Source organism: Bacillus sp. V3-13, from assembly GCF_002860165.1.
In the GTDB taxonomy this organism is placed as follows: Bacteria; Bacillota; Bacilli; order Bacillales; family Cytobacillaceae; genus Bacillus_BJ.
The window spans coordinates 1-113,767 of record NZ_PGUZ01000029.1 but is presented as its reverse complement, the minus strand read 5'-3'; the positions used below and the strand labels follow the sequence as shown (position 1 = coordinate 113,767).

Here is a 113,767-nt window from a genome sequence, read left to right as displayed (position 1 = left end):
TCGAAACCGTTTCAAGGCCAATATGAATGAGAATTTCTGCACCATTTTTCGCCCTGATGCCGATCGCATGCTTTGTAGGAAATACCTGGACGATTTCTCCGTCAACCGGTGAAACTACCTCCCCTTCTGAAGGCTCGACTGCAATGCCATCACCCATCATTCTTTCAGAAAAAACCGGATCAGGCACCTGCTCCAGATTAATTGCTGTTCCGGTTACCGGAGCGTAGATCTCCACGGTTTTAATTGCTTCTTTCTTTCCAAATAGCTTCTTAAACATGCTGTTCATCCTTTCCAATCTAGCGGTTTACTCGTTGTTTTCAAAGAGTGCAACGAACTCCTTGTACCCTTCTTCTTCCAGTTTGTCTTTCGGGATAAATCTCATCGCTGCCGAATTCATGCAATACCTTAAACCTGAAGGTCCCGGTCCATCATTAAATACATGGCCCAAATGCGAATCGGACGATTTGCTTCTGACTTCCGTGCGTATCATACCGTGGCTGTAATCAGCTTTTTCAGCGATTTCTTCTTCGTTAATTGGCTTTGTAAAACTGGGCCAGCCGCAGCCGGCATCATACTTCTCCTTTGACGTAAAAAGCGGCTTTCCGGAAATGATGTCGACATAAATGCCGTCGCGAAATTCGTTCCAATATTCATTTCGGAACGGCGGTTCGGTGCCGTTATTCTGTGTCACCTCATATTGCATCGGTGTCAGCTGCTTTTTTAACAGTTTAGGATCTTTTTCCAACTTGATCCCCCCAATGTGTGCGGATAAAAGCGGCCCGGCCGGAGCCTTCCTGGTACGCTTCATATCGAGCCCGATTCTTTTTGTAATAGTCCTGATGATACTCTTCTGCCGGGTAAAATGTTTGAGCCGGGAGAATTTTTACAGCAATGGGTTTATTAAAGCGGCCGCTTTTTTCAAGGTTCTCTTTTGACTGTTCGGCCAGCTGCTTCTGCTCTTCATTATGATAGAAAATCGCTGTTTGATACGAGCTGCCCCTGTCAAAGAACTGCCCTCCCGGATCGGTCGGGTCAATTTGCTGCCAATATAGTTCCAATAACCTTTCGTATGGAAAAATTTCCGGATCAAACGTAATTTGGACTGCTTCGTAATGCCCGGTTGTCCCGGAGCAAACTTCCTCATATGCCGGGTTTTCCTTCGTGCCACCGGTGTAGCCTGAAATCACTTGAATGATCCCGGGCTGCTCATCAAATGGCTTGACCATGCACCAAAAACAGCCGCCTGCAAACGTCGCCAATTGACTGGTTTTTTCGCTCAAATAAAGCACCTCTTTTCTCATGCTTATCGTCTCTATACTTATTCCCCAGCTGGACGATTTTACGCTCCCTTATAAGATTATATGAAAAGCTTTGTACATGCAAAGGATAGATTTAAAAAATGGCAATATGGCAGGACATCTCTTGCTGTACAACCTATTAATCCAGCTGCACAAACCGAAAATGCCGGGCATATGTTAATGACGTAAACTACCCGGATTGGAGCGAGAGCAATGCCCGACCAGAATAATTTTGAAAAAGCGGCCATGTACGACATGCTGGCCAAATACTATAAATATTTGAACCCGCCGATGCATGTTCATTATTATTACAAGCACTTGAAGTATATCGGAAAAGCGGTGCACTCATTGCGGACAGCGGGAACCCCGGGCAATAGCATGATGCAGCCGGCACAAGTGCGCGTGCTCCATGCTTCCCCGAACGGCCCAGACGTGGACATTTATGTCAACGGCAACCCCATTCTTAAAAATTTCTCTTATAAGCGGGGCAGCGATTATGTATCCTTGCCTCCAGGAAGATACCAAGTCGATATTTATCCCTCGGGAAACATGGTTTCGACGGTCCTCAGCAAAAAAGTGACAATTGAGTCGGGAAACTATTATACTTTGGCTGCTGCGGGCCCGGTCGAAAAGCTGCGCCTTTTTGTATTTGCAGATAAACCCGGTGTTCCCGAAAATGAAACAAAAATGCGGTTTATTCACCTTTCTTCTGATGCGCCGGCAGTGGATATCGCCGTAAAAAACGGTGACGTCATTTTTCCAAACGTATCATATAAACAAGAAACAAGCTATCTTGGCTTATCTGCGATGACAGTTGATCTTGAAGCAAGAGTTGCCGGTACAGATCAGACTGCTTTACCCCTGCCCGGGCTGACCTTTAAAGCAAATGAAATCTACACAATCGCGGTGGTCGGCTTTGCAAATGAAGATCCGGGCCTTGAAGTCATCATATTAAACAAATAAAGCGGCCGGAGCAAGTCCCCTGGCCGCTTATGATTCATTGTTTGGAGAGAGGCGCCGGCCACTATTTGACCGGCACGCTTAACGTAAACTGAATATTATCGTTCCTTAAGTCGAATTCGTTTACTTTTACCTTTATATTGCTCTTTAGCCTCATATTTTGGAGACTGACGTATACAAGCTCTTCTTTCGGGCTGATTTCCACCCATTCAGGCAGCTCATAGCGGTCATTGATCAATTTTAAAACAAAAGCAACAGGAAGCTGAAGCTGGCCGACCGAGATTGATTCCTGTCTTAAAAGTAAATCACCGTTTTCAAGCGCTTCAGGCTCAAAAGTTAGTTTCATTTTTATTTCATCTGTAAACACCGGGAGCGTTCCGTATAACACAACCTCATCGTGGAGGACGACCTCATAATCAGCCGTTCCTGTTAAACCTTCCGACTCCAAATAATGATTGATGACTCTGTTTAGATCGTGTTTATTCGTTTTAATATTAAATTGAACATCCTCTTGATCCGCCGGTTCGCGCAAGCTGTCTGGCCTGTCCCCGGCGGGCAAATTGATCATGATCAATAAAACTGCGATTACGGCGATATTCACCCCTGCCAGCAGGAGAAATAAAGTTCTCCATTTATTCTTCATTGATTTTGCGTCTCCTCTTTTCGGCTGATATAAGAATCTCCGGAAATTTCCGCTAAGGCTCCTTCGTTAAGCTCTTCATATACTCGTTCGCCAATCAGCTCGTAACCTCGGTTATTCGGATGGAAATAATCTGTAAACAAAATATCCTCTTCCGGATTTTGAAAAAGGTCCATAATTTCGACGAAATAGGCATGCTCATACTGGGCAACCGTTGATTGACTCGTCGAGTTCCAATCGGAAACAATCATATTTAGTTCGTCAATATTGGAAAACCATTTCACAAATGGGTTGTACAAGCCTACGAGAACAATTGCAGTATCATTATTATAGCTCTTAACCGTATTTAAAATTTCATGGAGCCGTTCCTCGTATCTTTCTTTTTCTTGAGAGAATTGATCCAGCTTTAAATGGGAAATATTTTCGCGGACGATCTTCATCATATCATTTCCGCCGATTGTGATCACCGTTATGTCTGCTTTTTCAATGGCCGCTCTCACCTCGGGATCTTCAAGCCTGCGAATTAAATCGGTTGTCCGGTTGCCTTTCACTCCATAATTTTTAAAGTCAGCTCCCTTTATCCCTTTTTCCGCTTCAAGCCTTTCTTGTAAATAAGGGATGTAGCCGCCTCTCTCCGTGCTGTCCCCAACACCCTCTGTTAATGAATCGCCGACTGATACGACGTTTATTTCTCTAGGAATATAGTTATCGGGAATATCCTGTTTAAATTCGATTCCCAGTTGTTTTGCTGGATGGTCCGTTTCCGTTTCGGGAGAAGTAAAATCACAAGCAGAAAGAAGGATTGTACAAAGTAAAAGGGAGGTGAATGTCTTTTTCATATCATCACCCGCTTTTATTCTATAAAAATATTATATCATGCTGCATCCCGCGCTGAGATAACATCATTGTTTAATATATACCCGTGAATGGATGATCGGAAAACTAAAAAAATAGGCCTGTTTCAGGCCTATTGCAGCGTTTTGATATCGCTGATCATTTGTTCAAAGGGAATATCATTAAGTCCGGAATACGATTGCACAATCGTTCCTTCCTGATCAACAAGGTGGAATTCAGTGCCATGGATAACCTGATCGTCATTTTCCGGTTTTTGCACCAATGTTTTGAAAACATCAACCGCAAATGTCTGGATCTCATCCTGGGTATAGCCCGTCAAGAAATTCCAATTCGCAAAATCGGCATTAAAATGCTCCGCATAGTTTTTTAATGTGGCTCCGTCATCCACTTCCGGATCAACGGTAAAAGAGACGAATTCGATGTTTTCAATTCCTTCATCTTTAGCCATCTTTTGCAGCTTCGCCATATTATGAGTCATTGGTATGCATACATCATCACAGCTTGTAAAAATAAAATCGGCCACCCAGACTTTGCCTTTCAAATCTTTGAGGCCAAATGCTTCCCCTTCCTGGTTTGTGTATGTAAAATCACTTACAGGCCAGTCTTTGGCATTTTCAATCTCTTTTTGGCCACAGGCGGAGAGAACGGCTGCTGCAATGAGCATGAACCCCATTAAAAAGAATTTTTTCAACTTATTTCACCCGCATTCGTTTTCCTGTCGAACATTATTCTAACAAACCTTTTGCGAAGAAGGAAGGAAAACGTTTTTCCAACTTGGTAAACAGCTTAACAATTCAAAAAACATCCAAAACTAGAATGTTTTTCCGCGATGATTTCTCATCGTTTTATAAAAAGATTTAACAAATAAAGAATAATTAAAGCGATGGGCGATCTTGTGAACCCTAAAGCGTGCTTTATCGGCTGATTTTCGAAGATCGGCAATACTTTTCCCAAATGCTTCACCTCTATCAACCACGATTTTCACCGGTGCCTTTATGTAATCCATCTCCGCCTCGTCAGTCAGCGCCCAGAGCGTTAACACATCATGCAACGGGCTTCCGGGAATATCAGGATTCTTTTTTTTATAAAAATCAAAATAGTATTCAACCAAGGGCTTAACGAGCATTCCTGCCTGATTGTTCACCGATTTATAATATATATGAAGCTTATCAATCACTTCAGGGCTAATAATCGCAGCCATTGTGACATCAAGCGGAATGATGTGAAGCATTTTAGGAGCCATATTGATGACAACATTAGCGGCATAAGGATCCCCGAAAAAATTTGCTTCAGCTACGGGAGTGATATTGCCTGGAACAACAAAAGCTCCGCCCATAATATAAAATTTTTTTACCTGCTTCATAAGCGACGGGTATAAAATAAATGCTGCTGCCAGGGAAGACAATCTGCCTATATTGACAATATGAATATCGTCTTTGTACTTTTCGATAATCGTGTTTATTTCGTGAAAATTTTCAAGTTTAATATGAACATAAGGAAATTTGGGGATAATCGGACCAAGACCCTCGAGGCCGTGAATTTCCGGATAATGGATCGGGTGTTCACCTGTCAAAGGCAATTCTGCACCGCCAATAACCGGGATATCCGTTGCACTAGTAATCGCTTTGAGAAACGCGGCATTGCGAACTGCGACATCCTTTGAAACATTTCCATAGTCGCCGACAACACCGACTATATTTATTTCATCGTTAAAATAAGCGTAAATCGCTGCGATAAAATCATCAACGCCAAAATCGCTGAATAACAATACATTCTTTCTTGCCATTTCACACCTCCCCTATATAAGATACTGCTTAGAAAGGATAAAAATGGCAGTAAAATATTCACACTACAAAAGTACTATTCTGGTTCTTCAGCAGAGAACAAAGGCACATAAATTCTAAAAGTCGTTCCTTCACCTTCTTTACTTTCTACTTCGATTTTTCCTTTCATTCGTTCAATGATTTGGTAACAGACCATTAAACCGATTCCGGTTCCTTTTTCCTTCAATGAATAAAAGGCAGTGCCAAGCCTTTTGAGGGCCTCCTCTGACATGCCGATGCCCGTATCACTGATAATAAATACTCCATAGTCCCCTTCCTCTTTTACCGTTAACGTCAGTTTGCCACCATCCTTCATCGCTTCAATCCCATTTTTTATAATGTTGATCAGGACTTGATTTAATTCACTCTTATTACCCCTCATCATAATCGGTCCGTTAATATGCGTAATGACATCAATATTTTTTGACATCATCGCATAGGAGTTCATCAAATCGACGACTTTGCCCGCCAGTTCCGCGCCGTCGACTTGTTCAATCTGCTTCAAATCAGGCTTGGCAAGCGATAAATAATCGTTGATAATCGTTTCCGCCCGGTTCATTTCCTCAATCATCAGTTTGATATACATTCGCTCCTCATCGCTCATTGATTCCTTTGCCAAAAAAATCTGCAGAAATCCTTTTACAACGGTCATTGGATTGCGAATTTCATGCGCGACGGAAGCAGCAAGCTGGCCTATCGCATTCATTTTCTCGGCCCGTTGGAGTTCCTGCATAAACTTTGTTTTTTGAAAAATATTTTCCATCTCATCGAGTACAGCCTCCCATTGAATCGGATCCTGCCTTTTTTGTGGCGGGCCCAACTGCTGCGAAGTGGCAGACAGCCTGTCAAATAGGATGGACAGCTGCCTCGTCATCATGTTAAACCTTTCAGCGAGCTTTTTTAAATCCGAAAACTCTTCGATTTGCAGGCGGACATTAAAATTACCGCTGCTTACTTCATTGATGCCATAGATGATTTCGTTAATCGGCTCAATAACCTTCTTTAAACCCCAGCTTAAAATAAAGTAAACCAGGATTGTGATAATTAGAAATGAATAAATCAAAATCGCAGTAATCTTTTTTTCATACGCCCCGACAAAGGACGCATCCGCATCGACTCCGAGCAAAGCAATGACATTTCCCCGCTCGTCTTTTATCGGGGAAAAAGCGGTGATCCATGTTCCGTATTGGTCTTTATAAACTCCGCTTGATGACACCCTGTCTTCTTTCATCACCGTTTTAAACGTTTTCGTAAATTCTTCTCCGCCTGTATAATAGGACAAATTCTTGAAACCTAAATGATTGTAATGTTCGGAGGCAGCCAGTACATAAAATTTGCTGTTTTCATAAATCTCCGGAGCAACTATATAAGCTTCTATAAACGCTGCATCTCGTTCATTTATTAAGGAAACATTTTTGACCAGGCGTGCCAGCGCCGGGTTATCAAGGTCCTGAAACTCTTTTACAGAAAAGATATCCCCGGGGTTAATCGTTGTGCTCCATAATGACGATAAACCCTCGACCCGCTCCTCTATTTGATCCTTCAGCACCTTTGAATGCAAAACAAAGCTGATCCCCGCAGTTGATACGGCAACAAGGAAGGTAATTAAAAAGGAAAACAGCAACACTTTTCTAAATAGCGGAAGATTTTTTATTTTCTGCATTAATCTCATATCCTTAACCGTTCGAATGTCATTTTGATGTGGTATTCGACACATGAATAAAAAAATCCTTTAAATACCAGCCATAAATGCGAAAACGCAGAAATATTTGAGGGCGATGTGAAAACCATCACAAATATGTTAATGATTTCATGATAAAATCAATTTAAACTTACACAAAATGCAATGAAGCAGGTGAAATAATGAAAAAGTATGTAATTGGATATTTAATTTTTCTTGCCACAGTGTTAATATTACTTGCCGGCTGCTCATCAACCGCAGTTGAAGAAGATAACGCGAAAAGCAGCAATGACAAAGATCCCCACGCTTACCAGGCAGAAAATGGAGATTTGCGCGAGTTAACCTCCTCTGCCGAAGAGCTGCCGGTTTTTGTCCACGACAAACACGAACAAGTACAAATGATCTACGGGGAAGCTGCGAAGCATCAGGAGCTTCTTGAATGGATTCCCTGCTATTGCGGTTGTGCCGAGTCCGGCAACCATCAAAACACTTATGATTGCTTCGTTTATGAGAACCGTGAAAATGGCGAAGTAGTATGGGACGACCACGGTACAAAATGTGGAACGTGTCTCGATACCGCAGCCGAAAGCATCCAGCAGTATAATGAAGGCAAAAACGTCAAAGAAATTCGCGATTATATTGACGAAAAATATAAAGACGGTTATGCAGAGCCAACACCGACCCCAATGCCTGAAACGAAGCTTGATTTATAGATAAAAGCAACTCCGCCTTCGCAGCAGAGTTGCTTTTTTTATTCAAAATAATACATTAACCCGACCGCACCAACTCCGGTATGGGTGCTGATAATTGGCGTCGTCTCTTCAATGTCAATTTTATTGTAGCCGGTCAACTCATAGATAGCGGACTTTAATTTATGAGCCAGTTCACTGCCTTCTGCATGGAGAAGCCCGACACCTTTGATCGTCCTGCCTTTCACATCTTCAGCAAACTGCCTGGCAAGATATTTAACAGCCTGTGAATGGCTTCTTACTTTGGCAACAGGAGTGTAAACACCATAATCGAGGGATGCAATCGGTTTAATATTGAGCAACGAACCGATCATCGCCCTTCCTTTCCCAATCCGTCCGCCTTTGACGAGATTTTCAAGTGTATCAACGACCACCAATAAACGTGTTTGCTGGCGGACTTCATTAAGCCTGTCCAATATTTGCTCGACGCTTTTGCCTGCCCGCGCCAATTCAGCAGCCTCGATTACCTGGAAAGCAAGTGCTTTCGAGATAAAGCGCGAATCTACTACTGTCACGTTTGCCTCAGTCATTTGCGCCGCACTCTCGGCAGACCGGACAGTCCCACTCATTTCGCCCGTCATATGGATGGAAATGATTCGAAAACCCTCTTTTCCCAGTCTGTCATAAACCTCCAGGAAGGCACCTGCCGGCGGTTGTGAGCTCTTAGGCAGCTCATCCGACTCCTTCATTTTTTTAATAAATTCGGCGGGGGTTATCTCAACGCGGTCTACATATGTTTGTCCATTTATCGTAATCGATAAAGGGACCACTTCTACATCATATTGCTTTATGATTTCTTCAGACAAATCCACAGTGGAGTCTGTCACGATTTTAATTTTATTCATCCATTCACTCCCTCATAAACACTTAGTTCGTATTATACATGTTCACCGGATATTTATGAAATAATTACTTTATTTTTTTGACATAAAAAGAGTATGAGCTGTGCCCATACTCTCACCGATTATGCATTATTCTTTAGTGCAGCCGTTTTAAAAATCTGTTCATAATCCGGCCATTTAAGAACTCTTTTTAAATAGTCTCTAAATGAATAAGTTTTACTTGCCATCTTCCCTTGATAAAGGGCAGTAATCAAGGTTTGCAAACGGACTTGGATCATAAAATAATGAGGGCTATCTTCCTCCAATACAGGAATCTCCAAAACTTTTACCTTCTGTCCAACAACATTTTTGAACTCCAGGCTTTTGAATAGCAAAATATCAATCCTCTTTTTTACCCGTTTGACTATATTATACCCTAAATCAAGGTCGAAGTGTGTTTGAATATGCTCTATACAAAAAAATTTATGAGATTTCCAGTCTTTACTCGTCTAAAGTAAATTTTTTCTTCTCTGGATGATGAGCAAGGCTAATCCAGTCACAGCCATGATAAAACCCGCCAGAAGATAATTGTACAAATTGCTGGCAGTCGAAGGCAAAATCTGGCCTTCCCCTGCTTCTGTTCCCAAATCTTTGTTGGTAATTGGCCGTATTGGTTTTATCGTATCTTTATCACCCGGGCCTTGTGTTCCGGATGGGCTCCCGGGTCCGGTTGTACCGGGGTTTGGATTCGGCTGCTGGTCCGGAGCAGCCTGATTTTCTTTTGCTGTAAAGATAAACACCAGCTTGCATCCCAACCCTTGAAATTCGTTGCCAAGGTTTTCAGGAAACATTAAATGAAAGAGAAGGTCCTCTTGATGCATCGATTTTAAAAACCGCGGATTTAATTTCTTAAAGTCCTTCAGCTTTCCGTCAAAAACCAAATTTCCCCTGGCGTCAGAGATTTTTAGCAGATACTCATTGAATAATTTTTCAGAGCCTTCTGCGAATTTAACCTCTGTTGTATAAGTAAAATCTAACTTTCCTCTGTTTTGAATGGTTAGCGTTTTATTGGCTTGTCTTCCCGGAGCCATATTCGTTAAGTTAAAAAAAACTTTGTCGGGGTCAGTTTTAATAAGAATCTCTTCTTCATTAGCGGCTAATCCTGAATTGAAGGGATAAACAAAGATGATCATTAATTGAAGAAGAAATATTATTAAGATCTTGGAAAGATTCATAATACACTCCCTCGTACTTCTAAGTACATTAAATTCACAATAAAGCGAATCTTACATTTTGATTGTGTTTAAGGTTTATAGAATCCTGGAATCTTATTGGCTGTTAGAATCATGACTATTTTCTGTATTGTTTCCTGCTTCCGTTGAATTTGTACTATTCTCTTCAGCAGCAAGAGGAGGAGGAGGAGGAGGAGGTTCACTGTTCTCTACGCTGCCCCCTGACTCGGGATTATTTGTTCCAGCAGTATTTTCTTGATTATCCCCTGATACAGGCTCACTTGGTTCTCCGTTATCTTCATTTTCTGCCGGAGCGGGAGCTTCAGCTTCCTGGGTGTTTTCCGGAACTGGAATCTCGCTTTCTTGTTTGTTTTCCTGACTTTCATCCGGAGCAGGAACCTCGGTTTGTTGATTGCTTTGTTCGTTCTCAGCCTTTTCTTCTTTCTTTTCGATTGTCGCAAGCAGTTTTGCCTGGTCTACTGGAATGGAGACAATTTCATCAATATAGCCATTAAACCCTAATATATGATATTCAATTTCCGCCCGCTCACATTGATTTGGCAAATTGTCTGCATCCTGTGGATTTGTTGTGAAAGTTGCCCCAGGCTCCAAATCAATCGTAGAAGAGTGGTTGCCACCATTTTTTGTAAGCAGCTCTACTGTAAGGGGTATCTTGACCGCTGAAATATTTGTTATCGATATACTGCTCGTCAGCTTGCAGTTTTTCTCGTAGATTACATCTCCAGTCTTTATGAGCAATAAATCGGAAGTAGTCGAATTTTTGATGACTCCCATCGAACTGGCAGACGAGCTAAACCAGGCAAACGTCCCTGGCAGCGATCCGAGAAAAATCGTAAAAATATAACCAAAAAATATCAAGCTTAATCCCGTTAATTTTAATTTACTTTTCCAGCGCCTCTTTTTGTATTTGCATAATCTCTGTTCCATATATCCTCCTTAGAGAATTAAGGCAGTTGAAATGACGCTCAACTGCCTTACTTTACGAAAACTATTTTTGTTCTTCTTCAACTGCTGGTCCAAACTCTGCTCCATTATCTGTTTGTTTTGCTTCCACAAGGAAGTTTGCGTTGTATGTCGCACCTTGATATTCATTTCCGGCAGTATCAAGCAGTTTTACGCCGAAAATGATATCGATATATTGGTTGTCATTTAATTTCCAGAAACCGCCTTCACCGAGTGTTAGTGTCCTTGAAGTTCCACTTGCCTCGGCTTTAGCCAATTGTTGAACTTCTTCTTCGGTTAAAATTCCTTCTTTAATCTCATACCCTTCCTCAGCTGCTGCAGCTGACATAACTGCCGGGTTTGTTTCACCACTGAAGAATTTCTTTTGGATTCTTAACTCCCAGTCTTTTAATTTATCTTTACCTGGCTTCTCTGTATACTTAACCGCCAAATAGCCTACTTTGTATTTTGAGATGCTTGCTCCATCAACGCTATGAGTATAAGTTGCTCTTAATACTTGATCAAGGCTTCCGGTGTTTTTAACCGTGTTCCAATTGCTTAATAATACTTGAGAAGGTGCAAAGTTTGTATGTTCGAAAAGTGAACCCATTTCCCCTAAAGTTAATGTTCCGTTTTCGATTGTGCCGGTCGCCTGACTTTGATCTGTAAACCATGAATATGTACCGAAGCCTGCGCCTACTACTAAAGTTCCTGCTAATGCCGTACCGATTAAAGCTTTCTTCACGTTTTTCATTAAATCCCTCTCCTTATAAATCTAATTTTTGACGAATAAAATGTTAAGGCTTTAGGTTTTCATCCGTCTTCACTCCCTTCCTTTATGCATCAGTCATGAAATTTGTTCTTTCTTCTTGCCGCCAATTAATCCCAGCCGTTGGAAAATTTCAATAATGATAAAAATGAGCAATGGAAGTCCAATAAGCAATGCGAAACCAATAGGTCCGGATACAAACTTTGCCACATACCCCGCATTTGGGATGATGAATGCTTCAACACCTAAAATATCTGCACGAGGGATTAAAATTTGATCGTCGATACTGTTGTTATCACCTTTTGCCTGAAAAAAAGTTTTTCTGTCTTGTTCTATCTTTTTAATGGCTCTGTGCGTAACCAAAATGCCGTCAGGATGTTTGTAGGTGATCACATCGTTTACTTTTGGTTCCTGGTTTACGTTAATAAGAATGACATCGCCGGCATCAAGTGCAGGCTGCATGCTGTTGGAGAGAATCGTAAGCGGTTTAAACCCGAATAAACTCGGAGCCTTTTCTACGTCGCCCTTGGATTGGAAAACAAAAAAGAGCACGGCACCAGCTGCCAGGGCAAGGAAAATCAGAAAAGAAGTAGAGATGATTTTTAAGGTTTTCTTCACCAGATCACATCCTGCATTAATTGTTCTTTTTAATGAACGATTGCGTTTCTCCCTTACTGGGAATAATTATTTGTTCTTTTTAACGAACTAACAAAATGAGTATATGCCAGAAGTCACAACTAAGGAAAACGGCAAAACCGGTCATTTTTTCTTTATAAAGAACGCTTTTTGTTCATTTACTCAAAAATGCTCGGTTTTTCTTACTTTTTTGTATTTTATAAAGAACCAATCGTTTCTTATAATGAACGTATAAGAGATTTGAATAAGGGGGGATATTGTGAAGGCAGTGGCTGTTCTTCTTTTAATTGCAGGGGTATCGTTGGCCGGGACAGGAGCGGCTGGTTTCTTTCAGGTAAAAAAAGCCCAGCACATTAGCTATCGCAAAGCTGAACAAGTGTTAAAAACAAATGCGGCGATACCTGATCATCTGGCAGAAAAAGCGTTTGAACCAAAGCATGGCGCGGTGGTCGGCATGCTTGAAATCCCGAAGCTTGAGGCCCGGCTTCCTATAATAGAAGGAACGGATGAAGATGAGCTGGAAAAAGGCGTTGGCCACTTTAAAGGAACTGCATATCCTTTAGGGAACGATCAAATTGTTTTGTCAGGCCACCGGGACACGGTGTTCAGGAAAATGGGTGAGTTGGAGACCGGTGACCTGTTTATTTTAAAGCTCCCCTATGGAAGCTTTACTTATAAGATGGACAGCTCACAAATTGTTGATGCAAATGACAGGACGATTATTAAACCAACCGCGCCTAAAGAAGTATTAACGGTGACGACTTGCTACCCTTTCACATTTATCGGGAATGCCCCTGAACGCTATATCATTACCGCCCTCCCGGCAGACGAAAACATTAACCGCTGAGGCAGCAACGACATTAAACAAGAACAAAAAGACCCGGCAGAATAAAAATCCTGCCGGGTCTTTGAGCTTACACGATTTCCCCGTTTTCTTGAGACCATCGCTGTTCTTTTTTAAGTTTTCTTTTATAAACTATTTTAGAGAGATTGATGCTTACTTCATACAAAAGCAAGAGCGGAATCGTGACGAGGATGTCCGACATAAGATCTGGAGGTGATATGATAACCGATATCACGACGAGTACAAAGTATGCATACTTGCGGATTTTTTGCATTACGTACGGGTTGATGATACCGAGAGACGTCAGGAACATTGCCACGACCGGCAATTCAAACAGTACGCCAAACGGCAGCGTCATATTCATAACAAACCGAAAATATTTATCAGCAGTAAAATTGGTTGCGACCATCTCCCCGCTCAGTTCAACAAGGAAGTTCAGCACTGTCGGAAAAATGACAAAGTACCCAAAACACAGTCCCACGATAAATAAGCCAAACAGGGCCGGGATATAGGCGAGTGAAATCCTTCGTTCAATCGGTTTTAATGCCGGTTTGACAAACAGCCAGGCTTGCAGGGCCAGGACCGGAATTGTCGCAGCTACCGCAATGACGGTCGCTATCATGAAATAAACCCAAACGATATCACTCGGACCGAGCACCACCAATTTTACATCAAGATCACGGACAAACCAGTCATAGATATCTTTTACATAAACAAAGCCTATGACGAAAAAAATGATAAACGCTGAAACGGTAATAATCAGCCGCTTTCGCAGTTCATCCAAATGATCGATCACATTTAGTTCTTTATCTTCCATATCGTTCCCCTGCCAATCGGTTTGATGCTATAAATGAAGAAAAGTGCAGAAAAGATTTCTGCACCTATTTTGCCTCTTTCTTCTTGTCTTCTTCGAATTCCTCCATGACATCGCTCGTCAGCTCACGCGTTGATTTTTTAAATTCGCGCAGCGTTTGGCCAAAAGCACGGCCGATTTCAGGAAGCTTCTTCGGTCCGAAGATGATTAAAGCGAGAACAAGAATTAATATTAATCCGGGTACCCCGATATTTGAAAACATGCAGATACATCCCCTTTAAAGTTTCAAGTTGTGAATCTACTTAGATTATATAACTTTTTAGAGATTTATGCGGAAAAAGAATGAAAATGTTCATAAGAAATTCACATAATCATGAAAAAATCTTCGAAAGTGATCTTTCTTATATACTTCACTGTTTAAATGAGCAAATGAAACAGGTTGCTGTCTTTATTTACCTCTTGATAGGAAAACCCCTTTTTCTTCATTCTTGCAATTAAATCTTCATAATCTTCCTTCTGTTTCAGCTCGATCCCAACAAGAGCCGGTCCATTGTCGCGATTATTCTTTTTCGTATATTCGAACCTGGAAATATCATCGGTTGGCCCGAGCACTTCATCCAAAAATTCTCTTAGCGCTCCGGCACGCTGCGGGAAATTGACGATAAAATAGTATAACAGCCCTTCATAGAGCAAAGAACGTTCCTTGATTTCCTGCATCCGGCCAATGTCATTATTTCCCCCGCTGATCACACAAACGACTGTTTTCCCCTTAATTTCTTCCCGATAAAGATCCAATGCGGCGATTGGCATCGCTCCTGCCGGTTCAGCGACAATCGCGTGCTCATTATAAAGCTCAAGAATGCTTGTACAGACCTTGCCTTCCGGAACAAGCAGAATATCATCAAGATTTTCACGGCAAATATCAAATGTTTTCGCACCAACACATTTAACCGCTGCGCCATCGACAAAGTTATCAATGTCGGCAAGAGCCGTGCGTTGATCTAACGCCAGCGATTCCTTCATGGATGCGGCGCCTGCCGGTTCAACCCCGATCATTTTTGTATTTGGCGAGATGCTTTTCATATAAGTGCTTAAACCCGCCATTAAGCCCCCGCCGCCAATGCTGGCAAACATAAAATCGATCGGTTCTTCGCAATCATTAAGAATTTCGACAGCAGCCGTTCCCTGGCCTGCAATGACCATTTCATCATCAAAAGGATGGATAAACTGCCGGTTTTCCTGTTTCGCGCAAATTGCTGCTTCTTCATAGGAATCATCGAAAGTATCGCCAATCAGGACGATTTCCACTGAATCCTTGCCGAACATTTTAACCTGGCTTACCTTTTGCCTCGGTGTTGTGGCCGGCATATATATTTTACCATGTATTCCAAGCTGGCGACAGGCATAAGCTACACCCTGGGCATGATTCCCTGCGCTGGCACAGACAACCCCATTGCCGAGTGCATCCTTTGGGAGTGATTTTATTAAATAATAAGCGCCCCTCAGTTTAAAAGATCGGACGTACTGGAGATCTTCCCTTTTTAAATAAATCTGGCATTCATATTTTTCGGAGAGCCGCTCGTTTTTTTGCAGCGGGGTATGGGCAACGACATCTTTTAGCTGCTGGTAGGCGATTAAAATGTCTTCAAGCTGTACCCATTTTCTTTTCAGTACTTTCTGTTCCATGTGTCACCCTCGTTTCTGCGAGTTTTATAATTCGTACATTATAACATGAAACTTTTAAGAACTTACAGTAATTTATTTAAAAATTATTATTTTTCCGGCAATTTTTTTGAATAAAAACCCGGGCTGATAGTATAATAAAGCCAAATCAATCGTAAAGGGGATGGTAACATGGAATTTTCACTTTGCAGCCTGGATAGTGCTTTGCCCGTTGAAGTTGTTCTCGACCAGGATAATGGCCGCTATATGATCCGTAAGAGTGATACAAGCGGGGAGGTTTTTAACAGCCCGAACGAATTGATTAACTGGGTTAGAGCAAATTTTTCCGAAGGGGAATTTTGCGACCCGCACGAATTTAGAAGCATGCTTGAACAACTTGCCAAATATCAGGCAAACCCAAATTTAGTTGATTAGCAAAAAAACAGCCGCCGGCTGTTTTTTTTTACTTGCGATGATATATTAAAAAATCGTAATCATAAGGATTTTTTTCGTTTTTTAAACCTGGCTCTTTTGAAACAAGCTTCCAATCGTTTAAATCAAAGTCCGGAAAATATGTATCTCCCTCAAATTCAGCGTGAATTTGTGTTAAGTAGAGGCGGTCAGCAGCTGTAAAAATTTCTTTGAAAATTTCTGCTCCGCCAATCACAAAAAACTCTTCCCCTTGCCCGTTCGCATATTCCACAAAGTCGGCAATCGAATAAAATAACGTCGCCCCAGGAACTTCATAATCACGATTTCTCGTAATAATGATATTTTCCCGGCCCGGCAGCAAGCGGCCAATGGATTCATACGTCTTCCGGCCCATTACAACAGGATGCCCCATCGTCATTCTTTTAAAAAACTTTAAATCTTCCGGCAGATGCCACGGCAGCCGGTTGTCCTTGCCGATCACGCGATTTTCATCCATCGCCCAGATTAATGAGATCATACGCTGACAGCCCCTTTAATATGCGGATGCGGATCATAATCTTCAAGAACAAAATCTTCAAAACGATAATCAAAAATATCTTTCACATCGCGGTCAATCTTCATTTTTGGCAATGGCCGCGGCTCTCTCGCCAGTTGAAGATTAACCTGGTCAAGATGATTTTGGTAGATATGGACATCGCCGAAAGTATGGATAAACTCCCCTGGCTCAAGATCACACACCTTTGCAATCATCAGCGTTAATAAGGCGTAAGATGCAATATTAAATGGGACTCCGAGAAAGACATCGGCAGAACGCTGATAGAGCTGGCATGACAGCTTTCCGTCGGCGACATAAAACTGGAACATGCAATGGCATGGAGGCAGGGCCATCTTGTCAATTTCAGCCACATTCCAGGCATTTACAATTAATCTTCTTGAATCCGGATTGTTTTTTATTTGGTTGATCAGCTCGCTGATTTGGTCAATCGTCTGCCCGTCAGCCCCGGTCCATGATCGCCACTGGTGTCCGTATACCGGACCGAGCTCCCCGTTTTCGTCAGCCCATTCATTCCAAATGCGCACACCATTTTCCTGCAAATATTGAACGTTTGTATCTCCTTTTAAAAACCAGAGAAGCTCGTGGATAATTGATCGTAAATGGAGCTTTTTGGTTGTCAGCAATGGAAAACCTTCCTGCAGGTTAAAGCGCATTTGGTAACCAAAGGTGCTGATCGTCCCTGTTCCCGTCCGATCTTCTTTCTTAACGCCGTTTTCCAGCACATGCTTGCATAGCTGTAAATATTGTTGCATTATTTCACGTCCTTCGACAAAAATCTGTAATCTATTCTACCAGAAATGACAGGATCCCGCGAAAAAATTATTTTAATGCTTTAATAAACTCATACGATTGGGGGGCGCGTTCTTTCAATAACTCTCTGCTTTCACCGCCTAAATAGTACATCGCAAAAATTTCTGCAAAATACTCTTCAGGGAAGGTCAGATAATAATCAATCCCTGGAAACAAATCGATTCGCTCTTCTTGCCAAATCTTCAGGAAGTATGGATTATAACGGATCTGATTAAATACATAGCGGTCAAGTGAATGGGCCAATTCGTGAAGTTCAAGATTGACCGAGCCATGTCCCATACCCTTTTCACTCGCCCCTATTTTCACTAATACCTGTTTCGAGCCGCCAATACCCGGGACGTCATCCCAAACTTTCTCGCTTTTGTACCCGCGCGGAACAATCCCCGATAAGTGGCTTGCAGACGGATTATCGGTCAGTTTTCCTTCAAACAGGATAAGCAGGATTCCTGCCCTGTTAATTTTCTGCAATAACGGTTCAGGTAATTGTCCAACACGTGCTATCATTAAAGCAGCTTCTTTTTCATCAAAATCACCTTGTGGGACGACGATCATGTCTCCAAGCAACTCACGTGAACCGGCTGTTAAATATTGATGAAGTTCGGATGACTCCGGAACATTGGATAATTTGATGCCTTGAATCGGTGCGCGGGAATTTCCCAGCAATAATAAAGAAACGGTCCCGACGATGGCCATAAGGAAAATTTTGCGCATATCATTCACCCTTTTGCTATTCTTGGAGGTTCATAAGATGGAAGATTGTATTAATCATTTGCACACTCTTTATGCTGTTTTTTTAAAGGTTGAAAAAGAAGGAACCATTCATATAGGACGGCTTGGAAGGTTTCATTTCCAGGAAGGAACCTATATTTACGTAGGAAGCGCCAAACGAAATATGACAAGCAGAATTTCGCGGCACTTGAAGGTAGACAAGAAAAAGAGATGGCATTTTGATTATCTGAGACCCCTTGGAAAAGTTATAAAAATTATAACATATGAAGCTACTATTGGAGAGTGCGCGCTTGCTGAGAAATTAAGGAAGGAAACGGCCGGCATGTATCCTGTAAAAGGGTTTGGTTCTTCGGATTGCCGTTGTTTTTCCCATTTGATCTATTGTCAATCGCCGCCGGATTTCCAAATGAATTTTCCAGGAGCATGAATCAAATTTTGTAAATATATATAAACAGCCTGCGGTGGTGTCTCACCTTTCTTCTTGTCCTCGCATATAGTTGAGTACAAAAATGAAGAAGGTGAACAGCGATGAGATTTTTAGTCAGGAGAACCCAGGCCCACTATATACAGGCAGAATTACAAGCGGTTCAAGCCGTGATGGTATCCGGTTATTTAGTTTTGGCTGATTTATTTTTTTACGCGCTTTTGTTTACGTTGCTGCTCTCGCCTGTCCTGCCATCTGTATTTATGGCTGTTTTGTTGTTTATCATTTTATACGGCAGCTGCGGAGCTCTGTACTTTTATTTAAAAAAATGGCTGGTCCGGCCGGATTAGGATTTGTCAGGTGTGGAAAATCTATAGTTATGAAGAAAAATGTTTCATACCGTTTTTTGCTTGCATCGGCAAGTTTAAAAAGAAAGGGACCCGCACGTCCGTCAGATCCCTTTTTGTCCTTATTGCTGCATATGCTCTTCTTTATTGACGCTGGCTTTTTTCTTATTGTAATAGTGAACTGCTAATGTCGCTGCAAATGTTACAAGAATGATGAGAAAGAAGTATATGTGGTCTAAATGGAATCCCCATACGCTTGCGAACATTTTCGCTGCAATGAGCAGGATTAAAATATAGGCAGCTGTTTCAAGCTCGGGAATATTCATAATCAGCTTCAGGAATACTCCTGCAACACCACGCATCATCAGAACGCCAAGTATTCCGCCGAGCAAGAGAACCCAGACCTGGTCACTGACCCCAAAGGCCGCAAGAACACTGTCTACCGAGAAAGCAACGTCCATTAATTCTACGGAAACGACCGTTCCCCAAAATGTACCGAACAAGCGGATCAGCAAGCCGCTTTGATTGATTCCCGCCGGTTCTCCTTCTTTTTCGCCGGTATTTTTTCGTTTATCAAGAAAATATTTAATAGACAGCCATGCCAGGTACGCTGCACCGAGAACCTTTACCCACCATAATTTAATCAGGAACAGTCCTAAACCGATGGCGATAAACCTGAACAGATAGGCACCAAGAAGCCCATAAAAAAGAGCTCTACGGCGCTGTTTTTCCGGCAGGTGCTTTACCATGACTGCAAGTACAAGCGCGTTATCAGCTGATAATAATCCTTCCAAAATCACCAGTGTTCCGATATATCCCCAACTGACTGGATCCGTTAAAACATTTACCCACATTTCCCAATCGAAAAACTGGGAATACGTATGAATAATGCCTTCAAATATTTCTGTCATTCTAGCAGTTCCTCCTGAATACCATTAAATTATTCTTTAGAAAGACCCGGCATTGCCGAGTTTTTTTTTCTAAAGAATAATCCATCTATTTATTTTTTCATAAACCGGGGCCATTTTCAATTAGATTAACTCATCCATTTCGGAGGAGTGTTTTTATCCCAATAGATTGAGCCGAGATCATGATGGGCCTGAAACTGGTCATGATGGGTATGATAATGAAAATTGAACCAAAAACCTGCCTGCGGAGGATGATCTCTTCTGACGTGAAAACGGAGAATATCTTTTTTCGTAACGCGGTTGAAAATATGAAAGATTTTTTCGGATTGGCCGTTGCCAGGTGCTTCCGTAATCGCCAGATTCGTTAAGTCTTCTTCCGGATGCCCGGCAATCACCTGATCGATTGCTTTTTCCATTTCAGGTAAAATGATTTCTTTAAATTCATCTTCAATATACGGTTTAATTTTCGAACCAAATTTAAGCATCGATTGTTCCTCTGCCTCTTTCATGATGTGCCCGACAAATACTTCCCTGTCTGATAAAGGCTGGCTGCTATCTGCGGGAAGCTGAAAATCAGGTGCAGTTTGAGCAGGTTTTGTTTCAAAGCTATCCCGCTTCGCCGATTTGCCAGAATGGACTCCATCATAAAGGAACGCCTGGGACGGCGTAATCAATCCAAACGTTAAAATAGTGACGAGAATAACAAAGGATTTCCTGAGCCATTTTGGCATGAAACTCTTTCCCTTCGAAGCAATTTTTCTGAAAGTCTTTGAAAATACTTGATGAAAGATTGTTAACAAACTGCCAGATTGCATTCTTAAAATTTATTATACTTCTTTTTACGAATAAAAGGAAAATTGGTTTCAAATATTTTTCAATGGTTAATAGAACTATATCTTTTTATATTTGGGCAAGTTGTTTTATATTGGAGATAGTAAAGCAAAGGGGGGCTGGCTGATGGATTGGTCAATTGCATTTGTAATCGGGAGCCTGTTGTTGATGGCGTATTTTGTTTACCTTGCCATTGCAGATTAACAAAAAAAGGGATAGGAAAAAGGCTGGAGCTTTGCGGTCAGCCTTTTTCTTTTTCAATGATCCCAAAATGAAATTTTGCCGTTTCTATCATGATTTCGTTTGTTCGCCCTGCTGTTGTGATAAACATTTACTTCACCTGTTTTGCAGCATAAATGATAAAAAGGACGTCATAGACATCCTTTTTAACAATGGGCTTCAAATGCTGCTGTCAGATTGTCCATAATCTCTTCCATCGAATGGTCTTCAATATCATGACGGGGGATAAAATGGACAACCTTTTTTCCTTTTAAAAGCGCCATCGAAGGAGAAGAAGGCTCGATCCCTGTGAAATACTCGCGCATTTTCGCCGTTGCTTCTTTATCCTGCCCGGCAAAAACGGTGACAAGCCGGTCAGGTTTTTTATCCGACCTTAACAGCGCCTGGGTTACCGCCGGCCTGGCAAGCCCCGCTGCACAACCGCAAACGGAATTAACAACGACTAAGGACGTTCCATCTGTGTTTTCCATGAACGCTTCAACTTCATCAGCTGTTGACAGCTCTTCAAATCCTGCACGTACAAGCTCTTCCCGCATCGGTTTTACCATTTGCCGCATATATTCTTCATATGCCATTGACATATTATATCCCTCCCGAAAAAGTTTGCAATGCAAGCATACTATAAGCGGTGCTTGCATTGCAATTTTGCGGAACCGGGGATTTATATCTTCAACGGCTGTTTTGCTTCAGTTTCATCAAATAAATCGGTAACAGCCCCTTTTGATGCACAGGAAACGAGTCTTGCATACTTTGCAAGAGCTCCTCTGCTGACAAGCGGCGGAGCAGACCAAGCCTGTTTTCTTTCTGCCAATTCATCTTCATCAAGGGCGACAGAAAGCACCTGTTTCTCGGTGTCAATCGTGATCACATCACCGGTCTTGATCAAGGCGATAGGGCCTCCAACCTGAGCTTCAGGTGCGATATGGCCAACAACAAGACCATGGGTTCCACCTGAGAAACGGCCGTCTGTTAACAGCGCAACGCTTTCGCCAAGACCTTTTCCAACGAGGATCCCTGAAATCGAAAGCATTTCTGGCATACCAGGCCCGCCTTTCGGACCTTCATAGCGGATGACAAGGACATCACCGGCTTGAATCTCCCCATTCATCACCGCTTCTGTTGCTGAAGGTTCATCATCAAATACTTTCGCCGGACCTGTTAATTTCTTAACCTTTAAGCCGGATACTTTGGCTACAGCTCCAGACGGGGCAAGGTTTCCGGATAAAACGACTAATGGACCTGCCGGTTTCAGCGGCTCGCTAACCGGATAAATCACTTTTTGGCCGTCTGCCAAGTCCGGGGCTTCCGCAAGGTTCTCGGCAAGGGTCTTGCCTGTTACCGTTAAACAGCTGCCATCAAGCAGCCCTTCTTTTAACAACATCTTCATCACTGCCGGCACACCGCCTACATTATGCAAGTCCTGCATGACGTATTTGCCGCTCGGCTTCAAATCAGCAAGATGCGGAACCTTCTTTTGGATCCGGTTAAAATCGTCCAATGATAGATCAACTTCTGCAGCATGTGCAATCGCCATCAAGTGCAAAATCGCATTGGTTGAGCCGCCAAGTGCCATTACTGCGGTAATCGCATTTTCAAATGCTGCTTTCGTTAAAATATCACGCGGGCGAATATCCTGTTCGAGCAGCCGGTAAACTGCCTGTCCGGCAGCAAACGAATCGGCACGTTTCTCGTCCGTTTCGGCAGGATTGGAAGCACTTCCGGGAAAGCTCATCCCCAATGCTTCAATCGCACTTGCCATCGTATTAGCCGTGTACATTCCACCGCACGATCCCGCCCCAGGACAAGCATGGCATTCAATTTTGTGAAGTTCTTCGCGGTCAATCGCTCCCGCATTGTATTGACCAACGCCTTCAAATGCAGAGACAATATCGATATCTTGTCCGTGCAATTTTCCCGGCTTAATCGTTCCTCCATACAAAAATACGGACGGCAGATTCATGCGGGCAATCGCCATCATGCAGCCGGGCATGTTTTTATCACAGCCGCCGATCGCAACAAAGCCATCGAGACTTTCCCCCCCAACAACCGTTTCGATCGAATCGGCAATCAGGTCGCGGCTCGGCAGCGAGTATCGCATTCCTTCCGTGCCCATCGAAATCCCGTCAGAAACCGTGATCGTGTTGAACACGAGCGGCGCACCGCCCGCCTCGCGCGCACCATCCTTTGCTTTGAAAGCCAAATCATTAATATGTATATTGCATGGAGTTACTTCGCTCCAGGTGCTCGCAATTCCAATCATCGGCTTTTTAAAATCCTCGTCAGAAAAACCTACTGCACGCAGCATCGCGCGATTCGGTGCCCTTTTTTCATCATCACTGATCACATGACTTTTGATTCTTAAATCTCTCACAGCTATCTCCACCTTCTAAAAATCGTTTCTTACAAATATAGACCCTTTCGCCAGTAATTTCAACAATTTTCATAAAATTTTAATATATCAGTTTGACAGAAAGCGCTTTCGGGAGAAACTTTTTGAAGCTGCCCTGAAATTAAAAACCGAATGTTGAGTTTTCTATATCCAACATTCGGTTTATGATAAAAAAAAACGCAATCATTTTGAAGATTTTTTCATTATGCCTGCTCTTCTCCCCGTTTTCTTGCCTCGGTCATCTGTTTCCAGACGGATCCCTTCGCCGCCTCTCCGCCTTCGATCCGGGCAATTGCCAGTTTGATCTGCATGCTCACTTCAAACTCGGGATCATCTTCAGCTGCTCTTAAAGCAGGCAGGACGCTTTCATCACCAACTTCATATAAAAACATTGCGGCACGCCAGCGGACCAGCTTGCTGCTGTCTTTCAACGCATCTGTCATTTTGCTCATCGCCTGCTCAAAGCCCAGGTCCGATAAACAGTCCCCTGCCGTGCGCCGCACTGTCACCGATTTGTCCTCCAGCGCTTTGTAGAGCAGCGGCAAAACCTGCGGATCCTCGATCATGCCAAGATAAACGACAGCAAGCCTGCGAATCGATGCCTTTTCATCATCCAGTGCTTTTTCAAGCAACGGCAAATCTGCCAGTTCAGGGTCTTCCATTTGTTCAAAAAGCTGATAACGCTTCCTCCAGTCCGGATCATTTAAACTGTCTGGAGTCAGTTTTACTTTCTTTCGCCTCTCTGCAGCTGCCTGGTTGGTTTTATCCGGATTGGCCGCTTGTTTGACCAAATCGTTCAGGCGTTCCTCCGGATAGGAAGCAATCAGTTCTTCAACAACCTCCTGTCCGACTTGCTCCATGTCTCCAAAGCGAATTCCGAAGTCATGCCATTTTCGTTCCATGACAACATTATCGGAGGGGTTCTGAACGTTTGCCAAAGCTTTTAAAAATACTTCAGGGAGGCCAAAACGCTTTTCTTCCGCTCCATCCGTTAACTTCACTTGCATCGGGATGCCTTTAAAAATTTGCACCTGCACTTTTATTTCACCATAATGCTCATTCATGACCGGATTTTTTGCACTGTCATCGCTTGATTCTTCCCCAAAGGCTTGCCTTACTTGCGGAAGGATTTGTTTCCAGTCGAACTTCGCATTTCTTTCTACAGCCAAAAAGTCGGCAACGTGATAAACACCTTTGACGCCTTCAACATTAAGGATCGATTTGATTAGATCCGGTGCGCCTTCAGCATGGTCTTTTTTATAGTTATTGCTCTGGCCCATTGGCAGCTCCCTGTCCAAAATAATCTTCATCGTATTCGGGCTTGGAGTCGGCTCTATCGCTAATATTTTCATTTTGTTTTCACCCTTTGTCTTGATTACGTTTATATCTTTAAAAATTTTAACATAATCGTTCCTGCGCATTCACCTTTCGCGCTCGAATAAACCCGGTAAATAAATCACCGGGTTTTCCTTGTCTATTCGTTCTCGACTATTTCAGAGAGGTAGCTCCAACGTTCGATTAAATATTCGAGGCGTTCATTGAGCTCCGCTTCTTCTTTCATTAATGCATGAGCTTTTTCAAAATCACTTCCAATACACGCCGTTTCTTCTGCGATTTCTTTCAGTCTTTCTTCTGCGGCTTCGATATTGCCGTCAATTTCTTCCCATTCCATTTTTTCCTTAAATGTCAGCCGCTTCTTTTTCGTTTTGTCGTTTGGATGCGTTATTTTTCCCGCAACTGCAGTTTCTTTTACAAGCGGCTTTTCTGTTTCTTTTTCTAAAAATTCGCTGTAGTTTCCATAAAAAGACGCGATTCGCCCTTCCCCTTCCAATATAAGCAGCTGCCTGGCGACCTTATCGAGAAAATAGCGGTCATGGGAAACCGTTAATACAACTCCAGGGAAATCACCAAGATAATCCTCGAGTATCGTTAATGTCTGGGTATCGAGATCATTTGTCGGCTCGTCAAGAAGCAGAACATTTGGTGCTTCCATAAGTAATTTCAACAAATAAAGGCGGCGCTTCTCACCACCGGATAGTTTTCGAATCAGAGTACCGTGCGTATTCATCGGGAAAAGGAAGCGCTCAAGCATTTGCGGTGCCGAAATCGTCTTTCCGTCGGACGTTTCGATGACCTGGGCCGTTTCCTTTAAATATTCGATCATCCGCTTGTTTTCATCCATATCCTCATTTTCCTGGGTATAATAGGCAACCTTGACTGTCTGGCCGATGTCGAGCATGCCGGAATCCAATTCGATTTTCCCGGCGAGCACGTTAAGCAGAGTCGATTTCCCTGTTCCATTTCGGCCGATGATTCCGATTCGGTCACCAGGCTTCACAAGCAAATCAAAATCGCTTAAAATGACGTGATTTCCATATGACTTTGTTGCTTCCTTCAGTTCAAAAACCTGTTTGCCAAGCCTGCTTCCGTTTAATGAAATATCGAGCTTGTCTGAAGATTGGACTGAAGATAATTGATCGTCAAGCTGCTCAAATCGCTGAATCCTTGCCTTTTGCTTCGTCGTTCTCGCCTTGGCCCCCCGTCTGATCCATTCGAGCTCGCGGCGATAAAGATTTTTTCTTTTTTCGAGTGTTGCCGCTTCATTTTCTTCCCGGACCGCTTTCGCTTCGAGGAATGCTGCATAATTGCCTTTATAGCTGAAAAGACGCCCCCGATCAAGCTCAAATATCCGGTTTGTAACCCGGTCAAGAAAATACCGGTCATGCGTGACAAGCAAAAGTGCTCCGTTATACCTTCCAAGATAGTCTTCAAGCCATTTCACTGATTGATAATCGAGATGGTTTGTCGGTTCATCGAGAATTAATAAGTCAGGTGACTGGATTAATACTTGTGCAAGTGCGACCCGTTTCTTCTGGCCACCGGAAAGCTCGCCAACTTTTTTTGTAAAATCGTCAATGCCCAGCTTGCTCAGAATCGTTTTTGCACTCGTGCTTAAATCCCAGGCATTGTGTGCATCCATTTTTTTCTGCTGCTCAAAAAGAGCCTCCTGCAAGTGCTGATCATCTGGATTTTTCGTTAAAAGGCCAAGCGTTTGTTCATATTGTCTCAGCACAGCAAAAATGGGTGCATCCCCTTCAAACACCTGATCTAACACGGACAATTCCGCCGAAAGTTCAGGATTCTGGGATAGATAGGAAATTTTATAGTCTTTTCCTTTGACAACTTCGCCTGAGTCGGGCAAATCGATTCCTGCGGCAATTTTGAGGAGGGACGATTTTCCGGTTCCATTCACTCCAATTAAACCAACGCGATCTTTTTCTGAAATAGTGAAGGACAATTCGTGAAAAAGCTGTTTTTCCCCGTAAGTTTTAGACACGTTTTCCATTGAAATCATCTTCATGCTTCACCATTCCATTCACTATGAAATTCCTGTAAAAATTGCTCCATAAACTGGTGGCGCGCTTCGGCCAGCTGTTTGGCTGCATCCGTATGAAGGAGGTCTTTTAACTTCAGCAGCTTCTCGTAAAAATGATGGATTGAAGAAGACTTGCCATTTCGATACTCTTCAACAGTCATTTTCTCTCTGGTTTCGATGCGTGGATCATAGATAGGCTGGCCTTTGCTCCCCCCATATGCAAACGTCCGGGCGATTCCAATCGCGCCAATCGCATCGAGACGGTCTGCATCCTGGACAATTTCTGCTTCAATTGACGCCAAAGCCTTGCTGTTTCCGCCTTTATATGAAATCGAAAAAATAATATCCAGAATATGCTCCTTAATAGCTATACTTAAATCAAGGGTATCCATAAAAGCAAGCAGCTTTTTCTCTCCTGCCGCGCCGGATACATTTAGCTTTTCGTCCGCTGTATCATGAAGCAGGGCAGCCATTTCGATGACAAACAGGTCACCCCGCTGCTCTTTTGAAGCTATATTTAAGGCATTTTTCCGGACCCTGTCAATATGATGCCAGTCATGCCCGGTCGCATCATCCCTTAAGCTTTCTTTCACAAATTCCTCAGATTGTCTAATGATCTTCTTCATGAAAACACCTGCTTTCTTTCCGTTTTTTATTTTAACACGAACCAGTAACATTCGAGCAATAAAACGACAGTATAGCACTTTGTACATGATCATTTGCACAAAAAAAGGCTATCCTTCGCTAAAAAGGATAGCCACCTGCCAATCTATCTATTTTAAAAACGGCTTGATTTTCGGAAAAACGTTTGCAGCAGTATCGTAAAAAACGGCTTGATGGTGCTCTTCGGGAATCAGTTCTTTTATGAACTCAACATACGGAGCCACCGGAATAAGCGGCCAGTCGGTGCCGAACAACAGCTTATCATACGAATCGGCAAATTCGAGGGCATGGCGCAGATGGTCAAGGAACCGCCCCTGCAGGCGTTTCATCAGATCCTTCTCTGTGCCGACGATCAACCCTGATAAATCCGCATATACATTCGGGTTTTTATAGATGATTTCCGCTCCTGTCAATGTCCACGGATCGCCGAAATGGGCCATCATAAAAGTAACGTCCCGATGCTTGACCGCTACTTCGTCAATCGCAAGCGGATGCGAATATTTGAGCAGCCCCCGTTCCGAATAAGTGTCCCCGGTATGAAATACGACAGGCAGACGATATTGAGCGGCGATTTTATATACCGGTTCGTATACTTCATCATAGGCATAGAAAGGATAGTACCCCAAATAAATTTTAATCCCGACAACCTCTTGTTTTTGCACCTCGGCTTCGAGCCTCTTCACCGCATCTTCCCCGCAGTCAAACGGATTAACCCCGGCGCAATAGACAATTTTTCCGGGCAGGCTGTCGCTTAAATCAAGTCCCATCGGCGTGGTGGCAGCATGGTCGGGAAACCCCATGCCGCCCGTTTCTGTCAATCCCATGCCAATCCCGAGGACGACATTCGCTTGCTCGTACTCTTTTAAAATGCCATCAAAAGAGTAATCGACAAACGAAACTTGCCCCGCTGTTTCATGAAACGAATTAATTTTCGAAAAATGCATATGTGCGTCAATGATCTTCATGTCTACTCCTTGTAATCACTGGAATCTGATTCTGTTTAGCTGACGAAGCACTGAGCCGGTCAATTGCCGTTCATCAAAAACGATAAACATTGGCGCAGTTTTTAATTCACCGAGCAGCCTTTGCTTGCTGACAACCTGTAAAACTTCTTTATTCATGTAAGCTCCAGTCTCATTGCTGCCCAAGCCGGGGACAACATATAGCTTCTCCGCTGTTCCATCCCGGGACATGAATGCGCCGCTATCCAGGTGAATCGATTGCTCTTCGATTCCGGCCTGATACTTTTTAAAGATTCCCGGTTGATTGTCATGGCAAACGATTTCGTTTAACGGACTTCCACCAAGGAAAAAATCTGTGGTCCATTCCTCTCCAATCAGGACTTTACCGCCTGCTTCCTTTACTTCAACAAATGAAGCTAACACAGGGACATCAGGAAGCATCAAATAATATTGTGTAAACACAACGCCTTTCCAAGCGCTGTGATCTTTAACGGTTGTCGTCAGCGCGATTCCACTCCATTGATTGTTGGACCGGTCATTGATTTCAACATATTCCACGGCTAAATGTTCTTTTAGCAATGAAAACGTATTTAATTGCGCAGGGACGCTTTTCATTCCGCCTCCCCATGGATTCCACCAGCCTTTTGCCTGCAATTGCGGAAATGATGTATCGAGCCATTCGTTTCCGTTTACAGAAAGAGAATAAATTCCTGGATAAAAATCGCTGGCTGCCTTGATTTCGATACATCCGTTACTGACGACGAGCGAACGAAGACGGCCCTCTTCTTCTGTGACCGTAATCCGGTCCGGGGTCCCTTTGCGGAGCAGAATCGCCTCCAACTCACTCGTTACCGCATTTCCGGTATATTTTCCTCTTACAATCGAAAGCGGACGGGCATCCAGAATCGAAATCACCTGAGAAACACTTGTCTGTTCAGCTCCGGCATCGACAGAAACAGCGGCTGCTTCCCGGTCATTAAGCTCCAGTTTTATATTCCCGTCAAGGTAATTTGCCCGATAAGACTTCAGTTCGATGTCGATTTCCGTTTCAGCACGGTCAAAAACGATATTTTCTCCAGTTAATGTGAGCGTTTGCTCCGGCAATGCTTGTTTATGTTCCCATCCATTAAAGCCCCGCGCAAATTGACGGAATTCCCACCATTCAGGAAATGCACCGAACGATAAAAACAGCGGCTTTGAGATGATTTGCTCGTGAACATCCAATGCTCCAAGCGATTGCTCGACCTGAAATTGCCAGCCTTCCGGCGAAGCTTTGTCATCCGCGCTCCAGGCAAATCCGAACGATGCCTCAGACCGATCGGAAAAGAACCAGTTTTCACTTAACAATTCACCGTTAAGATCACCAAATTCGATTTGCTTTCTTTCCGAAAAAACAACGATTTTATCGCCGAGCGGAAAATAGACCTTTTCCATCTCATGGTATACAGAGTGAAGCACAGCGACATTCTCATATCGCTGTGAGCCTTTGTTTTCAACTTCCACCCATTTTTCGAGCAAACCTTCAGCATACAGCTTCATCATTAAACTTAAGCTGATGCCTTCCATCTCTTCTGATAGCAATTGAAGCCTCATTGTGATCGATTGCTGATCATGCAACCATTCCACTTTTTCAGGCTTTTTTTTGGAAAATTCATTTGAAAAAGGCTTACCAAGCTTTGGTGCGAAAAACGCGAACGGCTGCTTGATTTTTTCCGTTTTGCCTGCTGTTACCAATAAATCACGCTTGCGGACATTCAATTGTGCTGCACCGTTGAATATATGCCAGTGTTCCTTCGATTCTCCGCCGAACTTTTCGCCAAAACCTTTGAAAGCTGCGGTGATTTTTTGGTCGAAATGGAACGTTCCGTCACCCATCACAACCTTTACAGCAAGTACCGGTTCGAAAAACCCGAACTGTAAAACGGTTAACGGCACATATATCGTTTGCCGTTCGTTCACTTGTAAATCGATCTCGAAAACATTCTGATCCAATTCTGCTAAATCATTTTCCGGAAAGCCGATGATAAATTTCGCAGCTTCTTTAAGATTGCTTTCGACCTCAAGAAGAATTTCACTTTTCTGATTTAAAAAGCTTAAATTGGCAAAGTATTTCGCCTCAAGTTTTGCAGGCTGCTTCGGCTTTACGCCGAGCCGCAGCTCACACTGCTGATCATTTACTGAAACATTTAAGCTGATATATGGATGGGTGCTCCAAACGCTTGGCTCTTCTCCAGGATGAACTGTCAGCATTTCAGTGATGACCGCTTTTTCGTCGATCAGAAGCTCAGCATCTATTGAATATTCGAGCCGCTCATTTCCAGCTCCGCTTACTTTCAATGTGATGGCTTCGGCTGATTTATTTGTAAAATGAACCTCATATTGATACGGTTGCTGCTCGATCGTTTCGTGTTCCGCCAGCTTTAACTCAAGCAGAAAATCATTTGTCTCTATTAAGCACATGCCACGGCCCGTCTTTTCAAATTGAACGCGTACCGCCGTGTCTTCATTTTTCCACGAATACTCATAAAATGTAAAACCGGCCTTCTTCAGACCATCAGGCTTAACCTCTATAAGACGGTCGCTCGATTCATACCAGTCCAGATCATTAAAGTACGGCGAAAGTAGCGGTGTCGATAAAACGCTCGGAATAAAATTCATTAAGTGGGTCACATCATCACGGTCTTCCCAGAAAAAGCCGCATTTCTTATACAACGGGACTGCCTTTGTATTTCCCGGCCATGTATAAAGGTCAAGCCGCGGCCAGCCTAATTCAATTGTTTTTTCAAGCGCACGCAAAACAAGCATTTTGCCAATTTTTTTGCCATGATAATCCGGGCGTACGTTCAACAGCGGAATATACAGGGAACCGACATCTTCCTTATACTCGGACAAGCTGCAGTAACCAATGACTTCCTCACCTTCAACAGCGAGATATAGAGCGATATTTCCGGAGTTTGCTTCCTTCTGGATCACTTGTGTCGCTGTTGTTACACGAGTATCCCCACCCCAGCTGTCGCGGCTCATATTCCACATTTTTGCAATTTTGCCTGCAAGTTCTTTATGATACTCGACAATCTGGATCGTTTTCGTCAAATAGTTCATTTTAAATCCTCCTTGCACTATGTGCCTTCGTCTCTTTCTGTCTTGTAAATTTTTAAGTTAGCTTTAAGTTGCATCGCAATCTCCTCCTTTTTAGAATTAGCGGGAATGTTTTCCACACCTTCTTTAATCCTATTGCTTGCCCGGCGAGTTGTAAAGAGTATTTAGAATTTTTAGGAAAACAAAAAAACAGCTTCATCCATAATGGAGAAGCTTTAGAATTATTCTTATAGCAACTGTTCGATATCACCCGAGATTTCCCGGGGATTGGTGCTCGGGGCGTAGCGGTTGACCGGATTGCCCGAGCGGCCAACAAGGAATTTCGTGAAGTTCCATTTTACTCCTTTCGTTCCCAATGCCCCGGGCGCTTTTTCTGTTAAGTATTGAAAGAGTGGATGAGCATTCGGACCATTGACGTCGATTTTCGCAAACATCGGAAAATTGACGCCGTAATTTAACTCGCAAAACGATTGAATATCCTCTTCGCTGCCAGGCTCCTGGCCCATAAATTGATTGCAGGGAAAACCGAGTATCACCAAACCCCTATCTTTGTACTTGTCATACAGCTCCTGCAAATCCTTATATTGGGGTGTGAAACCGCATTTGCTCGCTGTATTGACGATCAGGAGCACCTTCCCTGCAAAACGGTCCAGAGAAACTTCTTCCCCGGTAATGGTTTTCGCGCTAAATTGGTAAACTGACATATTAGCCACCTCCTGCCTTTATCTTACTGTTACCTGCTGATAAAGGCGAGCGGGAAGCTTGTAATCACTGCACACTCGTTTTCAGGCTTTTGATGGTTTTTTCCATATAATCAATCATCGCGACTAAATCATCGATCTGCTCTTCAAATACAGGACGATTGAAGCTGACAATCGTCTCATTCTCAACCGTATCATCCGATTCATCATCAAACGTCCACCGTTGAGTAATGCCCCGGTCCATACCCCAAATTTCTCTAATCTTTTCCTCGATGATGCCGGAGATTGCCAAATCCTTTTTATGGGTCGTATTAAAAACAACCAGGACAGTACAGCCGGCTGCTTGTCCGCTCCCGCTTTCCGGCAGCAGCTCGGCAGCAAGGTTTTTCAGGCTCGCCTGTAAAATTAACGTGCAGGAAGGATCGTCAGGCATTGACCCGCGCTCCGTGAAAGAAATCGAGTATTCCCGCGACAATTTTGCCGTATTGATCAGATCATTGCGGTCAACCACCTGTAATTCCCCTGATAAATCCTTGTCATAAACGGCACCTTCAATCACTACCTTCATATTTTCAAAAGCAGTCGGATCAAACAAGGCTTGCATACCCCATTTCTTTAGAACAAACCAACTGCCTGGCCGTTTTCATCGACATCCATGTTTAAAGCTGCCGGTTGTTTTGGCAAGCCCGGCATTGTCATGACGTCGCCGGTGAGGGCGACGATAAATCCTGCGCCGACTGACGGCTTCAGCTCTCGGACCAGAACAGTAAAATCGCTTGGTCTCCCAAGCTTTGCGGGATCATCTGATAATGAATATTGGGTTTTCGCCATACAGATCGGGAAATGACCCCAGCCAAAATAGTCGAACTCGTCTAACTGTTTTTTTGCTTTTGGCGAAAATTCAACATCACTCGCACCATAAACCTTTTGAACGATTGTCCTTATTTTCACATCGAGCGGGTCAGAGAGATCGTACAATGGCTGGTATTCGGCCTCGTTCGTTTCAATCGCGTTTAAAACTTTCTCAGCAAGATCCACGCCACCTGCTCCGCCTTTTTCCCAAACCTCCGTCAAAGCGACAGGAATGTTTTCCTTCCGGCAAAGCTCAAGAAGTGTTGAAACTTCGGCTTCTGTATCGGTGACAAACCGGTTAATCGCGACTACAAAAGGGAGACCAAAGCTCCCGATCGTTTCAATATGCTTTTTAAGATTCGCGAACCCGGCTGTTAGTGCGGCAACATTTTCGTTTTTTAATTCAGATTTAAGCATGCCTCCATGCATCTTCAAGGCGCGGACAGTCGCGACGATGACAACCGCCTCCGGTTTGATGCCGGCACTTCGGCCTTTAATATGCAAGAATTTTTCCGCACCCAGGTCCGCACCAAACCCTGCTTCAGTGATCACAAAATCGGCAAGCTTTGCGGCCGCCGTTGTCGCGATAACACTGTTGCAGCCATGTGCGATATTGGCGAATGGCCCGCCATGAACGAGCGCCGGAGTATGTTCGATTGTTTGCACGAGATTTGGTTTTACGGCATCTTTTAACAGCAGTGTTAAAGCACCTTCAACGCCTAAATCGGCTACTGTTACCGGCTGCTTGTTCACGTTATAGGCGATCACCATCCGGCCAAGCCGTGCTTTTAAGTCGTTAAGGTCAGCGGCGAGGCATAAGACAGCCATGATTTCCGAAGCAACCGTGATGTCAAAACCGTCCTCGCGCGGAACTCCCTGTACCGGCCCGCCAAGGCCGATGACAATTTTCCTCAGCGCCCGGTCATTCAGGTCGAGCGCCCGCTTCCAGACAATCCTTCTTTGATCGATTTGCAGCTCATTGCCTTGCTGGAGGTGATTGTCAATCAGTGCAGCAAGCGCGTTATTCGCTGTTGTGATCGCATGCAGATCACCGGTAAAATGAAGGTTGATGTCTTCCATCGGCAAAACTTGCGAATATCCTCCTCCTGTTGCCCCGCCCTTTATTCCCATCGTCGGGCCAAGTGAAGGCTCGCGCATCGCGATCATCGTTTTTTTCCCCAACCGTGTAAACGCATCGGCCAGCCCTACTGTAACGGTCGATTTTCCTTCTCCGGCAGGCGTCGGGTTGATGGACGTAACGAGAATGATTTTCCCGCTCTCTTTTGTTTGCAATTTTTTCAATGTATCAGCTGAAAGCTTGGCTTTATATTTTCCGAAAAGTTCGATATCATCTTCCGAGAGCCCAACTTTTGCTGCTATTTCAATTATCGGCTTCATTTGTGACTCTCTGGCAATTTCAATATCGGACTTTATTTCTGTTTTTAACTTCATGAAGAACCCCCTGATCGTTTGAAATAATATGAAAACTCACTTCTATATTTTAACACTCGGAGAAATATTCTAAAGATCAATATTTAAAATTTTTTAGCTTTTTCATCAACAATCATTGTCGGGGATTGATCAGCTATTTATAATGTAGTTAATTGAAAATTCAAAAGGTAATAAACAATTTTTGCTTGCAGGTCAAGTTATTTTTTGCCAGGAGGTGCTGTTTTTGCCGATTAAAATACCGAAGCTACTGCCCGCCCGTGAAATACTTGAGTCAGAAAAAATATTTATTATGGACGAGGACCGGGCCAACCAACAGGATATTCGCCCGCTAAATATTCTGATCCTAAACCTGATGCCCGAAAAAGAGAAAACAGAAACACAGCTGCTGAGACTGCTCGGGAACAGCCCGCTGCAGGTTAATATCACTTTTCTAAAAACAGCTACGCACGAATCAAAAACAACGAGCCCGTTGCATTTAGAGCAATTTTACACAACGTTTGCAGAGATTAAAGAGCGAAAGTTTGATGGAATGATTATTACCGGAGCGCCGATTGAATTGCTGCCGTTCGAGGAAGTTTCATATTGGAATGAAATAACCGAGATCATGGAATGGACAACAGATCATGTCACTTCATGCCTGCATATATGCTGGGGAGCGCAGGCTGCTTTATACTACCATTACGGGATCGGCAAACATGCCCTTCCGGAAAAGTGTTCCGGAGTGTATCTTCATCAAATCTGTGAAAAGAGTGAAAAGTTGCTGCAAGGCTTTGATGATATTTTTGCCGCTCCCCACTCCCGGAATACCGGGATTGATCTAAACGAGATCGTGAACAACAAAGACTTAAAGCTTCTGTCTCTTTCGGAGGAAGCCGGACCGTTGATTATCAGTTCACGGGACGGCAAACGCATCATGATCACCGGCCATTTAGAGTATGATGCATACACACTCGCGGAGGAATATAAGCGGGACAGGAAAAAGGGGCTCGACATTCACATGCCGGAAAACTATTTTCCTAACGATAATCCGCAAATGCTGCCGGTTAACCGCTGGCGTTCCCATGCCCATTTGTTGTTTTCGAACTGGTTGAACTATTATGTATATCAAGAAACGCCGTATGAGTGGAAGTGATTTTATAATCGAAAGAGGCATCCTTGGAGGACGCCTCTTTTTTTTGTTAGGACTGCTGTGAATAATACACTTCTTCATACGGCTGGACGACGACAAATCCGTTTCCGGAAAACTTCATTTGAATCGATTCACCGCTCCCCCTGCCTAAAAAGGTCTTCAAGGAAATGTCGGTTACAAATTCTGGTTCAAGCGTACCGGCCCATGCAACAGTAGCGTTCGGATCTGTAAAGACAGGATTATCGGGAGTGACCAGCAATGTCACCGGTTCATAATGGGAGGTGATCGCGACCATTCCCGATCCTTCAAGCCTGACGTTGAACAATCCGCCGGCCATCATTCCGGCAACCCTCCGCATCAGCTTGATATCCCAATCGATTGAAGGTTCGAAAGCAAGCAGGTCATTTCCGTTTACAAAAATGGATTCCCCTTGCAAATTCAGGATCGAAACTTTTTTGCCCTGATCTGCAACGTAAAGCTTGCCATTTCCTGTAGCCTTCATTAAGGATGCCCCTTCACCTGAAAGAGCTTTTTTAAACATTTTACCGATTCCGTGTTCAAAAATTCCTTCCCGCTCATATTTGATATTGCCGCGGTAGGAAACCATCGCACCTGCTTTTGCCCAAACCTGGCCATCCAGGTTTATTTCGAGGAGCCTTGGTGTTTCCAATTCAAAAAGTCCTTCGCCTTTATCCTGCTGCTTTGTTGAATTGACAAATTCATTTACCGAATATCTGCTCATCATAAACTCCCTTTCTACTTCATATTTTCCAGCATAAATACCCACATAAACGCAAGCGACTGTTTTAATTCAAGCGGTAATGATTTGATTTGCAAAGCTTCTGTCCCTCTTTTGTATACCCCAAATTCATCAATTTTCCTCCAGCCGTTTTCTAAAGCAAGCTTTTCGAATTCCCATGGCATCATCGTATTGCAGATCACTTTTTCGCCATAAAGGCGGCGGTAGCTGTGTTCCCGCGGCATTGCTGTTGGCCCGAGGATGGCAATGACCGCTAAACCATTGCTTTTAACAATCCGTTTTGCTTCGTTAAGCACAGCTAACGGTTTTTCCGTCCACTCCAATGAATTAATCGCAACAGCAGCGCAAAAAGAGCTATCAGAAAAAGGCAGGCGTGAAATGTCGGCTTTCAAAAATTCCGCTGATGTTCCCTTCGCGTTTGTTTCCGCAGTTTCTACCATTTCCGCGGACATGTCTACTCCGGTTACTGTAAATCCAGCTTTTGCAAGCTTGATTGCACCATAACCGTCACCGCACCCGAGATCACAAACGGTGCTGCCCGCTTCAAGATGCTTTTCAATAAATGGGACGATATCTTTTCGACTGCCGTCATCCCACATCTCCCTGCTGCGCGAATTCCAAAAGCCGGCTCTTTTGTCCCATTGTTTTTCCGCTTCACTTGTCCAATCAAATGAATCCAAATGATCACCTGCTTTTTATTTTTTATGTACGGTTGTGTTCCACAAAAAGTTTCTTCTCTTGTCGAATGTGTCACAAACCTTTTTCGTTATTCGAGCCGTTAAATCCTTTAATTGGTTTATTTTTTTATAAAAATGACAGACTGATGAGGAGAAAGGAGCGAGAAGATGCCTGAAGAAAAACTTGTCGGTGTCCAAAAAAACCGCAATGGTGAAATCATAAACTTCCAAACTTCGGCCGGGAGGATCATCTCTTACCGCAAGGCTATGCTGGAAATCGAAGCAGGTATTTTGTCCGGAGCTGAGGATATTGATGATAGTATTGCAGAAGGAGAATCAGCTTTTGCTGAATTGCCGGAACTATTTTGATTAGGAAAAAACGACCAAAGTAAAACAGCCTTGCCGGAATTTCCGGCAAGGCTGCTGCTTTTTTTGTTTCTATTCGTCTTCGTTGCGTTTCTGGATTTCCTTGAGTGCGTTTAAGCGGCTTTCATCCTCTTCAAAAAACTGGACAAGGTCGCCGATCCGGTCAATCGCATCCCAGCTGAGGTGATGTTCGATGCCCTCAACATCGGCATATATATTTTCGTCTTTTACCCCGATCATTTTCAAGAGCTGCTCGAGCAGATCATGGCGATAGACAAGCCGTTTGCCAATTTTCTTGCCTTTCGGGGTTAAAATGAGGCCACGGTATTTTTCATAAACAAGATACTCATCTTTATCAAGCTTTTGAACCATTTTTGTAACTGAGGAGGGATGGACAGACAACGCTTCAGCTATATCGGAAACGCGAGCATATCCTTTATCTTCAATCAATATAAAAATTTGTTCAATGTAATCTTCCATACTAGGTGTTGGCATCCCTTACCCTCCCAAAAATCATTAACATTAAAAGTTTACTATACATGGAAGGCAGTGACAAGATAGCACCTGCCATTGATTGCTTCCTACATACCTGAATGGCTTTTTTCAAACAGGAAAATGATCTTGTCACCATTTGCATCCCAAGTCAACTTTGCATTAAAAAGCTTGTCTTTCCCTTTAAACCCTTCTATCGTGTCGGTTGTGCCTTGTTCAAGAAGGGTTTTTGCGATCTTCTGGGTGATCGTTTTTCCGGCAATTTTTTTGGACAGTGTGAAATTGCAGCCTGTATTATTGTAGTTTGTGCAGCCAAAAAAGCTGCCCTTATCGATCACTTGCCCATCGCATTTTCGGCATTTCCCAAGCTTTGTTACGCGCTTCTGCTTTTGCTTGCGCGGAATAAAACCTTCCGTTTCTTCACTCTTGAAAGACCAGTCTGCCGCCTCCTCTACCGCAGCAGAAATAAGATGGGCCACCATTTTTCCGGTCTGGTCCATAAACTGCTTTGGTGAGGCCTTGCCTTCTGAAATCTCCTTCAGCCTCTGCTCCCACCTCGCAGTCATTTCAGGTGAAGCAAGCACTTGCGCTCCGATTGCCCCGATCAAAATTTTTGCTTTCGCCGTTGCATAAACAAGGTTCTTCTTGATTTCGATATAATTCCTGTCCTTTAACATCGTAATGATTCCGGCACGGGTTGCCTCTGTTCCAAGGCCTTCCGTTTTCATGAGCACTTTCTCGAGCTCTTTGTCCTCAATATGCTTGCCGGCGGTTTTCATCAAAGTGATCAGTTGCCCTTCTGTATACCTTTTTGGCGGTTGTGTCCTGCTTTCTTTTACTTCCGCCTTGATGACTGCTCCCTTTTCCCCGGCCTGCAAGGACGGGAGCAGGGGCTCTTCTTCTTTTTCCTTTTGCGGCAATACTTTTCGCCAGCCTTCTTCAAGCTGGACCTTTCCCTTTGAAACAAACTCAGCGCGCCCATCGACAACCGTTTTAACGGTTGTATATTCTGTCACAGCCTTCGGATAATGCGCGGCAACCAGGCTTCTCGCCACCAAGTCGTATAGTTTCTGCTCATCGCCGCTCAGCCTATCGGTGTTTGGAACCTGGTCCGTTGGAATGATCGCATAGTGGTCCGTCACTTTTTTATCATTCACATAGCGCTTGTCTGTTGCGATTGACGAATGGGGCAGCGGAAATAAGCCTTCATATCCCGGCAGTTTCGCAAGCTTGCTCAGGATGCCAGGAAACGCCTCTGCTTCACCTTTTGTAACATGGCGCGAATCGGAACGGGGATAGGAAACGATTCCTCTTTGATATAGCTTTTGCAGAACATCCAACGTTTTCTTCGGAGAAAACTTAAACCTTCTGTTGGCATCGGCCTGGAGAGCAGAAAGATTGTATAAGAGCGGCGGTAAAAATTCTTTCTTTTCCGAATGTACATCGGCAACTTCGGCAGGCTTTTCCTGGCAGAATGCGGCTATTTTTTCGGCAAGCTCCTTCGTTTTAATTCTTGTCTCGCCATCCTTTCCCCATTTTCCTTCATACTTCTTACCGTCTATATCAAATTTTGCCTGAACCTCCCAAAATGGTTCGGAAACAAAGGAGTCAATTTCGTGCTCTCTTTGCACGATCAAAGCAAGTGTCGGCGTTTGCACGCGGCCAACTGAAAAAACATCGGAAAAGCCATTTTTCTGGAGCAGCAAGCTGTACAGCCTCGAAGCGTTCATTCCGACCACCCAGTCCGCACAAGCGCGGGTATATGCCTCATAATAGAGATTTCTTGTCTCCTCTTCACCGAGCAGCGATTGAAATCCTTGTTTAATCGAATTTGGCGTCAGCGAGGAAATCCACAGTCTCTTCATCGGCTTTTTACACTTGGTGAGCCGTAATATATTGCGGATAATCAACTCACCTTCCCGGCCGGCATCGCCCGCATGAATAATTTCGGAAACTTCCGGTTTGGAGATCAGTTTTTTGATGACGGCGAATTGCTTTCCTTTGTCTTTCGTTACTTCATAAGTAAATTGATCAGGAACGATCGGCAATGTTTGTAAACTCCACTTTTTCCACTCCGGCTTATATTTTTCAGGAGCGGAAAGCTGGCAGAGGTGGCCGATTGCCCATGTCACGAAGGCACCTTCGGGGAATATTTGATTGGGGTATATTTCTATATAACCTTGCTGCTTTTTGTTTTTAAACACGGACGCCAGCGTTGCCCCCTGATCGGGCTTTTCGGCAATGATCAGTTTCATTTTGATTCTCCTCATATCATTCCTCTATTAAAATATTAACATTACCTGCGTAGTTCAGGAAATTATTTTCCCAATGAACTACTATATCACTAAGTTTATCGGCTTTATATAAAAAACCGGCTAAACAGCCGGCCGGTTTTCTAATTCATATATTTTTTTAAAGTGCGGCTTTTAATTTCAAACCATTTCTCTCTCGGGACGACGCTGGAAATAGTTAAAATGAAGGATGGGATTTTCTCAACGTTAAAGACAATCAGGCCTATCTTCTCATTGAAGATCACAAATGCATCACCATGCGGAAAAGCAGGAAGCTTACTCCCGAGAAGAGCGAGGGATCTGACTATCAGATCCTTTATCTCCCGTTCGATGGCAACCGCCGGAGCAAACCTTAAAATCCACTCTTCATTATCAATGGTAAACCGGTACACGCTCTCACCCTCTATAAGCCGCATTTACTTACAGGATATGAGGAAAATGAGCATTTATGATTTAGTGAAGCATCAATCTTTGAGAACTTTAGTGATTTTGATTTCCCGGTGTTGTCTAAAATCTAGTAACTTATTTGCGGTTTCGGAACCATCAGTCGTTTGGTGAGGCATGTCCTGTTCCGAAATAGTGCTGATATGCTTATCCATTTTTCCGCCTCCCACTGTATATTTCAGGTAAATAATAACAAAAGAATTGAAAATAGAAAGAGAAAGTAAGTATAAGTGCTAAAATTGTTAAAATTTTAGAAAAAATCTTATTTTTTTCTGCAAAATAATTTGCACACTGGTTGACTAACATAGGTGATTCGTGTATGATAAAAGCATCATCAAGTTGGATTGTTTACCGTTTATGGTATTGATTCGCTTCATGGTTAATATTTAACTTTGACACTATAACTGGTGTCGTGGATGGCTTAGGAGGAAATTATTCATGCAAAATGGTAAAGTAAAATGGTTTAACAATGAAAAAGGCTTTGGATTTATCGAAGTTGAAGGCGGGGAAGATGTATTTGTACATTTCAGCGCGATCCAAGGTGACGGATTCAAGAGTTTAGAGGAAGGCCAGGAAGTTTCTTTTGAAATCGTTGAAGGAAACCGTGGACCTCAAGCTGCTAACGTAGTAAAGCTTTAATCCTTTCCATATAAAAGCTTAGGCCGGCGAATATCGCCGGCCTTTTTATTTTCTGCTTATGACAGCTTATTCCCATAAGCTTTTATTTTCTCTCCAACTGTACATTGGGTAATGCAGAATCGGTGGGCGTATTTCTTTCCTTTTTCTTTTCTGTGGTGTTTATGGAGAAAGCAGCCTTCACAATAATGGCTCATCAACTCTCCCATTTCATGGAGCAACTCTTTTCGTTTCATTGGTTCACTTCCTTATTCAGCGTGCACTATAATACCTGCATTTTACTGTTTATCACTTTTCCTTCAAGAGCCTGGCTGGCGAGCTTATCAGCTTCTGCATTATCCTTTCGTGATATCGGTGTATATTTCGCAGTAATGGCAAGCTCCTCCAGTTTGTTTTCAATTCGATCAAGCCATTTACTCAATACTTCTTCATAGCAGGGCCATTCCCCTTCCAGCTGCTTTAAAACCACCTGGGAATCGCCTTTAAATTCACAGGAAACATGATGGACACCAAGCTCCTCAAGTATATTTAAAGTGTAAAATAACGCAACATATTCCGCTTCGTTATTTGTCTCTATTTCATCTACGAGCTCGTTGGCCCGGATCCGGTACTTCTTTTTTCCTTGCTTATAATAAATTACGGCACCCAGTCCCGCCTCGAAAGTTTCTTTTTGAAATCCTCCATCAAAATAAACAATCACATCATGGGGTTCCGTTTCGACTTCTGCGAGCAGCTTTTTAAGCTCTTTTAATGTCCACGATACATCGGCTTCATCGTAAAAGGCAAGCCCGGCGGCTTTTCCCGAGCTTTCGATTTCTTCCCCGGCCTGCAATGCCTGCTCCCCGCTCAGCCAATCTGAAATGAATAACACCGTTTCTTTTCCCTTTAATTTATATTTCCACTCAATTTTATAGTTCATGTTTTTCAGCCCTTTTTTATGCTTTTGCACTATTTTTAATTTTAACATTTTCTTTAGATGGTACACGAAAATAAGATTTCAGGCTACAATGGTTTTTTACAATTTTTTTAATGGGCAGCTTATTGTTTTGATAAGACGGCCGCACTTTGTATATTCTTTGGCAGCCCCGCTAATTGTGATAAACTTAAGATTAGCGGTTTTTAAAAACCTTTTTTAAATATAGGGAACAGTCATTATTTTAAAATTGTTTGGAGGATCTAACTTTGCTTGAAATATATATTGACGGGGCAAGCGCCGGAAATCCCGGACCAAGCGGCGCAGGCGTCTTTATTAAAGGCAATGGCATTGTTGAAAGATATTCAATTCCCCTCGGTATTATGACCAATCACGAAGCAGAGTATCACGCCCTTATAAAAGGACTGGAAATCTGCATTGAAAAAGGGTACAAGACGGTTTCTTTCCGCACAGATTCCGGGCTTGTCAACAGGGCGGTCGAAAAGGAATTTGTGAAAAATAAAGACTATGCACCGCTTCTCGAAAAAGCGCTTGCTTTGGCCGATGAATTGGAGTTGTTTTTTATGAAATGGATACCGTCAAGCGAGAACAAAACGGCTGACGAACTTGCCCGAAATGCAATAAGAAAAAACAGCGGGGCTAAATCATGATGAAGAAACAGCTTTTTTCCGATTATTTTTGGGCAGGTGAACGATTAAGTTTCAGTACAGTGCCCGGCTGTATGTTAATATTTGCCGGAATGGTTTTTGCCGAGCTTCCGCGCAAGCCAGCTGCTGCTCTCTTAAAAAAGAGACACAAATTGACTCATGAAGCGATTTCCAATCACATACAAGAAAAATGAAAGACAAGAAGGGCAGCTTCTTGTCTTTCGTTTATTAGAGCTTATATGGCAAGAAGCTGTTTTTCCTTGATAAACCGGATCGCTTCCTGCCTTGTTTCAATTTTGTTTTGCGATAGAGTTTCAAGCAATGAAATGAAAAAGCTTCCATCAAACTTCTTTTGCACTTTAAGCGTTAGTTCGATTGCCGTGTTTGTCAGTTCATCATTGGCGTTTGTATAGTTTTTCCCAAAATAGATGAACCCTACAGCGTCTTCCCGAAAATGAAAGCCCTTGCTCTGCAGCTCGTGCAAATACTCTTCCACTGTTCGCACTGACACAACCATTCCTCTCCCTGGCTACTATTTTTCCCCTTCTTTATCTTACCTTAGTACATGTCTTTTTTCTATCATTTTTCGACAAAAAATATCCCGCTGCCCCGGTTAAAACCCCCAATACCGCCCCGCCAAGAACTTCTTCCGGCTGATGGCCGAGCATTTCTTTGAGCTTTTTTGGAGTTTTCTCTTCGAATTCTACCCTTTCTTCCTTATGAATTTTATCGATCAGTTCACCCAGATCGTTTACCTTCAACGTCAGCTCGCCGGCCTGGCGGCGGATTCCCTGTGCATCATACATGACAATCAACCCATAAACGAGGGAAAGGGCAAAATCGATGGTCGGCATCCCCCTTTTTAAAGCAATATACGTCGTCAATGACGAAACACCGGCAGAGTGGGAGCTCGGCATGCCGCCGGTCTGGAAAAACAGCTCAGGGCGCCACTCCTTTTTTTTCACGTAGTGAATCGGTATTTTTAAACCCTGTGCAGCTCCGATACTTAATAATGCGATCAATACCCCTTTATTCATAACCTTTCACCTCTTTTGTTATTTTGAGGAAGCATGTGCCTCATTATTCCTGTCATATAAAAAGAACCGGGTAGTTCGCCAGTCTATCGCCGGGTTCCACTTATCTGAACAGACTGGATATACAACGATTCCCACTTTTCAAGGTGTTAAACCATGATGGTATTTGCCAATCTTAATTTTTTGACGAAAAAAAAGGAACTGCACACTCGCAGTTCCTTTTTACGCATATTCCTTTTCTGATTCTGATTGGAGAAATCTGTGCAGGCCTTTAAATTCCATTTCAACGAATTTCCCGACCACTTTTTCACGGTTTAACCGAAATGCCGCTTGATCGAGGGTGCAGGCAATTGGGACATCGCATTTAATTTCGGCGAGCTGCCGGCTTAAATGGAGCATCTCAAGACCCTGCTCAATTTTCAACCGATGGGCATTTGAAAGCCGGTCAAGATTGGCCACAATTCCTGCGACATTTTCATGTTCCTTCAGCAGCTTAAGAGCTGTTTTCTCGCCGATCCCTTTTACGCCTGGATAGTTATCGCTTGGATCGCCCATTAACGCCTTTAAATCGATCATCTGCGCAGGCAAAATACCTTTTTCTTCAAAAAAGGTGTCTTTCGTATGAACGAGGTAATTGCCATAGCCTTTCTTTAAAAGAATAACGGAAATTTGATCATCGATTAACTGTAAAATATCCTGGTCGCCGGTTAAAATCATCACATTTGCATCAACGCTGCTTTGCCTCGCAATCGTTCCAATGCAGTCATCCGCTTCAAAGCCTTCCAGCCCGATACTCGGCACATCAAAAGCTTCGACCACTTCTTTAACAAGATCAAATTGGGGCATTAATTCAACCGGCGGCTCGCCCCGGTTTGCTTTATAGCCATCGTAAAGCTCAGTCCGGAACGTTTTGCTTCCCATGTCCCAGCATACGGCGACGTGCGAGGGATTAAAGGAGGAAACAGCAGTTAAAAAATGCTTTACAAAGCCGTAAACACCATTTGTCGGCAGTCCTTTTGAATTGACCATAAATTGGCCTGTCACGGCAGTGGCATAAAAAGCGCGAAACAACAGGGCCATTCCGTCGACAAGCATAAATGCAGGCTTGTTCATATTCTTAAAAATCTTCCCTTCCGGCAAATGTTTTTTCAGGCAAAATCTATTATAACACGGGCCCAGGAGAAACTCCTTAATCGTGTTTACCAGCTGAAGAAGAATTCAATTCCCCATTTCCCGTTTCTCGATTAATTTCTTCACATGTTCTTTTGGCGTCCAGCAGTTAAAACGGTAGTCCGGCCTTGTTTCATATCCAAGCCGCCGGCATAAATAATTCATCTTCTTGCTGGTCCGGGCCGCCTGAAAGTGAATGCATGTTGCGCAGGCATGAAATGAGCTTTTCATCTAACCCTCCTATAGTTGCAGCAGTTCCCAAAGCCATTCGTTCAGTTTATCCGCAGCAATCTTGCCGCGTCCGAGATTTTCCCCGCGTTTTGATAACAGTCCACTTTGCTTTTCCAATTCAGCAATGACAAATTGAATTGCTTCTGCGGGCGGCAATATTCCGGTTTTTTTCGAATTGATCAGAACCATGTATTTTTTTAATAGTTCAGTGTCAGCGTTTTTATATATTTCCTCCAGTATCCTGTATGGTGAGAATATTTCATTTGTTGCCGCTAAACACTCGGCAATAAAAAAACTTCTTCCCGCCTGGATCAACTGTTTGATTTGTTTGGCAGAAACTTTTTCCTTCCCTATTACGTTCTTTAAATTTCTTGTCATCAGGCTCCGATAATGCATAAACAACGCGTACGGAGAAAATCCCGATTCGACGACGTCCTTTAAGCGCTGTCCAAAGCCGCTGGCGTCCCGGTAAACGAATGGAGCGAAGACCCACTCGTAAAGGCTTGCATTTGACTTTCCGGCGAGCTGCAATGCTTTTTTGATATCCCAGCCTTGCGCGTCAAATGGTTGCTTGATGTCGATTACGGCTGGCCGTGGATTCAGGGCAATGTAGCTTTTCAAGTCTTTGTACTTAAAAATAAACCGGATATCAAAATCAGATTGTTCCGAAGCTGTATTCCATGCCCGGCTTCCGGCCTCGCACGCATACAGAACCGTCATTTGATGCTGCTCTTCAAGCTCCTCCAGCCAGCGTTCCATTTCATTCATCCTTTTGCGTAAAAGATTCAATTTCTTCAGCTTTTTTCTTCAGTGCTTCTACAGGATAACCTTCATTTAAAGCAGCCAGAATCCCTTCATAGAATTCCTCTGTTTGTCTCGTAATGCCCGCAAGCATCGTTGTGAACAGTTCTGAAAGCAGCCGGGAATAGTGCTCTTTTAATCTGTCACTCTGCAATTTTATATATTCATCCGCTGGCTGTTGCAGCGCTTTTTCCAGCTCTTCGCTCATCAGACGTTTTTCATTTTTTTCAAAAAATGCTTTCGGGTTTTTAAAATAAACGGCCGCCTTTTTAAACAACTGCCGGTCGATATCCTTGAATGCAGACTGAAATTCAATGCTGTCAAACTCGACAGCGTCCAGCTGTGAATAGCTTAAATCGATATTTTCTGCTGCCAATTCGGATGTGAAGGCATTGTAAAACTCCGCTGTTATTTTTCGGATATAGGCTTCAAGCCTTAATCCAGTTGCCCTCATTTCTTGTGCAAAATCGAAGCCCAAGCTTTCCAGCAGGTCTTCGAGCGCGGTATTTACGGCTTTTTTCAGGTTCCTTCCATCATCCTTGAGCAGGGATGGGTTAAAAGCTTCTTTAAAAAAATCGTTGAATCGGAAAAATACGCGCTGTTTTATATAAAAGGCAAGCTCATCTGTTTCCTGGTGCAGCCTGCTTAATAAAACTTCAGCACTTTGAGAGCGAATCGTGTCAAGAAGCTGTCTTTTTTCGCTGATAATTGCGATTCGCTGTTGATTTTTCGCTTCTTTGTCTTCCAGTGAAGCGGTGATCAGCTTCTTGATGATATTTTTTGTTCTGTTCAGGTCAGCTTCTGCAGCTGCTTCGGCCATTTCCGTTAAATCGTTAGCGATAAACGAATAAAACTCCTTTTCAAAAATGGGCATCCGCGAATCAGTTCCCGGTTCATTCCCCTGTTTTTCCTGCAAAGCGAGCAAGCTGGACAGTGCGAACAGATTTGGCTTTCTGATCCCATATTGAATCAGCTGGTCCCCGACATATCCGATCACATCGTCCATTTCCTCATCATTAGCCGCAAGGTCGATTGCATTGACTACAAAAAACATTTTATCGAGCTGGAACGTTTCCTTTACACGCCCCAATTGGATCAAAAATTCGCGGTCTGCTTTAGAGAAAGCGTGGTTATAGTAGGTAACGAACAAAATCACATCCGAGTTTTTAATATAATCAAAAGCGACTCCGGTATGGCGGGCATTGATCGAATCAGCTCCAGGCGTATCAACGAGTGTAATTCCCGCTCTTGTCAGCGGGCAATCATAAAATACTTCTATCCACTCAACAAGGCATGATTTTTGTTCATTTGCGACAAAATCGCGAAATTCTTCTAAATCGGACTCAATAACAGATCCTAACTGGCCTGCATATTTGTTAAACCCTTTATAAAATGCAGTTAAAAAAGCCAGATGCGTTTTCTCGGCAGCTTCTTTAAATGTTTCCTTTGCGGACAGCTTGCCAATCAGTAACAGTGCATCGTCGAAATCGGCTGCATTCAAGTCAAAGAAATGCAATGACCTGTTCACATCGTTAAATAACGTTTCAGCATCCTTCAGTTTGATATTTACGCTCCCATGCACGTCGGTTGATGTAACAGGCTTAATTTTGTTTATCGCTGCAGTCGTCGGATTAGGTGAAACAGGAAGAATGCTTTCTCCCAGCAAAGCGTTTGCAAATGACGATTTACCGGCGCTAAATGCACCGAAAAGTGCGACAGTAAAATTTTTGTTTTCAAGACGGAACGCCTTTTCGATCAGATCTTCACTGAGCTTTAACAAGCCGGGAACATCGGTGATTTGCGCCGAGGCATGCCTTAAAGCTGCGGCAAGCCGGCTGCGCCGGTCCGATGATACGGCGATGTCCTTCCCGGGAAGCAAAACGGCTCCGCGCGGACGCTCCTTCCGGCTTTCCGTTTTTTCCGGGGAATCGGGCTGAGCTGGATGGCGGATGATCTTTGGAGTATCCGCTTCCTGAGTAAACAGCTCCTTCACCCGGGCAGAAACTGACTCATTGCCAAAATCTCCCGACAGAAGCTTTTCCAATTTAAACTTGATTCTCGTTTGGCTTTTTAGAATAGCCTCCCGCTTTGTGGCGGCATCAAGATAAGCCTCCAATTCTTTATGTTCCGCCTGTAAAACGGCTTTATCTGCAGATGATTTTTGCTGAAGAACAAAAACGATTTGCTCTTTTATTTGCAGCACCTGCTCTCTGGCAATTTTTTTCAATGTATTGGCAAGATCTTCTGTATAATTTAAAAGAGAATCACCTGTAACGCCGGCACCCGGCTTAACCGTTTCCTCCAGCAGCTTTTCGTCAAATTGGACCGAAATCGTTTGCGCTGCATGCTCAAGGTCTGGATGATGAACCGCCTCGTCCTTGATCATTTTCAGCAGCATCTCTTTTAAATGCCATTCAAGCTGCGATTTTACTTTTTCCTGAAGATCTTTGAAGAAAGCAGCGAGCCGCTCCGCCCTCGCCTGCTCCGTTTTTTGCCGCGAAAACAAAATGCCTATTTTAAAATCGGATTGCCGCGACTGCAAGTAGCGTTCTGCCAGTTCTCTTGTCTGGAAAGGCATGAGGTAGGCATTTTTTAAAAGCGCTTCTGTTTCACTCTCTATTTTTGCAGCCGATTGCCCGGCCGAACTGTCAAGCCGCTCAATGTCCTGAAGAAGATCTGCTGTTTTCTGCAAGAGCGTCCGGGAATTTTCCGCCGGCACTTCTGCGAGCAGCCGGTCTATTTCCTCGAGGTAAGCTTCATCCTTGGCAGCCATAAACTGAAAATGATCTTCTGCAAGCTTCTTTAAAGAATCAAAAATAGCCCCCGGAAGAAGTTTGTCACGCATGGCTACTTGTTCATATAAGAATTGCTGCAATTCTGAAAATTGGTTATGCGGCTCGCTTTCTTTTTTTAGCGAAGTGAAAAAGATTTTCGCCGGTTTTACACCCCATGAAGCAAAGGCAGTTTGTACGGATTGCGTAAATTCAGGAAAGGTGAGCTCTGTTTCCTTATGCTTATCGATTTGGTTAATAACCAAATACACTTGTTTACCCGCATCTGTTAATTGTTTTGTAAACATGAAATTCACTTCTGATTGGACGTGATTATAGTCCATCACATAAAAAACGATATCGGCCAGATGAAGCGCCGATTCTGTCGCGATTCGATGGGCATCATCCGTGGAGTCTATTCCCGGAGTGTCCATGATCACAGCCTCCGGTGGGAAAGCAGCCTTTGAGGAGCTGAACTCAATCGATTCGATTTGATCTCCGTCTTTACAATAGCTTTTTACCTGTTCATAGTCATATGGCGCGGGGTAAAGATGGGGATGATCGAATTTAAAGTAAACTTTCGCAAAATCTTCCCCGGCTTTAATTTTTACTAGATTGGCACTCGTCGGGATCGGGCTCGACGGCAGTAACTCCTCACCGATGAGCCGGTTAATCATCGTCGATTTTCCGGCAGAAAAATGCCCGCAAAAGGCGATTGAAAATTCCTGTTTATGAAGCTTCCAGGCTAACTGACGCACTTTTTCTGCGTTTTTTTCATCACTGTTTTCGATAAAGCAGCTATACAATGCAGCGACCTTGCTTAACAATCCCTGATCCTGATTAACAACCTGTACCATGAAATGTCCTACCCCTTGTTTGCATTAATTAAAAACTTTCTCTCATTTTAAACGATTTTTCAAACTTTTTATAGCTTTACGCAAAAAAGAAGCCCGGCAAATTCCAGGCTTCTTAAAGCTATTATTTAGATGGAGCAGGCTTTAATACATGGTTTAATACATACTTCATGATGAACCCATAAACGCCCACTGTTAAAACAACCAACATTGAAACCATATGTAACACCATCCTTGTTAATGATGTATTTGAGAATAATTTTCAAGTTCAATTAGATCTTATCACGAACGATAATCATTTTCAATAAACTTTTTTAATTGTCACACTTTATTAACATGTTTAGGCAAAAACCGATTGGTACCTGCAAACCGTCTATCATACTCCGTGAGCTCTCTTAACGCTTTCTCTTCTGCAGGAATGCGGATCGATAATATCAATGCATTGAGAATCGAAAAAAGCAATGCTGTTATATAGGCGTCGAATAACAAAGGGACAATGAACAGCTCCAGTGTAACAATGATATAATTCGGGTGTTTCATAAATTGGTAAGGACCCTTTTTGACTACTTCGCTGCCCGGCAGAACGATGATCTTCGTGTTCCAATATCGCCCTAAAGAGGTTAAAGCCCAAATCCTCCCCGCCTGCGTGATCAAAAACAAGACTAGTAATAGCGGCCAGAAAAAAGAAAGCTCTTTCTTAAAATAAATGACCTCAAAAAGTAAACAAATAAAAAACAACGCATGGATGAACACGATGATCCGGTAATGCGCTTTGCCAAATTCAATTGCTCCCCGTTCTTTCAGCCATCGTTCATTCCTTTTTGCAATGACGAGCTCGATCATCCGTTGGGTGATAACCACTGCTAAAAATATAAAAAACAGCACTATTCCCACCTCATCAGTAACAATTCAGAACTGAATCCAGGCCCGAGCGCTGCTGCCAATCCCAGCTGGCCGCTTTGGCCTTTTTGTAAAAATTGTTTTAATACGTAAAATATCGTTGCTGATGACATATTGCCGAAATTCCGCAAAATATCTTGTGAAACTTCCACCATGTTTGCCGGCATGCTCAGCGACTTAACGTATGCATCAAGCACTTTTTTTCCGCCTGGATGGGCAATAAAGTGGTCAACGTCTTCTATTTTTAAATTAAAGTTTTGCAAAAACAGGATCACATTTGGTCTCAGCCAATTTTCGACCAGGGAAGGAATATTCTTTGAAAATACGACAAATAGCCCTTCGTTTTTCACATCCCACCCCATCACCTCCAATGAATGCGGCATTGTCGTGGACCTCGTTGCGAAAATTTTCGGCGCAGCCGCCCGCTTTTGATAATGGCGGGCATTCGAATTTCTACCGGCAATTAATGCACAGGCTACCCCATCAGCGAAAAGAGAGGTGCCGATTAAATTGCTTTTTGAATGGTCATTGCGCTGAAAAGTCAGGCTGCAGAGCTCAATCGCCAGAACAATCACCTTTGCCTCAGGATAAGCAAGACAATATTCATATGCCCTGGACAATCCTGCAGCACCTCCTGCACAGCCCAATCCCCAGAGCGGAATCCTTTTTGTATGGACTGAAAAAGGGAGTTCATTCATGATTCTTGCTTCAATGCCCGGTGTGGCAAGCCCCGTGCTCGAAACCGTAAAGATCGCATCTATTTCTGCAAAAGGGACCGGGCGGCTTAAAAATTCATAGTGATGAAGGCAGCCCTTGATCGCGGCCAGACCTAACTCAACTCCATGTTCTATGTAAGCGTCATTTTTCTCTTCAAAGCTCCGGTCGATTTTAAACCAATCAAGACCCTTGACGAAGTGGCGTTTGTCAATTTCCCCGTTTTGAAAAACGGCCAATAGCCGGCCTATATCTTTGAATGTTTCGGAAAAGAGGTCACGGGCAAATTCGGAAACCTGTTCCTGCTTGATTTCATAAGGAGGTACAGCTTCGGCTACTGATAATATAGTAGGCATAACAAACTTCTCCTTTTATCAACATAAGGTTATTTTTTCCATTTATCATCAGCACTATACAAACTTCATGGTGATTCTTTTCCGTACCCGGTGCAGTGAATTTTAAACCAGGGCTCCCTTCTGAAAAACGAAAAAAACTTCCTCCGCCTGGAGGAAGCCATATGTTTTGAAGGAGTTGTTGTGCCTCTTTATTATATAATGAGAGTGTTAAAACGACATCCATCAATCATTACCATTTCAGCAATATATTTTCCTTTAAACCATTCATAATGCTGCTTCCTGGATGCAAAAGCAGCTTCTTTCATATCATGAAACCTTTTGTTCCTTTAAATTCGCGAGCTCAGCTTTTTTACTGCCTGACAAAATATTAAAGACGATGTTTAGAAAGATCGCGGTCAGGCTGCCGGCGACAATGCCGTTGCTTGTTAAGATTTGCATGCTGGCAGGAAGCTTTGCAAATAAATCCGGTACGGCTGTCACGCCAAGTCCCATTGCGGTTGAGCAGGCGATGATCAACAGATTTTCCTGTGAAGCAAATTCAACCTTGCTGAGCATTTTAATTCCGTAGGCGACAACCATGCCAAACATCGCGACCATTGCCCCGCCGAGGACGGCTGCAGGGATAACCGTCGTTAAGGCGCCGATTTTAGGCATCAGGCCTAACAGAACCAAAAACAGTCCGGCTGTATAAATGACATTTTTGCTTTTCACACCCGATAATTGGACCAATCCCACATTTTGCGAATAAGCCGTATATGGAAAAGCATTAAAGATTCCGCCCAACAGAATCGCCAGTCCTTCGGCACGGTACCCGTTTCCCAGATCCTGTTCAGAAACTTGGCGGTTGGTAATGTCACCAAGAGCAAAGTACACTCCTGTCGATTCTACCAGGCTGACAACCGCTACCAGAATCATCGTTAGAATCGCTGTTGCTTCAAAGGTCGGCATCCCGAAATAAAATGGCTTGGCGATATGGAACCATGAAGCTTCCCCGACCGCACTGAAGTTCACTTTGCCCATGAAGTAAGCGGCTACCGTTCCTGCCCCCAATCCAAGCAGAATCGCGATCGAACGGATAAAGCCTTTCGTAAAACGATACAGAAACAAAATAAATAATAAAGTTCCAAACGCAAGCGAAATATTTGTCAGTGAACCGAAATCAGGACTTCCCTGCCCGCCTGCCATGTTATTCATGGCGACAGGAATTAAGGTAATCCCGATAATGGTCACGACAGAGCCTGTAACAACCGGCGGGAAAAACCTGACGAGCTTGCCAAAATACTTGCTGATTATGACTACAAAAAGACCTGAAACAATGATCGCCCCGTAAATTGCCGAAATCCCGTACTGGCCGCCAATCGCAATCATCGGGCCAACTGCCGTAAACGTACAGCCCAGCACAACCGGAAGGCCGATCCCAAAAAATTTATTGCGCCAAACTTGGAGAACCGTTGCAATCCCGCACATGAAAATATCGATCGATACAAGATAGGTTAACTGCTCCCCTGTCAGCCCGAGCGCTCCCCCGACAATCAATGGTACGATCACAGCCCCCGCATACATGGCCAGTACGTGCTGAATTCCAAGTGAAGCGGTTTTTATGATATTTGTGTTCATTTTACAGCTGCCTCCCTCTCCCCGATAAATTGAACCTGCCTGTTTTTAAGCGATTTTATCCTGGCCAGCGATTCGACGCGATAGCCGCTGTTGCGCAGCTGCTCTCCGCCATTTTGAAAAGCTTTTTCGATAACAATCCCAATTCCTGCAACTTCTGCTTGCGCGGCAAGAACGATGTCAATAAGCCCGAGTGCAGCTTGCCCATTAGCGAGAAAGTCATCGATAATCAGCACCCTGTCACCCTTGCCGAGATATTGCTTCGATACAGATATTTCCGTTGTTTCCTGCTTTGTAAAAGAATGAACAGATGCCGTCAATAAATCATTCATAAGCGTTAAGGACTTTCTTTTTCTCGCAAAAATGACCGGCACATTCAAATACAATCCAGCCATGAGCCCGGGAGCAATTCCCGAAGATTCAATCGTTAAAACCTTCGTAATTCCGTCATTTTTAAACAAGCGGGCAAATTCTTTGCCGATTTCATTCATGAGATCCGGATCAATTTGATGGTTTAAAAATGAATCCACCTTCAAAACGGTATCCGAAAGAACCGTTCCTTCGTTTCTGATTTTTTGTTTAAGCAATTCCATCTTGTCCCTCCTCGTCCTGGTGAAAAAACAAAAAGCCTGAAGGCCAAAGCCTCTCTCAGGAAATGAGTGAAGCAATGACCGTCAGGCTATGAGCTTGAAGGTAAAAGGATGAAACAGCAAATAAAGTTCCGTCCCATTGCTCACCCATAGTCGGAACATTTACGGTATTCCGGTAGAGACTTGCGGGCCATATCCCCGCGATTATATGAGTGAAACGTATTGAATTAGTAACATTATAACATCCCAATCTAATAAATCAATAGTTTTCCGCAGGAAACACGAATATTAATAAAAAATAATTACTTTAATATTCGGAAAATAGCAAATCACTGCGATGCTGTCGGGTATGTCATCAACTTCATCTGGTTTATCGTCGACTTTTGAAATATATCATCAACTGCGAGGTCTTCTACTACTGGTTTCAGTGAGAATCACAATATGAGAATAAGAAATATATTTATAAGAAAATAAGACCATTATCCTTATTTTTAAAGGAACAAATAACTTAGATAAAACTATATTAATAAAATTATTATAGTCTATAGTAACCATTTTCTAAAAAAATAAGAAAAATATTCCTATACTGTGGTATAGTTGTTAAAACAATTCATTTTAGGAGGAATATTGCATGTTAAGACGCAGTATAAAAACGATTCTAACTTTATGTGCATTGGTATTAGTTTTTTCATTTGGGAATATTGGAAAAGTAAATGCAAGCTCTGAAGATCAGTCGGGTAAAGAATTAGCAATTGAACTTATTGAGAATTCAAATGCTAAAGACAAATGGAAAGAATTTAGTGAAGATGATAAATCAAAAGTGAAAGAATTTGCAAAATTAGCAAAAAAAGTCGAAAGAAAGGTTGAGCAAAATTCTCCGAAAAATGCAAGTTTAGAAGAAAAAAATACTGTTCTTAATAATCTTTGGGATGAATTAAGTGAAAATGAACAATTAGCTTTTACAGCGTCAATATTAGAAGTAGAAACAGAAGTAGAAGTATTAGATAATGGAAGTCAAGATATTACCACTATGGCATCAGGTAGTAACTCCTTTGTGTCTATCTTGACTGGAAAAACTATAATAGGAGTAAAGTTATATACTTTCCAAGCAAAAAACCTGTGGTACTATGACGGTGTTAGAATTACTTCAAATAAACCATCTGAAGTTGCACAAATTCATCAGTTAGGCTGGTCTTACGAAGGTAAAGATGTAGACTCTGCATATTTCTATAATGGATTTGATTATTGGAGACATGTTGTAGGACATTTTGCACTTAATGTAGGTGGAGCTACTATTCAACATGATTATCCTACATTTGAATATACTATTAGAGCAAATGGAGCTTATTCTATATCTAAATTCATAGGATAATAAAATAACTAGCATAATCTTTAATATATCTAACTTTTGTTTTTATGTTACGATAAAAATCTGAAAGCCTGCTTCGATAATTTATGTTATATAAAGACTATTCTATTACTTTATAAGATAGGGTGAATAATTATTAATATCATTGTACTTTTATTGTATATGGGTGCTGCAGTATTTGTTTTATATTATTTACCTATATTAGCTAAAGACTTTAAAAAAGTTACTGATCAAAATGAAAAAATTATAGAAATGTTAGATGAAATTAACAAAGCTATAAAAAATAAAAATCCATTTTAAGTTCTTAAAATGGATTTTTATTTTATTTTCGTAGTTTGCCTTTATGGCAACTCATTCTGTAAGAAATATATTAGTTGTTTTAATTTATAAAAAATATTAGATGTATTATTACACTAACAGGATGGTCATTTGAAACGTTAGTTGACTCAAATGTAAGGGATAAAGATCCGGAGCAACCTGGATTATAGGTTGCTCTTTTCCAACTAACAATATAAGGATAAATCTTTTAACAAGTACATAAAAATATGCTTTATCACCACTGCCTGAAACACTTTCATTGTTGATTTTCCTTAAAGGCCTCCGCATCAAAAGAGATGGGGATCTTCATCACGGTGATCTTAGTCACATTTTCTTCACATTTCACTCTGTCTGGATGTGACATTAATCACTGCTATATCAAGTTTACACCATTAACATATTACTTACATAACGAATGAACAATTTGTGAACTGCCGGAAACCATCTGGAACTTTCACTATTGTCTTGTATTATGGGATTGTAATCATCTATTTATCTAACTTTTTGAAAGGAGGGAATGGCATGGCAAAAACGGAACTCCACAACCAAACGAAAACAGAAATTGAGGACAGCTCCTCTCTAAAGGGGACTTTAGCTTCCGTTTTTTTACTGGGTTTCTTCCTGATCGTTACCTGGGTAAGCGTTTATTATTTATTTTTAGATCGTTTTTAAGAGATAGAAAGGGGAAAGAGCCATGCATATGCATAAGTTTGAAAAAGCCTGGCTTATTTTTGGGATCGGATCACTTCTCGTATTCTTAACGGTGATTGGAGTAAGTGCCTTCTACCTTGGAAATCAGCCGCCAAGCTGCCTGGCAACGATCGATCCTGAAAAAGTCGATGCACAAGCACCGTTTGATAAGCCGGGCTTGCATAAAGTTGAGGGAAAAGAATGGGATTATGAATTGGTTTATGTGGCTGCTGCATTTGCCTACAATCCCGTTCAGGTAGAGGTTCCTTTAGGAGCAAAAGTGAAAGTTATCGCAACAACAAAGGATGTTGTCCACGGCTTTGAAGTGGCCGGAACCAACATCAACATGATGCTCGAACCGGGATACATATCCGAGTATGTGACAACTTTTGACAAACCCGGTGAGTTTTTGGTCGTCTGTAATGAATACTGCGGAGTTGGACACCATATGATGACTTCGAAGATCGAGGTGGTTAAATAATGCTTAGCACTGGAGCAAATATAAAGGTTGACCGCCGTGATGGAAAACTGGCGATGGCACACTTGCATGTCGCGTTTATTGCGCTGGCGCTCGGCGGCCTTGCCGGGCTATTACAGGTTTTAGTACGCTCGGGAAAGTTTGAATTGCCATGGGGAATCACCTATTATCAAGTTTTAACTGTCCATGGTGTTGTCCTCGGCTTAGTATTAACAACATTTTTTATTCTTGGCTTTCAACTTGCCGCCGTCAGCCGGACATCCGGCCCGCTTTCGAACGGGCAGCGGAAACTGGGCTGGATCGGCTTTTGGCTGATGACGATCGGAACAGCGATGGCTGCTGTGATGATCCTGCTTAATAAAGCGTCTGTTCTTTATACGTTTTATGCGCCATTGCAGGCCCATGCCATCTTCTATTTAGGCCTGACACTCGTTGTCGTCGGAAGCTGGGTTGGCGGTGCCGCGATCATTGCCGCTTATGTACAGTGGAGGAAAAACAACCGGGGCAAGCCGAGTCCATTGCTTACTTTCATGTCGCTTGTCAATACCTTGCTGTGGATTGTAGCAACGCTTGGTGTCGCTGCCACGGTGCTTATCCAATTGCTGCCGTGGTCATTGGGCCTTGTTGATACGGTTGATGTTCTGGTGAGCCGCACATTATTCTGGTATTTTGGCCATCCGCTCGTCTATTTCTGGCTGCTGCCTGCGTATATGGCCTGGTATGTGGTTATTCCGAAAATTATCGGCGGAAAAATTTTCTCTGATTCATTGGCACGGATGTCTTTTATACTATTCCTGCTCTTCTCGATTCCTGTAGGCTTTCACCATCAGTTGACCGAACCGGGAATAGACCCTGCCTGGAAGTTTCTTCAGGTCGTTTTAACGTTTTTAGTTGTCATTCCATCGTTGATGACTGCTTTCTCTTTATTTGCAACATTCGAGCGTTTTGGAAGAGCACAGGGCGCGAAGGGATTATTTGGCTGGTTTAAAGTGCTTCCTTGGGGAGATGCCCGCTTCACGGTTCCGTTCATTGGAATGCTTTCGTTCATTCCTGCCGGAGCAGGCGGGATCGTCAATGCATCGCACCAAATGAATCAGGTTATCCATAATACAATCTGGGTAACCGGCCACTTTCATTTAACGCTGGCAACAGCCGTTGTCCTTACTTTCTTTGGGATTACTTACTGGCTTGTTCCGCATTTAACCGGGCGGAAGCTGACAAAGCAAATGAATAAACTTGCGATCATTCAAGGCGTTATTTGGGCAATCGGGATGACGTTTATGTCAGGTGCCATGCATGCAGCCGGGCTTCTCGGTGCACCGCGCCGATCTGCATTCTCAACGTATGGTGATGCCGCGCAGGCATTGGAGTGGATTCCATACCAAATTGCCCAGGCCGTTGGCGGATCGATTTTGTTTTTGGCGATTATTCTCATGCTTTATATTTTTATTAATCTTGCATTTTTCGCTCCTAAAGGCGATGAAGAATTCCCGGTCGGCGAAGTGGAGGATACCACGGAGAAAGTACCGATGTTTTTGGAAAATTGGAAGCTGTGGCTCGGGCTTACGGTTGCCTTAATTCTGTTTGCCTATACGATTCCTTTCGTCGATATAATCCAAAATGCACCGCCGGGATCAAAAGGATTTAAGCTGTGGTAAGCAGTTTCTATAAAAAAATCGCTCCTTCAATGGAGCGGTTTTTTTGTGCGAATATTTTTTGGCCGAGCCGTTCGGAGGTTAACAGCACAAACGGACAGTATGATTAAAGCAGAACCAAGTATCTGGTAGGTTCCGAGGCGCTCGCCATATAAAAATAAACCGAGCAAAACGGCCACAACCGGCTCGATTGTCGCGATAACAGCCGCCGTGCTGCTCTCGGTTCTTTCCAGTCCCCACGTGTAAAGATAATAGGCGAGTACAGTCGGAATCAGGCCTAATCCTGCTGAAAACAGGACCACTTCTGCGTTAAGGAGCGCCTCCCCTCTTTCCCAGAGACGGGTTACCGGCAGCAAAAAAAGAGCCGCGACCAGGAAAGTATACAATGTTACCGTAAAAGGAGAGTATTTTCGCAAGGCGAACTTTCCAAAGATGCTGTAAAGAGCATAGCCGAGGCCTGCCCCCAATCCGATCATCGTCCCGATCAGACTCAAGGACCCCGCATCTTGCCCGCTCATGCCGGCAATCAATGCACTGCCGATGATCGTTCCGATAATCGCAGCTTTTTTCCGGGAATCAATTTTCTCTTTTAAAAAGAAAAACGACAACAAAGCGACAAATGCAGGTGATGTGTACAGCAAAATCACGGCAATTGAAATATTCAATTGATTGATCGCGGTGAAATAACTCCAATTAAAAAATACGATGCTTAAGATTCCGGTTCCGGCAAACAAATGGATGTCGCGAAGCGAGATCTTCATTTGTGGTCGGGATGCGAATATCGCAATGATGACAAGAATGAATGAAGCAAAGACAACACGGAGCGTCACGATCTCCATTGCAGAAAATCCTAATGACGTTAAACCCTTAACAAAAAACGCAATCAAGCCCCATAATGATGCACCGGCTGCAATCATCATAAAGGGCAGTAATTTTTTCATCATATATCGCGAAAGGAAGAGGATGACGGCAGCCATCCCCCTGTTCCAAACTTTAGTTTAACTCGTAAACCCGGCCGTATTTTTCATAAAGGTAATCGATTAAGTATTTAGCATTCAGCCCTTCGCCGGTTACATCGGTCAAGATATCCAAAGGCTTTTTCATTTTCCCGTGCTTATGAACCTTTTCGGTAAACCACTCTTTTACAGGGAGCAAATTCCCCTCTTCGAGAAGCTGGTCATAGTTTGGAATATCTTTTAGGAGCGCATTCTTAAACTGGGCGGCGTACATGTAGCCAAGTGCATAAGAAGGAAAATACCCAAAGCTTCCTCCTGACCAGTGCACATCCTGAAGAACACCTTGTGCATCATTTTCCGGTCTGACTCCCAAGTATTCTTCATATTTGTCATTCCAAACCTGCGGCAAATCCTCAACATCGATTTCATCATTAAAGAGCCCTTTTTCAATTTCGTAACGAATGATAATATGGAGCGGATACGTTAATTCATCTGCTTCAATACGGATTAACGATGGTTTTGATTCATTAATCGCCCGGTAAAAGTCGGTCAAATCAACATCATCAAATTGGCCTTCTGCGTAGCTTTTCAATAGCCGATAATTTTTCTTCCAGAACGATTCATTGCGGCCGACAAAATTTTCATAAAACAGTGACTGCGATTCATGGATCCCCATTGAGGTTCCGGTACATAAAGGTGTTCCCACCAATTCTGCTGAAATATTTTGTTCGTATAAAGCATGCCCGCCTTCATGAATGGTTCCGAACACCGCGGTGCGGAAGTCAGTTTCGTTGTATTTGGTTGTAACCCTGACATCTCCCGGATTTAAACCGATCGCAAACGGATGGACCGTTTCGTCCAGCCGCCCTGCATCAAAGTTATAGCCCATTTGCCGAAGAATCTCTTCGCTGAATCCTCTCTGTTTTTCCTTCGGGAATGTTTTGAAAAGAAATTCAGTTGCTGGCTTATTCGCAGAATCGCTGATCCTTTTTACGAGCGGGACAATTTTTTCGCGCAGTTCGCCGAAAACTTTGTCGAGGATTTCGACTGTTACCCCCGGTTCATACATATCAAGCAAAGTATTATATTTATTGCCTTCATAACCCCAATAGTTGATAAAACGTTTGTTGGCCTCAACAAGTTTTTTTAGATAAGGCAAGAACATGCTGAAATCCGACTTTGCCTTTGCCTCTTCCCACACGCTTTCCGCTTTTGATTGAAGAATGACATATTCTTTATATTCTTCAGCCGGAATTTTTTTATTGCGGTCATAATCTTTTTTGCTTTCTTCAAGAATCTTTTTGGTTACTTCTGGTAATTGTTCTGCTGAAGAAAGCTTTGCTATGTATGCTGCCATTTCTTCTGACGTCGACATTTTGAATACTTCGGAAGAAAGCATCCCGATCACTTCGGAGCGCTGTTCAATCCCCTTTTTCGGGGCACCCGTGCGCAAGTCCCAAAACATCAATGACAAGGCTTCATTATAAGCCGTCATTTTTTTTACATAATCCAAAAAATCTTGTTCCAGCTGTGCCGTTGCTTGAGCCATTTACTTTCCCCCTATACATTCATACTCCAACATTTTATCATATTTTTCTGAAAAGGGGGTAAATTCGCTCTGCAGACAAAAGCCGAATCCCCTGTAGGAACTCCGCTTAACGCCAGCTATTTATTTTTTTCCAATCGCAATTCGCCAAGTGTCCGGACCTTCTTCAAGGTATTCCCAGGAAAACTGGTCTTTTCTTTCAATCATAAATTGGTATTGAAGCGGTCTTGGATCATGATCGTTGATGACCTTCATAAACTCACCCGGTTTTAATGCATCAAATGCACCAAAAATAACGGGGTGCTTTTCGCGGGGCGGATAGTCTGGCGCAACGATAACAGCAGCAAATTCCCTCATCTATTTTCCTCCTAACAAGTTGTTTACAATTTTTATTATAGGTTGCGAAACATAAAGAACGAGTGAAGCGCATCACACGCTATCAATGATTTATTCCCCCTATTTATGATTGAAAGGATTATAATAGAAAAAAAGGTGCAATCAGACTGAACTTTGGTTCATAAAAAGAGGTGATAGTTTGAAAGAGCTGGTTGGTAATTGTTCGATTTGCGGAAAAGATGTTTACTGCCTTGATGGCTTTTTTAACGGCGTCCACACCGATGACAACAAAATCGTTTGTTTTGAGTGCGATAAGCAATCCACAGCAAACGATTAAAAAAGGATGGCAAATTGCCATCCTTTTTGATAGAAATTAACTTTTTACTCGTCAGCGGCCAGGTCATCGACCGGAAGAGCTTCGTTTTCTTTATGCGTGACTTTGCGCGTATTGAAGATTGCTTTTATGCAGAAAATCAGCAATGCCGCGACGCCAATCAGGAAGATCGTATCCGGAACCGATCTGTACGTGAGCAGATTCTGGATGATATCCTGCTGTAAAAACCGGGCCGAGCGAGATGCGGCATAACCATGCTCAAATGCCTCTTTCATCTGGATGGCTCCGACTGGCAGAAGCGAAACAAAAACCATTCCGGCAAGGCCGATATTCAACATCATGCAGGAGAATTTCACCCATTTATCGTTCCATTTTTCCGGTTTGACAACATTCCTTAACGAGTAAACGAGAACGGCACAGGCAAACATGCCGTATACACCCATCATCGCCGCGTGTCCATGTGCCGGAGTGAGAAATTGTCCGTGCTCAAGGAAGTTGACAGCAGGCAGGTTAATCAAGAAGCCAAGGACGCCGGCGCCGACAAGATTCCAAATCGCCACGGAGATTAAGAACCAGAAAGTTCCTTTATAAGGAAAATCAATTCCGCCTGCCCGCATCATTTTATATTGTTCGTACGCTTCAAGAATCAACAGGGTGAGCGGGATGACTTCCAGCGCTGAAAATACGGCACCAAGAGCGATCCATACTTCTGCTGAACCGTTATAATAATAATGGTGGCCGATTCCGATTACTCCGCTTCCGAGCAGCAGGATTAACTGAAAGTAAAGTGCTTTAACCGTTGAGCTTTTTGTTACGAGCCTCATTTGCACAAGCAAGAACCCGATGACAACGACGGCAAAGACTTCAAAAATTCCCTCGACCCATAGATGGATAATCCACCAGCGCCAAAAATCAGCAAACGTAAAATTCGAATCCGGATTCATGAAGAATGCAAATACATAGAAGAGCGGCACGGCAATTGCCGAATAAAATAACAGGTGGATTAAACCTCCCTTATCCGACTCCCTTCGGAGTCCGCTCCGGATACCCCGGTAAACAATAAAGAGCCAGATCAGCATTCCGACGACAAGAATGATTTGCCAAATCCGCCCCAGCTCAAGGTACTCCCAGCCCTGGTGGCCAAGCAAGAACCATAAGTTTCCTAAATAGCCGTTCGCACCGAGCCACTGGCCGACCATACTTCCGGCAACAAGAACGACGAGCGCCCAGAATAAAACATCGACGAGCAGCCCCTGCCTTTTTGGCTCAAACCCTCCTACAAGCGGCGCAATATAAATCCCCATGCCCAGCCAGGCTGTTGCAATCCAAAGAATGGCCAGCTGCAAGTGGTATCCCTTCGCGATATTGAACGGGAGAATATCATAAATCCACTGAATCCCGAAGAAGCTGTCAGGCTCTATATAATAGTGGGCCAGCAATGCTCCAAACATCGCCTGGACAAAGAATAAAGCGGCAACGACGACAAAGTATTTCGTTGTTTTTAATTGTGAAGATGTCAGCGGCAATTTCCCCAAATCGATCCGCGGAAAATTGCCGTCCGTATACGCTTCCTGCATGCCGAGGTGGTAACGGTAAAAGACAAACAAAATAATGCCGATAAACAGGATAAGAATCGTCACACTGGCACCGCTCCACCAAATAGCTGAGAACGACATCGTGTTGCCTGCATCTTCATAATAAGGCCAGTTGTTTGTATAAGTAATATCATCACCCAGCCGTTCGGTACTGGATAGCCAGGCGGTCCAGAAAAAGAAATCAGCTATTTGCCGGGTCTGGTCTCCCTCGGCGATCCAGAAACGGTCAGCCTCTGGCAAATGTTCCTCCTTGATTAAATGGGGCTTTAATCCCCAACCGTCTCCTTCAGTGAACACTTTTTTGTAAAACGCTCTGACTTTTTCCACACCGAAAACTTGAGCATCAGTTAGAACGAGTTGATCAGAGTCGGCTTCATAGCGGTTCTCGCGCATTTCCTTCATCACTTGATTTTTTATAATGGTTTGTTCGTCTCCACTTAACTGAGCAAAGTTTTTATCATGCTTTTGCTGTGCTTTATAATCCTGCATTCCTTCCGTATATACTTTAAGTGCCTCCGCTGTATAATCGGGTCCCATGTACGATCCATGCCCGAGGACGGTTCCATAATCCATGAGACCATATTTTTGGAAGACGGCCTGCCCTCCCATAATCGATTTTTTAGTTAAAATAACCTCTCCTTTTTCATTGGTCACCTCAAGAGGCCGGGGAGCCATTTCTTTAAAAATCCAGAAACCTCCTGCAATAAGAATCGTAAAGCTGAATACAATCGTGAGAATTAAAATCGACTTTAAGAGGGCGTTTTTATTTTTCTTCATCACTTTTTTTGTGGTTATGCCTCGATTGACCTCCATATCCATACATCCTTTCTAATTGATTTCACCCTCATGTTAGCCGCTTGCAACCCGATTGTTTGTGAGGCTGTTCATCGTTTCATTGTGATATTTAGCACAACTGTTAAAAAAATGTTCATTTGTATGGAATGAAATTCATAAAGCAATTCTTTAATTGAAATACGAACAGTTATTTAAAATTAAGATAGTATTATTCGTTTCCTACGGAATACTCCTGTTTATTTAGACAATTTCATTCGTTTTTCGGTCTAGCTTATTACATTGTGAAATTTACTCGTATGATGAAGGTCACTTTGCCTTGATTTCATGCTTGGTACACTGAACTTAATAGGAAATACTGGAGGGTTACAGATGAAAACTGGCGATATTGAACGGCGTTTGGCTGAGGTTCCTCTTTTTAAAGAGCTGTCTTCTCATGAGCTCGAAAAAATCATTAATATTGCGCATACAAGGGTTTACAAGCAAAAAATGTATGTATTTATGCAGGGACATCCTTTAGACAAAGTATTTTTTATTCATTCAGGCAGAGTAAAAATTTATAAAACGGATCATTCAGGCAAGGAGCAAATTGTTTCGTTTTTGGAAGCAGGCGAAATGTTTCCGCATGCTGGATTTTTCAGGCACGGCCAATATCCTGCCCATGCAGAAATTATGGAAGAAGCAGAGCTGATTGTTGTTCCGATTGAAAAGTTCGAGAATATTTTAATCTCTCATCCAGAGCTTTGTATAAAACTGTTCAAAGTTCTTGGTGAAAAAATCGTCGATTTGCAAAATCGATTGGAAGAACAAATTCTCCATAATACTTATGAACAAATTATTATGCTCTTGCTCCGGCTTTGTAAAACAAACGGTGAACAAACAGGCAGCCATTATAAGCTGACAGCCCATTACACACATCGTGAGCTCGCCAATATGATTGGCACATCAAGAGAAACGATCAGCAGGACGATCAACTACTTAAAAAAGAAGAAAATAATTGAATTGGACGAACAGGGTAATTTCCTGATCACCCAGGAAATTCTTCAAAAGGAATTATTTTAATCTTGTGATTGAAATCACATTTTTTACAAATGAAAATCATTATCCTTAATGTATCAACATTAATAAGGGGCTGTTCATTATGGATCAGAAAATAGTCGAATTGGATGTCCGTGACGATTTAAAAAATAAGCTTGAGCCTTTCCAAAAAATAATGGAAGCTGTTTCGGAGCTTAAAGAAAATGATGTATTTATCCTCCATGCGCCTTTTAAGCCTGTTCCCCTGTTTCCCGTCTTGAAGGCAAAAGGATTCGAAGCGGAGAGCGAGCAAATTGAAAAGAAGCACTGGAAAGTGGTTTTTACGAAAAGAGGCGACAGGCAGTGATCTTGGATAATCGCGGACTTGAGCCGCCTCAGCCAATGATGAGAACGTTAAAAGCACTCGAGTCACTAAAGGATGGGGCCGTCTTGACGATTATGAACGACCGCCGGCCCATGTTCCTTTACGAGCAATTGGATGAAATGGGATATACGCACCGTACGGAACAAAATGATGATGGAAGTTACAGGATCGATATTACGAAAATAAGCAGGTGATTTGCTTGGTACCAAATAGTATCGGCAGTGAAACCAATATAAAACTGCCGTTCTCTTTTATCTGTTACAGCTTGTTTGCCCTTGTGGTCTCCCAAATCATTCTATTATTAAACGGGGAGCCAATGATTTCCGGAAGCTTCCGGATTCCGGCTGTCTGGTCTGCCGCGCATCTACTCATTCTCGGCTGGGCATTGATGATTGCGATGGGTTCGATGTACCAGCTTGTACCTGTCGTTTTTTTAACTCCGATATGGAATGAAAGATTTGGTTATCTTCAATTTGCGGTTACTGCAGCAGGGATCACCTGGTTTGCAGCTTCATTGTATCTCGCCCCGCAAACGGCGATGATCCCGGGGACATTAACACTAATGGGAATCATCCTGTTTATCATCCAAATCGTGATGACGTTAAAGAAACAGGCGCAAACAAATATGATAACGCTATTTGTCGGGACAGCTATATTTTGTTTATTTGCGACGATCATGCTTGGGATTACCCTGATATTTAGCATGAAAACCGGGTTTGCATCCGCATTCTATCCGGCCATTTTTAAAACCCATCTCTTACTCGGGCTGGCAGGCTGGTTCACCCTGCTTATCTTTGGTTTCTCTTACAAAATGGTACCGATGTTTTCCCTGTCCCACGGCTACCCGATGTGGCACGCAAGTCTCGTTTATTCTTTATATGTATTTGGACTGGTTTGTACGGCCGCTTCTTTTTTCAGCAATGAAACATGGTTGTTCATGAGCGGATTTTTGTTTCTATTCATCGGCTTTGCCTGTTTCGCCTGGCATATGGCGCTCATTTTAAAAAAACGGATTAAGAGAAAGCTTGATAAACCATTTTCGTTCTCACTTTTTGCGGTCTGCTGCGGGCTGGCGGTTCATCTTGCCGCATTTGGATCCGTTGTAACAGGTACATTTTCAAGGCTGGCCGGGCCGTTTATCATCGCCTATTTCCTGCTCTGGATTGCTTTTAGCATTATCGGTTATTTATTTAAAATTGTCCCGTTTCTTTGGTGGACTCATAAATACAGCAGTGAAATCGGTAAAAAGGACGTTCCTGTTTTAAAGGATATGATGAATGAAAATATTGCGTTACCGCTGTTCTTTGCCTTGTCAGCCGGGGGAATCATCGTTTTTGTTGCCCTTTTATTTGGTCTAGACGCGATGTATTATTCCGGCCAATTTCTCTTTAGCCTGGCAGCTTTCGTTTTCAGCGGAACAATCGCATCTGTCCTGAGGAAATAGCGCAGCATCATTTTTAGCGCTTGCAAGGCGCACCAAAATATTAGACAAACATAAGGAGGCTAGCAAAAATGGATTTAACAGAATACGTACGAAATCACTTAAAAAGAGTGCTCGACCCCGAATTAAACATTAATGTAGTCGATCTCGGCCTGATTTATGATATTTCCTTTCCGGCTGAAAAACAAGTCAAGGTGACGATGACGCTAACTACGCCAGGGTGCCCGCTCCATGACAGCATCGCAAATGGGGTGAAGTACTGTTTGGAAGATTTGGAGGAATTTGATTTGGCGGATGTCAAAGTGGTGTGGGAACCGGCCTGGTCACCGGAAAAAATGTCTCCAGAAGGCATGAAAGCACTTGGAAGATAATCGCTGGAAGTTAAAAAACAGCGGCCGCTTTGACCGCTGTTTTTAATATCGCCTTTTTATTTAACCACTTTAGTCGGCAATGCTTTTTTGATCAGCCCGATAACTTCTGCCGGTTCGTCTTTGTTGATCAGGATGTGGACACTTCCTTTATCTTCATGCGTCCTGATTAGCCGGCCTGTCCCCTGTCTTAGCCTTAGCAGCATATACGGCAGATCAACGTCATGAAACGGATCTTCAGAATCCTTGCGTTTTGCCGAAAAAACCGGGTCATTGGGCGGATATGGAAGCGTGTAGATGATCACATTCTCAAGAGCACGTCCCGGTATATCAAGACCTTCCCACATATGGACCGAGCATAAAACGGATCGCTCATCATTCTGGAATCTGGACACAAGCGCACTGATCTCTGCATCCCCCTCAAAATAAACAGGAAAGCTCGTTTCTTTGGCAGCATATTCCCGGAAATCGTTTAAATCTTCTTTATTTGTAAACAGGACAAGGCCCCTTCCATCCGATTGCTGCAGCTGGTTTAATGTGTATTCAAGCCGCTTTTCGTGTTCGTCCTTCGCAAAGTCCGGCATGCAGATTTTCATGTTTTCCTCGTAATCAAAAGGCGATGCGACGGAACATGATAAAAATGTGTCAACTCCGAGGCTTTTTGCGATATAATCAAATGATTTGTTATCAGATAATGTCGCCGAAGAGAAGATAAATGGCTTTTTCTGTGCAAAAACCTCTTCCCTCATAATTTCTTCAACCATGCGCGGCATGATGACGAGCGTTCTTTCTCCCTTGTTTTCTTCAAACCAGATAATCCCCTTTGTGTCTTTAAGGAAGAGTGAAAAGGAATAGGTGATTTGCTCTAAATATTCCTCGACGATTTTTAAATCATAATCGTTGATCACATACATCTCACTGTCAAACACCAATTCTTCCTGGAGCTGGTTAAGAAGGTCAACCAATCTTTTACCCTCTTCCAAAAGCAGCGGAGTCTTTGCAATCATTTGTTTTTCTGAACCGTCTGTTATCTGTGAGGCAGCCTGCAATGCTGTAAAAAAATGTTCATTCTGGACGAGAGCTTCTTCAATGCAATGAAGAGTATTTTCCCGCACATTGTTGGCCGTAAGCCTGGTAAGGAGCTTGTCCAGTGTCTGCTCAGTAAATCGATACGTTAACGCTTTTTGCGCAGCATATTCCAAAAGATGCCCTTCATCAAAGATGACTGCCGATGATTCCGGAAGCAACGGCAGCTGCCCTTCCCTTTTTCGGGATTCTTTTGTCCAAATATGCTCCATATAGAAATCATGCGAACAAATAATTAAATCGCTCGAGCCACGGTAGAACTCGCGATGAAGGGTTTGTCCGCAGCGATGCCGTTTTGAACAACTGAAGCAATCCTGCAGAGAATCCCAGCCAACTTGATTCCAAGCCTCATCCGACACGCCGGGATAGTCTCTCCGGTCGCCGTATCGTTGAAACTTTTGCAGCGATGATCCGCTGCGGACAAAGTCCGGGAGGCCGTCAAACATCGCTCTGTATGCGGCGCTGTCATTCCTTAAAATGGCCTCATCAAGCTTATTTAAACATAGGTACTGATCCCGCGATTTTGCGAGACGAACATCAATATTTAAATTTAAGGCTTTTTCAAGTTTGGCAATGTCGCCTTCTTTTTTGACAAGCTGTTCAATTAACGTTTCGTCTGCGCAGGCAATAATCGCCGGCTTATTTGTGTAACGCGCGTAACAAACGGCATATAAAAGGTAGACAATTGTTTTCCCGGTTCCGACGCCGGCTTCCGCGAACATGACTTTTTTGTCCTTAAACGCTTTTTCAAGCTGGAAAGCCATATAGATTTGTTCATCCCTGAGCTCGAAACCTGCTTCAGGCAAAATATCGTAAAAAACGTCTCCAATCCAATCATTAAAGACATTAAAAAAAGAATCTGTTTTAGGAATCGCAAATGGCAGACGCCCTTGCATAATACCCCTCCGAACCGGCACGACAGCGCCATGAAAAACGCAAGCACCCTAATGCAGGGCGCTTGCACCTTTAATGAAGCCTGCCTTATATTATAAATTAGATTTGGCCCTCGTTCATTATTACGATTATCAGCGCTTTTTAAACGGGCAGCTAACAACCATTTTATCGTAATGAACCGCTTAGTCAAGAATCACCGGGGAAGAAATTTCTGGTTAACAGTATGGAATACGAAAAAGAAACGCCCTGTAATAGAGACGTTTCTCCCTGATTGCTTATTTATGCGTGGAAGACAATGAGAAAGACAATGCTTGCTGCAATTGTTCTCTGGCAGCTTCCAGGTTCATTAAGGCACTGTCAGCAGGTTTATGCTCCTGCTTAATCGTTTCAATTGTCGCCGCAAGGGCTTTTGAAATTTTATTAAAGTCAATGGTTGAATCGTACATTGTATTCCTCCTGGCCGAAAAGATAATGATATTTTATTCGGCCAGGGGATATTTTATGCCGGATTTCCCGCATTTAACAATCTTTTTACCTAGAAAGTTAAAACCATTCTTCCGTTAATTTTACCTTCTTCAAGGTCTTTAAACACTTCATTAATGTCTTCAAGCTTGGCTGTTGTGATTGTTGTTTTCACCTTGCCGTCTGCAGCAAATTGCAGTGCTTCCTGAAGATCCTTTCTTGTTCCGACGATAGAACCGGTAATGCTCACACCATTTAAAACTGTGTCAAAAATCGGCACTTCAATCATTTCAGGAGGAAGGCCTACCGCAACGCATTTTCCGCCGCGCTTCACGGCACGATACGCTTCATCAAATGCGCGTTTTGAAACGGCTGTACAGATGGAAGCCTGGACGCCTCCGATCTCGCGCTGAATGAATGCCGCAGAGTCTTCTTTTTTAGGATTGATTACAAGATCAGCACCAAGTTCCTTTGCCAGCTCCAATTTTTCATCAAAAGTATCAACGGCGACTACTTTATTTCCCATCGCTTTTGCGTATTGGACAGCCACATGGCCTAAACCGCCGATTCCATAAATGGCTACCCATTCGCCAGGCTTCGCTTCACCGACCTTTAAGGCTTTGTAAGTGGTAACACCGGCACAAAAGATCGGTGCTGCTTCTACATAGCTTAAATTATCAGGAATTTTTACTGTGTATCTCCCATCTGCGACGCAATACTCAGCATATGCCCCGTCGATTGAATAGCCGGAATTATGCTGGTTAGGGCATAATGTTTCCCTGCCGGAAAGGCAGTATTCACAATGGCCGCAAGCGGAATATAACCATGGGATCCCGACACGGTCACCCGGTTTTAAATGTTTAATGCCATTCCCTGCTTTAATTACTTCGCCTACACCTTCATGTCCGGGAATTAAAGGCAACTTTGGTTTTACAGGCCAATCTCCGTGCGCTGCGTGCAAATCAGTATGGCAGACGCCGCATGCATGGATTTTAACAAGTACATCAGTATCCCCAACAGGTGGAATGGAAACATTTTCTACTGTTAAATCCTTTCTGAATTCATGAACTACTGCTGCTTTCATTTTTGTGTCATTACATGTTTCACACATCTTCGTTCACCTCTGGTAGTCTATTAGAAAAGCAACTTAATTATTGCGCAAACATATTTGCTTGTCATTAAGATTGTTAATACATTCACAAAATTGTTTATTATATTCGACAAATTTGTTAACAATTTACTTTTCTCTTGAAATTAAAACAGCCGGGCTGGATGTGCCGAGGCTGTTTCAAAAATCATTGTTTAAACGTTTTTTGGGGGTCTTTTCCCCCAGTATTGATAGAAGTCTGTCCGGATAAAACCGTTAAACAGTTTTCTTTTTTTCGTTGCCGGCTTGCCGTACAAGCTTTCAAAGTCAGGATGTGAGGTGAGAATATAAACTGACCAGGTCTCGTATGGGGAAAAGGCCTTCCCCATTTCCCGGTACATTTGTTCGACCTCGTGTCTTTCCCCAAGCCGTTCACCATACGGCGGATTACCGACAATGACGCCGTATTCAGTTGACGCCGTAAAGTCCCTTACTTGCCTTTGCTTAAACGAAACCAAATCGCCAAGTCCTGCTTCAAAGGCGTTTTCTTCGGCGATTTTGACCATCCGATGATCAATATCCGTGCCTAGAATATCGAGCGGCTGCTCGTAGTTCGCAACATCTTCCGCTTCGTTTCTGGCGTTCTCCCAAACGGCCCCGGGGATCCAGTCCCAATTTTCCGAGACAAATTCCCGGTTAAACCCTGGAGCGATATTCTGGCCGAGCAGGGCCGCTTCGATTGGAATCGTGCCTGAACCGCAAAACGGATCGATAAAAGGACGGTCTGGTGTCCAGTTGGTCAGCATGACAAGCGCTGCAGCCAATGTTTCCTTTAATGGCGCTTCCCCCTGGCCTGCCCGGTAACCGCGTCGATGGAGCCCGTAACCGCTCGCGTCGATCGTCAAGGTGGCAATATCCTTTTGCAGGGCTGCCTCGATCCGGAAGAGCGAACCGGTTTCTTCAAACCAGGTGTTTCTTTTATAATGGCGCTGCAGCCGGTCAACAATCGCTTTTTTTACAATAGCCTGGCAGTCTGCAACGCTAAAAAGTCTGGATTTAACCGATTTTCCGCTGACGGGAAATTCGGCATCCTCCGGCAAATAGATTTCCCATGGAAGAGCTTTCGTTTTTTCAAATAACTCATCAAAGCTCTCCGCTTTAAATTCGCCCACTTTTATTTTGATTCGATCTGCCGTGCGCAGCCATAGATTTGTACGGGCAATCGCCAGCTCATCTCCTTCAAAGCTGACCCTGCCGTTTTCAACTTCGCATTCATAGCCCAGAGCGCGGACTTCTTTTGCAACTAATGCTTCGAGTCCCATTGCAGCTGTTGCAATTAAATTAAATTTTGCCATTTTGTCACCCTTTTTTCCGTTAATTCAGGCACGTGAAAATCCCGATTATGTATGCAGTCATTAATATCGCCTATTTTAGCCGATAAATGAGCGAATGGTACTTTGTTTGTAATAAATTTCGTATAGATAAGAAAAGCTCTCCTGTCAAGAGGAGAGCTTTTAGTTTAAGAAGTCATGCATCCCAACAATAACGTTCTGTAAGCCATGTTCTGTACCCCTGTACTGCAAACGACGGTTGTCTCGTACGAGGGCGGTAATCATCTATCTACAAATTGGCATGCCAATCTGTCCTTCTCCTCGTTCAATTCCTAAGAGAAAGTGCCCCTACCATTATTTGGGTTTCTCGCTCGCGGGGTTTACCTCGTTCCACCCTTTTTATTTCTAAAAAGGCTACGTCACTGTGGCACTTTTACAGGTATTCACGCCATATCCATGCGGACTTAGGCGTTTTTCCGGCCGTCAGCTTAAATCTTGTTCAAGCTGCCCCAGCTTATGAATTGGCTAGGCACGAACACTACGGGCATCGCAGCCCGTGCGAGCATGGACTTTCCTCTGCAGTATCACTATCGTTCACTGCAGCGATTACCCGAACGCTACTAAAGGATTACATTCATTATTATAAGCAAGACAAAGATTAAAATCAATGGGATTCATTTTGAAAACGAGTAAAAATTTATCAATCGTACAATTTACTGCCAAATACATGCTTTTCCAGATTTGAAAGACGCTTTAATATATCAAAATTCGTCGTTCCGGCAGTAGCCGCCGGAGCAGGCTGGCGCCTTGTCGCTTCATCGAGCTGCTTTCGCAGGCGCATATTTTCCTGCTGAAGTTCTTCAATCTCCTGGTGGAACGTTTCATAATCCTTTATGATTAAATCTAAAAACTTGTCGACATCCTCCTGCTTGTATCCGCGCATTCCGGATTTGAACTCTTTTTCTAAAATATCTTTAGCTGTTAACTTCACTTTATCGGACAACATCGTATTCACCTCAAGTATCGCCAATCATTACATTATATTTTTTCAAAAATAGCTGCTTTTGTCAATTTTTCTTTCAAATATCTCGCTAAAATTGCCGTTTTTCTTCTTCTTCTTCCTCGACGACCAGCTGTAAATCATGGAACGTAATCAAGCGGACCTCATATGGATGCTTTTCACGGTAGGCAAGAGCCGTTTCATACAAATATTTTGGGCTTCCTTCCTTTTCGTGATCATAGAGAAGCAGAAGCAGCCCACTCTTTTCTACAAAAAATTGATTTTTCAAACGGAATTGCCATTGATTCTCATAATTTTTTTTCGTAATCGAATCAACAAAATCAGCTTGTGAAACGACAGATTCATACCACTCTTTGTTCTTTTCGTTCCAATTGGCTTCCTGGTTCAGAAAAGGAGTAATCAGGCCAAGCTTAAGCTCAGGAAAATCAAGCTGCAGTTCATAAACAGCTTCCGCCGCCCACAATTCAGCGCCGAGCTGGCCGCTGATAATCACCCATTCCAGCCCTTCTTCCACAAGCTGGTATAGCTGCTTTTTGATTGCCGTTTTTATGTAAGATACTGCAGGGTGGTTCTGCTGGAATATTCCTAACTCAAATGGTTTATAGCCGGATATCGCTGCTACTTTTACCAATTTATATGCTCCTTTTCTGCCATATCTGCCTGCTCACCCTATTATATTGAAGGTTATCCCAAAACATGTGTGAACGTGAAAATTTTATGTAAAAGCACAAGGACCCCAGACAGCCCTTGTGATGTCGAAATTATCTTCGTCTTCGCCAGTTTGGCGGCACCTGCGCCTGGCCTGGCATGAATTCGGCCCCGGCCACCGCTCCCGGACCCGGAGCGAAGCCCGGCATAGGGCCTGGACCAGGAGCACCAAATGGACCCGGGCCGATATTAGCTCCTGCCACCGCTCCCGGACCGAAAGGCGGAACCGATCCTGGCGGATGGAAAAACTGCTGGTGCGTAACTTCATTTACGACAGATTGTGTCTGCGGGAAGTAGTGCTGATGCTGATAATTTACGTGATTGACTGTTGTAGTATGGGTTGGATGAATATGAGGTACTACATTGTTAATAAAATTATGCTTCACACAGCATTTTGTCGGATGAAGAACTGCCGGTAAAACATGACTCGGTCTGCAATGCATAGAAATATCCCCTTTCCTGATAGTCTGGTTACATTACCAGCCTATGAAGGAAGGAAGGTTCTTGTACTAAGGAAAATACCTATTTTTAATACGTACGAATGTCTATAAATCGCTTATAGGAAAGTATAAAAACTGTCCTTTAAAGCTGTGAAAATAAATACCGTTAAGCAGATAACCAGAAAAAACATAAACAGAACTGCCTTATACATGCAATCATCCCCGTAGATTTTTTAGCTGGAACATTCCATCCAATTCACTATTTTACAGGTTTCGACATGTACAGACAACCAGGAAATTAGTGGTTTTCAACATAAAAATATTAAAATTTTGTTACAAATAGCATCACTGCATCTCGTTCTTTTTCAAAGCGATTTTTCGCATCAGCCTCGCTTTGCGATGAAGCAGCTGGCCAAAAAATTTTTCGTTTTCTGTTTGTTTTTCACAGATTTCGACCGCCCGATCGGTAAAGCCCAGCGCCTCTATATAATTTTTATGGCGATGCTCGACAATTTTTGCCGCTTCCACCAATGCTTCTATTTGCTGATTTTCGTTTCCTGCGGCAGCTGTTTCAATGAATAACTTGAGGGCCAGGCCCCAATCGTGCTGCTGTTTATATTGATAGGCCATTGCCAGCTTTGCTTCAACCGCATCCGTTCCGTTTCCGCCGATGAGTTCCAAAAAGCTGTTGGCTGCTTCCTCGTGATTTCCAACCGATGCATACCACCTGCCAACCTCGAACGTTTCTTTCGTTGTTTGCTGTTTATCTTTACGCAACAACTGGAAAGAGAGGTGCGTATAGAGGGTAATCAGCGAAAGAATATCGATCTCATTATGCTTGATAATTCCAAACATTCCTTCCGGATTTTTTCTTTCGACAAAATCGAAATAAATCATCGGCGCCAGAAAACCGGGAATATCATCGATCCTCTCGACCTGCAAAATTTCTTTTTCGACGATCGAAAGCTTTAGCCTCTCCAGCTTATGCTTCCAGAGCCTTCTCGCAGCATGGTATAAATCAAAATGGCCAAAAGGCGGAAGCTTCGGAACATGTTCTCTGATCAAGGTATGCCTCGTTTTGACCTGCGGCCAATCAAATGACTTTCCATTGTATGTAACAAGTGTCTGGTAGTTTACATTTTCCAAAAAGCTTTGATAGAGCGGAATTTCTGCGCCTGGGTGGGGTAAAATATGCTGCTTTACAACGACGTGCTCATCGCTGAAGCTTGCATGTCCCAGCAGAAAAATCGTGTTGCCTGTCCCGCCGCCGAGCCCGGTCGTTTCCGTATCAAAAAAGAACAAGTCCTGAGCCTTGCAGCCTGCTGCCGAAAGAGGGTGGACAATATTTGTGCGATTCCAGAGCTCGACCGCTTCAAAAAAATCAGCAAACAGATATTTGCCATGCCGGTGTGATAATGGGTAGCGGACTTCCCTGATCAAGCAATAATTGTTATCAAAGTAATAGGGTAACGTATTTTCTTTTACCCAGTCGGACAGGAATGGAATGTCATCCTGGCCGGACGAATCAATTGATGGAACCCGTTCCACAGCCGCCTCGCCCGAAACGGCTAAATGCGGCTTCAATCTGTTTAGTTTATTTTTCAGCGACATCTCTATCACTTCCTCATGATTGCCGGACAAGCTGGCTTGCCCTTTTTTAAAACTGGTCGAGAAGCTCGATGCTTTTTTCCTTCGCCCTAATCCCTTCTATTTCTGTGCCTATACAAGAAGGGCAGCCGTCTTCACATGTGCATTTCACTATTAAATTTTTAGCCGCTTCCTTGATTTCATCGAAGCGTTTATAGACGTCCTCTGCAAGCCCGATCCCTCCCGGATAATGGTCGTATAAAAAGATCGTCGGCAATTGCGTATGGGCTGCTTTTATTTGCGATACGACATGGACGTCGTTTCGATCGCACATCACATGGATCGGGACGATATGCTTAAAAACGTTTGCTATTCCCATCAGCAGCTGTTCGAGCGTCTTTTCACCAATCCGAAGATCGGCTTCTTTCAGTTCAAGCCACGCAGCACTCGTATGCAATTCTTCTTCCGGTAAATGAATCTGACCGTATCCAACATTTTCAAACGTTGTCAGCTTAATTTTTTTAAATATGCTCGGCAGGATATTGATCGAAACATCGCCAAAGTTGATCGCCGTTGTCTTTCTGTTTGACGTCCTGTCTATTTCCAGCACCTTCAGCTGGACGGCGAGATTGGCATCGGTATAATAATCTGCATCCACTTCTCTTACATAGGCTTTTTTATGATCCCAGTCCAGTTTTTCAACCTGGTACTGTACACCTTCATGCAAGTATATTGCTTCGTCGTGTAAAAGGGTCATTGCGCTAAACCGATCCATTTCCCCGATGATTTTCACATCGGCTGTCACCGATTGGTCAACAATCACGACGTTTTCCTGCGAAGCGGACCGCAGGCTGATATTGGACGCCGGGAAAGATTGATTGGCCCAGTAAAATTTATCCCCGTTCTGGTGCAACACTTTTTCTTCTGTCAGGTATTCGAGTATCTCCTGTATTTCCAATGGGCCGTATTCTTCGCCTTCTTTAAAAGGCAGCTCATAGGCGGCGCATTTTAAATGATCAACTAAAATGATCAGGTTTTCCGGGTTGATTCTCGCAGCTTCGGGAGACCTGTCGAAAAAATAGCCGGGATTCTGGACGATATATTGGTCGATCGGAGTACTGCCTGCGACCATTAAAATCAGGGCTTCCCCGTGCCTTCGTCCTGCCCGTCCCGCCTGCTGCCATGTACTGGCGACGCTTCCGGGATATCCGGTCATCACGCACACCTGCAGCTGGCCAATATCCACTCCCAATTCGAGGGCGTTCGTACTGACAACCCCAAGGATTTCCCCGTCCCGAAGGCCCTTTTCTATCTCGCGGCGCTGCTTCGGCAAATAGCCGCCCCTGTATCCTCTTATCGATTTCGTGCCGATCTCTTGTTTCACGAGCTCCTGCAGATGGCTTAAGATAATTTCAACCCTTACCCTGCTTCTTGCAAAGACGATCGTCTGTATTTTATTCTGTAAAAATTCCTTGGCGAGATTGTTCACTTCCACTGTTGCACTTTTCCTGATATTTAAAGGCTTATTCACGATAGGTGGGTTGTAGAAGACAAAGTGCTTCCTGCCTCTTGGTGCCCCGTTATCGTCAATCAAGCGCATCGGGTTTCCTGTCAGCTGTTCAGCGAGTTCCTTTGGGTTCGCGATCGTCGCGGACGTGCAGATAAAAATAGGATTGCTTCCGTAAAATTTGCATATCCGTTTTAACCGCCTTATCACGTTCGCTACGTGGCTGCCAAACACGCCCCTGTATGTGTGCAGTTCATCAATCACGATATACTTGAGATTTTCGAACAGGCTGACCCATTTTGTATGGTGGGGAAGGATCGCACTATGGAGCATATCCGGATTGGTAATCACGATATGTCCGGCTTTTCTTACGGTCTGCCTTATCGCGGGTGAAGTATCGCCATCGTATGTATAGCTTTTTATATCTATACCCATCTCGTTTATGATTTCATTTAGCTCGCTTTTCTGATCCTGCGCCAATGCTTTTGTCGGAAATAAATAAAGCGCCCGGTTCGTTTCAACTTCCGCGATCGCTTGCAGTACAGGCAAGTTATAGCAAAGCGTTTTACCCGAAGCCGTTGGGGTCTCTGCTACAATATTTTCGCCCTTTTGCAAAGTCTGAAAAGCTGTAAACTGGTGGCTGTACAGTTCTTCGATGCCCCTTTTGCGCAAGGCTGCTTTAATTCTCTCGTTTACCACATCGGGGATTGGCCTCGTCCGGGCTTCCTGCGGTTCGATTTCATGCCAGTTAACGATATTTTCATTTTTCCTTAATTCATCGATTAAATCTGCCAGTGTTTTCTTCCTCATTCGCTACACCTCTTTATACGATATAGTTTAGCGAATATTTGTTTGCATGGCTACCTATAGATTTTGACAAAAACGCTTGAAGCCAATATTCGGTTTTAAGCGCCCGGACCGGAAAAACTCCGCCTTTGGATTTACAACCCCTATTTCCTCCACGATTTACTCACATTTAAAAGCTGTGAGCGAAAGCGCTTTTTGTTAAAATAAAAGTAAGCGACTGAGGATGAGGTGAACGCATGAACAGAGAAGAAATCATAAAGATACTTTCCGATTTTGGACTTTTCCGTGAAATGAGCGCACAGGAAATAGCGAAAATCGCTGATATTTCGATTTCAAGGGAATGGAAAAAACATAGCCATATTTTTATGCAGGGCGATCCGCTCGACAATGTCTATTTTATTAATGAAGGCAAAGTGAAGATTTATAAGAGTGACATTAACGGAAAAGAACAGATCGTGGCGATTTTAAAAAAAGGAGAAATGTTTCCGCATGTAGGCTTCTTTCGCAAAGGCGATTATCCGGCGTATGCGGAGGCTCTGGAAAAAACTATTCTGGTTGTCGTGCCGATTACCCAGTTTGAGAAGGTATTAATTGAAAACCCCGAGCTGTCAATCAAGGTGTTCAGAGTTCTCGGTGAAAAAATTATTGATCTGCAAAACCGCCTTGAAGAACAAATATTGAATAATACATATGAACAAATTGTTAAGCTGCTCGTCCGCCTTGGCGATAAACACGGCGAGAAGCTTAGTGATGGCAAGGTCCTCTTAAAAGGGGAATTCACCAATAAAGACCTTGCGAACATGATCGGAACGACCAGGGAAACGATCAGCAGAACGCTCACGAAAATGAAAAAGGACGGATTAATCGAAGTCGACCGGCACGGCGATTTTATTCTGTCACCCGATAAGCTGCTTGAGGAATTCTTTTAAACCGTGAAAAAACGCCGCGCCTTCAAAGGCAGCAGCGTTTTCTCCATTATGCCTGGTTTGACAGCTGGAGCATATCGGCCATATCTTCCTGTGCTGTTCCGATCAATTTCAGATTGAATGTGTCCTGGAGCACTTTCATGACGCCTTCGGAAATAAATTCAGGCGGTTTTGGACCGATCCGGATGTCCTTAATTCCGAGGCTGAATAAACCTAACAGGATCGCCACAGCCTTTTGCTCAAACCATGAGAGGACAATGCTGACAGGAAGCTCGTTGATTGGGCATCCAAACGCCTCGGCCAATGCTTTGGCAATTTTAACCGTGGATCCTGAGTTGTTGCATTGGCCAAGGTCAATGTAGCGGGGGATGTTTGTGCCCGGGACAGTCCCGAAGTCGACATCATTAAAGCGGAACTTCCCGCATGAAGTTGTCAAAATAACCGTTTCCGGCGGAAGTGATGTTGCCAATTCGCGGTAATATTCGCCGCCCTTCCCCGGTGCGTCACAGCCGGCAATTACGAAAAAGCGTTTGATTTTCCCTTCCTTGACAGCCGCGATGACTTCAGGCGCCAGTCCTAACACCGTTTCATGGTGAAAGCCGGTTAACAGCGTTTCCCCGGAATCAATATCCGCAGCAGGCAACTCAAGAGCCCTGTTGATTAATGGCGAGAAATCGTCGTTGATAATTTTTTCAACGTTTTCGAGCCCTGCGACTTCATAGGAAAACATCCGGTCTGCATATGTACCTTTAATCGGCATCACACAGTTTGTTGTAGCGAGAATCGCGCCCGGAAATTTCTCAAATAAGCGGCGCTGATCATACCATGCTTTTCCGATATTCCCTTTTAAATGGGGATACTTTTTCAAAGCTGGATAGCCATGGGCAGGCAGCATTTCCGAATGGGTATAAATATTGATCCCTTTCCCTTCCGTTTGCCGCAGCAATTCCTCCAGCGCAAATAAATTATGTCCGGTAACAACAATCGATTTTCCCTCAATTTTATTTTGCGAGACCCGGATTGGTTCAGGGATCCCCAAGCGTTCTGTATGGGCTTGATCAAGCACTTCCATGATCCTGACTGCCGAGCGGCCGACTTTCATCGCCATATCAATATGCTCTTGAACATTAAAATTGGAGTTTGTCAGCGTCATATAGAGTGCTTCATGTGTCGTCGCATCGACAAATGAATCGGTGCAGCCGAGCTGGTTGGCATGGGTCCGATAGGCGGCAATTCCCTTCAGCCCAAAAATAATCGTATCCTGGAGACTGGCAATCGTTTCATCTTTTCCGCAAACACCGATTATCTTGCATCCCCCGGATGCAGTTTGCTCACACTGGTAACAAAACATCGTGCTGATCCCTTCTTTCAACTTTTTGTCTGTCTCAGCATACTACCGAAATCACCTGTAATGAGTGATGTAAATCACAAAGAGTTGATCTGTCAAAAATCGTTCATAAATTTGCCTGCACCCCACTACGTTAAGACAGGGGATTGTTTATCGAATATAATGATCTCTAAAAGTCCATCAGATGACGGCATCATTCAATCTTTCATGCACTCACTTTTACGATTTTCACTGCATAATATATCAAAAACGGATTTGCAGTTCAGAGGTGAATAGTTCATGAAAGGAGATAGCAGAATGTCATCCAACCCTCGCCGCGATTCAAAAAACGATAAACAGGAAGCTTTTGCCGAATTAGTGAAATCGATGAATGATTTCTTTCATGAGAAGCCCGTAAGAGGATTTTTACAAACAGTAGATCAATTTTTTAAGTACCCTTTTCCACATGGCTCGTTTCCCGTTGAAGTCCATGAGACAGATAAGGAGCATGTCATTACTGCCGAGCTTCCCGGCGTGAAGAAGGAGCAAATTCATATTGATATTCTCGGCAACCAAATTACGATTGAGGTAAAAAATAGCGAGGTATTCACTGAGGAAGATGAAAAAAAACACTATTACCGGAAAAAGCAAACCTTCCAACGGTCGAGCCGCACGATCACTCTTTCCCATCCAATTAACGAAAAAAAGGTAAAAGCATCATATCAAAATGGGCTGTTGGAAATTCATATCCCTAAATTACGGGGAAAAAGCGTGCAAATTGGCACCAAAGAATGAGGCTGTCTCCACAAGAGATAGCCTTTTTCGTTATTCTTGCCCTTCTTGTCTATTTTCGCTACAAATGCACGTATTGGAACCACCTATACTTTAAACACTCCCCCTAATCCTTTTATCATCGAGGAAACCTGGCTTACCGCGTTCACCATCTGTCCGGCCGTATTCACCATTTTATTTATATCAAGGCTTCCGTCCTGGCTCTTGAACGAGTTCAGAATCGATTGCACCCCGGAAGGCTGCTTCGCCAGAAACATGTTTTTCGGATAAGGATTTACGCCGGGATACGGATTTTGTTGCGGCAGGTAATTTGTATTGGCTGGGTACATTTCTTCTATTGGTTGCAAAGGGTTTTGAAAAACCATTTGCGAATAGCTTGGCTGATGCGGGACATATGACAACCCGCCGTTTCCCTGGAAGCTTGGGTTATTTGGCCCTTGATACGGTGTATAGCCGTTTGAGGTTGTATTCATGGAGGGTATTTGCGGCCCGCTATATTGGAAATACGGATTCGTATTCGCCTGCTGAAAATAGGGGTGCATAAATTGTTGCTGATTCCAGCCTGGAGTGACAGGCTGGATCCTTGCCTCGTATCTCCGCTGTAAGTATCGGTAATAGTTCATATTTCTTTTGTTGCCGAACATTTGGCATCCTCCTTATTTTCTCCTGATCAATGATGAAATCTTTGCTTGGTTGGATTATTCGAGATCAATACGGCCAGCGCTTCGCTTTATTTTATGCAAAAAGCCCACCAAGGTGAATCGCAAGGAAAAGCCTTCCTGTTATGTCTAACCGTGTCGTAAGTTAAAATTTTTTAAAAATAAGGATTTCTTCTATTTCATGATAGGATAGAAAAAAAGCTGAGGGGGATTATTCATGAACATTCAGGAGCTTAAATTGAAATTTTCAAGCATCAGGGATTATCGTACAGAAGATGTAAACGAACTATTGGATTTTGCCAAAAAAGCATATATCCATAATGAAATTTCTATTAATGACTACCGTAATCTTGTTCGTGAATTAGAGGCTGCAGGTGCAGTTGTTCCTGACAGTATTAAAGAACACTCGCTTAATAATTAAGGTATAAAAAACAACCATGCTCACCCGGCACGGTTGTTTTTTTATATATTTCTATCATTCCTTCGAATCAAGCTGAGCCATTATATTTGCCAACACATATTTCACGGATTGAAGTTGGTCGATAAACCTTTTCCGGCTTGTCTGGGGGAAAAAGGCTTGTACCGAAATGACTTCGATATGGTCAGAGGTTGCTTCGATTTGATTGAGGTGAAGGTTTTTTGGAGCTGTTTCTTTCAGCCATGCAATGGCTTCCTGTTTCCAATTATCATTTAATTCCTTCACTTTATCAGCAAACGGCTTTACTTCCCCGTAAAAATCGGCTTCGATGCCAGAGCTCTTAATTTCTTGGAAACGGGCCGACGCCTCTTCAACATAAGAAAGCAGCTGGCTCGTAAGCTCGTATAGATTTTGTTCTGATTTCATTCGCTTGCTGCCTCCAGGAATCCATTTTTTCCGAACAAAAGTTTATAAAAAATAAAAGTAGCATTGAAGGATTCAAAGCTACTGATGATTTAAGTCTATTTTAGTTTAAACTAATAGCCCAATTCAAGTTCAAGGCGCTGGTCTGCTTGATCCGGATCTTCTTTTCCATTCATTAGCTTCATTTTTGTCTCTAACGCGGAGAGCCGGCTTCCGCAGCTTGTCAGCCGCGCTGCCTGTTTTTCATTCCAGTCATCACGGAGATCTTCCAACGAACTGTGCAGCCCTGATTCGAGCTCTTCCAGCCGGTCATATATTTCCGTTAACATCGTTAAAAGCTTCTCTTTTTGCAGGCTTTGTTCATTCATTTTAATGCCTCCTTTTTCATCTATTTCTCCTTTGTAAATTCCATGCCCGGGCCGCCGTTCCTGCCCGGATGACAAAACTAGAAGAGTTTCGGCAAAGAAAGAAGATTTCTGCATATATTCCGGCATTTTTTCGACATCAACACGATATAGGAAAGCTGCTTTTGCTTTTTTAAATACCATTTTGTAATCAGGAGTGGATGAAGATGTTTGACAGACGGTGATCGCCATTTTTCCTTTATTTTTGTTTTTTTGGACCAGTCAGGATAGTTGCAATGAATATGATGGCGAACCGGTGGATAGGTTCTTTTCAGAACCGGTGTTGCTTGATGTTTCCGGTGATTTATAAAATATTGCTCATAATCGGATCGTGAGCCTGTATGCGGAGTCGTTTCGGCAAACTCATAAAAAGCCGGGAATAAGTCATCCCTGAAAAGAATACTGCTGAGCCGCTTCCCAAGGTCGATCCGCTTCGATACAGATCTAAACCCATTCACGCTTGCCCCGTACAAATGACCCCCTTTATTTGGAAACAAAACAGAACTGAAATGAAATGAATCCTGGAAAGAGAATAAGAGTGAATGAAATACCTTATTTTGATATAACGGACTAAGAAGCACTGGTTGCTGGATCACATTTTGTTCATTAATAATCATCGCGATCAGCAATCTCGTTTGATCCCGTTCCCGCCAAAACGTGCGCCATTCTTGTTCCATAAAAGCAGAAACACGAAAAAATGCTAAAAGATGAAACATTGGACTGTTTATTTTCGTCGAATAATGGTAGAGGAGCAGTTGGGGAAATGCATCATGAAAAATCAGCCAGTTTGCCCGTTCATAGGCAAGAAAAAGCCGTTTTCTTAGTTGCTTTGGAATGATATGCGGAAGCATGGGGCCTTCGAGGTCACACATATTCCAGCCGGCATTTCTTGATACCATGCTCGCCAGAAATGCCCATTTGATATCCGGATGATTTTTAAAAAACTCAAAATAGGCATTCGTCCGCGAGACATTGTCTTTATTTCGTAGTATCGTTTCAGTTGAGATCCAGTGCCTTAGCAGCTCGCATTCCTCCGATGGGTTATAACGTGCCATAGGCAGCAGACTTTTTTCCATAAAAGTACCCCTTACAGTGAGTGTTGCGTTTAGCGTTTAACAGAATGGTGCTTTTTATTCAACCAAAAGCTTTGGAGATTTGGTATGATGGTTGTAGTTTGTGAGGTGGTTTACAATGAATTATCATTATCCAAACGGGCGCCGCTACATTCCTAAACAGCCCGGGAGCGTGCCTGCGAAGGGTGACAAAAAGCTGACGTACAGCAACCGGGGAATGACCCTTGAGGACGATTTAAACGAAACAAACCTGTTCTATTTAGAACAGAAGCTGGCCGTTATCCATAAAAAACCAACTCCTGTCCAAATCGTCCAGGTTGATTATCCGAAACGGAGTGCTGCCGTCATTAAGGAAGCCTATTTTAAACAAGCTTCGACAACCGATTATAATGGTGTTTATAAGGGAAAATATATCGATTTTGAAGCAAAGGAAACAAGGCATAAAACAGCGTTCCCGTTAAAAAATTTTCATGAACATCAGATCCGCCATATGGAAACGGTGCTCCACCATGGCGGCATCTGCTTTATCATCATCCGGTTTTCCGCCACAGAAGAAATGTTTCTTTTGCCCGCCGATCAGTTGATCGCTTTTTGGAACCGCATGAAAATCGGAGGGAGAAAATCAATTGCGAAGAAAGAGATTATCGAATGCGCCCATCCCATTAAGCTCGGTTTCCGGCCCAGAATTGACTATATTAAAATAATAGATTATCTTTATAACCTTACAGGGTAAAAAGAAATACAGCCGAAATAACGCTATAATCATCGTTCGTTTGCATAGAAAGGAATGACACAAATAATGGCAGATCAATATAAAACGAGAGAGGAGCGCCGCAAACAGCTTTCCGCCCAAAAAGGAAAAAAGAGCAAAGGGAAGAAAAATCCACGCGGGATATTTAAAAAGATCTTTCTTGCTCTTATTGCCCTCGGGATTATTGGAATGCTTACCGGTGTAGCCACTTTCGCATTTATGGTAAAAGATACACCAAAATTGGATGAATCGCGGCTGCGGGACCCTATTTCTTCCAAGCTTTATGATATTAATGGAGAAGAATTTGCCGAAGTTGGTTCAGTCAATCGCGATTATGTCGCTTATGAAGATATCCCAAAGCTGGTCGAAAATGCAATCCTCGCTACCGAGGATGTTCGTTTTTATGACCATAACGGGATTGATATCATTCGCCTCGGCGGAGCGGTTATTGCCAACATAACCGACGGGTTTGGCTCGGAAGGTGCGAGCACGATTACCCAGCAGGTAGTCAAAAACTCTTTCCTTGAGTTTGATAAAACCTTAAGCCGGAAAGCCCAGGAAGCATGGCTTGCCTTCCAGCTCGAGCGCAAATATACAAAACAGGAAATCTTTGAGATGTATGTCAATAAAATTTATATGTCTCAAAAAAGCCATGGTATTTTAACTGCTTCAAGAGTTTATTTCGATAAAGAGCTTGCCGAGCTGGAGCTCCATGAAGCAGCATTGCTTGCCGGCATGCCGCAAAGTCCGGAAAATTATAATCCGTTTAAGTATCCGGAAAATGCCGAGAAGCGCAGAAACATCGTGCTCTCGTTGATGAACCAGCATGGCTTTATTACTAAGGAAGAAATGAAAGCAGCCCAGGCGATTCCGGTTGAATCATCGCTCGTAAAGGGAGAAGATCGCGAGACAGATGACGAACCGTACGATGCTTTCGTTGATGCCGTCATTGAAGAAGTCCAGCAACAAGGCGATTTTGATATTTTCTCTGATGGCCTCAAAATTTATACAACTTTGGACCAGGATGCCCAAACATATGTTGAGAGCATGCTAAACTCAAATGAAGTGGTCCAGTTCCCGGACGATCAATTCCAGGCCGGAATCACGCTTTTGGATACAAAGACAGGTGAAGTGCGCGCACTCGGTGGCGGACGAAACCAGCAGGCGAAGCGCGGCTTTAACTATGCAGTAGATACAAAAAGGCAGCCGGGATCGACGATCAAGCCGATATTGGATTACGGCCCGGCGATCGAGTATTTACAATGGGGAACCTATCATACCTTGGATGATAAGCCATACACATATTCCGATCCGAAAAAGACCCCTATCAACAACTGGGACAATAAACACATGGGACCGATGTCGATGAGGGAAGCCCTTGCGAGATCACGGAACGTCCCTGCCCTCCAGGCATTACAGGCAGTTGGCCTGAACAAAGCAAAGGATTTTGCTGTGAAGCTCGGCATTCCTCTGGAGGAAGTCTATGAGTCGTATGCAATCGGCGGACTTGATAAAGGTGTTTCACCGCTTGAAATGGCCGGCGCGTACAGCGCGTTTGGAAATAACGGTTTTTATACGAAACCGCACACAGTGAAAATGATTGAACTTCGCGACGGCACAAAGCTGGATACGGCTCCTGAACCGCAGGTTGTCATGAAGGACTACACTGCTTTCATGATTACAGATATGCTAAAAAGCGTCTTAAAAGAATCATATGGCACCGGCCAGGCAGCCAACGTTCCAAGCCTGCCTGTTGCAGGTAAAACCGGAACGACGAACTACTCTTCTGACGTCAAAAAGGCAAATGGCATTCCTGATGGCGCCGTTCCAGACTCCTGGTTTGCCGGCTATACAACAAACTATACGGCTGCAATCTGGACCGGTTACGAGAACCAGAAAAAAAATTATATTAAGAGCAAGGACCAAAAGATTGCCCAGCAGCTCTTTAAAAATTTAATGGCCCATGTTTCAAAAGGCAAGGAAACAGCGGATTTTACTGTGCCGAAAAGCGTTGAAAAAGTAGCGATTGAAAAAGGAACAATTCCGGCCAAGCTGGCCAGTGAATTTACACCTGAAGACCAGATTATTTATGAGTATGCGGTCAAAGGACATGGACCAAGCCAAGTGTCTGATCGGTATGATCGGCTCGACAGCCCGACCAACGCCAATGCCTCGTACGAACAAGCAACAAATGAGATCGTCCTGTCATGGGACTACAATGGTAAAGCTGATGGTGTCCAGTTTGAGGTAAGTGCCTCAATCAATGGCGGTCCTGCCCAGCAGCTTGCAGTCACAGGCGAAAACGGCTTGAGAGTAGCCAATGTGGTTGCCGGAGGAAACTACACCTTTACCATTACAGCTGTCAAAGGCGATCAAAGGAGTGAGCCGGCCAGTGTATCTGCTTCAGTGCCTGCTCCGGCAAATGAAGAAGATGAGTTTGAAGAAGGCGAAGATGAAGGCCGCAATCGTGAAGACGATGAAAACGAACAGGAAGAAGATGACGATGGCGGTGAATCAAATGGTGGCGAGGGCGGAGGCCAAGGAGTTAACCCCGGAACCGGCAGCGGTAATGGAAATGGTAATGGCAACAGCGGCGGTAACGGCAACGCTGGCAATCCGGGAACTCAGCCGCCCGGCCAGACAACTCCGACACCACCAGGCACTCCGCCAAGTCCTTAAAGTTTTAAAATAAAAAAAGAGTTCAAGCCAATGTGCTTGAACTCTTTTTTATTTTACATCACGCTTTTTTCTCAACATCATTTGTTTCATAAACGCTTTTTCCAGCTCCGTCATAAGCTCCGATAATTGAATAAATGAATGATACAGCGTCGGCCTGTTCATGATAAACTCAAGCCTTTCCCTCAGATTTACGGGCTTTATCGCCAGGTTTTCAGCATGATCCAGGCTTGATACGACCGCCGGCTGGCCATTTGTCCAAAAAAGACCCTCAACAAACAAGCCAATCCCTTTTTTCATCGGCATTTCTGCACTGCCCGGATTGCGGTTTTCGAATAATTGCACGAGACCGTCCTTCAGCCTTTTCCATTCAGCAAACAATAAAGGAACATACTGCGCCGGGTCTTCCCACGGCTTCAGCGCCTCGATATTTGAGTAAAAAGCCCAATCATAATAAAAAAGCGGAAAAATTTGCATTTCATTGCCTTTTCGTTCTTCCGATATTCCTGCTTCAGTTGTTAAAAAGAATGGATTGTTTAATTCGCCGGGAACTCCCCGGTTACTGTCCATTAGCGGCTTTCCTCTTCATTCGTTTCTGCCCTTCCCGGCATAAGTCGAGAAGCGGGCAAATTTCACACTGGGGATTTTGCGCTTTACAATGATATCGTCCAAAAAAGATCATCCTGTGGTGGGTAACCGACCACTCGTCTTTCGGAACTTTTTTCATTAACGTCTGCTCTACTTCAAGTACTGAATCCTTCCAGCGGCAAAAACCGAGCCGCTTGCTGACCCGCTCGACATGGGTATCGACTGCTATCGCCGGAACGCCAAAGGCAACCGACACAACAACATTTGCCGTTTTGCGCCCGACTCCAGGCAGCTTCATCAGTTCGTCACGGTCGCGCGGGACCATACCGCCGTAGTCATCAATCAGCATTCTTGACAGTTTTTGAATGTTTTTCGCTTTATTCCGGAACAAGCCGATCGAACGGATATCGTTCTCGAGCTCTTCAAGAGGGACACTCAAATAATCTTCAGGTGTTTTATATTTCTTAAACAAATCTTTCGTCACTTTATTGACAAGCGCATCTGTACATTGTGCCGACAGGGCAACCGCAATAACGAGTTCAAATGGATTGCTGTGGTTCAGCTCGCAATGAGCATCCGGAAACATTTCCCCCATGCGGTCAAGACAGTATCTAATCTCACTTTTATTTAACATCGTTCCCACCTTATGTTTGTTATAGAAAATGGCAAAAAAACGAGAGAAGCTCCGTCTCTCGTTATCCCGCCTATTGTTCAAGCCAATTATAAAAAGGAATCGTTTTTACGTTTGCAGGCAGATCGTCTTGATTTTCCCGCTGGTGATTCTGGTGCTGCCTGAATTTCCGGCTATGGCTTCTGGCCTGTTCAATTGTTCGGATCCCGTTTTTCTTCCATTCAAATAATATTCGGTCTATGTAACGAAAATTTAATTTCCCGGATATGACGGCTTCTCTCAATGCGGCCTTTATAATGATTGGATCATGCAGATCATCGTCCATCCACATTGCCAGTGATTCGCACTCGAACGGAGACAGCGGCCTTCCAAACTCTCTTTCAAAGCATGTGTACAAGTCCATTTCATCTTTTTGCTGCTGATCCGCTTGTTTGCCTTTTGTATCGAGGAGGAATTGATCGACAAGCTTTTCCCATAACGGCTGCAATGAATATTTTTCATACATGATCCCTTCCGGGGAGTGTCCGTCCATAATGCTCAGAAAGCCTTTTTGAATAAGCCTGCGAAGCATGCCTGCACATTCCGTAGCTGTTATGGTCATTCGTGCGGAAAGCTCAGCCGGTGTAGGAAACTCATTGCCCTTCATTGAGAAAGAAATGATATGCAATAGGAGTGCAAGCTCTTGTTCGTTCATATTGAGCTTTTTATAATGTGTTAATAATACGCCGGGAATCGACACCAATCCTTCTTCCAGCCAGGATAATATATTTGCTCTCATTTTGGACACCTCCCCTTCAGTATAACATGAACCGTGTGCCGGGGTAAGATGAACATATCCAACTGCCAATAAATACTTGTCGAAATTTCTGTAAAGAAAAGTCCGCAGACGCGGACTTTTCAATGCTGCAAAGCATTAAGGATAGAGTCGGTTTAGCAGGCGCGGAAACGGAATTGTTTCACGAACATGTTCCACACCGCTGATCCAGGCCACTGTCCGTTCCAATCCAAGGCCAAAGCCTGAATGGGGAACGGAACCGTACTGGCGGAGCTCCAAATACCATTTGTAAGCATCATGGCTAAGTCCGTGTTCTTCGATGCGCTGTTTCAACAGCCCATAATCATGAATACGCTCGGATCCGCCGATAATTTCACCATAGCCCTCTGGAGCAATCAAGTCCGCACATAAGACAACCTCTTCCCGATCTTTGGCAGGCTGCATATAAAATGGTTTGATCGCAGTCGGGTAGTGAGTGATAAATACGGGCTTGTCATATGCTTCAGCAATCGCTGTCTCATGCGGTGCCCCAAAGTCGTCACCCCATTTGATATCATTGAAGCCTTTTTCATGCAAAAATTTTATCGCATCATCATAAGAGATTCTTGGGAATGGGGCTTTAATTTGTTCGAGTTTGCCTGTGTCCCTTCCAAGCGTCTGCAATTCAAGCTTACAATTTTCCAAAACAGCCTGGACGGTATGGGAAACATAATCTTCCTGTACCTTGAGATTGTCTTCGAATTCATAAAAAGCCATTTCCGGTTCAATCATCCAAAACTCGATCAAATGCCGGCGTGTTTTCGACTTTTCAGCCCGGAACGTCGGTCCAAACGAAAACACCTTGCCGAGCGCCATCGCGGCTGCTTCCATATAAAGCTGTCCGCTCTGTGACAGGTAGGCATCTTCATCAAAGTACTTTGTCGCAAACAATTCGCTTGTCCCTTCGGGTGCACTGCCTGTCAGGATTGGCGGGTCGACTTTGACGAACCCTTGTTCATTAAAAAACTCGTATGTCGCCCTGATAATTTCGTTGCGGATTTTCATGATCGCGTGCTGGCGCTTGGAGCGGAGCCAGAGATGGCGATTATCCATTAAAAACTCGGTGCCGTGCTCTTTTGGTGTGATCGGATAGTCAACCGCTTGCTGGATCAGTTCGATGCCGTTTACAAGCAACTCGTACCCGAACGGGGAGCGCTCATCTTTCCGGACTACTCCGGTCACGTACAGAGACGATTCCTGTGTCGCCGATTTGGCAGTTTGAAACACTTCTTCGGAAACCTCACTCTTTACAACCACTCCCTGGATAAATCCTGTACCGTCACGAAGCTGCAAAAAGGCAATTTTACCGCTTGAGCGTTTATTGGCAAGCCATGCGCCAATTGTCACTTCTTGGTCTACATATTTGTCTACTTCTGCTATTGTTGTTTTATTCACTGTCATTTCCCTCCAAAAACTAACAAAAAACGGTTGCCATATATGCTGTTTATTATACCGTTAGCCTTGATGACAAGCAATATTGCTCCCCGAAGCCTGGAGAACTGTCCCATTCAAGCCCGTACTGAGGCTCTGGTATGCCAGCTTAAGCAAGTATTTCTTTATTTAAGCTTGCTTTCAACAAAACGGCGGATTCTGTCGATCGCTTCTTCCAAAAGTTCGAGTGAAGCAGCATAGGACAGCCGGATATTGTCCGGGGCACCGAAACCGGAGCCTGGAATCACCGCCACCATTGCTTCCTCAAGTAACGCTTCCGCAAATTCATCAACATTGTTAAAGCCGGTCAATTCCGCTGCTTTCTTCGCATTTGGGAACAAATAGAAAGCGCCTTGTGGTTTCACGCATGTAAAGCCGGGGATCTCGACAAGCTTGGCAAATATGATTTCGAGACGTTTTTCAAATGCCTGCCGCATTTCCTCAACCGGTTCCTGGGATCCGGCATAAGCTGCGATTGCGCCGTATTGAGCAGTTGTCGTCGGATTTGATGTACTATGGCTCGCCAGGTTGGTCATCGCCTTGATGATTTGCTTATTGCCCGCAGCATAGCCGATCCTCCAGCCTGTCATGGAATGCGATTTCGAGACACCGTTAATGATGATCGTTTGCTCTTTTAGCTGCGTTGATAATTGTGCAATCGAGACATGCTCATGCCCTCCGTAGATGAGCTTTTCGTAAATTTCATCTGAAATGATCAAAATATTGTGTTCCAGGCAAACAGCACCAAGTTTTCGCAATTCCTCTTCTGTATAAAGAATGCCTGTCGGATTGCTTGGCGAATTGATAATCACTGCTTTAGTACGGTCCGAAATCGAATTTTCCAGCTGTTCAGGCGTGATTTTAAAATGATTGCGCTCTTCGCCTTCCACATAGACTGGAACACCGCCGGCCAATTTCACTTGCTCCGGATAGCTGACCCAATACGGAATCGGGATCACCACTTCGTCACCCTCGTCTAAAATTACCTGAAACAGCGTGTACAATCCATGTTTGGCTCCACTTGTCACAATGATTTCGCTGCTGTCATAGCTGAGCCCTTGATCGCGTTGCAATTTTGCGGCGATCTCTTTTTTTAGGGCCGGCAATCCTGCAGACGGTGTATATTTCGTATGCCCTTGATTCATTGACTCAACAGCTGCATCAATAATATTTTGCGGGGTGTTGTAGTCCGGCTCTCCGGCACCAAGCCCGATCACATTTTTGCCCTGGGCCTTCAATTCCTTTGCTTTTGCGGTAATCGCCAGTGTTGATGATGGAGTTAGCGCTTTTACTCTTTTTGCCAACATCGTTTCCATTCCTCTGCCTCCGTTATCCTATAAATTTTCAATTATGGTCAGCCATTCTCCTGTGTCAAAATCAAGATAATAATAATTTATTAAACCGCCGTCGGATTGCGAATATATTTCCCAGGCAGGCTGTTTTTCGATGATCCCGAGCCGGACTGAAAGAATCTTCTCCGGGTCTTTTTCTTCTCTTACTTTCTCGATTGCCTCTTCCCTCGAAATGCCTTTGGCTTCTTTCCGTTCAAGAATTTTGCCGCCCTTTTCAGGGATCCAAACAATCGTTTTTTCATTTTTGCTGTTGATACCTTTGACGACATAGTAGGTTTCATCGCCGTTGAATATGCTGAAATCTTCCATGCTTTGCAAGTCGGTTTTTGCATTGGCAATAGCCGCAGCCTTTTCCTCAGCTGCTTTGACGGGCTTGACAGCATTTAAATACACATTCGCCGCCAGACCAATTAAAATCAGAAAACAAATTGTGATGATGATTATCCATTTTTTCATATCAGATCACTTCTTTATGTACGATATATTGTAAAAACTGCTTTTTCCTGATCTTCCTGGTCGAGGGCCAGTCCGAACATTAAATTTTCCCTTTTCAGGGTGCGGTTTAAGGCATCAACGATCTTGTACAAGTCAGGGCTCTGCTGTATTTTAACGGTTGACAATATTTCAATTTTGGTTTCCATGCCAAGTTTCCTCCTCCTTTTCAGGCGATATTTGTTATTCATATGGTTCGGAGCTTGAGCCAATAATATCTTTAAACATCGCTTTATGATTAACACTCATTATAACAGGTGTCAACCGTTTTCGGATAACATTTTCAAGCAAAATTCATTCTAGTCCACAACGTTTAGGCTCGCTCAGGTCGTGCATCTCTTTTTGTGTACTTTTAACAAAAGATCCTGTCGCTTAAAGCCAATCATAAATTTGCTCGACAATTTCGTCGATATTGTTTTTTTGCATCGGAATCGCCGGAATCGATTGCAAAAATGCTTTCCCATATTTAGTTGAGATAATTCTCCTGTCAAAAACGACGATAAGGCCGCGATCATTCTCCGTCCTGATCAGGCGTCCAAACCCCTGCTTAAAGCGAAGCACAGCCTCGGGCAATGAATAATCATAGAAAGGATTCCCATTCTTCTCTTGAATTTTTTCACATTTCGCTTCTGTGACCGGTTCATCCGGCGGAGAGAACGGCAACCGGACAATCACAAGGCACGATAAATCCTCTCCGGGGATATCGATTCCCTCCCAAAAGCTGCTTGTCCCAAAGAGAATCGATTTGTCGAAACGCTGAAAGCTTCTCGTTAATCTTGTTCGGCTTCCGCCGGAAATTCCCTGGGCGATCAAGGCAAAATCTTCGAGAAAACCGCTTTCCTTCATGAGCTCATATGTTTTCTTTAACATGTCATAAGAGGTAAAAAGAATCAGCATCCGCCCTTTCGTCGCTTCGGCGATTGAAATAATATGCTCGCTAATCGCTGCGGTATAATCATCCAGCGATACTGATTTTATTTCCGGTAAATCGTTCGGAACAAACATTTTCACCTGTTCCTTATACTGAAACGGCGAAGAAATTACTTCCTTGCGGCAATTTGTGCCATAAAGGCCGAGCTCCTTCATCATATAATCAAAGGATTGCTTTACGGTCAGGGTAGCTGACGTTAACACAGCACTTTTTTTAACCGAGAAAAACTGCTTCTGCAAATAACCGGAAAGGTCAACAGGCTGGCCATAAACAGCGGTGGCGTTTTGGGCGGCCCGCAAATCGACTTCGATCCATGTCACATATTGGTGCAGCCTTTGCAAAAACAGGCTTTTGACGTTCTCTCTTACGTCGCGAAATTCGTCCAGTAAAGAAGTCAGCTCATCCAAAAAAGCTTTTTCCTCATTGGATAGTTCGGGGCTCGCTTTCAATATGAGGCCAAGGCGCTTTTCCAGCATGTTGACAAGATCATTGATTTGAAACGAAAAACGTTCCGCCATTGCGACGAGTGCCTTCCAGGTTTTACCCTGTTCCTGCCCGGTTAACCGATATTGGATTCGTTTAAAAGCTTGCTGGTTATCATTCCGTTTTTCATTGGCGAACAAACTGATGGTTTTAAAAAAGTCATCCATTTCCAGTTGCAGCTCGCCGATCAACGCATTAATTTCAAACGTATGTTCCAACTGATCAAACTCGCCGATTTTGTTGAGTAATTTCTCAAGTTTAAAAAACAGCTGTTTTTGTTCGTACAATCCAAGCTGGCCAAATAGCAGCCTGATCGACAAATAATCGATTGAAAAGCCAAAGTATTTGCCGGCCGCTTTTTCGAAGTGATGGGCCTCATCAAGAATCGCATAGTCATAGTCGGGAAGCACTGAATGATTTGAAGTTAGATCGGCAAGCAGCAAGGAATGGTTGGTAATCACAATATCTGCGGTCTGAGCATTTATACGGGCTTTCAAGTAAAAATCATAATGCCGCCATGCTTTGTCATGCAAAAACACGCTGCTGTCATTTTTAATTTTATTCCAATAAAGCCTTCCGCCGCTTGAGAGATTTAATTCATCGACGTCACCAGTCTCGGTTTCGAGAAGCCAGATGAGGATTTGCATTTTTGTCAATGTCGTATCATAGTTATCATCTTCTTCTTTTAAAGATTGTTCGAATTTAGCGAGACTGATGAAATGGTGTCTTCCCTTCAGTAAAACCGTTTTGATCGGGAAAGGCAGCATTTGGTTCAGCAGCGGGATGTCTTTTGTTAAAAGCTGTTCCTGCAGCAAGGTTGTATAGGTGCTGACAATAACCGTTTCCCCCTTTTGCATGGAAAAGAACGCAGCTGGAATTAAATAGCCCAGCGTCTTTCCAACGCCTGTCCCCGCTTCAATCATTGAATGGTTCCCATCTGAAAAGGATTGGTAGACCACGTCCATCATTTTAAATTGCCCGGTCCTTTTCTCATAATGGGGAAAAGCGCCTTTCATCAGGTTCTCCTTCTCTTTATCAGTATGAGGAAAACGGATATCGGTCAGCCCGGGTGCATTTTTTGCTTTCTTTTCGGGCCGTTTCAGAGCGATTCCCCTGTATATTTCAATCGAATCAGGCAAAATCTCGATTGATTTTTCCTTTTGGCGGATTAGCTCCTCCATCAGTAAATGTAAATCGCTTTTCAAGTCTGGTGCGAGCCTTGCCAATTGCTTTAATGTTCTGGCAGGAATCGATTCGAGCCGTTTTAAAAGCAGCAAAAGAAGCTCTGCCGTAACATACGCATCACTGTCCGCCTGGTGCGGCCGGTCATGGCTGAAGAAAAAGCGCGAAGACAGCTCCGACAATTTATAGCTGTCAGCAGCAGGAAAAAGGATTCTTGACAGCTCAACCGTATCAACGACCGGGCCGTAAAAGCCATGATAGCCCGCCTCAATTAATTCCTCTTGAAGAAAAGATAAATCGAAGTGAACATTATGCGCCACAAAATATGCATTATCAAGTAAGGACAGCACCTTCGGAGCAATTTCCGCAAACAACGGCGCATCCTTTACGACATGATCATCGATGCCTGTCAATTCTTCGATAAAAGGTGGAATCGGCTGCTCCGGATTGAGAAAAGTAGCATATTGTTCGACAATTGCATCTCCCTCGATGACAACAGCCGCAAATTGAATGATTTTGGCCCCTTTTTTTGGAGTGTTACCGGTTGTTTCCAGGTCAATGACCACAAATTTATTGCTCATTTCTTACACCTCAAACATTCGTCAATCAAACGGTATCACAAAAGCAAAGAACTGTGCAAGGGCGTGTGCCGGGTTTCAATGATGGAGATGTATAAAAAGGCAGCAGAGTATCCTGTTTCCGGTTTTTCCAACAACGGAAGCTAAAGCGCCAGATAAATTTCCATCATACAAAAAGCCCCGCACTTGCGGGACTTAAAGAATCGTCATTTCCGGTTCAGCATGGAGCAATTCTTTGATCGAATTACCCTCACCCATAATCGCAACTTTTGGCTGATGGGTTTTGACGTTTTCCTCGGAAAGTAACGCGTACGAAATGATAATGACTGTGTCACCTTCCTGAACAAGGCGGGCTGCTGCACCGTTCACACAAATAACCTTTGAGCCCCTCTCGCCAGGAATAATATACGTTTCGAAGCGTGCTCCGTTGTTGTTGTTGACGATTTGCACCTTTTCATTCGGGAGCATACCGACCGCATCGATGATATCTTCATCAATCGTAATGCTGCCAACATAGTTCAAATTGGCCTCCGTGACAGTTGCACGATGGATTTTTCCATTCATCATGGTGCGAAACATGTCTTCTCCTCCTAATAGTTAGTTTATTTTATTGCATAAATTTTATAAAGCTTTTCTTTAATTGAAAAACGAACAATTATTTAAAATTAACAGAGTATTATTTGTTTCACACTGATCCTCCTGGTTTATTAAGACAATTTAATTCGTTTTTCGGTTTAGCTTAATACATTGTGAAATTTACTCTATCGTTAAAATAATATTATCAATCAACCGGGCTTTCTCGAATTTAACAGCGGCCGCAACAATGATTTTCCCTTTTAACTCCCCGACTTGCTCCAGTTCCGGATAGGTGAGGATTTCGACGTAATCGATCTTACCGCTTGTGTTCTCACGTATGACGTTTTCCACAGCCGCCAGAATCTTTGCAGCACTTTTTTCCCCGGCAGCCGTCATCTGTTCAGCCAGTTTCAGCGCCTTATAGATAAAGGGCGCCTCGATTCTTTCATCTGGAAGCAGATAGACGTTCCGCGAGCTTTTCGCCAGCCCGTCCGCTTCCCGAACCGTTTGGCCCGCAACAAGCTCGATTGGAAAGTGAAAATCGGCGAGCAGTCCCTGGGCCACCGCAACCTGCTGGGCGTCCTTCATCCCAAAATAAACCCTGTCCGGCCTGACAATATTAAATAATTTGGTCAACACCGTTGCTACCCCATCAAAATGGCCTGGCCGTGATTTGCCGCACAGCACCTCCGTACGTGCCATCGCTTTGACAATAACAGAAGGTTTGCCCGGGTACATCTCATCTGCACTTGGCGCAAAAATATAATCTATTCCCAATTGTTCAGCGAGCTGCCTGTCCCTGCCGAAATCGCGGGGATAGGCGTCAAGGTCTTCGTTTGGGCCGAATTGGAGCGGGTTTACAAAAATGCTTAAAACGACAAGGTCGTTCTCGGCCCTGGCTTTTTTAAGCAAGGAAGCATGCCCTTCATGCAAAAACCCCATCGTTGGAACAAAGCCGACCGACTTGGACTGTGCCTTTTCGTTCAGCATCTGTTTTTGCATATCTGAAATGGTTGTAATGACGTTCATTTTTTTCCCCCATACAGGCCTTGAAGTTCTTCCTCTTTCATTGAAAAGCTGTGCTGATCTTCAGGAAATACGCCTGCTTTCACATCTGACACATACGCTTCAATGCCGATTTTCATCTCGTCATCAACATTCGCATATTTTTTTACAAACTTGGCAACGCGGTCGACACCATAGCTTAATAGGTCATGATAGACTAAAACCTGGCCGTCGCAGCCCGCACCGGCGCCAATTCCGATCGTCGGAATCACAAGGGCCGCAGAAACCTCTTCGCCAAGCTGTTTTGGAACGCATTCAAGAACGAGTGCAAAAGCACCGGCTTCCTGGCACCGCAAGGCGTCCTCGATCAGCTGCCGTGCCGCCGCTGCGTTTTTTCCCTGCACTTTATAACCGCCGAGCACCCCAACCGTCTGCGGAGTAAGGCCGAGATGGGCCATCACCGGGATGCCCGCGGCAGTAAGTGCAGATATTTTTTCGATCACATCGCCGGCACCTTCGAGCTTAACCGCATTTGCACCTGTTTCCTGAACAATTCTCGCTCCATTTATGAGCGTATCTTTAGTCGACAAGTGGTAGCTCATAAATGGCAGGTCAACCGTAATAAAGGTGTCTTTAGCTCCTTTTTTTACAGCCTTGGCATGATGGACCATATCATCCATCGTTACCGGGACCGTTGATTCGTAGCCGAGTACAACCATCCCGAGTGAGTCACCGACAAGAATCAGGTCGACCCCGGCCTTCTCCGCTTGTTTCGCAGAAGGAAAATCATAGGCCGTCAGCATCGCTATTTTCTCGCCTTCCCGTTTCATTTTCAGAAAATCTGTCGTCTGCTTCATCTTCATTCCTCCTTGTTTGGAAAGAGGAGACAAAACACTCTATTTGGAAGCAAAAAAGAATCCTTGCTATAGTCAGAAGGATTCTTTGGGCGCTTTCATCATCGTTTCATCCCTCTGTCCCGGTCCGCTGATCGGATCTAGGCAGATATAAATTTCAACTAGCTTGCGGATAACAGGTGCAGTTCAATATGATACTGCCCAAATCGATTATAGCAAATTGATGCCAATCTGGCGAAAAAAATATCCGCTTTTTCGAATGCGCGTCTTAATCAGCCAGCTCAATATCCGCTGAATAGACATGATGGACTTTGCCGGCGCTGTCTTCAATCATCAAAACACCTTCATTGGTAATCCCTAAAGCGCGGCCGGAAATATTGCCTGAAAGCGTCCGCGCCGTTATGTCTTTGCCAATGCTGATGGCATAGCCTTCCCAGAGAAGCTTAATCGGGTAAAAACCTTTATCCAGATAGAGAAGATAGAGCTTTTCCAGCCTGGTCAACACCGTCCTGATGACAGCAGCCCTTGACAGCTTGTCTCCTTTCTCAATCGATAGCGACGTTGCGATTGCCCGGATATCCTCGGGATAGTCTTGTTCCTGCTGGTTTACATTAATGCCAATCCCGATAATGATCGAGATAATCCTGTCTGCGTCAGCTTGAAGCTCTGTTAAAATACCGGTGACCTTCCTGCCATTGATTAAAATATCGTTCGGCCACTTAATTTGCGGGGATAAGCCGGTCATTTCTTCAATTGCCTGAACGACGGCAACCGCTGTTAACAGCGTAAGCTGGGGAGCTTTCGCAGGCAATATGTTCGGACGGAGAATCACGCTCATCCAAACACCCGTGTATTTCGGTGAATACCATTTCCGGTCAAGTCTGCCCCTGCCGGAAAGCTGCTCTTCGGCCAGGATGACAGTTCCTTCGTCAGCCCCGTTAAATGCAAGACTGTGGGCTATTTTTTGCGTCGATTCTACCGTTTCCTCGTAATGAATATTTTGTCCGACAAAATCGGTCTTTAAGCCGAGCCTTACTTCATCAGCTGAAACTTTTTCCGGCGTTTTCATAATGCGGTAGCCTTTTCTGCGGACCGCTTCGAGCTCGAAGCCATCCTTTCTGAGCTCTTCAATATGCTTCCAGACGGCCGTTCGTGAACATCCGATCAGGTCAGCCAAATACTGGCCAGACAGGTAGTCGCCGCCGGCATCTGTAAAGGCATCAAGCAATTGTTTTCTCAGTTCAGACTGCATCTGGCCACCCACTCTCTAACATTTTCCTTATCGTTATGAAGATCCCCGGCAACGATTGCTGCTTCGATTTTTTCGAACATTTCCTTTACCCATGGACCGCCCGGTTTCCCTGTCCATTCGATTAAATCATTGCCGGTTGCTTTTATGTCAGTCCGTCTTTTAATCGGGAGCCTTTCATATTGTATACGCAGTTGTGCAAGCCCCGAATCATCTTCCACTCCATTTAAAATGAGCCAAATTCTTTCAACCGGGATGATCACAGCAATACCGGCTTGATACGCTGCCAGGCTTGTCCATTCGTGTTCAAGCCGGAACTGGAGAAAGTGAAAAATTTTTTCAATTCCCTTGATTTTTTTGACAGGCAGCTTCCATTTTCTTAAAAACGCTTCAATTTCTGCTGCTGATATGCCGCAGCAGTACAGGAGCAAGCACCATATTTCATTTCCGGACAGGCTCCTATAGTCATATTCGTTCATTTGCTCGAGCGCCTTTTTAAAACCGGCAAGCCCGGGCAGGAATCGATACAGCCCTGAATCAATTAAGAGGCTGATCGCTGCCTTGCGGTTGCGGCCGGCAATCAGCTTTTCAAATTCAGCCGTCTTTCGTTCGGTGGCAATTTTTTCGAGCAAATGGCCGTATGTATGCAAAGCTTCTTTTGTCGCCGGCGCCAACGTAAAAGAAAGCTGGCTGACGAACCTGACCGCCCTCATCATCCGCAAGGCATCCTCGGAAAATCTTTCAGCGGCGTTCCCGACCGTTTCAATTCTTTTTCGGCTAATAGCCGCCCTGCCATCAAATGGATCGATCAATTTTCCGTGCCGGTCCATTGCGATTGCGTTCATCGTAAAGTCACGGCGCTGAAGATCATCTTTTAAAGAACGTATGTAATAGACTTGAGAAGGCCGGCGAAAATCATGATATTCGGCCTCGGCCCGAAAGGTGGTAACCTCATAAGAACCCCCATTGAAGAAAACAAGCACGGTCCCGTGTTCGATCCCGACATCGGCTGTATGGGGGAAGATCGATTTGATTTCTTCCGGGGTCGCGGATGTGGCAATATCGACATCCTCAACCGGGCGCCCGAGCAGGCAATCACGGACAGATCCACCCACGAAATAGGCTTCATACCCTGCATTTTCGATTTTTTCAAGCAGCTGTTTTGCTTCCGAAAACGGTTTTAACATATAGGATCCCCTCAGTTTATCAGCTCTAAATACAAATTTTCATATTGGGCAACGATCAAATCCGCACCAAATTCCCGTTTTACCCGCTCAACTGATTTTGCTGAAAATTTTTCATGCAATCCGGGATTTAGCAAAAGTTCAAGAGCCTTTGCGGTAATTTCCTTGATATTCCCCAATTCGCATATAAATCCGGTTTCCCCGTCGCTGATCACTTCCGGAATCCCGCCGATATTTGTACCGATACAGGGAACGCCGCATGCCATTGCTTCCAATGCGACGAGGCCAAAGCTTTCTTTTTCTGATAATAACAGCATGAGATCGCTAATCGAATACAGCTCTTCCAAATTATCCTGCTTTCCCAGGAAAAGTACATTGTCGCGCAGACCATAATCTTGAACCATTTTGCAAATGCGCGTCATCTCCGGGCCATCGCCGACAAGAAGGAGCTTGGCGGGAATATGTTCGGTAATGGTCATAAACGTTTCGACGACATCATCGACCCGCTTCACCGGCCGGAAATTGGAGACATGGATAATCACCTTTTCGTCTGCACTGATCCCATACTCGTGGCGGAGATAACTTGAATCTGTTTTCTTGTAAACACGGCTGTCGATGAAGTTATAAACAGCCTGAATCGGTTTATCCGGATCAATCACCTCACCGGTCTGTTCGATTAGGGCATTGGAAACAGCCGTGACCGCATCTGACTTTTCGATCCCAAATTTAATCGCATCGGCCAGTGACGGGTCATAACCGAGAACTGTGATATCGGTTCCGTGCAGGGTTGTCACAATTTTCACCTGCTTATTCGTCATTTGCTTCGCGAGGATCGCACAAACCGCATGCGGAATCGCATAATGCACGTGCAGAATATCGAGGTTTTCCCGGTTGACGACTTCGGCCATTTTACTGGCTAATGCGATATCGTATGGTGGGTATTGAAAAACGGAATACTGGTTAACCTCAACTTGGTGGTAATAAATATTGTGATACATTTTCTTCAGCCTGAAAGGCATGCTTGAAGAAATAAAATGGATCTCATGCCCTCTTTCTGCAAGCAGCTTGCCGAGTTCGGTCGCGATGACGCCGGAGCCACCGACTGTCGGGTAGCAGGTGATGCCGATTTTTAATTTTGTCATTGGAAATCCCCTAATAAATCATGATTGATGAGAAGCGGCCTTCTCACTTTAAAGCCTTCTGCGTATTGCACGCCAACTTCTTTGCCAAACAACCGGTCACGCGCTTCTACTGTTTCGATATAGCCGGTTACGAGCGGAGTCTCAACCCCGCCGGGCTGAAGAAAAAATTGGCTTTCATATGCTTTCAGTGCTTGTATTTTTTGTTTCATGTAAAGGGATATATCAACTGTAAAATCGGGTTGATGAAAGCCGTTGATCATGTAATAGTACACTTCACCCGTTTTATGGGGCGGCAAGTCTCCCGAAGTTTTAAATTTTTTGATCCCCGCCGAAAACACGGCTTCATCGACCAAACGCGCACAATGGCCGTGGTCGGGGTGGCGGTCTTTAAAATATGGTGCAAACACAATGCGCGGTTTAAACGTGCGAATCACTTCGACGATTTTCTCTATGTATTCATTCGAAAAAAACAGGCCCCGGTCAGGGAAGGCTAATGTTTCCCTCGCTGACACGCCCAATATGCCCGCGGCCTTGCTTGCTTCCTGTTTGCGCATCTCGACCGTTCCATTTGAGGACAGCTCCGCTTCCGTCAGGTCACAAATCGCAATTTTTCTTCCTTCCGCAGCATATTTTGCTATGATTCCGCCCATGCCGATCTCCACATCATCGGCGTGGGCACCAAATGCCAATATATCGATATGAAATGATGCCAATTCGATTCACCGCGTTTCTTTTACAATTTCACGCCACTGGATGTCGCCGCGTTCCAACCCTTTAATCAAAACCTCGGCTGTTCCCATGTTCGTCGCAAGTGGAACCGAGTATACATCGCAAAGGCGGACCAATGCCGTCACATCCGGTTCGTGGGGCTGTGCTGTCAGCGGATCGCGGAAAAAGAAGACGATATCCATTTTATTATTCGCAATCATCGCGCCAATCTCCTGATCGCCGCCGAGAGGCCCCGACTGGCATCTCGTAATATCAAGGCCTGTTGCTTCGATAATCCGCAGGCCTGTCGTACCGGTTGCAAAAAGTGTGTGCTTGGAAAAAATCGCTTTATACGCTGTCACAAATGCGACAAGGTCGTCTTTTTTCTTATCGTGGGCTATCAATGCAATATTCACCTTAACACTCCCCGTCTATTCAATAATGTTTTCGAGACCGTATACAAACGAGTCAATATTGACAACCGTATCAACAGCCAATTTGACACCGGACATAAACGAAGCCCTGTTATAGGAATCATGCCTGATCGTTAACGTCTGACCGTCTGCCCCGAACATCACCTGCTGGTGGGCAATTAAGCCTGGCAGGCGGACGGAGTGAATATGCATCCCCTCATAGTCTGCCCCTCTCGCTCCGCGGATCGTTTCTTTCTCGTTAGGGTGGCCCTGCTTTTTCGCCCCCCGTACTTCCGCAATCAGTTCGGCTGTTTTCACAGCGGTCCCCGACGGTGCATCAAGCTTTTGATCATGGTGAAGCTCCAAAATTTCAACATCGTGAAAAAATTTCGCTGCCATTTGTGAAAATTTCATCATTAAAATGGCACCGACAGCAAAATTGGGAGCGATGATGCAGCCCAGCTCCTTTTCTTCACAAAGACCGGCTAATTCTGCGAGGTCTTCCTTTGAGAAACCCGTCGTTCCAACAACCGGGCGGACACCGTATTGCAAAGCCGCTTTCGTATGGTTCATCCCCACCCCGGGTGTGGTAAGATCAATCAGAACATCTGCCGTCACTTCCTGAAGACACTTCTCTATTTCAGTATAAACCGGAACTTCGCAGCCTTGAAAGCCTTCAAGCTCACTGAGCATGATCCCGTCATGCTTATGGTCCAACACAGCGGCAAGCGTGTATCGTTCCGTATTCATAACCATATGTACAGCTTCCCTGCCCATTCTGCCGCGCGGGCCTGCAATCACAATTCTTACGTGGTCCATTGTCAATTCTCCTCATCTGTTTGTTCAAGCCTTGTCCAGCGGTCTTTGTCTCTTGTATTGAATTTATTCATCACGGTGTCGTGCGCTGTCTCCAAATCAATATTTAATGAATTGGCAAAGCAAATGAGAACAAACAGCATATCCCCGAGTTCTTCCTCGATTGTTTGTTCCTTTTCTGTTGCTTTTTTCGGCTTTTCCCCGTAATAGTGGTTCACTTCCCGGGCCAATTCCCCGAGCTCTTCGGTCATTCGCGCCAGTAAAGCAAGCGGGCTGAAGTAGCCTTCTTTAAACTGGCTTATGTATGCGTCAACTTCACCTTGAATTTCCTTTAACGATTTATTCGCAGTCATAATTCACCCCGATTTGTCCAAAATCAAATATAGATATGTAATCACTGCCTTCATGTTTTCATGTTAGCTAAATCCACGGTTATTTACAAATATTTTTGATTGTTTTTCTTTGGGAACCGGGCAATGATTGCTCTTATGTTGGTACTTCTATATAATTAGAAGCGGTATTTCTGAAACAGGGGGAATGGCGATGTTTTTCGGCCTTAAATTGAAAAATATCTTGTTTATTTTGGTCGGAGCGGCTATTTTTGCGTTTGGGATCGTCCATTTTAATATGCAAAATAACCTTGCCGAGGGCGGCTTTACCGGAATTACTTTGCTGCTGTTCTTTCTCTTCAGCTGGGATCCTTCCTACACAAACTTGATTCTCAACATCCCGCTTTTTATCATCGGCTGGAAACTGCTCGGCCGCAACGTGTTTTTGTATACGGTGATCGGGACGATCGCGGTTTCTGTGTTTTTGTGGATTTTTCAGCGTTATCAAATTGAAATGCCGCTTAATGATGACCTGACGTTAGCCGCTTTGTTTGCCGGTGTCTTTATCGGCGTCGGCCTCGGGATCATCTTCCGGTACGGGGGAACAACCGGCGGCGTCGACATCATCGCGAGACTCGTGCAAAAGTATGTGGGCTGGAGCATGGGAAGAACGATGTTCATATTTGATGCAGCGGTGATCACGCTCTCACTCATATTCTATTTAACGTACCAGGAAGCGATGTACACGCTTGTCGCTGTCTTTGTCGGCGCGCGCGTCATTGATTTTATGCAGGAAGGCGCCTATACCGCCAGGGGGGCAATGATCATCTCTGATTATAATGAGCAAATTTCCGCGCGGATTATGAAGGAAATGGATCGGGGTGTTACGATTTTACGGGGCCATGGCCCTTTTTCGAAAAAAGACAGGGATGTACTTTACTGTGTCGTTGCCAAAAACGAAATCGTCAGGCTGAAAAATGTGATTACCTCTGTTGATCCGCATGCATTTGTATCTGTCAGTGTCGTCCACGATGTTCTCGGCGAAGGCTTTACGCTCGATGAAAATAAGAACCCTCTTGACCGTTAAAGAGTTTCTTGCAAAATAAGCAGTTGGTATAAAATCATCATGTTGAATCCATAAAAAAACCAGCCACGATACATGGCTGGTTTCTTATTCGTTTCTGGCCATTCCTGTGTAGATTAACACCAACCGAAGTAATTCCAAAACAGCTACAGCGGCAGCGGCAACATAAGTTAACGCAGCAGCATTGAGGACTCTCTTTGTCTCACGTTCTTCATCATTGCGGATGATCCCGTGCGAAATTACTTCATCCATCGCCCGGCCTGAAGCGTTGAATTCAACTGGCAGTGTAACCAGCTGGAATACGACCGCTGCGGCCATAAAAATAATTCCCAAAAGAAGCAAATTGCTTAATCCGGCCAGAATACCGATCATAATCAGGATCCATGAAAAATTGGAACCAAGGCTTGCCACCGGTACTAATGCATGGCGAAAACGGAGAAAGGCATAATCCTGCGCATCCTGAATCGCATGTCCAACTTCATGGGCAGCGATCGCAGCTGCGGCAACAGAATGCCCGTGATAGTTTGCCGAAGACAGTCTTACGGTCTTGGAGCGTGGATCGTAATGGTCGCTTAAGTAGCCACGTGTCTCTTCAACCCCGACATTATACAATCCGTTTGCATCCAGAATCCTTCTTGCTACTTCGGCGCCTCGCATTTGCGAGGACGATGGTACTTTAGAATATTTTTTGTACGTTCCCTTTACCCTGAACTGGGCCCAGAGTGGTATCAAAATAATAATCGCAAAATAGATTAAAAACATCTTATCCCTCCATTTCAGCTCGTGATGTACCTATCTTTATTGTATAAATGCCTGAAAAGAGTGTCAATTTTTATGATCTCTTGAACGGTTTCTCTCAGGTTTTTGCGCGCCCACATATTTTCTCCATCCTGCGTAAGATAATGTGATAATTATGATGCTTCCTGTAGAAATGATCACCCACCATAACGATGGGTCTGCATCATCCTCGGTCATTTCATCAAAAAGGCTCTCTAAATCCGTTTCCAGGGCGTTCAGCTCTTCCTGGCTGGACGAAGCCGCCAGCACTTGCGGCCGGTAATGGTCAATGTATTGAACGAGGGTATTCAATTTTTGAACCCGCTCCGGGGCAACATCGAGCTTGATGCTCGGGTAAATAACTTCGTACAGGGATAAGAAAGAGTTGAGTGTCAGGTGGAACTTCTCGTTGTCGCCTTTATCGGCAGCATCCTTCATATCATGAAATACCGTCATAATCGGACCTTCCATCTCTGTCCACAGGGGTTGATGGGTGGATGTGACGGCGTCAACGACAAGGCGAAACTTTGTTACCCTGTTTAACCTTTCCTCATGGTTCAATTCCCCGTTTCCTGCAGCCTTAACCGCTTCATTGTGAGCGACAGTGATAATTCTCAGTTCATCCATTGAGAACAGCCGCTCTGAAGCGTTAAAGGCGAGAAATTCCTCTGAAAAATATTCCAGCAATTTTCCTGCATCATCATATCTTTGCAATTTAATCATCTGCAATGCTTGATCAGCCAGCGAATCCAGCTTATCTAAAGGCGGCGGTTGTTCCGAATATACTGTAGAGATCGGCGCAAGCAATAAAACAGCCAGGAATAATATGACAAATTTTGCCCTCATGATTGTCCCCCCTCCAATTACTAATAAAATGTATGAAGGGATGGACAAGGTTAGACCAGAAACCTGAGGAGCGCTTTTATGTTTTTATTTTCAAGGTAAAGCGTTCTTTCCTTAAACAAAGAATGTAGGTTATCCCCAGTGAAAGAATACTGAGCCAGAAAGTAAAATAACCAATTTCCTGTATGTATAAATTTAATGTTTGATAGCGGGGCATCATCAGGAAGACATAGTCGATGATTTCATTGTGAAGGACCCAGACCGCCGTAACGGCAAAATGCCAGAGTTTAATCCGGTAAAAAGGGGCATACAGCAATCCCTGAACTGCCATGCCAAGGTGGGAAAAAATCAGCATGAGGCTGACAAAATCAATTTCCCCATTCACAACATACACAAGCAAATTCATCACGACTGCCCAGATGCCGTACTTAAATAATGTAACAATCGCGAGCGCTTCAAGCAAGCCCCAATTCTTTTTTAATAAAAAAGCGATGAGCACAAAGACAAAGAATAAGCTCGCTGTCGGACTGTCGGGAACAAAAGGCAGAAAAATCGGCGGTGTGTCTGCTAATTGCCATCGATACCAAACATATCCGTAAATCGTTCCGGCGATATTTATGATCAAAAGCATCGACAGAAATGCCCGGCTGGCAAGGACAGGATAAATCATTTTCATTCGCTTTTCCTCTTTTCAACTAATCTTTCATAATGCCAAATATAGTTTATAAGATAAAAACCAACTGCACCAAACATTTTGAAGATCTTTTATTTAAAAAAGCTGGCGCATGTTTACGCCAGCTTTTTCACATATTATTCACTTTCAAGCTTGGAAATAAACTCGGAAAGCTGCTGCAGCTCTTCGTCTGTTCCTTTAAACATTCCCGCAGGCATATCGCCTTGACCATTTTTGGCAATATCGGCAACTTCTTCAGGGGTTAAGCCAGTATCAATTAAAGGCGGTGCCCCTGCGCCACCGGTAAGTTCAGCGCCATGGCAATTGATACAGCCTTGTGTTTCATAAACTCCGTAACCTGGATCTTCCTTGTCGATATCAGCTTCCGCTACGATCTCACCCATTTTCGCTCTCGCTTTCCAGTCTGTAGTACTGGCAGACTGCCATGTCAGGAAGATAACAGCCGCTACAGCGAGAAGCATAAATCCGGTTGCGATCGGGCGTTTTGACGGGCGGCGCTCAGGTCCGCGGTCAATAAATGGCGCAAGCATTAAAGCACCAAAAGCCAGGCCAGGAATGATAAATGCACCAATGATATTATATGGTCCCGAAGCAAATTGGTATTTTAGCAATTGGTATAAAAACAAGAAATACCAGTCCGGCAGCGGAATATATGATGTATCGGTAGGGTCTGCCATTCTCTCAAGCGGAGACGCGTGAGCGGCAGTCAAGCATAAATAGCCGATCAGGAAAACGGCACCGACGAGCCATTCCCTTAACAAAAAATTGGGCCAAAACGCTTCTGTTTTCCCCGGGTATTCCGAGTAATCTTTCGGAATATTCGGTTTGCGATTGTCAGCAGGAACCCTTGAGTCACCTACGAATTTCATCCCTTTTCCACGATGCATCGAGCAATCCCCCTCCTTTTAGTCATAGGTTCATCAATTTAAAAAATATTCGTTCGGTTTACAACGGACCCGAAATACCCTGTCTGCGGATCATCAGGAAGTGGGCACCCATTAAGCCGAGCAATGCACCAGGCAAAAAGAAGACATGGATTGCAAAGAAGCGTGTTAATGTTTGCGCACCGACAATCGATGCATCTCCTGAAAGCAGAACTTTTACGTAGGTTCCGATCAACGGAGTCGATTCGGCAATCTGCAAACCTACCTTTGTCGCAAATAAAGCTTTCATATCCCAAGGCAGCAAGTACCCTGTAAAACCTAAACCGAGCATGACGAAGAAAATGAGAACTCCGACAACCCAGTTCAGTTCACGCGGTTTTTTATAGGCTCCCTGGAAGAAAACGCGCAGCGTATGTAAAAACATCATGACAATAACAAGACTTGCTCCCCAATGGTGCATCCCGCGGACAATCTGGCCGAATGCCACTTCATTCTGGAGATAGTAAACGGACTTCCAAGCGTTTTCAATATCAGGAACATAATACATTGTTAAAAACATGCCTGAAAGGATTTGGATAACGGTGATGAAAAACGTCAGGCCGCCAAAACAGTACACGAACGCGGAAAAATGGTGCGCCGGGTTGACGTGCTCCGGTACTTCGTGGTCGGCAATATCGCGCCACAGCGGTGTAATATCCAAACGCTCATCGACCCAATCGTAAATTTTATTAAGCAATTATTACGCCCCCCGTGGTTTAATTTGGCCGATATGCAAATAGCCGTCCTTAACCTTGTAATCGTACAGATCAAGCGGTCCGAGCGGCGGAGTACCCGCTACGTTCATTCCATCCTTTGTATACAATCCGTAATGGCATGGACAGAAAAATTTGTTTGGATTCGCTTCATCCGTGTTCCAGTCAACAACACAGCCTAAATGCTTACAGACAGGTGAAAGGGCAACGATCTCTCCCTCTTCATCCAGATAAACCCAGGCAGTATTCGTCACTTCAGACTCATACCAGGCATCCTTCTGTGTGTATTGGAAATCGACGCGAACCGGTTCAGTTGTTAAATCATCTACTTTTTGTTTTGTTGGAATAAAATCTCCGCCTGCACCCGCTTTTAGTACCGGATCGATTGCAAAGCGTACCATCGGCATTAACATGCCTGCCGCCATGAAACCGCCTACACCAGTAAGTGTATAGCTCAGGAATTGACGTCTTGAAACTTGGTGCTTACTCATGCTTTTCCCCCCTCTATGAAAAAGTTAAGTCCAGCGGACATATTTAGACACATTATAAAACTAGGACATAACCATGATATATCAATCTTAAAGTTAGGTCAATATAATACTATTGCGAAAACGTGGCAACTGTGTGACTTATATCGCAGTTAACTATTTTCCCGCCATTTTTGGATAAATAATTGCAATAATTGTTTGACCTGATCTTCAATAATCGATATTCTATTAGATTCATCCATATGCTCAAGAGGAAGGGTGGGGAGCCAAATTAACGAGCCTTCCATTTCGCTTTCACGGCTTTTCCAGGCGCTGTCTGATGTAACATAAATGATATGCGGAAAGCCTTTCGCTTTCAGTTCACGTTCCCATTCTTTTATATTTGCGAGCAAACGGCTGTCTTCAGAGCCTTTCAGATAGGCGAACCCCGGGAGGAGGAGCAGGCGCCCTTTAAACTGCCTTTCAATTTGACCCGCCAGCAATGTGATAAATTCTGTCATCGAGGCGGCCTGCTTCATATCTTCATCGAAAGATACAGGCAAAAGCGGCAATACAGCCGTATCTACATACTCTTTCGCGTTTAAATACATATCAATATCCTGTGGACTCCATTTCAAACTAAACACTCCAATCACCAAGCGTACTCCTTTTATCATACCATTCGCCCAGGATAACCTCCAATTATCTTGAAGTCGTTATTGCAAAGAACAAAAGCGCAAGCGCCTTGATCAGCCCCGACAAGCGCTGGAGGGCCTGACGGTGAAGTCGTTCTTTGACTTCATTGGCAGGACCGAAGCGACTCGAGGGGCTAGGCGCTGGAGCTGGACGAAGTCTGCAATAATCTCAAAGTTATTCACAGCGTTTGATTTTATAATTTCCTATACAAATAAAAAGCCTGCTTTTAACAGCAAGGCTTCTGCTAATGTTATTTTTTAATGGCATTGAGCTGCTCGGCCAACGCCTTGAAGGTCTCTTTATCTCTTCGGTCAAGCGCATCATCAATGAGCTTTAACAGCTTTTCCTCCTGGAAACGGTGAAGGCTTTCAGAAAGGAAGCGTTCTGCAATCAGCCTGTCTTTTTCGCTGATTTGCAATTTTTTCGGCATGTAAGGGTTTTCCTCCAACACTGCCGCATACTGGTGCGCCTGGTTCGATGCATGGAAATTCAGCTGGATGTAAATCTCTTCATCTCTGTTTAAGCGGATATCATGAAAAGATTTTTCCGCATCGGTCGTCATAATATTTTCTTTATAAAACCGAAACGGGACTTCATCCACACAGTGGGTTGACATCACCAGGCCGCGCGGGCAAAACTGAGCCTGTTCGACGAAATGGACCCTCTCCATTAACTGATCATGGCTCATCAAGTAATTCAGAATCCAGACGCATTCTCTCCGTTTCAACTGATAATGATTTAAAAACCAGCGAATGAAGTCCTTCTTCTCGTTGACAGAAACAGGGGCCGTCATTGTGAATCCCTCCTCTGCAATCTAAAACCAATTTTTTCAAGATCCCTATTTAGGCAACTCATCAGTGAGCCGTTCAATCATTTGCTGATATTCTTCGTTGCTTGGATCACCTTTTAGCAGCTTAATAAAAATTTCGGCAGCTGTGGCGTTTTTTCCTTCTTCTACAAGAAAATATCCATAATCATTTAAAAATTCGTGATCATTCTTAAAAAAAGTATATGCATGCTCATATTTGTTTAATGCATGTGAATATTTTTCAAGGTGCTGTAAAGCGAGAGCCTCATCCCAGATGAATTGGGGCTCCTCTTCCTCCTGAATATCCAGTTCTTTGATCAATTCGATCACATCCTCATAGCGTTCCTGTTTGATAAACAGCTTATTCAAAGTCAGGGCCGCTTCGGTAAAGGCCGGATCGAGAGCGAGCGCTTCCCTGAACAGCCGTTCCGCCTCATCCTCCTCGGCGAGCTTTAAAGCGATTTTACCGCCGTAAAAAAATAAATCTTTATTAAACTCATCCTGCCTGATTCCTTCTTTGACGCTTTCAAAGGATTGTACCAATTCCTCTTCACGTTCGTACGCTTTCGCTAAATGAAGGTATAAAGAATGGTATTCCGGGTCGAGACTTTTGACTTCATTGAATTTTTCGATTGCCGTTCTGTTAAAGCCCGCTTGCAGAGCCGTAAACGCATAGCCGAATAAAGTGTTTATTTCAAGTTTTTCAGCCAATGCCTGTTCATAGTGCGGCAACGCCTCTTCAAAAGAGCCTGAAGCACTGAGTATATCGGCGATTCGCTGGTGGATTATTACTCCGGCAATTTCCGTCTCCTGCAAAAGAACGGCCTCGTAAGCGCGGATCGCTTCCGTTACTTTGCCTTGTTCTGCGTACAATTCTCCCATCGCAAAATCAATCACCACTTCATTGGGAAGCAGTTGTTTGGCGTTCTTTAGTTTCTGCTCGCTCACTTCATACAAACCATTCATCTGGTATAAATCAGCCAGCAGCAACAACGCTTGCGGATAGCCGGGATCAGCAGGGCTGACTTTTTCCAATGCCAGCATTGCCTCGTCTTCATCGCCCAGCTCAATGCAAGTTTCAGCGAGGAGGACAAGCAGCTCCCCTTCATCGGGATATGCCTGAAGAAGATTTTCATATAATGCCCTTGCTTCGCTTAAAAAACCAAATTGAAAAAGTTCTTCTGCGAGCGAGAATTTTTCCTCGGCAGTTCCGCTGTTTAAAATCTTTTTATATTCAGTGAGCGCTTCCTCTTGCTGGCCTTTTTCCAAAAGTGCGACAATTTTTTCAATGATATCCATACACAAAATCCTTTCTGAACCGGGAATATAAACTGCATGCTCCAGACTGGGCAGCATAGGCTATAAATCATTAAGGGAGTGCAAAGAATGAAGGAGTTTTGATGGTTACATGTTCTCCAAATCCGGGGCGAAACAAAACCTCCCCGCCCGCCCGGATCACTGTCCCTCTATGGACAGTCACCGCCAATCTATGATTATGATAATGGTAGAGCGCCGTTTCTTCAATATTCTTGATTTCCCTGCTCTTCCAGTATAAATTATAGCTTAACTCTCCCCCGGCATTTAAATACGATTTAAGCGGATAAATGCCAATCTTCGCCAGGACAGACTGGCTAATCGGCTCATTACCGATCATCTCTCCGTCAATCGCAGGGATTTTCTCCCCGAGCATGATTTGTTTCCATATCTCTTTAAGGCGGTTCCTTATTCTCGGAGCCTCATCGCTGAAAACAGGAATGAGCGGGCTATTATAAGGAAACATCGCCTCCCTGATCCAACCCCATGGCAGCAATGATATATCTTTTTCACTGTTGATTTCAACAAAAATGGCTGGTACCCTTTCTTTTTTGCATTTTCGGATAAAGGCCGGAGTAAGCAGCGACGGCTGAATTTTAACAGCCAGAATCATATCAACAGGGCTGTTAAGCAGGCTCATCCGCAAGTTTTTCAGGCAAGCAGCAAGTTCGTTCTCATATCTGACTGCTGCAGCTGTCATAAACGCTGTGCAGCCTTTAAGCAAATAATTATTGATAAAGTAATTCTTCATGTCCTGAAAAGGCTGTGATAACGGCAGACGGTTGTCATAAATGATGTGTGAAGGCGTCATGATAAACTTGTTGGCATCCATCTTCATAACCGTTAATTTGCGGTATGATTTTCTCACTGATACAATCCGGTTGTTTTTTATCAGCAATGATGCTTTGTCTAAATGCTTTTCCTTTAAGATATTGGCATTTTCAATCAAATAGTTCGCCATAAAACCACCCTCTTTCAGGTCTTAAGACAAGCTATGTCGATTTTCTGAAATTATGCTTGAATGAAAATTTTTCGCATCGTTAAGAAAAGCGCAAGCGCCTTGGTCAGCCCCGACAAGCGCTGGAGGGCCTGACAGTGAAGT

At 43.8% G+C, this 113,767-nt stretch carries 122 protein-coding genes, 1 other RNA gene and 1 riboswitch (1 of these 124 cut by a window edge); of the genes, 26 read left to right on the top strand and 97 right to left on the bottom strand.

Going from position 1 to position 113,767, the window contains the following annotated elements:
- The 3 genes in view from CU633_RS11975 to msrA are tightly spaced (at most 27 nt apart) and all read right to left on the bottom strand, a layout consistent with a single transcriptional unit that may run on beyond the window.
- Nucleotides 1–277, bottom strand: the 5' portion of a protein-coding gene (locus tag CU633_RS11975; protein ID WP_101660769.1) for a PTS sugar transporter subunit IIA. 221 nt of this gene lie to the left of the window's left edge; the window shows 277 of its 498 coding nt (coding positions 1–277); it begins with the start codon at nt 275–277; the stop codon falls past the left edge of the window.
- 27 nt (nt 278–304) lie between these two features.
- Nucleotides 305–703, bottom strand: coding sequence for a peptide-methionine (R)-S-oxide reductase MsrB (gene msrB / locus CU633_RS11970; RefSeq protein WP_374703367.1), 399 nt, complete (start codon nt 701–703; stop codon nt 305–307).
- 25 nt (nt 704–728) lie between these two features.
- A complete protein-coding gene (gene msrA / locus CU633_RS11965; protein ID WP_257958681.1) occupies nt 729–1,226 on the bottom strand; it encodes a peptide-methionine (S)-S-oxide reductase MsrA in 498 nt (165 codons plus the stop codon).
- A gap of 285 nt (nt 1,227–1,511) precedes the next feature.
- Here msrA and CU633_RS11960 point away from each other — a divergent pair, with 285 nt between their 5' ends.
- Nucleotides 1,512–2,261, top strand: coding sequence for a DUF4397 domain-containing protein (locus CU633_RS11960; RefSeq protein WP_101660763.1), 750 nt, complete (start codon nt 1,512–1,514; stop codon nt 2,259–2,261).
- A 61-nt stretch (nt 2,262–2,322) separates the two neighbouring features.
- On the opposite strand, the gene CU633_RS11955 is transcribed toward CU633_RS11960, so the two are convergent.
- From CU633_RS11955 to CU633_RS11935, 5 genes are all read right to left on the bottom strand, one after another.
- The gene (locus CU633_RS11955; protein ID WP_101660761.1) at nt 2,323–2,901 is read right to left on the bottom strand and encodes a YpmS family protein; all 579 of its coding nucleotides are present in this window, start codon (nt 2,899–2,901) and stop codon (nt 2,323–2,325) included.
- Complete coding sequence (locus CU633_RS11950; RefSeq protein WP_101660760.1) at nt 2,898–3,737, bottom strand: SGNH/GDSL hydrolase family protein; 840 nt, start codon at nt 3,735–3,737, stop codon at nt 2,898–2,900. The genes CU633_RS11955 and CU633_RS11950 overlap by 4 nt, the downstream gene beginning before the upstream one ends.
- Before the next feature lie 128 nt (nt 3,738–3,865).
- On the bottom strand, nt 3,866–4,426 hold the full coding sequence (locus CU633_RS11945) for an SCO family protein (RefSeq protein WP_101660829.1): 561 nt from the start codon (nt 4,424–4,426) through the stop codon (nt 3,866–3,868).
- Between the two features lie 138 nt (nt 4,427–4,564).
- A complete protein-coding gene (locus CU633_RS11940; RefSeq protein WP_101660757.1) occupies nt 4,565–5,539 on the bottom strand; it encodes a nucleoside hydrolase in 975 nt (324 codons plus the stop codon).
- 74 nt (nt 5,540–5,613) lie between these two features.
- Entirely contained in the window at nt 5,614–7,239 is a 1,626-nt protein-coding gene (locus tag CU633_RS11935; RefSeq protein ID WP_257958675.1) for a sensor histidine kinase, read from the bottom strand.
- A gap of 200 nt (nt 7,240–7,439) precedes the next feature.
- Here CU633_RS11935 and CU633_RS11930 point away from each other — a divergent pair, with 200 nt between their 5' ends.
- Complete coding sequence (locus CU633_RS11930) at nt 7,440–7,970, top strand: PCYCGC motif-containing (lipo)protein (protein ID WP_101660753.1); 531 nt, start codon at nt 7,440–7,442, stop codon at nt 7,968–7,970.
- A gap of 38 nt (nt 7,971–8,008) precedes the next feature.
- On the opposite strand, the gene CU633_RS11925 is transcribed toward CU633_RS11930, so the two are convergent.
- The 6 genes from CU633_RS11925 to CU633_RS11900 all read right to left on the bottom strand — a co-directional run bounded on the left by CU633_RS11925 (nt 8,009) and on the right by CU633_RS11900 (nt 12,409).
- Entirely contained in the window at nt 8,009–8,851 is an 843-nt protein-coding gene (locus CU633_RS11925) for a DegV family protein (protein WP_101660751.1), read from the bottom strand.
- 119 nt (nt 8,852–8,970) lie between these two features.
- The gene (locus tag CU633_RS11920; protein ID WP_101660749.1) at nt 8,971–9,222 is read right to left on the bottom strand and encodes a YpmP family protein; all 252 of its coding nucleotides are present in this window, start codon (nt 9,220–9,222) and stop codon (nt 8,971–8,973) included.
- Between the two features lie 114 nt (nt 9,223–9,336).
- A complete protein-coding gene (locus tag CU633_RS11915) occupies nt 9,337–10,062 on the bottom strand; it encodes an LPXTG cell wall anchor domain-containing protein (RefSeq protein ID WP_101660747.1) in 726 nt (241 codons plus the stop codon).
- A 93-nt stretch (nt 10,063–10,155) separates the two neighbouring features.
- Nucleotides 10,156–11,007, bottom strand: a complete 852-nt coding sequence (locus CU633_RS11910) for a hypothetical protein (protein ID WP_101660745.1) — start codon at nt 11,005–11,007, stop codon at nt 10,156–10,158.
- A 61-nt stretch (nt 11,008–11,068) separates the two neighbouring features.
- Complete coding sequence (locus tag CU633_RS11905; RefSeq protein ID WP_101660743.1) at nt 11,069–11,776, bottom strand: TasA family protein; 708 nt, start codon at nt 11,774–11,776, stop codon at nt 11,069–11,071.
- A 93-nt stretch (nt 11,777–11,869) separates the two neighbouring features.
- Nucleotides 11,870–12,409 (bottom strand): signal peptidase I, encoded by a 540-nt coding sequence (locus tag CU633_RS11900; RefSeq protein WP_180954943.1) that lies wholly within the window; start codon nt 12,407–12,409, stop codon nt 11,870–11,872.
- Between the two features lie 277 nt (nt 12,410–12,686).
- On the opposite strand from CU633_RS11900, the gene CU633_RS11895 reads away from it, so the two are divergent.
- Complete coding sequence (locus tag CU633_RS11895; RefSeq protein ID WP_101660741.1) at nt 12,687–13,274, top strand: class D sortase; 588 nt, start codon at nt 12,687–12,689, stop codon at nt 13,272–13,274.
- A gap of 67 nt (nt 13,275–13,341) precedes the next feature.
- On the opposite strand, the gene tatC is transcribed toward CU633_RS11895, so the two are convergent.
- From tatC to ilvA, 3 genes are all read right to left on the bottom strand, one after another.
- Nucleotides 13,342–14,088, bottom strand: coding sequence for a twin-arginine translocase subunit TatC (tatC, locus tag CU633_RS11890; RefSeq protein ID WP_101660739.1), 747 nt, complete (start codon nt 14,086–14,088; stop codon nt 13,342–13,344).
- A gap of 64 nt (nt 14,089–14,152) precedes the next feature.
- The gene (locus CU633_RS11885) at nt 14,153–14,347 is read right to left on the bottom strand and encodes a twin-arginine translocase TatA/TatE family subunit (RefSeq protein WP_101660737.1); all 195 of its coding nucleotides are present in this window, start codon (nt 14,345–14,347) and stop codon (nt 14,153–14,155) included.
- A gap of 155 nt (nt 14,348–14,502) precedes the next feature.
- Nucleotides 14,503–15,771, bottom strand: a complete 1,269-nt coding sequence (ilvA, locus tag CU633_RS11880) for a threonine ammonia-lyase IlvA (protein WP_101660735.1) — start codon at nt 15,769–15,771, stop codon at nt 14,503–14,505.
- 168 nt (nt 15,772–15,939) lie between these two features.
- On the opposite strand from ilvA, the gene CU633_RS11875 reads away from it, so the two are divergent.
- The gene (locus CU633_RS11875) at nt 15,940–16,182 is read left to right on the top strand and encodes a hypothetical protein (protein WP_101660734.1); all 243 of its coding nucleotides are present in this window, start codon (nt 15,940–15,942) and stop codon (nt 16,180–16,182) included.
- Between the two features lie 28 nt (nt 16,183–16,210).
- Here the strand turns inward: CU633_RS11875 and CU633_RS11870 are convergent, their stop codons facing one another.
- The 3 genes from CU633_RS11870 to CU633_RS11860 form a co-directional block, all read right to left on the bottom strand.
- The gene (locus tag CU633_RS11870) at nt 16,211–16,696 is read right to left on the bottom strand and encodes a dihydrofolate reductase (RefSeq protein ID WP_101660732.1); all 486 of its coding nucleotides are present in this window, start codon (nt 16,694–16,696) and stop codon (nt 16,211–16,213) included.
- Nucleotides 16,693–17,487 (bottom strand): thymidylate synthase, encoded by a 795-nt coding sequence (locus CU633_RS11865; protein ID WP_101660730.1) that lies wholly within the window; start codon nt 17,485–17,487, stop codon nt 16,693–16,695. Before CU633_RS11865 ends, CU633_RS11870 begins: the two co-directional genes overlap by 4 nt.
- Before the next feature lie 67 nt (nt 17,488–17,554).
- The gene (locus CU633_RS11860) at nt 17,555–18,256 is read right to left on the bottom strand and encodes an anthrax toxin lethal factor-related metalloendopeptidase (RefSeq protein ID WP_101660728.1); all 702 of its coding nucleotides are present in this window, start codon (nt 18,254–18,256) and stop codon (nt 17,555–17,557) included.
- Between the two features lie 37 nt (nt 18,257–18,293).
- Here CU633_RS11860 and CU633_RS11855 point away from each other — a divergent pair, with 37 nt between their 5' ends.
- On the top strand, nt 18,294–18,701 hold the full coding sequence (locus CU633_RS11855) for a GIY-YIG nuclease family protein (RefSeq protein ID WP_101660726.1): 408 nt from the start codon (nt 18,294–18,296) through the stop codon (nt 18,699–18,701).
- A gap of 101 nt (nt 18,702–18,802) precedes the next feature.
- A complete protein-coding gene (locus tag CU633_RS11850; RefSeq protein ID WP_101660724.1) occupies nt 18,803–19,048 on the top strand; it encodes a hypothetical protein in 246 nt (81 codons plus the stop codon).
- 119 nt (nt 19,049–19,167) lie between these two features.
- Here CU633_RS11850 and CU633_RS11845 read toward each other — a convergent pair whose 3' ends face one another.
- From CU633_RS11845 to CU633_RS11790, 12 genes are all read right to left on the bottom strand, one after another.
- Nucleotides 19,168–19,956, bottom strand: coding sequence for a TerC family protein (locus tag CU633_RS11845; protein WP_101660722.1), 789 nt, complete (start codon nt 19,954–19,956; stop codon nt 19,168–19,170).
- 125 nt (nt 19,957–20,081) lie between these two features.
- Nucleotides 20,082–20,684, bottom strand: coding sequence for a YpjP family protein (locus CU633_RS11840; RefSeq protein ID WP_101660720.1), 603 nt, complete (start codon nt 20,682–20,684; stop codon nt 20,082–20,084).
- Nucleotides 20,685–21,170: 486 nt separating this feature from the next.
- Entirely contained in the window at nt 21,171–21,605 is a 435-nt protein-coding gene (locus tag CU633_RS11835; protein WP_101660718.1) for a BrxA/BrxB family bacilliredoxin, read from the bottom strand.
- An 80-nt stretch (nt 21,606–21,685) separates the two neighbouring features.
- Nucleotides 21,686–23,395: a dihydroxy-acid dehydratase gene (gene ilvD / locus CU633_RS11830; protein ID WP_101660716.1), complete on the bottom strand. Its 1,710-nt coding sequence runs from the start codon at nt 23,393–23,395 to the stop codon at nt 21,686–21,688.
- Nucleotides 23,396–23,616: 221 nt separating this feature from the next.
- On the bottom strand, nt 23,617–24,765 hold the full coding sequence (locus CU633_RS11825; protein ID WP_101660827.1) for a conserved virulence factor C family protein: 1,149 nt from the start codon (nt 24,763–24,765) through the stop codon (nt 23,617–23,619).
- 122 nt (nt 24,766–24,887) lie between these two features.
- Nucleotides 24,888–26,774 carry an ABC-F family ATP-binding cassette domain-containing protein gene (locus CU633_RS11820; protein WP_101660714.1) on the bottom strand — a complete coding sequence of 629 codons (1,887 nt, stop codon included), beginning with the start codon at nt 26,772–26,774 and terminating at the stop codon, nt 24,888–24,890.
- Nucleotides 26,771–27,415: an HD domain-containing protein gene (locus CU633_RS11815; RefSeq protein ID WP_101660712.1), complete on the bottom strand. Its 645-nt coding sequence runs from the start codon at nt 27,413–27,415 to the stop codon at nt 26,771–26,773. The genes CU633_RS11820 and CU633_RS11815 overlap by 4 nt, the downstream gene beginning before the upstream one ends.
- A 147-nt stretch (nt 27,416–27,562) precedes the next feature.
- Nucleotides 27,563–28,417 carry an amidohydrolase family protein gene (locus tag CU633_RS11810; RefSeq protein WP_101660710.1) on the bottom strand — a complete coding sequence of 285 codons (855 nt, stop codon included), beginning with the start codon at nt 28,415–28,417 and terminating at the stop codon, nt 27,563–27,565.
- A gap of 15 nt (nt 28,418–28,432) precedes the next feature.
- The gene (locus CU633_RS11805) at nt 28,433–31,516 is read right to left on the bottom strand and encodes a GNAT family N-acetyltransferase (protein WP_101660709.1); all 3,084 of its coding nucleotides are present in this window, start codon (nt 31,514–31,516) and stop codon (nt 28,433–28,435) included.
- 224 nt (nt 31,517–31,740) lie between these two features.
- On the bottom strand, nt 31,741–32,217 hold the full coding sequence (locus CU633_RS11800; protein ID WP_101660707.1) for a glutathione peroxidase: 477 nt from the start codon (nt 32,215–32,217) through the stop codon (nt 31,741–31,743).
- 64 nt (nt 32,218–32,281) lie between these two features.
- Nucleotides 32,282–32,809, bottom strand: coding sequence for a hypothetical protein (locus CU633_RS11795; RefSeq protein WP_101660705.1), 528 nt, complete (start codon nt 32,807–32,809; stop codon nt 32,282–32,284).
- A gap of 20 nt (nt 32,810–32,829) precedes the next feature.
- Nucleotides 32,830–34,518 carry a formate--tetrahydrofolate ligase gene (locus CU633_RS11790; protein ID WP_101660703.1) on the bottom strand — a complete coding sequence of 563 codons (1,689 nt, stop codon included), beginning with the start codon at nt 34,516–34,518 and terminating at the stop codon, nt 32,830–32,832.
- 223 nt (nt 34,519–34,741) lie between these two features.
- Here CU633_RS11790 and metA point away from each other — a divergent pair, with 223 nt between their 5' ends.
- Nucleotides 34,742–35,650, top strand: a complete 909-nt coding sequence (metA, locus tag CU633_RS11785) for a homoserine O-acetyltransferase MetA (RefSeq protein WP_101660701.1) — start codon at nt 34,742–34,744, stop codon at nt 35,648–35,650.
- Between the two features lie 46 nt (nt 35,651–35,696).
- Here metA and CU633_RS11780 read toward each other — a convergent pair whose 3' ends face one another.
- A complete protein-coding gene (locus CU633_RS11780; RefSeq protein WP_101660700.1) occupies nt 35,697–36,389 on the bottom strand; it encodes an AIM24 family protein in 693 nt (230 codons plus the stop codon).
- Between the two features lie 14 nt (nt 36,390–36,403).
- Complete coding sequence (locus CU633_RS11775; RefSeq protein WP_101660699.1) at nt 36,404–37,087, bottom strand: class I SAM-dependent methyltransferase; 684 nt, start codon at nt 37,085–37,087, stop codon at nt 36,404–36,406.
- A gap of 165 nt (nt 37,088–37,252) precedes the next feature.
- On the opposite strand from CU633_RS11775, the gene CU633_RS11770 reads away from it, so the two are divergent.
- A complete protein-coding gene (locus tag CU633_RS11770; RefSeq protein ID WP_101660697.1) occupies nt 37,253–37,453 on the top strand; it encodes a hypothetical protein in 201 nt (66 codons plus the stop codon).
- A 69-nt stretch (nt 37,454–37,522) separates the two neighbouring features.
- Here CU633_RS11770 and mntR read toward each other — a convergent pair whose 3' ends face one another.
- From mntR to CU633_RS23335, 4 genes are all read right to left on the bottom strand, one after another.
- Nucleotides 37,523–37,945, bottom strand: a complete 423-nt coding sequence (gene mntR, locus CU633_RS11765; protein WP_101660695.1) for a transcriptional regulator MntR — start codon at nt 37,943–37,945, stop codon at nt 37,523–37,525.
- Between the two features lie 86 nt (nt 37,946–38,031).
- Entirely contained in the window at nt 38,032–40,197 is a 2,166-nt protein-coding gene (locus CU633_RS11760) for a DNA topoisomerase III (protein WP_101660693.1), read from the bottom strand.
- A gap of 140 nt (nt 40,198–40,337) precedes the next feature.
- Nucleotides 40,338–40,625: a hypothetical protein gene (locus CU633_RS11755; protein ID WP_101660690.1), complete on the bottom strand. Its 288-nt coding sequence runs from the start codon at nt 40,623–40,625 to the stop codon at nt 40,338–40,340.
- Between the two features lie 72 nt (nt 40,626–40,697).
- On the bottom strand, nt 40,698–40,832 hold the full coding sequence (locus CU633_RS23335; RefSeq protein WP_257958674.1) for a hypothetical protein: 135 nt from the start codon (nt 40,830–40,832) through the stop codon (nt 40,698–40,700).
- Between the two features lie 283 nt (nt 40,833–41,115).
- Between CU633_RS23335 and cspD the strand changes: the two genes are divergently transcribed.
- The gene (cspD, locus tag CU633_RS11750) at nt 41,116–41,316 is read left to right on the top strand and encodes a cold-shock protein CspD (protein WP_101578455.1); all 201 of its coding nucleotides are present in this window, start codon (nt 41,116–41,118) and stop codon (nt 41,314–41,316) included.
- A 56-nt stretch (nt 41,317–41,372) separates the two neighbouring features.
- Here the strand turns inward: cspD and CU633_RS11745 are convergent, their stop codons facing one another.
- Nucleotides 41,373–41,549, bottom strand: coding sequence for a zinc-finger domain-containing protein (locus tag CU633_RS11745; protein WP_101660688.1), 177 nt, complete (start codon nt 41,547–41,549; stop codon nt 41,373–41,375).
- A 26-nt stretch (nt 41,550–41,575) separates the two neighbouring features.
- Nucleotides 41,576–42,232 (bottom strand): ribonuclease H family protein, encoded by a 657-nt coding sequence (locus tag CU633_RS11740; protein ID WP_101660825.1) that lies wholly within the window; start codon nt 42,230–42,232, stop codon nt 41,576–41,578.
- A gap of 263 nt (nt 42,233–42,495) precedes the next feature.
- Here CU633_RS11740 and CU633_RS11735 point away from each other — a divergent pair, with 263 nt between their 5' ends.
- Complete coding sequence (locus tag CU633_RS11735; protein ID WP_101660686.1) at nt 42,496–42,897, top strand: reverse transcriptase-like protein; 402 nt, start codon at nt 42,496–42,498, stop codon at nt 42,895–42,897.
- Nucleotides 42,894–43,088: a hypothetical protein gene (locus CU633_RS11730; RefSeq protein ID WP_101660684.1), complete on the top strand. Its 195-nt coding sequence runs from the start codon at nt 42,894–42,896 to the stop codon at nt 43,086–43,088. The genes CU633_RS11735 and CU633_RS11730 overlap by 4 nt, the downstream gene beginning before the upstream one ends.
- Nucleotides 43,089–43,129: 41 nt before the next feature.
- Here CU633_RS11730 and CU633_RS11725 read toward each other — a convergent pair whose 3' ends face one another.
- The 10 genes from CU633_RS11725 to CU633_RS11680 all read right to left on the bottom strand — a co-directional run bounded on the left by CU633_RS11725 (nt 43,130) and on the right by CU633_RS11680 (nt 53,932).
- Nucleotides 43,130–43,411 carry a DUF6123 family protein gene (locus CU633_RS11725; RefSeq protein WP_180954942.1) on the bottom strand — a complete coding sequence of 94 codons (282 nt, stop codon included), beginning with the start codon at nt 43,409–43,411 and terminating at the stop codon, nt 43,130–43,132.
- Between the two features lie 31 nt (nt 43,412–43,442).
- Nucleotides 43,443–43,931: a divergent PAP2 family protein gene (locus CU633_RS11720; protein WP_101660682.1), complete on the bottom strand. Its 489-nt coding sequence runs from the start codon at nt 43,929–43,931 to the stop codon at nt 43,443–43,445.
- Between the two features lie 219 nt (nt 43,932–44,150).
- The gene (locus tag CU633_RS11715) at nt 44,151–45,041 is read right to left on the bottom strand and encodes a 5'-3' exonuclease (RefSeq protein ID WP_101660680.1); all 891 of its coding nucleotides are present in this window, start codon (nt 45,039–45,041) and stop codon (nt 44,151–44,153) included.
- Nucleotides 45,042–45,146: 105 nt separating this feature from the next.
- Nucleotides 45,147–45,329 (bottom strand): hypothetical protein, encoded by a 183-nt coding sequence (locus CU633_RS11710; protein ID WP_101660678.1) that lies wholly within the window; start codon nt 45,327–45,329, stop codon nt 45,147–45,149.
- 9 nt (nt 45,330–45,338) lie between these two features.
- Nucleotides 45,339–46,088 carry a nucleotidyltransferase domain-containing protein gene (locus CU633_RS11705; RefSeq protein WP_180954941.1) on the bottom strand — a complete coding sequence of 250 codons (750 nt, stop codon included), beginning with the start codon at nt 46,086–46,088 and terminating at the stop codon, nt 45,339–45,341.
- Between the two features lies 1 nt (nt 46,089).
- Complete coding sequence (locus tag CU633_RS11700; RefSeq protein WP_101660674.1) at nt 46,090–49,758, bottom strand: dynamin family protein; 3,669 nt, start codon at nt 49,756–49,758, stop codon at nt 46,090–46,092.
- A 318-nt stretch (nt 49,759–50,076) separates the two neighbouring features.
- Complete coding sequence (locus tag CU633_RS11695; protein WP_101660672.1) at nt 50,077–50,640, bottom strand: isoprenylcysteine carboxyl methyltransferase family protein; 564 nt, start codon at nt 50,638–50,640, stop codon at nt 50,077–50,079.
- Nucleotides 50,640–51,725 (bottom strand): type III polyketide synthase, encoded by a 1,086-nt coding sequence (locus CU633_RS11690; protein WP_101660670.1) that lies wholly within the window; start codon nt 51,723–51,725, stop codon nt 50,640–50,642. The genes CU633_RS11695 and CU633_RS11690 overlap by 1 nt, the downstream gene beginning before the upstream one ends.
- Before the next feature lie 306 nt (nt 51,726–52,031).
- Nucleotides 52,032–53,342 carry a nucleobase:cation symporter-2 family protein gene (locus CU633_RS11685; RefSeq protein WP_101660668.1) on the bottom strand — a complete coding sequence of 437 codons (1,311 nt, stop codon included), beginning with the start codon at nt 53,340–53,342 and terminating at the stop codon, nt 52,032–52,034.
- Nucleotides 53,339–53,932, bottom strand: coding sequence for a xanthine phosphoribosyltransferase (locus CU633_RS11680; protein ID WP_101660666.1), 594 nt, complete (start codon nt 53,930–53,932; stop codon nt 53,339–53,341). Before CU633_RS11680 ends, CU633_RS11685 begins: the two co-directional genes overlap by 4 nt.
- A gap of 127 nt (nt 53,933–54,059) precedes the next feature.
- A riboswitch (purine riboswitch) is annotated at nt 54,060–54,161 on the bottom strand.
- A 399-nt stretch (nt 54,162–54,560) separates the two neighbouring features.
- Here CU633_RS11680 and CU633_RS11675 point away from each other — a divergent pair.
- The 4 genes from CU633_RS11675 to CU633_RS11660 all read left to right on the top strand — a co-directional run bounded on the left by CU633_RS11675 (nt 54,561) and on the right by CU633_RS11660 (nt 58,442).
- Nucleotides 54,561–55,301 carry a hypothetical protein gene (locus CU633_RS11675; protein WP_101660665.1) on the top strand — a complete coding sequence of 247 codons (741 nt, stop codon included), beginning with the start codon at nt 54,561–54,563 and terminating at the stop codon, nt 55,299–55,301.
- Nucleotides 55,302–56,138: 837 nt separating this feature from the next.
- Nucleotides 56,139–56,288 (top strand): cytochrome c oxidase subunit 2A, encoded by a 150-nt coding sequence (locus CU633_RS11670; RefSeq protein WP_101660663.1) that lies wholly within the window; start codon nt 56,139–56,141, stop codon nt 56,286–56,288.
- Between the two features lie 22 nt (nt 56,289–56,310).
- Entirely contained in the window at nt 56,311–56,787 is a 477-nt protein-coding gene (locus CU633_RS11665) for a cytochrome c oxidase subunit II (RefSeq protein WP_101660661.1), read from the top strand.
- The gene (locus tag CU633_RS11660; protein ID WP_101660659.1) at nt 56,787–58,442 is read left to right on the top strand and encodes a b(o/a)3-type cytochrome-c oxidase subunit 1; all 1,656 of its coding nucleotides are present in this window, start codon (nt 56,787–56,789) and stop codon (nt 58,440–58,442) included. The genes CU633_RS11665 and CU633_RS11660 overlap by 1 nt, the downstream gene beginning before the upstream one ends.
- A 26-nt stretch (nt 58,443–58,468) precedes the next feature.
- On the opposite strand, the gene CU633_RS11655 is transcribed toward CU633_RS11660, so the two are convergent.
- The 4 genes from CU633_RS11655 to CU633_RS11640 all read right to left on the bottom strand — a co-directional run bounded on the left by CU633_RS11655 (nt 58,469) and on the right by CU633_RS11640 (nt 64,019).
- Nucleotides 58,469–59,416 carry a DMT family transporter gene (locus CU633_RS11655; RefSeq protein WP_308314746.1) on the bottom strand — a complete coding sequence of 316 codons (948 nt, stop codon included), beginning with the start codon at nt 59,414–59,416 and terminating at the stop codon, nt 58,469–58,471.
- A gap of 16 nt (nt 59,417–59,432) precedes the next feature.
- Nucleotides 59,433–60,944, bottom strand: a complete 1,512-nt coding sequence (locus CU633_RS11650; RefSeq protein WP_101660657.1) for a carboxypeptidase M32 — start codon at nt 60,942–60,944, stop codon at nt 59,433–59,435.
- Nucleotides 60,945–61,064: 120 nt separating this feature from the next.
- Nucleotides 61,065–61,298 carry a DUF2249 domain-containing protein gene (locus CU633_RS11645; RefSeq protein ID WP_101660655.1) on the bottom strand — a complete coding sequence of 78 codons (234 nt, stop codon included), beginning with the start codon at nt 61,296–61,298 and terminating at the stop codon, nt 61,065–61,067.
- Nucleotides 61,299–61,658: 360 nt separating this feature from the next.
- Complete coding sequence (locus tag CU633_RS11640) at nt 61,659–64,019, bottom strand: nitric-oxide reductase large subunit (RefSeq protein ID WP_101660653.1); 2,361 nt, start codon at nt 64,017–64,019, stop codon at nt 61,659–61,661.
- Nucleotides 64,020–64,370: 351 nt separating this feature from the next.
- Here CU633_RS11640 and CU633_RS11635 point away from each other — a divergent pair, with 351 nt between their 5' ends.
- The 5 genes from CU633_RS11635 (at nt 64,371) to CU633_RS11615 (ending at nt 67,212) form a co-directional block, all read left to right on the top strand.
- On the top strand, nt 64,371–65,060 hold the full coding sequence (locus CU633_RS11635; protein WP_101660651.1) for a Crp/Fnr family transcriptional regulator: 690 nt from the start codon (nt 64,371–64,373) through the stop codon (nt 65,058–65,060).
- 79 nt (nt 65,061–65,139) lie between these two features.
- Entirely contained in the window at nt 65,140–65,382 is a 243-nt protein-coding gene (locus CU633_RS11630; protein ID WP_101660649.1) for a DUF2249 domain-containing protein, read from the top strand.
- A complete protein-coding gene (locus CU633_RS11625) occupies nt 65,379–65,594 on the top strand; it encodes a DUF2249 domain-containing protein (RefSeq protein ID WP_101660647.1) in 216 nt (71 codons plus the stop codon). Before CU633_RS11630 ends, CU633_RS11625 begins: the two co-directional genes overlap by 4 nt.
- Nucleotides 65,591–66,844 carry a hypothetical protein gene (locus tag CU633_RS11620; RefSeq protein WP_308314745.1) on the top strand — a complete coding sequence of 418 codons (1,254 nt, stop codon included), beginning with the start codon at nt 65,591–65,593 and terminating at the stop codon, nt 66,842–66,844. Before CU633_RS11625 ends, CU633_RS11620 begins: the two co-directional genes overlap by 4 nt.
- 68 nt (nt 66,845–66,912) lie before the next feature.
- Nucleotides 66,913–67,212 carry a metal-sulfur cluster assembly factor gene (locus CU633_RS11615; RefSeq protein WP_101660633.1) on the top strand — a complete coding sequence of 100 codons (300 nt, stop codon included), beginning with the start codon at nt 66,913–66,915 and terminating at the stop codon, nt 67,210–67,212.
- 56 nt (nt 67,213–67,268) lie between these two features.
- On the opposite strand, the gene CU633_RS11610 is transcribed toward CU633_RS11615, so the two are convergent.
- The 10 genes from CU633_RS11610 to CU633_RS11570 form a co-directional block, all read right to left on the bottom strand.
- The gene (locus CU633_RS11610; protein ID WP_101660632.1) at nt 67,269–69,191 is read right to left on the bottom strand and encodes an ATP-dependent DNA helicase; all 1,923 of its coding nucleotides are present in this window, start codon (nt 69,189–69,191) and stop codon (nt 67,269–67,271) included.
- A 273-nt stretch (nt 69,192–69,464) separates the two neighbouring features.
- Entirely contained in the window at nt 69,465–69,635 is a 171-nt protein-coding gene (locus tag CU633_RS22850; RefSeq protein WP_180954940.1) for a hypothetical protein, read from the bottom strand.
- 89 nt (nt 69,636–69,724) lie between these two features.
- A complete protein-coding gene (adhP, locus tag CU633_RS11605) occupies nt 69,725–70,735 on the bottom strand; it encodes an alcohol dehydrogenase AdhP (protein ID WP_101660819.1) in 1,011 nt (336 codons plus the stop codon).
- Nucleotides 70,736–70,953: 218 nt separating this feature from the next.
- Nucleotides 70,954–72,093, bottom strand: a complete 1,140-nt coding sequence (locus CU633_RS11600; RefSeq protein ID WP_101660630.1) for a THUMP domain-containing class I SAM-dependent RNA methyltransferase — start codon at nt 72,091–72,093, stop codon at nt 70,954–70,956.
- 193 nt (nt 72,094–72,286) lie between these two features.
- Nucleotides 72,287–72,687: RNase P RNA component class B (gene rnpB, locus CU633_RS11595), an RNA gene on the bottom strand.
- 82 nt (nt 72,688–72,769) lie between these two features.
- A complete protein-coding gene (gene gpsB / locus CU633_RS11590) occupies nt 72,770–73,075 on the bottom strand; it encodes a cell division regulator GpsB (RefSeq protein WP_101660628.1) in 306 nt (101 codons plus the stop codon).
- An 85-nt stretch (nt 73,076–73,160) separates the two neighbouring features.
- Entirely contained in the window at nt 73,161–73,721 is a 561-nt protein-coding gene (locus tag CU633_RS11585) for a DUF1273 domain-containing protein (RefSeq protein ID WP_101660627.1), read from the bottom strand.
- 130 nt (nt 73,722–73,851) lie between these two features.
- Nucleotides 73,852–74,241, bottom strand: a complete 390-nt coding sequence (locus CU633_RS11580) for a CotD family spore coat protein (protein ID WP_101660625.1) — start codon at nt 74,239–74,241, stop codon at nt 73,852–73,854.
- Between the two features lie 342 nt (nt 74,242–74,583).
- Complete coding sequence (locus CU633_RS11575; RefSeq protein ID WP_374703365.1) at nt 74,584–75,879, bottom strand: ribonuclease H-like domain-containing protein; 1,296 nt, start codon at nt 75,877–75,879, stop codon at nt 74,584–74,586.
- Between the two features lie 16 nt (nt 75,880–75,895).
- Nucleotides 75,896–78,142: a DEAD/DEAH box helicase gene (locus CU633_RS11570; protein WP_101660622.1), complete on the bottom strand. Its 2,247-nt coding sequence runs from the start codon at nt 78,140–78,142 to the stop codon at nt 75,896–75,898.
- Nucleotides 78,143–78,375: 233 nt separating this feature from the next.
- Between CU633_RS11570 and CU633_RS11565 the strand changes: the two genes are divergently transcribed.
- Complete coding sequence (locus tag CU633_RS11565; RefSeq protein WP_101660620.1) at nt 78,376–79,068, top strand: Crp/Fnr family transcriptional regulator; 693 nt, start codon at nt 78,376–78,378, stop codon at nt 79,066–79,068.
- Between the two features lie 46 nt (nt 79,069–79,114).
- On the opposite strand, the gene hcp is transcribed toward CU633_RS11565, so the two are convergent.
- A complete protein-coding gene (gene hcp, locus CU633_RS11560) occupies nt 79,115–80,416 on the bottom strand; it encodes a hydroxylamine reductase (RefSeq protein WP_101660618.1) in 1,302 nt (433 codons plus the stop codon).
- A gap of 294 nt (nt 80,417–80,710) precedes the next feature.
- Between hcp and CU633_RS11555 the strand changes: the two genes are divergently transcribed.
- On the top strand, nt 80,711–81,187 hold the full coding sequence (locus tag CU633_RS11555; protein WP_101660616.1) for an Hsp20/alpha crystallin family protein: 477 nt from the start codon (nt 80,711–80,713) through the stop codon (nt 81,185–81,187).
- An 83-nt stretch (nt 81,188–81,270) separates the two neighbouring features.
- Here the strand turns inward: CU633_RS11555 and CU633_RS11550 are convergent, their stop codons facing one another.
- Nucleotides 81,271–81,828: a YppG family protein gene (locus tag CU633_RS11550; RefSeq protein ID WP_257958668.1), complete on the bottom strand. Its 558-nt coding sequence runs from the start codon at nt 81,826–81,828 to the stop codon at nt 81,271–81,273.
- A gap of 232 nt (nt 81,829–82,060) precedes the next feature.
- On the opposite strand from CU633_RS11550, the gene CU633_RS11545 reads away from it, so the two are divergent.
- Nucleotides 82,061–82,264 (top strand): YppF family protein, encoded by a 204-nt coding sequence (locus CU633_RS11545; protein ID WP_101660614.1) that lies wholly within the window; start codon nt 82,061–82,063, stop codon nt 82,262–82,264.
- A gap of 54 nt (nt 82,265–82,318) precedes the next feature.
- Here CU633_RS11545 and CU633_RS11540 read toward each other — a convergent pair whose 3' ends face one another.
- From CU633_RS11540 to CU633_RS11530, 3 genes are all read right to left on the bottom strand, one after another.
- Entirely contained in the window at nt 82,319–82,687 is a 369-nt protein-coding gene (locus CU633_RS11540; protein WP_101660612.1) for a YppE family protein, read from the bottom strand.
- Between the two features lie 110 nt (nt 82,688–82,797).
- Nucleotides 82,798–83,052 carry a hypothetical protein gene (locus CU633_RS11535; RefSeq protein WP_101660610.1) on the bottom strand — a complete coding sequence of 85 codons (255 nt, stop codon included), beginning with the start codon at nt 83,050–83,052 and terminating at the stop codon, nt 82,798–82,800.
- 77 nt (nt 83,053–83,129) lie between these two features.
- On the bottom strand, nt 83,130–84,164 hold the full coding sequence (locus CU633_RS11530) for a DUF2515 domain-containing protein (RefSeq protein ID WP_257958667.1): 1,035 nt from the start codon (nt 84,162–84,164) through the stop codon (nt 83,130–83,132).
- 115 nt (nt 84,165–84,279) lie between these two features.
- On the opposite strand from CU633_RS11530, the gene recU reads away from it, so the two are divergent.
- Nucleotides 84,280–84,894, top strand: coding sequence for a Holliday junction resolvase RecU (gene recU / locus CU633_RS11525; protein ID WP_101660608.1), 615 nt, complete (start codon nt 84,280–84,282; stop codon nt 84,892–84,894).
- A gap of 66 nt (nt 84,895–84,960) precedes the next feature.
- The gene (locus CU633_RS11520) at nt 84,961–87,591 is read left to right on the top strand and encodes a PBP1A family penicillin-binding protein (RefSeq protein WP_101660606.1); all 2,631 of its coding nucleotides are present in this window, start codon (nt 84,961–84,963) and stop codon (nt 87,589–87,591) included.
- A gap of 48 nt (nt 87,592–87,639) precedes the next feature.
- Here CU633_RS11520 and CU633_RS11515 read toward each other — a convergent pair whose 3' ends face one another.
- The 18 genes from CU633_RS11515 to CU633_RS11430 form a co-directional block, all read right to left on the bottom strand.
- On the bottom strand, nt 87,640–88,158 hold the full coding sequence (locus CU633_RS11515; RefSeq protein ID WP_101660604.1) for a YpoC family protein: 519 nt from the start codon (nt 88,156–88,158) through the stop codon (nt 87,640–87,642).
- Complete coding sequence (gene nth, locus CU633_RS11510; protein ID WP_101660602.1) at nt 88,148–88,810, bottom strand: endonuclease III; 663 nt, start codon at nt 88,808–88,810, stop codon at nt 88,148–88,150. The genes CU633_RS11515 and nth overlap by 11 nt, the downstream gene beginning before the upstream one ends.
- Nucleotides 88,811–88,880: 70 nt before the next feature.
- Nucleotides 88,881–89,585, bottom strand: a complete 705-nt coding sequence (locus tag CU633_RS11505) for a DnaD domain-containing protein (protein ID WP_101660600.1) — start codon at nt 89,583–89,585, stop codon at nt 88,881–88,883.
- A 135-nt stretch (nt 89,586–89,720) separates the two neighbouring features.
- Nucleotides 89,721–91,022 carry an asparagine--tRNA ligase gene (gene asnS, locus CU633_RS11500; protein WP_180954939.1) on the bottom strand — a complete coding sequence of 434 codons (1,302 nt, stop codon included), beginning with the start codon at nt 91,020–91,022 and terminating at the stop codon, nt 89,721–89,723.
- A gap of 155 nt (nt 91,023–91,177) precedes the next feature.
- Nucleotides 91,178–92,368: a pyridoxal phosphate-dependent aminotransferase gene (locus CU633_RS11495; protein WP_101660597.1), complete on the bottom strand. Its 1,191-nt coding sequence runs from the start codon at nt 92,366–92,368 to the stop codon at nt 91,178–91,180.
- Nucleotides 92,369–92,386: 18 nt separating this feature from the next.
- Nucleotides 92,387–92,860, bottom strand: a complete 474-nt coding sequence (locus CU633_RS11490) for a cell wall elongation regulator TseB-like domain-containing protein (protein ID WP_101660595.1) — start codon at nt 92,858–92,860, stop codon at nt 92,387–92,389.
- A gap of 14 nt (nt 92,861–92,874) precedes the next feature.
- Nucleotides 92,875–93,045 carry a YpmA family protein gene (locus tag CU633_RS11485; protein WP_101660584.1) on the bottom strand — a complete coding sequence of 57 codons (171 nt, stop codon included), beginning with the start codon at nt 93,043–93,045 and terminating at the stop codon, nt 92,875–92,877.
- Nucleotides 93,046–93,268: 223 nt separating this feature from the next.
- Complete coding sequence (gene dinG / locus CU633_RS11480; RefSeq protein WP_101660582.1) at nt 93,269–96,073, bottom strand: ATP-dependent DNA helicase DinG; 2,805 nt, start codon at nt 96,071–96,073, stop codon at nt 93,269–93,271.
- 192 nt (nt 96,074–96,265) lie between these two features.
- The gene (gene panD, locus CU633_RS11475) at nt 96,266–96,649 is read right to left on the bottom strand and encodes an aspartate 1-decarboxylase (RefSeq protein ID WP_101660569.1); all 384 of its coding nucleotides are present in this window, start codon (nt 96,647–96,649) and stop codon (nt 96,266–96,268) included.
- A gap of 177 nt (nt 96,650–96,826) precedes the next feature.
- The gene (gene panC, locus CU633_RS11470) at nt 96,827–97,675 is read right to left on the bottom strand and encodes a pantoate--beta-alanine ligase (RefSeq protein ID WP_101660567.1); all 849 of its coding nucleotides are present in this window, start codon (nt 97,673–97,675) and stop codon (nt 96,827–96,829) included.
- On the bottom strand, nt 97,672–98,508 hold the full coding sequence (gene panB, locus CU633_RS11465; protein ID WP_101660565.1) for a 3-methyl-2-oxobutanoate hydroxymethyltransferase: 837 nt from the start codon (nt 98,506–98,508) through the stop codon (nt 97,672–97,674). The genes panC and panB overlap by 4 nt, the downstream gene beginning before the upstream one ends.
- A 265-nt stretch (nt 98,509–98,773) precedes the next feature.
- Complete coding sequence (locus CU633_RS11460; protein ID WP_101660563.1) at nt 98,774–99,757, bottom strand: biotin--[acetyl-CoA-carboxylase] ligase; 984 nt, start codon at nt 99,755–99,757, stop codon at nt 98,774–98,776.
- Complete coding sequence (locus CU633_RS11455) at nt 99,742–100,941, bottom strand: CCA tRNA nucleotidyltransferase (protein WP_101660561.1); 1,200 nt, start codon at nt 100,939–100,941, stop codon at nt 99,742–99,744. Before CU633_RS11455 ends, CU633_RS11460 begins: the two co-directional genes overlap by 16 nt.
- An 11-nt stretch (nt 100,942–100,952) precedes the next feature.
- A complete protein-coding gene (gene bshA / locus CU633_RS11450; RefSeq protein ID WP_101660559.1) occupies nt 100,953–102,080 on the bottom strand; it encodes an N-acetyl-alpha-D-glucosaminyl L-malate synthase BshA in 1,128 nt (375 codons plus the stop codon).
- Nucleotides 102,077–102,793 carry a bacillithiol biosynthesis deacetylase BshB1 gene (bshB1, locus tag CU633_RS11445; protein WP_101660557.1) on the bottom strand — a complete coding sequence of 239 codons (717 nt, stop codon included), beginning with the start codon at nt 102,791–102,793 and terminating at the stop codon, nt 102,077–102,079. The genes bshA and bshB1 overlap by 4 nt, the downstream gene beginning before the upstream one ends.
- Before the next feature lie 6 nt (nt 102,794–102,799).
- Nucleotides 102,800–103,204 carry a methylglyoxal synthase gene (mgsA, locus tag CU633_RS11440; RefSeq protein WP_101660556.1) on the bottom strand — a complete coding sequence of 135 codons (405 nt, stop codon included), beginning with the start codon at nt 103,202–103,204 and terminating at the stop codon, nt 102,800–102,802.
- A 15-nt stretch (nt 103,205–103,219) separates the two neighbouring features.
- A complete protein-coding gene (gene dapB, locus CU633_RS11435) occupies nt 103,220–104,020 on the bottom strand; it encodes a 4-hydroxy-tetrahydrodipicolinate reductase (protein ID WP_101660554.1) in 801 nt (266 codons plus the stop codon).
- A gap of 2 nt (nt 104,021–104,022) precedes the next feature.
- A complete protein-coding gene (locus CU633_RS11430) occupies nt 104,023–104,370 on the bottom strand; it encodes a nucleotide pyrophosphohydrolase (RefSeq protein WP_101660552.1) in 348 nt (115 codons plus the stop codon).
- Nucleotides 104,371–104,560: 190 nt separating this feature from the next.
- On the opposite strand from CU633_RS11430, the gene CU633_RS11425 reads away from it, so the two are divergent.
- Complete coding sequence (locus CU633_RS11425; RefSeq protein WP_101660550.1) at nt 104,561–105,433, top strand: YitT family protein; 873 nt, start codon at nt 104,561–104,563, stop codon at nt 105,431–105,433.
- 84 nt (nt 105,434–105,517) lie between these two features.
- Here the strand turns inward: CU633_RS11425 and CU633_RS11420 are convergent, their stop codons facing one another.
- From CU633_RS11420 to CU633_RS11375, 10 genes are all read right to left on the bottom strand, one after another.
- Nucleotides 105,518–106,192: a zinc metallopeptidase gene (locus tag CU633_RS11420; RefSeq protein WP_101660548.1), complete on the bottom strand. Its 675-nt coding sequence runs from the start codon at nt 106,190–106,192 to the stop codon at nt 105,518–105,520.
- A gap of 63 nt (nt 106,193–106,255) precedes the next feature.
- The gene (gene ypjB / locus CU633_RS11415) at nt 106,256–107,053 is read right to left on the bottom strand and encodes a sporulation protein YpjB (RefSeq protein WP_101660546.1); all 798 of its coding nucleotides are present in this window, start codon (nt 107,051–107,053) and stop codon (nt 106,256–106,258) included.
- A 76-nt stretch (nt 107,054–107,129) separates the two neighbouring features.
- A complete protein-coding gene (locus CU633_RS11410) occupies nt 107,130–107,726 on the bottom strand; it encodes a DUF1405 domain-containing protein (RefSeq protein WP_101660544.1) in 597 nt (198 codons plus the stop codon).
- Nucleotides 107,727–107,860: 134 nt separating this feature from the next.
- Nucleotides 107,861–108,631 carry a menaquinol-cytochrome c reductase cytochrome b/c subunit gene (locus CU633_RS11405; protein ID WP_101660542.1) on the bottom strand — a complete coding sequence of 257 codons (771 nt, stop codon included), beginning with the start codon at nt 108,629–108,631 and terminating at the stop codon, nt 107,861–107,863.
- A 58-nt stretch (nt 108,632–108,689) separates the two neighbouring features.
- The gene (gene qcrB / locus CU633_RS11400; protein WP_101660540.1) at nt 108,690–109,364 is read right to left on the bottom strand and encodes a menaquinol-cytochrome c reductase cytochrome b subunit; all 675 of its coding nucleotides are present in this window, start codon (nt 109,362–109,364) and stop codon (nt 108,690–108,692) included.
- 3 nt (nt 109,365–109,367) lie between these two features.
- A complete protein-coding gene (locus CU633_RS11395) occupies nt 109,368–109,871 on the bottom strand; it encodes a ubiquinol-cytochrome c reductase iron-sulfur subunit (protein ID WP_142383411.1) in 504 nt (167 codons plus the stop codon).
- 149 nt (nt 109,872–110,020) lie between these two features.
- Nucleotides 110,021–110,485, bottom strand: coding sequence for a YpiF family protein (locus CU633_RS11390; protein ID WP_101660811.1), 465 nt, complete (start codon nt 110,483–110,485; stop codon nt 110,021–110,023).
- 308 nt (nt 110,486–110,793) lie between these two features.
- Nucleotides 110,794–111,336, bottom strand: coding sequence for a ReoY family proteolytic degradation factor (locus CU633_RS11385; RefSeq protein WP_101660539.1), 543 nt, complete (start codon nt 111,334–111,336; stop codon nt 110,794–110,796).
- Between the two features lie 45 nt (nt 111,337–111,381).
- A complete protein-coding gene (locus tag CU633_RS11380; RefSeq protein WP_101660537.1) occupies nt 111,382–112,650 on the bottom strand; it encodes a tetratricopeptide repeat protein in 1,269 nt (422 codons plus the stop codon).
- Between the two features lie 70 nt (nt 112,651–112,720).
- Nucleotides 112,721–113,626 (bottom strand): hypothetical protein, encoded by a 906-nt coding sequence (locus CU633_RS11375; RefSeq protein ID WP_101660535.1) that lies wholly within the window; start codon nt 113,624–113,626, stop codon nt 112,721–112,723.
- Nucleotides 113,627–113,767 lie beyond the last annotated feature (141 nt).

What these genes read in the sequence shown, in the direction of transcription:
- msrB (WP_374703367.1), bottom strand. Translation starts at nt 703, where the DNA reads ATGCAATATGAGGTGACACAGAATAACGGCACCGAACCGCCGTTCCGA.
- msrA (WP_257958681.1), bottom strand. Translation starts at nt 1,226, where the DNA reads ATGGTCAAGCCATTTGATGAGCAGCCCGGGATCATTCAAGTGATTTCA.
- CU633_RS11960 (WP_101660763.1), top strand. Translation starts at nt 1,512, where the DNA reads ATGCCCGACCAGAATAATTTTGAAAAAGCGGCCATGTACGACATGCTG.
- CU633_RS11955 (WP_101660761.1), bottom strand. Translation starts at nt 2,901, where the DNA reads ATGAAGAATAAATGGAGAACTTTATTTCTCCTGCTGGCAGGGGTGAAT.
- CU633_RS11950 (WP_101660760.1), bottom strand. Translation starts at nt 3,737, where the DNA reads ATGAAAAAGACATTCACCTCCCTTTTACTTTGTACAATCCTTCTTTCT.
- CU633_RS11945 (WP_101660829.1), bottom strand. Translation starts at nt 4,426, where the DNA reads ATGGGGTTCATGCTCATTGCAGCAGCCGTTCTCTCCGCCTGTGGCCAA.
- CU633_RS11940 (WP_101660757.1), bottom strand. Translation starts at nt 5,539, where the DNA reads ATGGCAAGAAAGAATGTATTGTTATTCAGCGATTTTGGCGTTGATGAT.
- CU633_RS11935 (WP_257958675.1), bottom strand. Translation starts at nt 7,239, where the DNA reads ATGCAGAAAATAAAAAATCTTCCGCTATTTAGAAAAGTGTTGCTGTTT.
- CU633_RS11930 (WP_101660753.1), top strand. Translation starts at nt 7,440, where the DNA reads ATGAAAAAGTATGTAATTGGATATTTAATTTTTCTTGCCACAGTGTTA.
- CU633_RS11925 (WP_101660751.1), bottom strand. Translation starts at nt 8,851, where the DNA reads ATGAATAAAATTAAAATCGTGACAGACTCCACTGTGGATTTGTCTGAA.
- CU633_RS11915 (WP_101660747.1), bottom strand. Translation starts at nt 10,062, where the DNA reads ATGAATCTTTCCAAGATCTTAATAATATTTCTTCTTCAATTAATGATC.
- CU633_RS11910 (WP_101660745.1), bottom strand. Translation starts at nt 11,007, where the DNA reads ATGGAACAGAGATTATGCAAATACAAAAAGAGGCGCTGGAAAAGTAAA.
- CU633_RS11905 (WP_101660743.1), bottom strand. Translation starts at nt 11,776, where the DNA reads ATGAAAAACGTGAAGAAAGCTTTAATCGGTACGGCATTAGCAGGAACT.
- tatC (WP_101660739.1), bottom strand. Translation starts at nt 14,088, where the DNA reads ATGGAAGATAAAGAACTAAATGTGATCGATCATTTGGATGAACTGCGA.
- CU633_RS11885 (WP_101660737.1), bottom strand. Translation starts at nt 14,347, where the DNA reads ATGTTTTCAAATATCGGGGTACCCGGATTAATATTAATTCTTGTTCTC.
- ilvA (WP_101660735.1), bottom strand. Translation starts at nt 15,771, where the DNA reads ATGGAACAGAAAGTACTGAAAAGAAAATGGGTACAGCTTGAAGACATT.
- CU633_RS11875 (WP_101660734.1), top strand. Translation starts at nt 15,940, where the DNA reads ATGGAATTTTCACTTTGCAGCCTGGATAGTGCTTTGCCCGTTGAAGTT.
- CU633_RS11870 (WP_101660732.1), bottom strand. Translation starts at nt 16,696, where the DNA reads ATGATCTCATTAATCTGGGCGATGGATGAAAATCGCGTGATCGGCAAG.
- CU633_RS11865 (WP_101660730.1), bottom strand. Translation starts at nt 17,487, where the DNA reads ATGCAACAATATTTACAGCTATGCAAGCATGTGCTGGAAAACGGCGTT.
- CU633_RS11860 (WP_101660728.1), bottom strand. Translation starts at nt 18,256, where the DNA reads ATGCGCAAAATTTTCCTTATGGCCATCGTCGGGACCGTTTCTTTATTA.
- CU633_RS11855 (WP_101660726.1), top strand. Translation starts at nt 18,294, where the DNA reads ATGGAAGATTGTATTAATCATTTGCACACTCTTTATGCTGTTTTTTTA.
- CU633_RS11850 (WP_101660724.1), top strand. Translation starts at nt 18,803, where the DNA reads ATGAGATTTTTAGTCAGGAGAACCCAGGCCCACTATATACAGGCAGAA.
- CU633_RS11845 (WP_101660722.1), bottom strand. Translation starts at nt 19,956, where the DNA reads ATGACAGAAATATTTGAAGGCATTATTCATACGTATTCCCAGTTTTTC.
- CU633_RS11840 (WP_101660720.1), bottom strand. Translation starts at nt 20,684, where the DNA reads ATGCCAAAATGGCTCAGGAAATCCTTTGTTATTCTCGTCACTATTTTA.
- CU633_RS11835 (WP_101660718.1), bottom strand. Translation starts at nt 21,605, where the DNA reads ATGTCAATGGCATATGAAGAATATATGCGGCAAATGGTAAAACCGATG.
- CU633_RS11825 (WP_101660827.1), bottom strand. Translation starts at nt 24,765, where the DNA reads ATGAAAATATTAGCGATAGAGCCGACTCCAAGCCCGAATACGATGAAG.
- CU633_RS11820 (WP_101660714.1), bottom strand. Translation starts at nt 26,774, where the DNA reads ATGAAGATGATTTCAATGGAAAACGTGTCTAAAACTTACGGGGAAAAA.
- CU633_RS11815 (WP_101660712.1), bottom strand. Translation starts at nt 27,415, where the DNA reads ATGAAGAAGATCATTAGACAATCTGAGGAATTTGTGAAAGAAAGCTTA.
- CU633_RS11810 (WP_101660710.1), bottom strand. Translation starts at nt 28,417, where the DNA reads ATGAAGATCATTGACGCACATATGCATTTTTCGAAAATTAATTCGTTT.
- CU633_RS11805 (WP_101660709.1), bottom strand. Translation starts at nt 31,516, where the DNA reads ATGAACTATTTGACGAAAACGATCCAGATTGTCGAGTATCATAAAGAA.
- CU633_RS11800 (WP_101660707.1), bottom strand. Translation starts at nt 32,217, where the DNA reads ATGTCAGTTTACCAATTTAGCGCGAAAACCATTACCGGGGAAGAAGTT.
- CU633_RS11790 (WP_101660703.1), bottom strand. Translation starts at nt 34,518, where the DNA reads ATGAAGTTAAAAACAGAAATAAAGTCCGATATTGAAATTGCCAGAGAG.
- CU633_RS11780 (WP_101660700.1), bottom strand. Translation starts at nt 36,389, where the DNA reads ATGAGCAGATATTCGGTAAATGAATTTGTCAATTCAACAAAGCAGCAG.
- CU633_RS11770 (WP_101660697.1), top strand. Translation starts at nt 37,253, where the DNA reads ATGCCTGAAGAAAAACTTGTCGGTGTCCAAAAAAACCGCAATGGTGAA.
- mntR (WP_101660695.1), bottom strand. Translation starts at nt 37,945, where the DNA reads ATGCCAACACCTAGTATGGAAGATTACATTGAACAAATTTTTATATTG.
- CU633_RS11760 (WP_101660693.1), bottom strand. Translation starts at nt 40,197, where the DNA reads ATGAAACTGATCATTGCCGAAAAGCCCGATCAGGGGGCAACGCTGGCG.
- CU633_RS23335 (WP_257958674.1), bottom strand. Translation starts at nt 40,832, where the DNA reads ATGGATAAGCATATCAGCACTATTTCGGAACAGGACATGCCTCACCAA.
- cspD (WP_101578455.1), top strand. Translation starts at nt 41,116, where the DNA reads ATGCAAAATGGTAAAGTAAAATGGTTTAACAATGAAAAAGGCTTTGGA.
- CU633_RS11745 (WP_101660688.1), bottom strand. Translation starts at nt 41,549, where the DNA reads ATGAAACGAAAAGAGTTGCTCCATGAAATGGGAGAGTTGATGAGCCAT.
- CU633_RS11740 (WP_101660825.1), bottom strand. Translation starts at nt 42,232, where the DNA reads ATGAACTATAAAATTGAGTGGAAATATAAATTAAAGGGAAAAGAAACG.
- CU633_RS11730 (WP_101660684.1), top strand. Translation starts at nt 42,894, where the DNA reads ATGATGAAGAAACAGCTTTTTTCCGATTATTTTTGGGCAGGTGAACGA.
- CU633_RS11725 (WP_180954942.1), bottom strand. Translation starts at nt 43,411, where the DNA reads ATGGTTGTGTCAGTGCGAACAGTGGAAGAGTATTTGCACGAGCTGCAG.
- CU633_RS11720 (WP_101660682.1), bottom strand. Translation starts at nt 43,931, where the DNA reads ATGAATAAAGGGGTATTGATCGCATTATTAAGTATCGGAGCTGCACAG.
- CU633_RS11715 (WP_101660680.1), bottom strand. Translation starts at nt 45,041, where the DNA reads ATGAACAAGCCTGCATTTATGCTTGTCGACGGAATGGCCCTGTTGTTT.
- CU633_RS11710 (WP_101660678.1), bottom strand. Translation starts at nt 45,329, where the DNA reads ATGAAAAGCTCATTTCATGCCTGCGCAACATGCATTCACTTTCAGGCG.
- CU633_RS11705 (WP_180954941.1), bottom strand. Translation starts at nt 46,088, where the DNA reads ATGGAACGCTGGCTGGAGGAGCTTGAAGAGCAGCATCAAATGACGGTT.
- CU633_RS11700 (WP_101660674.1), bottom strand. Translation starts at nt 49,758, where the DNA reads ATGGTACAGGTTGTTAATCAGGATCAGGGATTGTTAAGCAAGGTCGCT.
- CU633_RS11690 (WP_101660670.1), bottom strand. Translation starts at nt 51,725, where the DNA reads ATGCCTACTATATTATCAGTAGCCGAAGCTGTACCTCCTTATGAAATC.
- CU633_RS11685 (WP_101660668.1), bottom strand. Translation starts at nt 53,342, where the DNA reads ATGAACACAAATATCATAAAAACCGCTTCACTTGGAATTCAGCACGTA.
- CU633_RS11680 (WP_101660666.1), bottom strand. Translation starts at nt 53,932, where the DNA reads ATGGAATTGCTTAAACAAAAAATCAGAAACGAAGGAACGGTTCTTTCG.
- CU633_RS11675 (WP_101660665.1), top strand. Translation starts at nt 54,561, where the DNA reads ATGTTAAGACGCAGTATAAAAACGATTCTAACTTTATGTGCATTGGTA.
- CU633_RS11670 (WP_101660663.1), top strand. Translation starts at nt 56,139, where the DNA reads ATGGCAAAAACGGAACTCCACAACCAAACGAAAACAGAAATTGAGGAC.
- CU633_RS11665 (WP_101660661.1), top strand. Translation starts at nt 56,311, where the DNA reads ATGCATATGCATAAGTTTGAAAAAGCCTGGCTTATTTTTGGGATCGGA.
- CU633_RS11660 (WP_101660659.1), top strand. Translation starts at nt 56,787, where the DNA reads ATGCTTAGCACTGGAGCAAATATAAAGGTTGACCGCCGTGATGGAAAA.
- CU633_RS11655 (WP_308314746.1), bottom strand. Translation starts at nt 59,416, where the DNA reads ATGGCTGCCGTCATCCTCTTCCTTTCGCGATATATGATGAAAAAATTA.
- CU633_RS11650 (WP_101660657.1), bottom strand. Translation starts at nt 60,944, where the DNA reads ATGGCTCAAGCAACGGCACAGCTGGAACAAGATTTTTTGGATTATGTA.
- CU633_RS11645 (WP_101660655.1), bottom strand. Translation starts at nt 61,298, where the DNA reads ATGAGGGAATTTGCTGCTGTTATCGTTGCGCCAGACTATCCGCCCCGC.
- CU633_RS11640 (WP_101660653.1), bottom strand. Translation starts at nt 64,019, where the DNA reads ATGGAGGTCAATCGAGGCATAACCACAAAAAAAGTGATGAAGAAAAAT.
- CU633_RS11635 (WP_101660651.1), top strand. Translation starts at nt 64,371, where the DNA reads ATGAAAACTGGCGATATTGAACGGCGTTTGGCTGAGGTTCCTCTTTTT.
- CU633_RS11630 (WP_101660649.1), top strand. Translation starts at nt 65,140, where the DNA reads ATGGATCAGAAAATAGTCGAATTGGATGTCCGTGACGATTTAAAAAAT.
- CU633_RS11615 (WP_101660633.1), top strand. Translation starts at nt 66,913, where the DNA reads ATGGATTTAACAGAATACGTACGAAATCACTTAAAAAGAGTGCTCGAC.
- CU633_RS11610 (WP_101660632.1), bottom strand. Translation starts at nt 69,191, where the DNA reads ATGCAAGGGCGTCTGCCATTTGCGATTCCTAAAACAGATTCTTTTTTT.
- CU633_RS22850 (WP_180954940.1), bottom strand. Translation starts at nt 69,635, where the DNA reads ATGTACGATTCAACCATTGACTTTAATAAAATTTCAAAAGCCCTTGCG.
- adhP (WP_101660819.1), bottom strand. Translation starts at nt 70,735, where the DNA reads ATGAAAGCAGCAGTAGTTCATGAATTCAGAAAGGATTTAACAGTAGAA.
- CU633_RS11600 (WP_101660630.1), bottom strand. Translation starts at nt 72,093, where the DNA reads ATGGCAAAATTTAATTTAATTGCAACAGCTGCAATGGGACTCGAAGCA.
- gpsB (WP_101660628.1), bottom strand. Translation starts at nt 73,075, where the DNA reads ATGTTGTCCGATAAAGTGAAGTTAACAGCTAAAGATATTTTAGAAAAA.
- CU633_RS11580 (WP_101660625.1), bottom strand. Translation starts at nt 74,241, where the DNA reads ATGCATTGCAGACCGAGTCATGTTTTACCGGCAGTTCTTCATCCGACA.
- CU633_RS11570 (WP_101660622.1), bottom strand. Translation starts at nt 78,142, where the DNA reads ATGAGGAAGAAAACACTGGCAGATTTAATCGATGAATTAAGGAAAAAT.
- CU633_RS11565 (WP_101660620.1), top strand. Translation starts at nt 78,376, where the DNA reads ATGAACAGAGAAGAAATCATAAAGATACTTTCCGATTTTGGACTTTTC.
- hcp (WP_101660618.1), bottom strand. Translation starts at nt 80,416, where the DNA reads ATGTTTTGTTACCAGTGTGAGCAAACTGCATCCGGGGGATGCAAGATA.
- CU633_RS11555 (WP_101660616.1), top strand. Translation starts at nt 80,711, where the DNA reads ATGTCATCCAACCCTCGCCGCGATTCAAAAAACGATAAACAGGAAGCT.
- CU633_RS11550 (WP_257958668.1), bottom strand. Translation starts at nt 81,828, where the DNA reads ATGTTCGGCAACAAAAGAAATATGAACTATTACCGATACTTACAGCGG.
- CU633_RS11545 (WP_101660614.1), top strand. Translation starts at nt 82,061, where the DNA reads ATGAACATTCAGGAGCTTAAATTGAAATTTTCAAGCATCAGGGATTAT.
- CU633_RS11540 (WP_101660612.1), bottom strand. Translation starts at nt 82,687, where the DNA reads ATGAAATCAGAACAAAATCTATACGAGCTTACGAGCCAGCTGCTTTCT.
- CU633_RS11535 (WP_101660610.1), bottom strand. Translation starts at nt 83,052, where the DNA reads ATGAATGAACAAAGCCTGCAAAAAGAGAAGCTTTTAACGATGTTAACG.
- CU633_RS11530 (WP_257958667.1), bottom strand. Translation starts at nt 84,164, where the DNA reads ATGGAAAAAAGTCTGCTGCCTATGGCACGTTATAACCCATCGGAGGAA.
- recU (WP_101660608.1), top strand. Translation starts at nt 84,280, where the DNA reads ATGAATTATCATTATCCAAACGGGCGCCGCTACATTCCTAAACAGCCC.
- CU633_RS11520 (WP_101660606.1), top strand. Translation starts at nt 84,961, where the DNA reads ATGGCAGATCAATATAAAACGAGAGAGGAGCGCCGCAAACAGCTTTCC.
- CU633_RS11515 (WP_101660604.1), bottom strand. Translation starts at nt 88,158, where the DNA reads ATGGACAGTAACCGGGGAGTTCCCGGCGAATTAAACAATCCATTCTTT.
- nth (WP_101660602.1), bottom strand. Translation starts at nt 88,810, where the DNA reads ATGTTAAATAAAAGTGAGATTAGATACTGTCTTGACCGCATGGGGGAA.
- CU633_RS11505 (WP_101660600.1), bottom strand. Translation starts at nt 89,585, where the DNA reads ATGAGAGCAAATATATTATCCTGGCTGGAAGAAGGATTGGTGTCGATT.
- asnS (WP_180954939.1), bottom strand. Translation starts at nt 91,022, where the DNA reads ATGACAGTGAATAAAACAACAATAGCAGAAGTAGACAAATATGTAGAC.
- CU633_RS11495 (WP_101660597.1), bottom strand. Translation starts at nt 92,368, where the DNA reads ATGGAAACGATGTTGGCAAAAAGAGTAAAAGCGCTAACTCCATCATCA.
- CU633_RS11490 (WP_101660595.1), bottom strand. Translation starts at nt 92,860, where the DNA reads ATGAAAAAATGGATAATCATCATCACAATTTGTTTTCTGATTTTAATT.
- CU633_RS11485 (WP_101660584.1), bottom strand. Translation starts at nt 93,045, where the DNA reads ATGGAAACCAAAATTGAAATATTGTCAACCGTTAAAATACAGCAGAGC.
- dinG (WP_101660582.1), bottom strand. Translation starts at nt 96,073, where the DNA reads ATGAGCAATAAATTTGTGGTCATTGACCTGGAAACAACCGGTAACACT.
- panD (WP_101660569.1), bottom strand. Translation starts at nt 96,649, where the DNA reads ATGTTTCGCACCATGATGAATGGAAAAATCCATCGTGCAACTGTCACG.
- panC (WP_101660567.1), bottom strand. Translation starts at nt 97,675, where the DNA reads ATGAACGTCATTACAACCATTTCAGATATGCAAAAACAGATGCTGAAC.
- panB (WP_101660565.1), bottom strand. Translation starts at nt 98,508, where the DNA reads ATGAAGCAGACGACAGATTTTCTGAAAATGAAACGGGAAGGCGAGAAA.
- CU633_RS11460 (WP_101660563.1), bottom strand. Translation starts at nt 99,757, where the DNA reads ATGCAGTCTGAACTGAGAAAACAATTGCTTGATGCCTTTACAGATGCC.
- CU633_RS11455 (WP_101660561.1), bottom strand. Translation starts at nt 100,941, where the DNA reads ATGTTAAAACCGTTTTCGGAAGCAAAACAGCTGCTTGAAAAAATCGAA.
- bshA (WP_101660559.1), bottom strand. Translation starts at nt 102,080, where the DNA reads ATGACAAAATTAAAAATCGGCATCACCTGCTACCCGACAGTCGGTGGC.
- dapB (WP_101660554.1), bottom strand. Translation starts at nt 104,020, where the DNA reads ATGGACCACGTAAGAATTGTGATTGCAGGCCCGCGCGGCAGAATGGGC.
- CU633_RS11430 (WP_101660552.1), bottom strand. Translation starts at nt 104,370, where the DNA reads ATGACTGCGAATAAATCGTTAAAGGAAATTCAAGGTGAAGTTGACGCA.
- CU633_RS11425 (WP_101660550.1), top strand. Translation starts at nt 104,561, where the DNA reads ATGTTTTTCGGCCTTAAATTGAAAAATATCTTGTTTATTTTGGTCGGA.
- CU633_RS11420 (WP_101660548.1), bottom strand. Translation starts at nt 106,192, where the DNA reads ATGTTTTTAATCTATTTTGCGATTATTATTTTGATACCACTCTGGGCC.
- ypjB (WP_101660546.1), bottom strand. Translation starts at nt 107,053, where the DNA reads ATGAGGGCAAAATTTGTCATATTATTCCTGGCTGTTTTATTGCTTGCG.
- CU633_RS11410 (WP_101660544.1), bottom strand. Translation starts at nt 107,726, where the DNA reads ATGAAAATGATTTATCCTGTCCTTGCCAGCCGGGCATTTCTGTCGATG.
- CU633_RS11405 (WP_101660542.1), bottom strand. Translation starts at nt 108,631, where the DNA reads ATGCATCGTGGAAAAGGGATGAAATTCGTAGGTGACTCAAGGGTTCCT.
- CU633_RS11395 (WP_142383411.1), bottom strand. Translation starts at nt 109,871, where the DNA reads ATGAGTAAGCACCAAGTTTCAAGACGTCAATTCCTGAGCTATACACTT.
- CU633_RS11385 (WP_101660539.1), bottom strand. Translation starts at nt 111,336, where the DNA reads ATGACGGCCCCTGTTTCTGTCAACGAGAAGAAGGACTTCATTCGCTGG.
- CU633_RS11380 (WP_101660537.1), bottom strand. Translation starts at nt 112,650, where the DNA reads ATGGATATCATTGAAAAAATTGTCGCACTTTTGGAAAAAGGCCAGCAA.
- CU633_RS11375 (WP_101660535.1), bottom strand. Translation starts at nt 113,626, where the DNA reads ATGGCGAACTATTTGATTGAAAATGCCAATATCTTAAAGGAAAAGCAT.